Annotated in this window: 93 protein-coding genes (1 of these 93 running past the window's edge); 32 read left to right on the top strand and 61 right to left on the bottom strand. The window is 66.9% G+C overall.

Annotated features, from left to right (window positions below):
- Together fdxH and fdnG are read right to left on the bottom strand one after the other, a co-directional pair.
- A protein-coding gene (gene fdxH / locus U5A56_RS27665) for a formate dehydrogenase subunit beta (protein ID WP_124521371.1) crosses the window boundary here: on the bottom strand, window positions 1-105 show its 5' end (the start). The gene continues 810 nt to the left of window position 1, outside the view; the window shows 105 of its 915 coding nt (coding positions 1-105); its start codon is at window positions 103-105; its stop codon lies beyond the left edge, outside the window.
- 10 nt (window positions 106-115) lie between these two features.
- On the bottom strand, window positions 116-3,187 hold the full coding sequence (gene fdnG / locus U5A56_RS27660; protein ID WP_321925606.1) for a formate dehydrogenase-N subunit alpha: 3,072 nt from the start codon (window positions 3,185-3,187) through the stop codon (window positions 116-118).
- A 139-nt stretch (window positions 3,188-3,326) separates the two neighbouring features.
- Between fdnG and U5A56_RS27655 the strand changes: the two genes are divergently transcribed.
- From U5A56_RS27655 to U5A56_RS27645, 3 genes are all read left to right on the top strand, one after another.
- Window positions 3,327-4,259 carry a YihY/virulence factor BrkB family protein gene (locus U5A56_RS27655; RefSeq protein WP_124521365.1) on the top strand — a complete coding sequence of 311 codons (933 nt, stop codon included), beginning with the start codon at window positions 3,327-3,329 and terminating at the stop codon, window positions 4,257-4,259.
- A gap of 421 nt (window positions 4,260-4,680) precedes the next feature.
- The gene (locus tag U5A56_RS27650) at window positions 4,681-5,838 is read left to right on the top strand and encodes a porin (RefSeq protein ID WP_321925604.1); all 1,158 of its coding nucleotides are present in this window, start codon (window positions 4,681-4,683) and stop codon (window positions 5,836-5,838) included.
- A 478-nt stretch (window positions 5,839-6,316) separates the two neighbouring features.
- Complete coding sequence (locus U5A56_RS27645) at window positions 6,317-6,790, top strand: VOC family protein (RefSeq protein WP_044843835.1); 474 nt, start codon at window positions 6,317-6,319, stop codon at window positions 6,788-6,790.
- Between the two features lie 606 nt (window positions 6,791-7,396).
- Here U5A56_RS27645 and U5A56_RS27640 read toward each other — a convergent pair.
- Window positions 7,397-7,846 carry an HU family DNA-binding protein gene (locus U5A56_RS27640; RefSeq protein ID WP_011548077.1) on the bottom strand — a complete coding sequence of 150 codons (450 nt, stop codon included), beginning with the start codon at window positions 7,844-7,846 and terminating at the stop codon, window positions 7,397-7,399.
- Window positions 7,847-8,114: 268 nt separating this feature from the next.
- Between U5A56_RS27640 and U5A56_RS27635 the strand changes: the two genes are divergently transcribed.
- Window positions 8,115-9,233 carry an acyltransferase family protein gene (locus U5A56_RS27635; RefSeq protein ID WP_044843834.1) on the top strand — a complete coding sequence of 373 codons (1,119 nt, stop codon included), beginning with the start codon at window positions 8,115-8,117 and terminating at the stop codon, window positions 9,231-9,233.
- 507 nt (window positions 9,234-9,740) lie between these two features.
- Here U5A56_RS27635 and galU read toward each other — a convergent pair.
- Window positions 9,741-10,628: a UTP--glucose-1-phosphate uridylyltransferase GalU gene (gene galU / locus U5A56_RS27630; protein WP_124486375.1), complete on the bottom strand. Its 888-nt coding sequence runs from the start codon at window positions 10,626-10,628 to the stop codon at window positions 9,741-9,743.
- 228 nt (window positions 10,629-10,856) lie between these two features.
- Window positions 10,857-11,000 (bottom strand): hypothetical protein, encoded by a 144-nt coding sequence (locus tag U5A56_RS27625; protein WP_006479318.1) that lies wholly within the window; start codon window positions 10,998-11,000, stop codon window positions 10,857-10,859.
- Between the two features lie 213 nt (window positions 11,001-11,213).
- Here U5A56_RS27625 and U5A56_RS27620 point away from each other — a divergent pair, with 213 nt between their 5' ends.
- Complete coding sequence (locus U5A56_RS27620; protein ID WP_321925601.1) at window positions 11,214-12,389, top strand: acyltransferase; 1,176 nt, start codon at window positions 11,214-11,216, stop codon at window positions 12,387-12,389.
- Between the two features lie 541 nt (window positions 12,390-12,930).
- On the opposite strand, the gene U5A56_RS27615 is transcribed toward U5A56_RS27620, so the two are convergent.
- Genes U5A56_RS27615 through U5A56_RS27605 form a run of 3 tightly spaced genes read right to left on the bottom strand, consistent with a single transcriptional unit; the run spans window position 12,931 to window position 19,098 of the window.
- A complete protein-coding gene (locus tag U5A56_RS27615; protein WP_321925599.1) occupies window positions 12,931-15,396 on the bottom strand; it encodes a glycosyltransferase family 4 protein in 2,466 nt (821 codons plus the stop codon).
- Window positions 15,393-16,859: a flippase gene (locus U5A56_RS27610; protein WP_321925597.1), complete on the bottom strand. Its 1,467-nt coding sequence runs from the start codon at window positions 16,857-16,859 to the stop codon at window positions 15,393-15,395. The genes U5A56_RS27615 and U5A56_RS27610 overlap by 4 nt, the downstream gene beginning before the upstream one ends.
- A gap of 46 nt (window positions 16,860-16,905) precedes the next feature.
- Window positions 16,906-19,098: a hypothetical protein gene (locus tag U5A56_RS27605; RefSeq protein WP_321925672.1), complete on the bottom strand. Its 2,193-nt coding sequence runs from the start codon at window positions 19,096-19,098 to the stop codon at window positions 16,906-16,908.
- Window positions 19,099-19,591: 493 nt separating this feature from the next.
- On the opposite strand from U5A56_RS27605, the gene U5A56_RS27600 reads away from it, so the two are divergent.
- From U5A56_RS27600 to U5A56_RS27590, 3 genes are read left to right on the top strand one after another with little or no spacing between them, the layout of a single operon-like run.
- Window positions 19,592-20,656 (top strand): acyltransferase, encoded by a 1,065-nt coding sequence (locus tag U5A56_RS27600; protein ID WP_321925595.1) that lies wholly within the window; start codon window positions 19,592-19,594, stop codon window positions 20,654-20,656.
- 35 nt (window positions 20,657-20,691) lie between these two features.
- Window positions 20,692-21,738: a GDP-mannose 4,6-dehydratase gene (gmd, locus tag U5A56_RS27595; RefSeq protein ID WP_044843827.1), complete on the top strand. Its 1,047-nt coding sequence runs from the start codon at window positions 20,692-20,694 to the stop codon at window positions 21,736-21,738.
- Entirely contained in the window at window positions 21,725-22,678 is a 954-nt protein-coding gene (locus U5A56_RS27590; protein WP_124521895.1) for an NAD-dependent epimerase/dehydratase family protein, read from the top strand. Before gmd ends, U5A56_RS27590 begins: the two co-directional genes overlap by 14 nt.
- 103 nt (window positions 22,679-22,781) lie before the next feature.
- Here the strand turns inward: U5A56_RS27590 and U5A56_RS27585 are convergent, their stop codons facing one another.
- From U5A56_RS27585 to U5A56_RS27490, 20 genes are all read right to left on the bottom strand, one after another.
- Window positions 22,782-23,975 (bottom strand): O-succinylhomoserine sulfhydrylase, encoded by a 1,194-nt coding sequence (locus tag U5A56_RS27585; RefSeq protein WP_044843825.1) that lies wholly within the window; start codon window positions 23,973-23,975, stop codon window positions 22,782-22,784.
- A gap of 260 nt (window positions 23,976-24,235) precedes the next feature.
- Window positions 24,236-25,768, bottom strand: coding sequence for an amidophosphoribosyltransferase (gene purF / locus U5A56_RS27580; RefSeq protein WP_321925592.1), 1,533 nt, complete (start codon window positions 25,766-25,768; stop codon window positions 24,236-24,238).
- A 51-nt stretch (window positions 25,769-25,819) separates the two neighbouring features.
- A complete protein-coding gene (locus tag U5A56_RS27575; RefSeq protein WP_044843823.1) occupies window positions 25,820-26,314 on the bottom strand; it encodes a CvpA family protein in 495 nt (164 codons plus the stop codon).
- 6 nt (window positions 26,315-26,320) lie between these two features.
- Window positions 26,321-27,163 (bottom strand): SPOR domain-containing protein, encoded by an 843-nt coding sequence (locus U5A56_RS27570; protein WP_321925590.1) that lies wholly within the window; start codon window positions 27,161-27,163, stop codon window positions 26,321-26,323.
- Window positions 27,164-27,192: 29 nt separating this feature from the next.
- On the bottom strand, window positions 27,193-28,503 hold the full coding sequence (gene folC, locus U5A56_RS27565; RefSeq protein WP_321809817.1) for a bifunctional tetrahydrofolate synthase/dihydrofolate synthase: 1,311 nt from the start codon (window positions 28,501-28,503) through the stop codon (window positions 27,193-27,195).
- A gap of 100 nt (window positions 28,504-28,603) precedes the next feature.
- Window positions 28,604-29,476, bottom strand: a complete 873-nt coding sequence (gene accD, locus U5A56_RS27560) for an acetyl-CoA carboxylase, carboxyltransferase subunit beta (RefSeq protein ID WP_044843820.1) — start codon at window positions 29,474-29,476, stop codon at window positions 28,604-28,606.
- Window positions 29,477-29,540: 64 nt separating this feature from the next.
- A complete protein-coding gene (gene trpA, locus U5A56_RS27555) occupies window positions 29,541-30,359 on the bottom strand; it encodes a tryptophan synthase subunit alpha (protein WP_321925588.1) in 819 nt (272 codons plus the stop codon).
- A gap of 41 nt (window positions 30,360-30,400) precedes the next feature.
- A complete protein-coding gene (locus tag U5A56_RS27550) occupies window positions 30,401-31,252 on the bottom strand; it encodes a site-specific DNA-methyltransferase (RefSeq protein ID WP_321925587.1) in 852 nt (283 codons plus the stop codon).
- A gap of 9 nt (window positions 31,253-31,261) precedes the next feature.
- Window positions 31,262-32,455, bottom strand: coding sequence for a tryptophan synthase subunit beta (gene trpB / locus U5A56_RS27545; RefSeq protein WP_044843817.1), 1,194 nt, complete (start codon window positions 32,453-32,455; stop codon window positions 31,262-31,264).
- 55 nt (window positions 32,456-32,510) lie between these two features.
- Window positions 32,511-33,212, bottom strand: coding sequence for a phosphoribosylanthranilate isomerase (locus U5A56_RS27540; RefSeq protein ID WP_044843816.1), 702 nt, complete (start codon window positions 33,210-33,212; stop codon window positions 32,511-32,513).
- Entirely contained in the window at window positions 33,209-34,021 is an 813-nt protein-coding gene (truA, locus tag U5A56_RS27535; RefSeq protein WP_185500371.1) for a tRNA pseudouridine(38-40) synthase TruA, read from the bottom strand. The genes U5A56_RS27540 and truA overlap by 4 nt, the downstream gene beginning before the upstream one ends.
- A complete protein-coding gene (locus U5A56_RS27530; protein WP_321925671.1) occupies window positions 34,021-36,147 on the bottom strand; it encodes a FimV/HubP family polar landmark protein in 2,127 nt (708 codons plus the stop codon). The genes truA and U5A56_RS27530 overlap by 1 nt, the downstream gene beginning before the upstream one ends.
- A 563-nt stretch (window positions 36,148-36,710) precedes the next feature.
- A complete protein-coding gene (gene asd / locus U5A56_RS27525; RefSeq protein WP_057923940.1) occupies window positions 36,711-37,832 on the bottom strand; it encodes an aspartate-semialdehyde dehydrogenase in 1,122 nt (373 codons plus the stop codon).
- A gap of 84 nt (window positions 37,833-37,916) precedes the next feature.
- Window positions 37,917-38,036, bottom strand: coding sequence for a hypothetical protein (locus U5A56_RS27520; RefSeq protein ID WP_006756675.1), 120 nt, complete (start codon window positions 38,034-38,036; stop codon window positions 37,917-37,919).
- A gap of 130 nt (window positions 38,037-38,166) precedes the next feature.
- Window positions 38,167-39,234 carry a 3-isopropylmalate dehydrogenase gene (gene leuB / locus U5A56_RS27515; RefSeq protein ID WP_124486391.1) on the bottom strand — a complete coding sequence of 356 codons (1,068 nt, stop codon included), beginning with the start codon at window positions 39,232-39,234 and terminating at the stop codon, window positions 38,167-38,169.
- A gap of 75 nt (window positions 39,235-39,309) precedes the next feature.
- Window positions 39,310-39,960 (bottom strand): 3-isopropylmalate dehydratase small subunit, encoded by a 651-nt coding sequence (leuD, locus tag U5A56_RS27510; RefSeq protein ID WP_044843811.1) that lies wholly within the window; start codon window positions 39,958-39,960, stop codon window positions 39,310-39,312.
- A gap of 65 nt (window positions 39,961-40,025) precedes the next feature.
- Window positions 40,026-40,172: an entericidin A/B family lipoprotein gene (locus U5A56_RS27505; protein ID WP_011658379.1), complete on the bottom strand. Its 147-nt coding sequence runs from the start codon at window positions 40,170-40,172 to the stop codon at window positions 40,026-40,028.
- A 3-nt stretch (window positions 40,173-40,175) separates the two neighbouring features.
- Window positions 40,176-41,585, bottom strand: a complete 1,410-nt coding sequence (leuC, locus tag U5A56_RS27500) for a 3-isopropylmalate dehydratase large subunit (RefSeq protein WP_321925584.1) — start codon at window positions 41,583-41,585, stop codon at window positions 40,176-40,178.
- A 162-nt stretch (window positions 41,586-41,747) separates the two neighbouring features.
- Entirely contained in the window at window positions 41,748-42,506 is a 759-nt protein-coding gene (locus U5A56_RS27495; RefSeq protein ID WP_321809860.1) for a Tat pathway signal protein, read from the bottom strand.
- 32 nt (window positions 42,507-42,538) lie between these two features.
- Window positions 42,539-43,360 carry a hypothetical protein gene (locus U5A56_RS27490; RefSeq protein ID WP_321925581.1) on the bottom strand — a complete coding sequence of 274 codons (822 nt, stop codon included), beginning with the start codon at window positions 43,358-43,360 and terminating at the stop codon, window positions 42,539-42,541.
- A gap of 409 nt (window positions 43,361-43,769) precedes the next feature.
- Here U5A56_RS27490 and U5A56_RS27485 point away from each other — a divergent pair, with 409 nt between their 5' ends.
- Together U5A56_RS27485 and U5A56_RS27480 are read left to right on the top strand one after the other, a co-directional pair.
- Window positions 43,770-44,102: a cupin domain-containing protein gene (locus U5A56_RS27485; RefSeq protein ID WP_321819184.1), complete on the top strand. Its 333-nt coding sequence runs from the start codon at window positions 43,770-43,772 to the stop codon at window positions 44,100-44,102.
- Window positions 44,103-44,231: 129 nt separating this feature from the next.
- Window positions 44,232-44,957 (top strand): glutathione S-transferase, encoded by a 726-nt coding sequence (locus tag U5A56_RS27480; protein ID WP_321925579.1) that lies wholly within the window; start codon window positions 44,232-44,234, stop codon window positions 44,955-44,957.
- A 157-nt stretch (window positions 44,958-45,114) separates the two neighbouring features.
- Here U5A56_RS27480 and U5A56_RS27475 read toward each other — a convergent pair whose 3' ends face one another.
- From U5A56_RS27475 to U5A56_RS27455, 5 genes are all read right to left on the bottom strand, one after another.
- A complete protein-coding gene (locus U5A56_RS27475; RefSeq protein WP_321925577.1) occupies window positions 45,115-46,647 on the bottom strand; it encodes an amino acid permease in 1,533 nt (510 codons plus the stop codon).
- A gap of 137 nt (window positions 46,648-46,784) precedes the next feature.
- Window positions 46,785-47,249 carry an Lrp/AsnC family transcriptional regulator gene (locus tag U5A56_RS27470; RefSeq protein ID WP_044843805.1) on the bottom strand — a complete coding sequence of 155 codons (465 nt, stop codon included), beginning with the start codon at window positions 47,247-47,249 and terminating at the stop codon, window positions 46,785-46,787.
- 101 nt (window positions 47,250-47,350) lie between these two features.
- Window positions 47,351-48,109: a dimethylarginine dimethylaminohydrolase family protein gene (locus U5A56_RS27465; protein WP_321925574.1), complete on the bottom strand. Its 759-nt coding sequence runs from the start codon at window positions 48,107-48,109 to the stop codon at window positions 47,351-47,353.
- 229 nt (window positions 48,110-48,338) lie between these two features.
- Complete coding sequence (locus tag U5A56_RS27460) at window positions 48,339-49,592, bottom strand: DUF1479 domain-containing protein (RefSeq protein ID WP_321925572.1); 1,254 nt, start codon at window positions 49,590-49,592, stop codon at window positions 48,339-48,341.
- A 111-nt stretch (window positions 49,593-49,703) separates the two neighbouring features.
- Window positions 49,704-50,093 (bottom strand): VOC family protein, encoded by a 390-nt coding sequence (locus tag U5A56_RS27455; RefSeq protein ID WP_321925570.1) that lies wholly within the window; start codon window positions 50,091-50,093, stop codon window positions 49,704-49,706.
- 72 nt (window positions 50,094-50,165) lie between these two features.
- Here U5A56_RS27455 and U5A56_RS27450 point away from each other — a divergent pair, with 72 nt between their 5' ends.
- Window positions 50,166-51,155: an AraC family transcriptional regulator gene (locus tag U5A56_RS27450; RefSeq protein ID WP_321925568.1), complete on the top strand. Its 990-nt coding sequence runs from the start codon at window positions 50,166-50,168 to the stop codon at window positions 51,153-51,155.
- A gap of 90 nt (window positions 51,156-51,245) precedes the next feature.
- Here U5A56_RS27450 and gltA read toward each other — a convergent pair whose 3' ends face one another.
- The 7 genes from gltA to U5A56_RS27415 all read right to left on the bottom strand — a co-directional run bounded on the left by gltA (window position 51,246) and on the right by U5A56_RS27415 (window position 57,186).
- Window positions 51,246-52,547 carry a citrate synthase gene (gene gltA / locus U5A56_RS27445; RefSeq protein ID WP_014899964.1) on the bottom strand — a complete coding sequence of 434 codons (1,302 nt, stop codon included), beginning with the start codon at window positions 52,545-52,547 and terminating at the stop codon, window positions 51,246-51,248.
- A gap of 65 nt (window positions 52,548-52,612) precedes the next feature.
- On the bottom strand, window positions 52,613-52,885 hold the full coding sequence (locus U5A56_RS27440; protein ID WP_321807634.1) for a succinate dehydrogenase assembly factor 2: 273 nt from the start codon (window positions 52,883-52,885) through the stop codon (window positions 52,613-52,615).
- Window positions 52,886-52,893: 8 nt separating this feature from the next.
- Window positions 52,894-53,595: a succinate dehydrogenase iron-sulfur subunit gene (locus tag U5A56_RS27435; protein WP_011658352.1), complete on the bottom strand. Its 702-nt coding sequence runs from the start codon at window positions 53,593-53,595 to the stop codon at window positions 52,894-52,896.
- A gap of 21 nt (window positions 53,596-53,616) precedes the next feature.
- Window positions 53,617-55,392 (bottom strand): succinate dehydrogenase flavoprotein subunit, encoded by a 1,776-nt coding sequence (sdhA, locus tag U5A56_RS27430; RefSeq protein WP_321925566.1) that lies wholly within the window; start codon window positions 55,390-55,392, stop codon window positions 53,617-53,619.
- Window positions 55,393-55,395: 3 nt separating this feature from the next.
- Window positions 55,396-55,764: a succinate dehydrogenase, hydrophobic membrane anchor protein gene (gene sdhD / locus U5A56_RS27425; protein WP_006399546.1), complete on the bottom strand. Its 369-nt coding sequence runs from the start codon at window positions 55,762-55,764 to the stop codon at window positions 55,396-55,398.
- A gap of 4 nt (window positions 55,765-55,768) precedes the next feature.
- Complete coding sequence (gene sdhC, locus U5A56_RS27420; protein ID WP_321925564.1) at window positions 55,769-56,185, bottom strand: succinate dehydrogenase, cytochrome b556 subunit; 417 nt, start codon at window positions 56,183-56,185, stop codon at window positions 55,769-55,771.
- 170 nt (window positions 56,186-56,355) lie between these two features.
- The gene (locus tag U5A56_RS27415) at window positions 56,356-57,186 is read right to left on the bottom strand and encodes a GntR family transcriptional regulator (RefSeq protein ID WP_082088449.1); all 831 of its coding nucleotides are present in this window, start codon (window positions 57,184-57,186) and stop codon (window positions 56,356-56,358) included.
- Window positions 57,187-57,474: 288 nt separating this feature from the next.
- Here U5A56_RS27415 and U5A56_RS27410 point away from each other — a divergent pair, with 288 nt between their 5' ends.
- From U5A56_RS27410 to acnA, 5 genes are all read left to right on the top strand, one after another.
- The gene (locus tag U5A56_RS27410; protein ID WP_044843799.1) at window positions 57,475-58,461 is read left to right on the top strand and encodes a malate dehydrogenase; all 987 of its coding nucleotides are present in this window, start codon (window positions 57,475-57,477) and stop codon (window positions 58,459-58,461) included.
- Between the two features lie 184 nt (window positions 58,462-58,645).
- Complete coding sequence (locus U5A56_RS27405; RefSeq protein ID WP_321809809.1) at window positions 58,646-59,650, top strand: HpcH/HpaI aldolase/citrate lyase family protein; 1,005 nt, start codon at window positions 58,646-58,648, stop codon at window positions 59,648-59,650.
- Window positions 59,651-59,873: 223 nt separating this feature from the next.
- On the top strand, window positions 59,874-60,383 hold the full coding sequence (locus U5A56_RS27400; RefSeq protein ID WP_044845313.1) for a hypothetical protein: 510 nt from the start codon (window positions 59,874-59,876) through the stop codon (window positions 60,381-60,383).
- Between the two features lie 22 nt (window positions 60,384-60,405).
- On the top strand, window positions 60,406-61,857 hold the full coding sequence (locus U5A56_RS27395; protein WP_321819191.1) for a bifunctional 2-methylcitrate dehydratase/aconitate hydratase: 1,452 nt from the start codon (window positions 60,406-60,408) through the stop codon (window positions 61,855-61,857).
- A 52-nt stretch (window positions 61,858-61,909) separates the two neighbouring features.
- Window positions 61,910-64,627 (top strand): aconitate hydratase AcnA, encoded by a 2,718-nt coding sequence (gene acnA, locus U5A56_RS27390; protein ID WP_044845311.1) that lies wholly within the window; start codon window positions 61,910-61,912, stop codon window positions 64,625-64,627.
- 117 nt (window positions 64,628-64,744) lie between these two features.
- Here acnA and U5A56_RS27385 read toward each other — a convergent pair whose 3' ends face one another.
- From U5A56_RS27385 to U5A56_RS27375, 3 genes are read right to left on the bottom strand one after another with little or no spacing between them, the layout of a single operon-like run.
- Window positions 64,745-65,179, bottom strand: coding sequence for a DUF1801 domain-containing protein (locus tag U5A56_RS27385; RefSeq protein WP_321925562.1), 435 nt, complete (start codon window positions 65,177-65,179; stop codon window positions 64,745-64,747).
- Window positions 65,176-65,607, bottom strand: coding sequence for an SRPBCC domain-containing protein (locus U5A56_RS27380; RefSeq protein WP_321925561.1), 432 nt, complete (start codon window positions 65,605-65,607; stop codon window positions 65,176-65,178). The genes U5A56_RS27385 and U5A56_RS27380 overlap by 4 nt, the downstream gene beginning before the upstream one ends.
- The gene (locus tag U5A56_RS27375) at window positions 65,607-65,930 is read right to left on the bottom strand and encodes a metalloregulator ArsR/SmtB family transcription factor (protein WP_321925560.1); all 324 of its coding nucleotides are present in this window, start codon (window positions 65,928-65,930) and stop codon (window positions 65,607-65,609) included. The genes U5A56_RS27380 and U5A56_RS27375 overlap by 1 nt, the downstream gene beginning before the upstream one ends.
- A 700-nt stretch (window positions 65,931-66,630) precedes the next feature.
- Here U5A56_RS27375 and U5A56_RS27370 point away from each other — a divergent pair.
- Entirely contained in the window at window positions 66,631-68,370 is a 1,740-nt protein-coding gene (locus tag U5A56_RS27370; RefSeq protein ID WP_321925558.1) for a S53 family serine peptidase, read from the top strand.
- An 82-nt stretch (window positions 68,371-68,452) separates the two neighbouring features.
- Here the strand turns inward: U5A56_RS27370 and U5A56_RS27365 are convergent, their stop codons facing one another.
- The 5 genes from U5A56_RS27365 to U5A56_RS27345 form a co-directional block, all read right to left on the bottom strand.
- Complete coding sequence (locus U5A56_RS27365) at window positions 68,453-69,916, bottom strand: MFS transporter (protein WP_321925556.1); 1,464 nt, start codon at window positions 69,914-69,916, stop codon at window positions 68,453-68,455.
- A gap of 261 nt (window positions 69,917-70,177) precedes the next feature.
- Window positions 70,178-71,014, bottom strand: a complete 837-nt coding sequence (locus U5A56_RS27360) for an ABC transporter permease (protein ID WP_044845306.1) — start codon at window positions 71,012-71,014, stop codon at window positions 70,178-70,180.
- A gap of 37 nt (window positions 71,015-71,051) precedes the next feature.
- The gene (locus U5A56_RS27355) at window positions 71,052-72,326 is read right to left on the bottom strand and encodes an ABC transporter permease (RefSeq protein WP_044845305.1); all 1,275 of its coding nucleotides are present in this window, start codon (window positions 72,324-72,326) and stop codon (window positions 71,052-71,054) included.
- Between the two features lie 93 nt (window positions 72,327-72,419).
- Complete coding sequence (locus U5A56_RS27350) at window positions 72,420-73,466, bottom strand: ABC transporter substrate-binding protein (protein WP_044845304.1); 1,047 nt, start codon at window positions 73,464-73,466, stop codon at window positions 72,420-72,422.
- A 78-nt stretch (window positions 73,467-73,544) separates the two neighbouring features.
- Complete coding sequence (locus U5A56_RS27345) at window positions 73,545-74,639, bottom strand: ABC transporter ATP-binding protein (protein ID WP_044845303.1); 1,095 nt, start codon at window positions 74,637-74,639, stop codon at window positions 73,545-73,547.
- A 108-nt stretch (window positions 74,640-74,747) separates the two neighbouring features.
- Here U5A56_RS27345 and U5A56_RS27340 point away from each other — a divergent pair, with 108 nt between their 5' ends.
- A complete protein-coding gene (locus tag U5A56_RS27340) occupies window positions 74,748-76,274 on the top strand; it encodes a PLP-dependent aminotransferase family protein (protein WP_321925553.1) in 1,527 nt (508 codons plus the stop codon).
- Window positions 76,275-76,295: 21 nt separating this feature from the next.
- Here the strand turns inward: U5A56_RS27340 and U5A56_RS27335 are convergent, their stop codons facing one another.
- The 5 genes from U5A56_RS27335 to U5A56_RS27315 form a co-directional block, all read right to left on the bottom strand.
- Complete coding sequence (locus U5A56_RS27335) at window positions 76,296-77,330, bottom strand: lipase secretion chaperone (protein WP_321925551.1); 1,035 nt, start codon at window positions 77,328-77,330, stop codon at window positions 76,296-76,298.
- Between the two features lie 3 nt (window positions 77,331-77,333).
- A complete protein-coding gene (locus tag U5A56_RS27330) occupies window positions 77,334-78,428 on the bottom strand; it encodes a triacylglycerol lipase (protein WP_321799967.1) in 1,095 nt (364 codons plus the stop codon).
- 232 nt (window positions 78,429-78,660) lie between these two features.
- Complete coding sequence (locus U5A56_RS27325) at window positions 78,661-80,793, bottom strand: TonB-dependent copper receptor (RefSeq protein WP_321925549.1); 2,133 nt, start codon at window positions 80,791-80,793, stop codon at window positions 78,661-78,663.
- Between the two features lie 83 nt (window positions 80,794-80,876).
- Window positions 80,877-81,245, bottom strand: coding sequence for a DUF2946 domain-containing protein (locus U5A56_RS27320; protein ID WP_321925547.1), 369 nt, complete (start codon window positions 81,243-81,245; stop codon window positions 80,877-80,879).
- 156 nt (window positions 81,246-81,401) lie between these two features.
- Window positions 81,402-81,938 carry a cytochrome b gene (locus U5A56_RS27315; protein WP_044845297.1) on the bottom strand — a complete coding sequence of 179 codons (537 nt, stop codon included), beginning with the start codon at window positions 81,936-81,938 and terminating at the stop codon, window positions 81,402-81,404.
- Window positions 81,939-82,168: 230 nt separating this feature from the next.
- Between U5A56_RS27315 and U5A56_RS27310 the strand changes: the two genes are divergently transcribed.
- Window positions 82,169-82,807 (top strand): Pr6Pr family membrane protein, encoded by a 639-nt coding sequence (locus tag U5A56_RS27310; protein WP_321809799.1) that lies wholly within the window; start codon window positions 82,169-82,171, stop codon window positions 82,805-82,807.
- A 48-nt stretch (window positions 82,808-82,855) separates the two neighbouring features.
- Here the strand turns inward: U5A56_RS27310 and U5A56_RS27305 are convergent, their stop codons facing one another.
- On the bottom strand, window positions 82,856-83,590 hold the full coding sequence (locus tag U5A56_RS27305; RefSeq protein WP_321819199.1) for a peptidoglycan DD-metalloendopeptidase family protein: 735 nt from the start codon (window positions 83,588-83,590) through the stop codon (window positions 82,856-82,858).
- Between the two features lie 432 nt (window positions 83,591-84,022).
- On the opposite strand from U5A56_RS27305, the gene U5A56_RS27300 reads away from it, so the two are divergent.
- Window positions 84,023-84,343, top strand: a complete 321-nt coding sequence (locus U5A56_RS27300; protein ID WP_044845295.1) for a hypothetical protein — start codon at window positions 84,023-84,025, stop codon at window positions 84,341-84,343.
- Between the two features lie 116 nt (window positions 84,344-84,459).
- Here the strand turns inward: U5A56_RS27300 and U5A56_RS27295 are convergent, their stop codons facing one another.
- From U5A56_RS27295 to U5A56_RS27280, 4 genes are all read right to left on the bottom strand, one after another.
- The gene (locus U5A56_RS27295; RefSeq protein WP_044845294.1) at window positions 84,460-84,804 is read right to left on the bottom strand and encodes a DUF4148 domain-containing protein; all 345 of its coding nucleotides are present in this window, start codon (window positions 84,802-84,804) and stop codon (window positions 84,460-84,462) included.
- A gap of 200 nt (window positions 84,805-85,004) precedes the next feature.
- On the bottom strand, window positions 85,005-86,417 hold the full coding sequence (gndA, locus tag U5A56_RS27290) for an NADP-dependent phosphogluconate dehydrogenase (protein WP_044845293.1): 1,413 nt from the start codon (window positions 86,415-86,417) through the stop codon (window positions 85,005-85,007).
- Window positions 86,418-86,514: 97 nt separating this feature from the next.
- Window positions 86,515-87,156: a DUF938 domain-containing protein gene (locus U5A56_RS27285; RefSeq protein WP_321925544.1), complete on the bottom strand. Its 642-nt coding sequence runs from the start codon at window positions 87,154-87,156 to the stop codon at window positions 86,515-86,517.
- Window positions 87,153-88,049 (bottom strand): NAD-dependent protein deacetylase, encoded by an 897-nt coding sequence (locus U5A56_RS27280; protein WP_321925542.1) that lies wholly within the window; start codon window positions 88,047-88,049, stop codon window positions 87,153-87,155. Before U5A56_RS27280 ends, U5A56_RS27285 begins: the two co-directional genes overlap by 4 nt.
- Window positions 88,050-89,232: 1,183 nt before the next feature.
- On the opposite strand from U5A56_RS27280, the gene U5A56_RS27275 reads away from it, so the two are divergent.
- From U5A56_RS27275 to U5A56_RS27235, 9 genes are all read left to right on the top strand, one after another.
- A complete protein-coding gene (locus tag U5A56_RS27275; RefSeq protein ID WP_321925541.1) occupies window positions 89,233-90,192 on the top strand; it encodes an LLM class oxidoreductase in 960 nt (319 codons plus the stop codon).
- 352 nt (window positions 90,193-90,544) lie between these two features.
- Window positions 90,545-93,025 (top strand): mechanosensitive ion channel domain-containing protein, encoded by a 2,481-nt coding sequence (locus tag U5A56_RS27270; protein ID WP_321925668.1) that lies wholly within the window; start codon window positions 90,545-90,547, stop codon window positions 93,023-93,025.
- 449 nt (window positions 93,026-93,474) lie between these two features.
- Window positions 93,475-94,635: an efflux RND transporter periplasmic adaptor subunit gene (locus U5A56_RS27265; protein WP_321925538.1), complete on the top strand. Its 1,161-nt coding sequence runs from the start codon at window positions 93,475-93,477 to the stop codon at window positions 94,633-94,635.
- Window positions 94,636-94,655: 20 nt separating this feature from the next.
- Entirely contained in the window at window positions 94,656-97,799 is a 3,144-nt protein-coding gene (locus U5A56_RS27260; RefSeq protein WP_321925537.1) for an efflux RND transporter permease subunit, read from the top strand.
- A 4-nt stretch (window positions 97,800-97,803) separates the two neighbouring features.
- Window positions 97,804-99,249, top strand: a complete 1,446-nt coding sequence (locus U5A56_RS27255; protein ID WP_321925535.1) for an efflux transporter outer membrane subunit — start codon at window positions 97,804-97,806, stop codon at window positions 99,247-99,249.
- Window positions 99,246-99,935 carry a response regulator gene (locus U5A56_RS27250; protein ID WP_321925533.1) on the top strand — a complete coding sequence of 230 codons (690 nt, stop codon included), beginning with the start codon at window positions 99,246-99,248 and terminating at the stop codon, window positions 99,933-99,935. The genes U5A56_RS27255 and U5A56_RS27250 overlap by 4 nt, the downstream gene beginning before the upstream one ends.
- Window positions 99,932-100,552, top strand: coding sequence for a histidine kinase (locus U5A56_RS27245; RefSeq protein ID WP_321925531.1), 621 nt, complete (start codon window positions 99,932-99,934; stop codon window positions 100,550-100,552). Before U5A56_RS27250 ends, U5A56_RS27245 begins: the two co-directional genes overlap by 4 nt.
- A 7-nt stretch (window positions 100,553-100,559) precedes the next feature.
- On the top strand, window positions 100,560-101,030 hold the full coding sequence (locus U5A56_RS27240) for a hypothetical protein (RefSeq protein WP_321925530.1): 471 nt from the start codon (window positions 100,560-100,562) through the stop codon (window positions 101,028-101,030).
- A 267-nt stretch (window positions 101,031-101,297) separates the two neighbouring features.
- Window positions 101,298-103,133, top strand: a complete 1,836-nt coding sequence (locus U5A56_RS27235; RefSeq protein ID WP_044845284.1) for a protease pro-enzyme activation domain-containing protein — start codon at window positions 101,298-101,300, stop codon at window positions 103,131-103,133.
- Window positions 103,134-103,271: 138 nt separating this feature from the next.
- On the opposite strand, the gene U5A56_RS27230 is transcribed toward U5A56_RS27235, so the two are convergent.
- Both U5A56_RS27230 and U5A56_RS27225 read right to left on the bottom strand, forming a co-directional pair.
- Window positions 103,272-104,822, bottom strand: coding sequence for a phospholipase D family protein (locus tag U5A56_RS27230; RefSeq protein WP_321925527.1), 1,551 nt, complete (start codon window positions 104,820-104,822; stop codon window positions 103,272-103,274).
- Between the two features lie 417 nt (window positions 104,823-105,239).
- Window positions 105,240-107,690 carry a glucose/quinate/shikimate family membrane-bound PQQ-dependent dehydrogenase gene (locus tag U5A56_RS27225; protein WP_321925525.1) on the bottom strand — a complete coding sequence of 817 codons (2,451 nt, stop codon included), beginning with the start codon at window positions 107,688-107,690 and terminating at the stop codon, window positions 105,240-105,242.
- A 1,288-nt stretch (window positions 107,691-108,978) separates the two neighbouring features.
- Here U5A56_RS27225 and U5A56_RS27220 point away from each other — a divergent pair.
- Entirely contained in the window at window positions 108,979-109,197 is a 219-nt protein-coding gene (locus U5A56_RS27220; RefSeq protein ID WP_082088533.1) for a hypothetical protein, read from the top strand.
- A gap of 681 nt (window positions 109,198-109,878) precedes the next feature.
- On the opposite strand, the gene U5A56_RS27215 is transcribed toward U5A56_RS27220, so the two are convergent.
- Window positions 109,879-110,850: a LysR family transcriptional regulator gene (locus U5A56_RS27215; protein ID WP_044845281.1), complete on the bottom strand. Its 972-nt coding sequence runs from the start codon at window positions 110,848-110,850 to the stop codon at window positions 109,879-109,881.
- 260 nt (window positions 110,851-111,110) lie between these two features.
- Between U5A56_RS27215 and U5A56_RS27210 the strand changes: the two genes are divergently transcribed.
- Window positions 111,111-113,672 (top strand): ATP-binding protein, encoded by a 2,562-nt coding sequence (locus tag U5A56_RS27210; RefSeq protein WP_321925522.1) that lies wholly within the window; start codon window positions 111,111-111,113, stop codon window positions 113,670-113,672.
- Between the two features lie 179 nt (window positions 113,673-113,851).
- Complete coding sequence (locus U5A56_RS27205) at window positions 113,852-114,841, top strand: alpha/beta hydrolase fold domain-containing protein (RefSeq protein WP_321925520.1); 990 nt, start codon at window positions 113,852-113,854, stop codon at window positions 114,839-114,841.
- The last annotated feature ends 502 nt before the right edge of the window (window positions 114,842-115,343 follow it).

The raw sequence follows: 115,343 nt of genomic DNA, 5'->3' as shown, positions 1-115,343 counted from the left end.
TACGTCGATCAGCTTCGCGACGCTCCCGGTCACCGGTTCGCGCGCCGTGGGCGGCGGCGTCGTGGTGGCCGAGACGCGCTTGATATCCAGCGATTGCAATGCCATCTCTTCCCCCTTACGCCTTTTCGACCTTCACCAGGAACGACTTGAATTCCGGTGTGTACGAGTTGCCGTCGCCTACGGACGGAGTCAGGGTGTTGGCGAGATAGCCGGGCTTCGTCAGACCCTTGAAGCCCCAGTGCAACGGGACGCCGACCGTCTGGACCTTCTTGCCCTCGATCGTCAGCGGCTTGATCCGCTTCGTGACGAGCGCGACCGCGACGATGTAGCCGCGCTTGGACGACACCTTCACGCGATCGCCGTGCGCGACGCCGACTTCCTTCGCGAGGTCTTCGCCGATCTCGACGAATTGCTCGGGCTGGATGATCGAGTTCAGCCGCGCATGCTTGGTCCAGTAGTGGAAATGCTCGGTCAGCCGGTACGTCGTCGCGACGTGCGGGAACTCCGATGCCTTGCCGAACGACGCCCGGTCGTCCGGGAACACGCGGGCAGCCGGGTTGTTCAGCGCCTGCGGGTTGTCAGGGTGCAGCGGGTTCGCCGCGAGCGGCGTCTCGAACGGCTCGTAGTGCTCGGGGAACGGACCTTCGTTCATCCCCGCGCGGGCGAAGAAGCGCGCGACGCCTTCCGGGTTCATGATGAACGGCCCCATCCCGTTCTCGGGCGGTTCGTCCGCCTTGAAGTCCGGAATGTCGGGGCCCTTCCACGCGCTGCCGTTCCAGCCGATCAGCTTGCGGGTCGGGTCGAACGGCTTGCCGGCGACGTCGCACGATGCGCGGTTGTACAGGATCCGCCGGTTGGCCGGCCAGGCCCACGCCCAGTTCAGCGTCTGGCCGATGCCGGTCGGGTCCGAGTTGTCGCGCCGCCCCATCTGGTTGCCGGCCTGCGTCCAGGCGCCGCAGAAGATCCAGCAGCCGCTCGCGGTCGTGCCGTCGTCCTTCAGCTGCGCGAACGCGGCGAGCTGCTCGCCCTTCTTCACGAGCGTCTTGGCCGGATCCTTCGGGTCGGGCAGGTCGGCGAGCGCACGGCCGTTGAACTCCATCGCGAGCTCTTCGGGCGTCGGGCTTTCCGGGTTCGCGTACGGCCAGGTCAGGTTCACGATCGGGTCCGGATACTTGCCGCCGTCCGCCTGGTACATCTTGCGCATGCGCAGGAACAGCCCCGACATGATCTCGAGGTCGCTCTTCGCGTCGCCCGGCGGCTCCGCGCCCTTCCAGTGCCATTGCAGCACGCGGCTCGAACTGACGAGCGAGCCGTTTTCCTCCGCGAAGCACGTGGTCGGCAGCCGGAACACCTCGGTCTGGATCTTCGACGCATCGACGTCGTTGTAGTCGCCGTGATGCTTCCAGAACTCGGACGTCTCGGTCGCGAGCGGATCCATGATCACGAGCCACTTCAGCTTCGCGAGGCCGGCCGCCGTCTTCACCTTCGACGGCGCCGCCGCGAGCGGGTTGAAGCCCTGGCAGATGTAGCCGTTCATCTTGCCGGCATTCATCAGTTCGATCGCCTGCAGCAGGTCGTACTGCTTGTCGAGCTTCGGCAGGTAGTCGTAGGCCCAGTTGTTCTCGGCGGTCGCGGCGTCGCCCCACCACGACTTCATGAAGCTGACGTGGAACGCCTTGTAGTTCTTCCAGTAGCTCAGCTGGTTCGGCCGCAGCGGCAGTTGCACGCGCTTCTTGATGTAGGCGTCGAAATCCTGCTCGGCCTGCATCGGCAGCGTCATGTAGCCCGGCAGCAGGTTCGACATCAGCCCGAGGTCGGTCAAGCCCTGGATGTTCGAGTGACCGCGCAGCGCGTTCATCCCGCCGCCGGCGATGCCGATGTTGCCGAGCAGCAGCTGCACCATCGCGCCGGTGCGGATCATCTGCGCGCCGACCGAATGGTGGGTCCAGCCGAGCGCGTACAGGATCGTGCCGGCGCGGCCTGGCACGGCCGTCGTCGCGAGCATCTCGCACACCTTCAGGAATTTCTCCTTCGGCGTGCCGCAGGTCTGCTGGACCATGTCCGGCGTATAGCGCGCGTAGTGCTGCTTCAGCAGGTTGTACACGCAGCGCGGATGCTGCAGCGTCGGGTCGACCTTCGCGAAGCCGTCGTCGCCCTGCTCGTAGTCCCAGCTCGATTTGTCCGGATACGCGTGCTTCTCGGCGTCGTAGCCGGAATAGATGCCGTCGTTGAACGCGAAATCCTCGCGCACGATGAACGAGAAGTCCGTGTAGTTCTTCACGTACTCATGCTGGATCTTGTCGTTCGTCAGCAGATAGTTGATCACACCGCCCAGGAAGACGATGTCGGTGCCGGTGCGGATCGGCGCGTAATAGTCGGCCACCGAGGCCGTACGCGTGAAGCGCGGGTCGACGACGATCAGCCGCGCCTTGCGGTGCGCCTTCGCCTCCGTCACCCACTTGAAACCGCACGGATGGGCCTCGGCTGCATTGCCGCCCATCACGAGAATCACGTCCGCGTTCTTGATGTCGACCCAATGGTTCGTCATCGCTCCACGGCCAAACGTCGGGGCAAGACCTGCCACCGTCGGGCCATGTCAGACACGCGCCTGATTGTCGAATGCGAGCATCCCCAGACTGCGGACAGTCTTGTGCGTGAGGTAACCGACTTCGTTGCTGCCCGCCGACGCAGCCAGCATGCCGGTGGTCAGCCAGCGGTTGACCTTCGCGCCGTCTTCCGCCGTCTCGACGAAGTTCGCGTCGCGGTCGGCCTTCATCAGCTTCGCGATCCGGTTGAGCGCGTCGTTCCAAGAGATGGGTTCCCACTTGTCCGAGCCCGGCGCACGATACTCGGGGTGCGTCAGGCGGTTCGGGCTGTGGATGAAATCGATCAGGCTCGCACCCTTCGGGCACAGCGTGCCGCGATTGACGGGATGGTCGGGATCGCCTTCGATATGGATGATGCTCGGCTGCGCATTCTTCGCGCCGTCACCGAGGCTGTACATCAGGATGCCGCAACCCACTGAACAATAAGGACAGGTGTTGCGCGTTTCGACTGTGCGCGCCAGCTTGTACTGTCGGACCTCGGCGAGCGCTTCCGTTGGAGAAAAGCCCAGCAGGGCAAGACTCGATCCGGCAAGCGACGTGGCCGTCACCTTCAGGAACTGGCGCCGGGACATTTGTAGCATGATGGTCTCGGCGTTTTTGTGGGGTGGGGTGAAACTGAAAGGAATTATAGACAGTTCAGGCAACTATGATCGATTCGTCGGATCAATACCGATTTGCCGATCCACCGATGTCCTGCGTTCAACGCACAACCGAACCGTCATGAAACGACAGATCACGTCCGAGGCGACCCGCCTCGCGCAACAACAGGCCAACTGGGCACTCAACGCGTTCAGGCGCTTCTCTTCCGACCGCTGCTCGGCGATGGCCGCGAGCATCGCGTTCTTCTCGGCGTTCTCGCTCGCGCCGACGCTCGTGATGGTGATCGCCGTGGCCGGCTGGTTCTACGGCGACGATGCCGCACGCGGCCAGGTGTTCGAGCAGGCCCACCAGTTGATCGGCGACGATGCGGCGGCCAGCATCCAGACGATCGTGCAGAACGCGCATCGCGCGGGCCAGCGCGGCGGCATCGCGACGCTGATCTCGTTCGCCGCGCTCGCGATCGGCGCGTCGGCGACGTTCGCGTCGCTGAACACCGCGCTCTCCGTGATCTGGCCGAGTACGGAAAGCCGCTGGTCGAGCATGCTCGGACTCGTGCGCGTGCGGCTCATTTCGTTCGGGCTCGTGCTCGGCGTCGCGTTCCTGCTGATCGTGTCGCTCGTGCTCGATACCGCGATCACGTTCATCGGCACCTGGCTGCTCGGCGATTCACCGTATGTCGCGATCACCAACCTGTTGCAGTTCTTCGTCGGCATCGCGGTGCTCGCGGGCGCGTTCGCCGCGCTGATGAAGTTCCTGCCCGATGCGCGCGTCGCATGGCACGACGCGACGATCGGCGGGATCGTGTCCGCGATCCTGTTCTCCGGCGGCAAGAAACTGTTCGCGTTGTATCTCGCGCACGCGGGCACGGCCAGTGCGTTCGGCGCGGCCGGATCGTTCGCGGTCCTGCTGATGTGGCTGTACTTCTCGGCGGCCGTGCTGCTGCTCGGCGCGGAATTCGCGGCCGCGCGCGGCGATGCGCATCGCCGCAACGGCAACGTCCCGGCTGCGGCCGCGCCGACGGATCGCACCGCCGATCGCTCAGGCGGCAACTGAATCCCCGCGTATTTTTTCCCGCGCGGCCGCGCATCGCGCGCGCCGCATCGTCGCCCTACGCGACTGCCTTCGCTTCCGCAACCCACCCGGCCGCCGCGCGTTGATGCGTTCTTTGCATCAGCGCGCGATGCGACCTGCAACGGCAAACGTTTGCACGCGTCGATTTCCGTGCGCCAACCGGCCAAACGCGCCCCTCCGCTGCCGGATGCACCAACCACTGCAACAATCGCGGCGCAGCAATTGTCAACTATTTCAAAAAGAGGAACAGTCCTTGATGTGCTTGATATATATAGACTTTTTCTCGCTGTTACCTTTTCGAGACACTTTATTTTTTAAGCTTTCTTGCAGGTATGGCACTGAGCTATTCTCCAATCCGCAACAAATAATGAATGACGAATCATTTGCGTGGAGATACTCAACGATGAAGAAACTCGCACTCTCGACCCTCTCGCTCGCCCTGCTGGGCGCCGCTGGCGCTGCTCATGCTCAGTCGAGCGTGACGCTGTATGGCGTGATCGATACGTCGATCGCATGGGTTCACGGCAACAACGGTCAGGCCAACAACTCGTGGCAAATGCTGTCGGGCAACCTGCAAGGCAGCCGTTGGGGCCTGAAAGGTGCTGAAGACCTCGGCGGTGGCCTGAAGGCGATCTTCCAGTTGGAAAACGGTTTTGATCCGGGCACGGGCCACCTGAACCAGGGCGGTCGCATGTTCGGTCGTCAGGCATACGTCGGCCTCGAGAGCGCCCAGTACGGTACGCTGACGCTCGGCCGCCAGTACGACCCGCTGGTCGACCTGGTCCAGGCAGTCACGGCTGACAACTACTTCGGCAGCGTGATGGCAACGCCGGGCGACGTCGACAACAACGACAACTCGCTGCGCGTCAGCAACGCAATCAAGTACACGTCGCCGGTCTGGGCAGGCTTCCAGGTCGAAGGCATGTACGCCCTCGGCGGCGTCGCAGGCAAGACGGGCTCGGGCCAGACGTGGTCGGTCGCAGCTGCCTACAACAACGGCCCGGTCGGCGTTGCAGCAGGCTACTTCTACGCAGCCAACCCGTCGCCGACGACGGCTGTCGGCCGCGCAGGCTGGGGTTCGACGACGTCCGACGCGATCTTCGACGGCCCGATCAACTCGGGTTACGCAACGGCGAAGTCGATCGCGATCGCGCAAGTCGCAGGCCAGTACGCACTCGGCCCGGTGACGTTCGGTCTCGGCTACAGCAACGCACAGTACAAGCCGGACGCATTCTCGGGCTTCGGCTCGACCGAAAAGTACAACACGGGCCGCGCGTTCGTGACGTACCAGGTCACGCCGCCGCTGCTGCTGGGCCTCGGCTACTCGTACACGAAGGCAACCGGCGACACGAGCGCGAAGTACCACCAGGTCGGCATCGGCGCGGACTATTCGCTGTCGAAGCGCACGGACATCTACCTGGTTGGCGCATACCAGCACGCGAGCGGCACGCAGCTCGTCGACGGCGTGCAGCAAAGCGCGCAAGCGTCGATCGCTTCGTACGGCTTCGCCGGCAAGAGCTCGGCCGAACTGGTCGCACTCGGCATTCGCCACAAGTTCTAAGAAGTACGTTTCCGGTGTGCATGGCGTCTCCGACGCCGTGCCGCCGAACTGCAAAACCAGTCACCGGTTTCGGCCGTGGCTGGTTTTTTTTCGTCCATTGCCGGCGGCGCCGTGGCGAGCGGCGACCGTGGCCGGCACCGTGGGTACGGCGACCGGCCGGGAGCGGCGCCTGGGCCGCCTGTCGCGCGCCGGAAGCGTGTCCGCAGGCATGCGGATACCCTGCATTGTCAGACCGCGGCATACGGCCGGTCAGGCGCATGCCGCACTGGCTGCCACCGCGCTCCCATGTTCCTGCTGACGCGCGCCTGGAGGATCCGGCGTCGCAACGGACGCATGTGTGTCCACCCTGCCGATTTCGCTACCGCGACGCGAAGCACTATGCTTCGACGTGTCGATTTCGACGGCCTTCGTCCGTCGTATCGATGGCGGCACGCAGATTGCCCCGTTCCTCACCGACACACCCGACAGGAGACGCTCCATGACGATTCAGAAGATCACGCCGTTCCTCTGGTACTCGACGGAAGCCGAAGAAGCCGCGGCCTTCTATGCGGGCATTTTCCCGGACTCGCGCGTCGTGCGCGTCACGGCGGTCGCCGGCACCAGCGGCACCCGGATGGTCGAGTTCGAGCTGTTCGGGCAGCCGTTCATCGCGATGAGCCACCCGCGCACCGAGACGTTCAACCATGCGATCTCGCTCATGATCAGTTGCGCCGACCAGGCGGAACTCGACCGCTACTGGAGCGCGCTGCTCGACAACGGCGGCACGGCCGACGGCTGCGGCTGGCTGCGTGACCGCTTCGGCGTCTCGTGGCAGATCGTGCCCGACGCATTGATTCCGATGATGGCCGACCGCGACGAGGTCAAGGCGGCGCGCGTGGCCGCTGCCATGATGCAGATGACGAAGTTCGACGTCGCCGCGCTGAAGGCCGCATACGCCGGCACGGCGGGCTGACGAAGTCGCGGACGCTGCGTGCCCTTCGCGCGGGCAGCACGCATGTGCAGCGCGCGCGGTTCGCGCACGACCGCGGTTGTCCACCGGATTGCATCGCGCCGCGACGCAATCGCAGGAAGCGGTCGCGCGCGCACCGCTACGTCGACAGCATCGCTTCGACGATCCACCGCGCGTAGCACGAACGCGGCGACCGTCACCCGCAGGTCGATGTCGCTGCGCGCCGTCGCGTGCCGAGCCGAACCCGAACGGATGCATCGCCTGCGGCATCGCGCCGGGATGCCGCTCGATCGACGCACACGCGGCAGTCGCCTGGTCGGCGATCCCGACGGGAACGATCGCTGCGTTCATCACGCGAGACTCGCGCGACACACGCGCAATGCGCAGCGATGCAAGACCGCGCGCCGGCACGAACACGACGATCCGGCCATCCGCGCAAGCGGCCGCGACACAGGATGCGCGTCACGTCATGCCGTATCCGCGCTGTGCGATGCCGACGCGGACGCTCGATTTGCGCGGCGCAATAAAAATCCCCGTACGCTTTCGCGTACGGGGATCGTCGGACATCGCAACGGCCGCCGACCTGCAATCGGCGACCGTTACGCGGCATTACGCAGCCGCGTCCTTCAGCTTCTTCAGCGCACGTGCCTTCACGCGCACGCTGGCCGGCTTTGCCGGGAACCAGCGCTCTTCGCCCGTGAACGGATCCTTGCCGAAGCGCTTCTTCTTCGCCGGCACGACTTGCGCCGTGATCTTCAGCAGACCCGGCAGCGTGAACTCGCCTGCGCCCTTCTTGTGGACCGAGCCCAGCACGACGTTCTCGAGCGCGACGAGCACTGCCTTGACCGCCTTCACTTCGACAGCTGCACGCTCAGCGATGTGCGTTGCGAGCGATGCCTTCGTGAACTTGTCCTTCAGCGGCGTCGGAGCGGCCGGTGCTGCCTTCGCGACAGCCTTCTTGGCCACTACTTTCTTCGCGGGCGCAGCCTTTTTGGCAGCCACTTTCTTGGTGGCCGGTGCGGCAGCCTTCTTGGCCACCTTTTTTGCGGAAGTCGCCATGTTTCTCCTACCAGGTGTGGTCGTTGGATACACGAAGCGTGCAACGCGCGCGCTTCAACGCCGGATTCTACAAGCGCCGTGACGCTTCGTGCAGTACTTTTATGCGTTTTCGCGGGGTTTCCCGCAGGTTTTGTTGCGCGCGACCGACTTCGCCGACGCTCGAGCAACGAAAAACGCCTTCACGTATACGTCGAAACGCGTCCGAACGCGAATTACGTTCGATATTTGCGCGCCTATACTGACCTCGCTCAGTGCCCCGGATGCCTTCATGCGCGAAGTCAGATACGTCAAAGGACTCGACGGCCTGCGAGCCCTCGCCGTCATCCTCGTTTTCCTGTCCCACAAGGGCCACGTCCTCGCTGTCGACGTGGGCAAGCTCGGTGTGTGGACGTTCTTCTTCATCAGCGGATTCCTGATCGTCGGCGAACTGCATCGCAACCGTCAGGCAATCGAGAGCGGCACGATGACGCGCCGCCATGCGCTGGCGCTGTTCCTCGCGAAGCGCGCGCTGCGGATCTTTCCCGTCTACTACCTGCTGCTCGCCGCGCTCGCGATCGCGCACGCGCTGTTCTACCAGCGCGGCGTCAATCTCGGGCTCGCGTGGCACGCCACGTTCCTGTCGAACTATTGGATCGGCGTCGTCAAGGACGGCTGGCCAGGCTCCACGTCGCACTTCTGGAGCCTCGCGGTCGAGCAGCAGTTCTATCTGATCGCGCCGCTCACGCTGCTCGCGGTGCCGGCCGCGCGCCACGTCGCGCTCGGCGTCGCGGCCGTCGCGCTGTGCGCGCTCGCCCATCTCGCGCTCTACGCGCTCGACGCATCGCCGGTGCTGATCTACGCGTTTTCCCCGTGGAATTTCGCGCTGATCGCGCTGGGCGGCGTCGGCGCAATGGCGCTCGCCGATCGCGGCCAGGACGTCGTCCGCCGCATTCCGCCCGGCTGGCTCGGCGCCGCCGGCGTCGCGTTCTTCCTCGCGCTGCCCGCGCTCACGACGCTGCCGGACGTCGTCACGGGGCTCACGGATCTCGGCCTGTCCGCGTCGCTCGGCGCGCTGATGCTGTGGATCGTCACCGAACCCGACCACCCGGCCGTCGCACTGCTCGACTGGGCGCCGCTCGTCTATCTCGGCACGATCAGCTACGGCTTCTACCTGTTCCACAACCTGATTCCGGCACGTCTCGGCGAGATGCCCACGCTGTTCGCGCGCGTGCCGATGCCCGCGATCGCCCGGGACGTGCTGCCGGAACTGCTGCAGTTCGCGCTCGCCGTGCTGCTCGCGCATCTGTCGTGGCGCTATCTGGAAAAACGCCTGCTCGACTTCAAGAAGCCGATCGCCGCGATGCTGGCCCGGTACTTCGTCGCACGGCCGGGCACGTCGCCGCGCTGAGCGGCGCACCGCGACGGACGCGACGCAACCGGAACATGCGCGTCGGAGCCCGCGATGCCACGCGCCGAAACGGTGTGGCCATCGGCCCGGTTCGCCCATCGGTTCGAGACGCGCGTGACATCGGCGGACAGACGATTCCCCGCCGCATGGGGATGCGCGATCGAACGCCATTGCAAATCGACGCGCTCACCCGGCACGCCGACGGCTATCGAACCGCCCGACCGCCGCTCGTCAGGCCGCACGCAACCGGTGCGTCGACACCGGTTTCATCGCCACGGTGTCCGGGATCCGACGCACCGCGCAACGTGCACGCGAACCGGCATCGCCGTCCGGCGGCACACCTGAATCGTCGCGCACGCACCCGTTCGACGCCGCCCGGATTCAGCACCGCCGATCACCCGCGGCCCCACGCCTGCGCGGCGAATGCACGCAAAAAAGCCCCGGCGCACAAGGCAGCCGGGGCCAACGGAACAACCACCACCTGAAACAGCGGAGCAGCGCGGCTGCTTATGCGACAGCAGCCAGCGCGGGCAGGCAGGTACGCAGGTACGCCTCGAATTCGCGGCTCACTTCCGGATGCTGGAGCGCGAGTTCGACGGTCGCCTTGAGGTAGCCGATCTTGCTGCCGCAATCGAAACGCGTGCCGTAGTAGCGATACGCGAGGACCTGTTCGTTCGCGAGCAGCGACTGGACGGCGTCGGTGAGCTGCAGTTCGCCGCCCGCGCCCGGCTTGAGCTTGCGCAGGTGATCGAAGATCGTCGGCATGAACACGTAGCGGCCGACCACGCCGAGATTCGACGGCGCGTCTTCCGGCGCCGGCTTCTCGATGATGCCCGACAGCTTGATGATGTCCTCTTCCCACTCGCGGCCTTCGATGACGCCGTACGAGCGGCTGTCCTCGCGCGGGATCGTCTCGACCCCGATCACCGAGCTGTGATAGTGGTCGAACACGTCGACGAGCTGCTTGAGCACCGGCTGTTCGCCATGCAGCAGGTCGTCGGCGAGAATCACCGCGAACGGCTCGCCGTGCACGAGCTTCTCCGCGCACAGCACCGCATGCCCGAGGCCGAGCGCTTCCGGCTGGCGCACGTAGAAGCAGTTCACGTGGCTCGGCTTGATGCCGCGCACGAGTTCGAGCAGCTTTTCCTTGCCGCGCGCCTCGAGTTCGGCCTCGATCTCGTACGACTTGTCGAAGTGATCCTCGATCGCGCGCTTGCTGCGCCCGGTCACGAAGATCATCTCGGTGATACCGGCGTTGATCGCTTCCTCGACCGCGTACTGGATCAGCGGCTTGTCGACGACGGGCAGCATTTCCTTCGGGCTCGCCTTCGTTGCCGGGAGGAACCGCGTGCCGAGACCGGCGACGGGGAACACGGCCTTGGTGACTTTCAACATGTTCGCATCCTGATTGCGTTGACTGCGCCGCGTCGCTGGACGACCCGGCGCGATTGTTTTCCGAACGGCATATCGAGAACCGGCGGCACGGCCAATTCCACTCCGCTCATTTTCGATATGGACCGATTGCCCATGTTTCCGGAAAAGAGATAATCCGCAAATCCGGTCGATATTGCCGAACCCGGCGCCGATACAGAAACAAATTACCGATTTTCCGGATACAAATTCTTACGATTCGAATTCCTCGATATACGGGACGCCGCCCCGCTCGAGCCCCGGGCGAATCGGCTCGTTCTTCAGCGCCTCGCGGTACGCCGACAGCACGGCCATGACCAGCAGTACTGCCGCGCTCGCGATCCAATGCATGTCCATCTTGCCGCTCCTTGCATCAATCAACTGGAGCTTCAAACTATCAGAAAAAAATCGGCAAATAATTGTGGCGGCGTCGAAACCGCTTTCAGACCGGAATAACACCACTATCTGAAATAGCACTATTTCCCGGCGCGATTTTTTTATTGATTCGAGCGAATTCTTGCGCATTACGATTGGACCATCCCCTTCATCCGTCGCAAGGAATCGAATCGCATGCAAGCTTTCAGCGGATCGTCTTTGGCTGCGCCGCCCGTCGCCGACCACAAGGAACACGTGATCGACGCGATGCGCGGGTTCGCGGCGCTGCTCGTCGCATATTTCCACTGCCGCCAGGTCGTCTGGGTCGGCATGCAGAGCTTCCATCACGCTTACGGTCATGCGCTGAACCCGAGCGCGATCGCCGGCTACCTGACCTTCCCGTTCGCATGGGGCTCCGCCGGCGTGCCGATCTTCTTCGTGATCAGCGGCTACTGCATCCACCGCAATGCAGCGCTCAAGCTCGCGGCCAACCCCGCGTACCGGCTCGACGCGCCGAACTTCTGGGCGCGCCGCTTCGCGCGCATCTACCCGGTGCTGCTCGCCGCGCTGCTGTTCACGCTCGCGATGGACGCGGTCAGCCTGCAGATCGCGCCGGTCAGCCACAAGATCCGCGACGTCGGCATCACCGCGTTCCTCGTGAACCTGTTCTCGCTGCAAGGCGTCGCCGGCTACACGTACGGGTCGAACGGCGCGCTGTGGACGCTGTCGCTCGAAGTGCAGTTCTACGCAATCTACCCTCTGCTGTTCGCACTGCGCCGGCGCATCGGCATGCCGGCGATCGTCGCGGCCGTCGCGCTCGTCAACGTCGCGTCGGCGTGGCTGCTCGAACGGCACGACCTGCAGTTCTTCACGTCGTACTGGCTGTCCTGGACCATCGGCGCGTGGATCGCCGACGTGCGCGCGCAGCCGGTGCGCGGCACGGCCGCCGTGCCGTCGCGCGCGTGGTACCTCGCGGCGGCCGTGCTGCTGGCCGCGGGCTGCGGCGCGTTCCGTTTCGGCCAGTACGGCGCGTTCCAGCTGTGGGCGGCCGGCTTCGCGTGCTTCCTGTACCGCGCGCTCGCCTGCCCGCCGCGCCCGACGCCGCTGCTGCGCGTGCTCGGCTGGTTCGGCGACTTCAGCTACTCGCTGTACCTGATCCATCTGCCGCTGTTCGTCTGCCTCGGCTCGGTGCTGTTCCACTCCGAACTGCAACTGTCGATCTGGCCGTCGATCGCGTTCATGGCTGCCGCGATTCCGGTCGCCTACGTGTTCTACCGGCTGTTCGAACGCCCGGCGATGATGTGGGCGGCCAGCCTGAAGCCGACCCGCACCGCCCGCGTCGTCGCACCGGCACCCGAACGGGCTGCCTGAACGGCGCCGTTCGCGCGCTCGCGGCCCCCGCCCGGCGTCAGGCTGCGCGGGGGCTTTTTTACGGGCAGGACGGCGCGAGGATGCATTTGCGCGTCGGGGCGCGGCGGGCACGACGTACCGAAGTGCGCAAGCCGCGGCGTCATGCGCCGCCTGGGCGGCTGCACGGCGGTCGCGTCGCCCGACCCCTCACGCGATCCGCGGCAGGACCGCACGGCGCCTCTCCTGGCGTCCCGCGCAGCGATTCCGAACCGGGCGGCGGCCGGATTCACGCCCGCTGCAACGCATCGCTCCGCCGCCCGAGCGCATCGTCGTTGCAGCCCGCATCCCGCGACCCGGGCCGGCCCCAGATTCCGCCGCTCACGCTCGCGCAATCGCTCGCCTTTGCGCGAATTACGACGGCTTCGTCACGTACGGCGTGCCAGATGCGCGACAGGCTCGGCCCCGCCCAAAGCCCAAAGCCCTCATGCAGCGCAACGCCGCATGAGGGCCGGGTTCCGCCGGTTCACGACGACACGCTTCGCGTGCCGCCGCCGGCCGCCACCTACCGCTTCTTCGCCTTCGCAGCCTTCGCCGTATCCGCGAGGATCTTCTCGACCCGCGCCACATAGGTTTCGGTGCCGAACCGGCGCACCGCGGTCGCCCGCCCGCTCACGACGAGCCGCTCGCGCAGCGCGGCGTCACGCTGCAGCCTGCCCAGCGCGTCGGCCAGCGCGGCCGCGTTGCCCGGCTCGCAGAGCAGCCCGTTTTCGCCGTCCTCGATGATCTCGACGACCCCGCCCGCGCGAGCCGCGACCACCGGCCGCCGCGCGAGCATGCCCTCGACGATCACGCGCCCGAACGGCTCCGGCGTGATCGACGTATGCGCGACCACGTCGACCGCCTTCATGCACGCGGCCACGTCGCGCTGGAAGCCGAGGAAATGGACACGGTCGTCCATCCCGTGACGCGCGACGATCTCGTGCAGCTGCGCCGCGTATTCGTCCTCGCCGAACAGCGGCGCGCCGACCAGCACCACGTGCATGTCGGGATGGCGAGCCGCGGCCTCCAGCAGCAGGTGCTGCCCCTTCCAGTGCGCGAGGCGGCTGAACGAGCCGACCAGCCATGCGTGCTCGGGCAGCCCGAAGCGCGCGCGCAGCGCGGCCTGGCTCGCATCGTCCAGCGCGTCGAACGGTTCGGCCGAAATGCCGTTGAACACGACGTCGACGTGCTGCGGCGTGAAGCCCGTCAGCGCACGAAATGCCTGCGCGGACGCGTCGGAGTTCGCGATCACGCGCGTGACGCCGAGCCGCGCGCAGTACTTGATCGCCATCAGCTGCTTGCTGCCGAAATGGTCGCCGCTGACGATGTCGCGCAGGTGCCAGACCACCGGCTTGCGCGCGAGCCGCCCGGCCAGCGCGGCGACTACCATCGCGCGCTGCGTGTTCGCATAGATCACCTCGGCGCGGCGAGCGCGCCGCGCGACGTCGCGCACGAGCGCGAACAGGTGCTTCAACGCGCCGGCCGATACGCCGCCCTGCTTGCGCACCCCGGCGAGCGCGCCCTGGTCGAGCACGTCGACGCGCGCGCCGATCTCGTCGAGCGCCGCGCGGAACGGGCCGTCGTCGAACAGCAGCACATCGGCGTTCGCGCGCATGTGCTTCATGATCTCCAGCAGCGACAGCTCCGCACCGCCGAGCACGCCGCTCTGGTCCAGCACGAGCGTCGCCGGGCCGCGCGCGGCCGGCATCGGCGCGACGGCCGTGCCGCGCTGCGCGGTCGAGCCCGGCAGCGCCGTCTCCACGTAATCGAGAAAGCGCCGCCGGAACGTGTCGGCGGAAAAGCGCTCCGCATTCGCGCGGCACGCGTGCGCCGTGAAGCGCTGCGGCGCGCGCTCGAAATCGTCGACCGCCGCGACGATCGCATGCGGCGTCTGTTCGTCGAAGAACAGCCCGGTGGGCTGCGCGTGCGAACGCGGCTCGAGCACGGTCTCGAGCGCGCCGCCCTTGCCGTACGCGATCACGGGCGTGCCGCACGCCTGCGCCTCGACCACCGAAATCCCGAAATCTTCCTCGGCCGCGAACACGAACGCCTTCGCGCGCCGCATCCGGTCATGCAGCACCGCGAACGGCTGGTAGCCCATGATCTCGACGTTGGGGCCGGCCTTCGCGCGGATCTTCTGCATCTCCGGGCCGTCGCCGATCACGACGAGCTTGCGCTCCGGCGTGCGCGAGAACGCTTCGACGATCAGGTCGATCTTCTTGTACGGCACCATCCGCGACGCGGTCAGGTAGAAATCGTCCTTCACCTCGTTCAGCGAGAAGCCGTCCACGTCGACCGGCGGGAAGATCACCGCCGCGTCGCGGTGATACACCTTGCGGATGCGGCGCGCGATGAATGCGGAGTTCGCGACGAAGCCGTCCACCGCGTTCGCGGTGCGCGTGTCCCAGTTGCGGATGTAATGCAGGATCATCCGCGCGAGCAGCGACTTCGGCCCGTGCGTGAGGTTCGACTGTTCCAGATACTGGTGCTGCAGATCCCACGCGTAGCGGATCGGCGAATGCACGTAGCTGATGTGCATCTGGTCCGGCCCGGTCAGCACGCCCTTCGCGACCGCGTGGCTGCTGGAGATCACGAGGTCGTAGTCCGACACGTCGAGCTGCTCGATCGCGAGCGGCATCAGCGGCAGGTAGCTGCGGTACTTGGTGCGTGCGAACGGCAGCTTCTGGATGAACGAGGTCGTCACCGGCTTGCCGCGCACGAACGCGCGGTCGTCGAGAAAATCGACGAGGCTGAACAGGTCCGCGTCGGGAAAGCACGCGACGATCTGTTCGAGCACGCGCTCGGCGCCGGCGTACGTGACGAGCCAGTCGTGGACGATCGCCACGCGCAGCGGGCGCGACGCATCGCGTGCGCTCGCCTGCCCGGCCGGTTTGCCCCGGCGCAGCGTGGCGGCGTCGCCGGCTTCGGCCGCGGCGGCATCGGCCGTGGCGAGGTTCAGGATGGCGTGTTCCGCCAGATCGCGATTCATACGGTTTTCCTCGCATTGAGACGGACGAACAAGTCACGCACCAGCGCCCGCAAGGCCGGCGTCATCGTGAACGACCACGCCAGGTTCAGCGCCAGCACGACCGCGCAGAGGCCGATCGACTCGCCGAGCCCCGACCACGCTTGCGCGAGAAACAGGCTCGCGAGCAGGAAGGCGAGATGCGCGAGCATGTCGAGCACGATCGCGCGCATCCGGATCGCCGACAGGTAAAGCAGCACGCCGTAGTCGACCAGCGCGCGGGTCGCGACGACCACCGCCGCGCCGATCAGCCCGAAGTGATGAATGCCGAACCACAGGCCGCCGACGAAGAACGGCATCTCGATGAGCCCGGCGAACGCGGCGCGCGCCGGGTTGACCTGCGACTGGATCAGGATCCGCGTGACGCTCGCCTGTCCGACGAGCCACACGCTGATCACCAGCACGCGCCCGACCGGCGCGGAATGCGCGGCGAGATCGGCGCCGACCCACAGCGTGAGGAACGGCGCGAGCGCGAAGATCGCGACGATGCCGACCGGCGTGAACACGCCGTTCAGGAATTCGAGCGACTGGCGCGCGAGCGTGTCCGCGTGATCGCGGCCGACCGCCGACAGGCGCGGGAACAGCGTGCGCACCAGCGCGTTCGGCAGCATGTTCAGCCGCGTGACGAGGTTTTGCGGAACCGTGTAGTAGGTGACGAACTTCGCGCCCATGCCGGCGCCGAGCATCACGCGATCGAGCGTATCGGCGATCATGCTCGCCATGCTCGCGATCAGCATCCAGCCGCCGAAGTTGAACAGCCCTTTCGCGGTGCCCCACTGCGGCGGGTCGATGCGCCGGATCCCGAGCACCTTGATGCTCGCGTGACCGAGCATCACCGCCGCGATCAGCCGCGCGACGACCGCGGCGGCGAGCACCGTCTGCAGGTTCGGCGCGATCCACCACGCGGCGCCGAGCGGCAGCAGCTGGAACAGGAACGTGCCGATCGTCTGGTTCGTGTTGAACACGCCGAACCGTTCGGCGCCGTTGATCGCGCCGGCGAACACCCACGACACGTTCGCGAGCGGAATCGCGAGCGCGAGCCACGGCAGCGCGAGATACACCTCGTGCTGCATCGCCGCCGACACCTTCGTGAAGTACTCGGTGTAGATGAACGCGCCGAAATAGATCAGCAGCCCGCCGACGACGCCGGTGCCGAGATTCAGCCAGAACGCGCTCCAGAACACGCGCGCGCTTTCGTCGGCGTCGCCGCTCGCGAGCGCCTTGGAGATGTGGTTCTGCGCGGCCATGCTCATCCCGAGATCGAGGATCCCGAAATAACCGATCAGCGTCCACACGAGGCTGACGACGCCGTAGCGCTCGACGCCCAGCGCGTGGATATACGCGGGCACCGTCACCAGCGACACGAAGGTCGGCAGGATCAGCCCGATGAAGTTGATCGAAACGTTCTTGAGTATGCCTTTGTCCATGCTTCTGCCTTGTGTGACGGCGACTGCAACGACGGTGCGCCGCCCGTCACGGTTTCCAGCGATACATCAGCACCTTGCCGCGCGCGTCTTCCTCGACGAACACCAGGTATTCGCCGTTCTCGCGCCGGAACGCGCTGATGCCGAACGGCACGTCGACCCAGCCCGACGCCTTGCCGACCTCGGCGCCCGGGCTCATCACGCCGACCTCCTTGCCGGTTTCCTTGTCGTACACGTGGATCTTCCCGACCGGCTCCACCGTGAAGATGTAGCGGCCCTCGACCGTGATCCCGATCAGGTCGAGGATCGGCTTCGCGTCGAGCTGCCACGGCAGCGCGACCGTATAGCGCACCACCGGCGAGCCGCTCGACCACTTGTCGAAGCGCATCAGCACGCGGCCGACTTCCTTGTTGATGCCGGGCTGCGGCGGCGCGTCGGCCGTGTAGCCCGTCACGTACAGCGTGTCCGTCTGCGGCTCGTAGATCGCGCGGCGCAGCTGCGTGAACGGCTGCGGCATCGGATAGGTCGTGACCTTGTCGTACGAATAGATCGGGTTGCCGGCCTTGTCGACACCGCCGTAGCCGAAGCGATGAATGCCGCGCACGTCGCTCGTGCGCCAGATGTCGCCCTTCGTGTCGACCCACCAGCCCCAGCCGCCCGCCTTCGCCTTGCCGGTCGTGTTGGTCGTGAACTCGTCCTCGTCGAGCCGGCCGTTGCCGTTCGCGTCGCGCCAGATCCAGTCGCCGCCCGGCGGCTTGTTCGGCACCTTGTCGACCGGCCGCGCACGGCCCGCGATCAGGCCCGACGGAACCGCGACCTCGCCGTCGCGCTTCGCGTCGAAGCGGTAGATCTTCAGGTGATCGGCGTACATGTCGGTCAGGTACAGGAACGTGCGGCCGTCGACGCGCCGCGCGAACGGCATGCCGGGGTACTGGTCCGTGTGGAACACGGGATCGTCCGGATACTTGAAGCGGTTCGACAGGAAGCCGGCGTATTTCCAGTCCTGGCCGGGCGGCTTCGACAGGTCGAGCTCGAAGCGCTTGTTGCCCGTGTACACGCTGTTCGGCCGTGCGGGATCGAGCCACGCGCCGTCGACGAACAGCAGCCCCTGCACCTGCCAGCGCAGCTTGCCGTCCGGCGTGTAGCTCTCGAGCACCGCGCCGAGCCCCGCGCCGATCGTGTCGTGGCGCGGCCCGATGCCGTTCATCGACACGTACACGTTGCCCGCGCGATCGACGCCCACGCCCGTCAGCCCGTTGAAACGTTGCGGCCCGGGGCGGCCCGGCACCGGGCCCGCGAAGATCCCGCCGCGCTCGCCGAGCGTGCCGGACTGCGCATAGCCGTTGCCGCCTTTCGAGAAAATCAGCACCTGCTGGCGCGGGCCGTTGTCCGCGACCAGCACGCGCCCTTTCGCGTCGACCGCCACGTCCACCGCATCGGTCCCCTCGGGCAGCGCGGGCGCGTCGTCGAGCTTGCGGCCGTCCGCGCGCACGTGCACGAGGTGCGCGGGCCGATTGAGCGTATCGGTGAGCAGCCACAGCGTGCCGTCGCCGGCGAGCGCGATGCGGCCCGGCTCATGCGCACTCCACGTGCCCTTCTTCTGCATCGTTTCGGCGTCGTACACGTCGACTTCGTCATGCGAAGGATTCGTCGCGAACAACGTCTTGTCGTCGGCCGCGAGGCCGCCCACTTCCGCCTTCAGCTCACCGACCTCCGACCGCGCCGGTGCCGCCACCTCGTTCATCACCATGAAGCTCGCGGCCATCCGCGCCCGGCCGGCATCGGCGCGCCCGCCGGGCGCGACCTGCGGCGCCGCGCGGAACGGCGCGGGCTGCTTCATGTCGCCGATCGTGCGCCGCGAAATGCCGTACCACTGCTTGCCCTTGTCCGGCCAGATGCCGGGCGACTGCAGATGGCCGCGCTCGTTGCCGACGCCGATCGCGACGTACGCATACTTGCCGTTCACCGCGACCGCGTTGCCGCCGAGATTGCCCCAGCCATGCGTGCCGCCGGCGAAGCCGAGCATTTTCCCGTCCTGGTAGACGCTCGCCTCGGCGCCGCTCTCGTCCCACGGCGCGTTCGTATACACCTTGCCGTCGGGCGTCACCGCGATCGCGCGAATGTCGATCTGCGTCCAGCTGCCGTCGCCATAACCGAACGTGTTGCCGATCCACGACGTGGTCGCGGGCAACACGGTTTCAGCCGGTGCGGCGCTCGCGGACAGCGCCGCGCATACCGTCATGCCAACCAGAATCAGACGTCGCAATGCGCTCTCCAGACTCGATGCAAAAGCGACCGGCGCCCGCGGCGTGCTGCGTGCCTGGATGACCTGTCGCTAAATAGGTTTCAAACGTCGCGATGCAGGTTACAAGCAAAAATAATCACAAGAAATTTGGAAATATTTGGGGATGTTTCCGCCTGAAATATTGAACCGGAATCGTCCGGAATAGCCCCGGCGAAGCGGAAATAACGACCGCTTTTCACGCGACGATCCGTAGAAAATTCCGCTCCGGCCCGTCCGACGGGCTACCCGGCCTGCAAATCTTTCATCTCGCGATTGAAACGATCGGCATTTGAATGTTTTCAGCCGAATAAATGACATGCTTTTTTTTGCCGATTTCTTTTCCCTAGAATCGATTTCGAATCAATATTTCCTTTAAACGCATGCATTACGTTCACGCATCGAATACGCGGCGCGCGTCGGCATCGGCCGCGCGTCGCGAAGGAGTCGCGCGATGACGGGCCTCTCGCGCACCGCCGACCTCGCCCCGCCGCAACACGGCCGCATCGTGCAGCTCGACGGGCTGCGCGCGATCGCCGTCGGCGCCGTGTTCCTGCAACACGCGCTGAAGGCGCCGCTGTGGATGGGTGTCGACCTGTTCTTCGTGCTGAGCGGCCTGCTGATCACCGGCATCCTGCTCGAGCGCAAGGCGCGCGGACAGTCGTACTTCAGCCACTTCTACGCGCGCCGCGTGCGCCGGATCCTGCCGCCGTACGTGCTGCTGCTGGTCGTGTCGACGCTGCTGTTCGGCGCGAGCTGGCTGCCGCACTGGCCGTGGTTCGCGTTCTTCTCGACCAACATCGGGCTGTCGCTCGGCAGCATCGGCCACGACAGCCTGAACGTGCTGTGGTCGCTCGCCGTCGAGGAGCAGTTCTACATCTTCTGGCCGTTCGTCGTGCTGTGGTGTTCGGAGCGCGCGCTGCTGTGGATCGCCGCCGCGCTGATCGTCGCGGCGCCCGTGCTGCGCGCGATCGCGACGCCGTGGTTCGATTCGTTCTGGCCGATCTACTACCTGACGCCGTTCCGGATGGACCTGCTCGCCGCGGGCGCGCTGCTCGCGATCGTGCTGCGCCGCGACCGGCGCGCGCTGGAGCCGTTCTATCCGCTCGCGATCGTCGGCGCGCTCGTGTCGCTCGCGATCCTCGGCTGGCTGCACCTGTCGTTCCCGCGTTTCCGCGCCGCGAACACGCCGCTGTCGAACGCCGCGCTCTACAGCATCTCGCTGCTGCTGTGCACGTCGATCGTCGTGATCGCACTGCGCGGACGCGGCGTCGTGCAGCGCGTGCTGACGAACCCGCTGCTCGTGTACGTCGGCACCGTCAGCTACACCGTCTACCTGATTCACCTGAGCGTGCTGTACGCGCTGTGGCCGCTGCACCTGAACCGCTTCGTCACGGCCGCGCTCGCGCTGGCCATCACGCTCGTATACGCCACCGTGAGCTGGTACGGCTTCGAGCGGCGCCTGACCCGCGGCCCCGCGCACAGCACGGTACCCGCCGCCGCGCGCACGACCGCCTGACTTTCTCAATCCATCGTTTCGACCAGGACATTGCCATGAGCCAAACTCGCAAGAAGGCCATCATCACGGGGATCACCGGGCAGGACGGCGCCTACCTGACCAAGCTGCTGCTCGACAAGGGCTACGAAGTCACGGGCACCTACCGCCGCACCAGCTCGGTCAACTTCTGGCGCATCGCCGAGCTCGGCGTCGACACGCACCCGAACCTGTCGCTCGTCGAGCACGACCTGACGGATGCCGGCTCCAGCCTGCGGCTGCTCGAACGCACGCAGCCCGACGAGCTGTACAACCTGGCCGCGCAGAGCTTCGTCGGCGTGTCGTTCGACCAGCCGGCGACGACCGCCGAGGTCACGGGCGTCGGCCCGCTGAACCTGCTCGAGGCGATCCGCGTGGTGAGCCCGAAGACGCGCTTCTACCAGGCGTCGACGTCCGAGATGTTCGGCAAGGTGCAGGCGATCCCGCAGACGGAAACCACCGCGTTCTACCCGCGCAGCCCGTACGGCGTCGCGAAGCTGTACGCGCACTGGATGACCGTGAACTACCGCGAGTCCTACGGCCTGTTCGGCTGCAGCGGCATCCTGTTCAACCACGAATCGCCGCTGCGCGGCCGCGAGTTCGTCACGCGCAAGATCACCGACACCGTCGCGAAGATCAAGCTCGGCAAGGCGACCCGGCTCGAGCTCGGCAACCTCGACGCGAAGCGCGACTGGGGCTTCGCGCTCGAATACGTCGAAGGGATGTGGCGGATGCTGCAGGCCGACGAGCCCGACACCTACGTGCTCGCGACCAACCGCACCGAGACCGTGCGCGACTTCGTGCAGATGGCGTTCGCGGCCGCCGGCTACCAGATCGAATGGACCGGCAAGGGCGAGCAGGAACGCGGCCTCGACGCGTCGAACGGCGACGTGCTCGTCGAAGTGAATCCGAAGTTCTACCGCCCTGCCGAAGTCGACCTGCTGATCGGCTCTGCCGACAAAGCCAAAGCCAAGCTGGGCTGGGCGCCGGAGACGACGCTCGAACAGCTCTGCCAGATGATGGTCGAAGCGGACCTGACGCGGAACCGGCACCATGACACGTACTGAAGCCAGGCGCCCGTCGCGCCGGGCGTTCGTCACGGGCCTGGCGGGCTTCACCGGCCGCTACATGGCGCAGCGGCTCGCTGCGGCCGGCTACGACGTGTGGGGCACCGTGGCACCCGGCGCGGCGCGACCCGACGATCCGGCGCTCGCCCACTGCACGCTGCTGCCGGTCGACCTGCTCGATGCGGACGCGACCCGTGCGGCGCTCGCCGATGCGCGGCCCGATGCGGTCGTGCATCTCGCCGCGCGCGCGCACGTCGCGCAGGACGAGCCGTCGCAGACCTACGCGGTCAACATCGTCGGCACGCGCAACCTGCTGGCCGCGCTCGCGGGCCTCGACCGCCGCCCGTCGGCGGTGCTGCTCGCCAGCAGCGCGAACATCTACGGCAATTCGACGGCCGGCGTGCTCGACGAAAGCGTCGCGCCCGCGCCCGCGAACGACTACGCGGTCAGCAAGCTCGCGATGGAATACGCGGCGAAGCTGTGGGCCGACCGCCTGCCGATCGTGATCGCGCGGCCGTTCAATTACACGGGCGTCGGCCAGGACGATGCCTATCTGCTGCCGAAGCTGGTATCGCACTATGCGCGCAACGCGCCGCGCATCTCGCTCGGCAATCTCGACGTGAGCCGCGATTTCTCCGACGTGCGCGACGTGACAGCCGCCTATCTGAAGCTGCTCGAAGCCGCGCCGGCCGGCGAGACGTTCAACATCTGCTCGGAGCGCGCGTATTCGCTGAAGGAAGTGCTGGCGATGCTGTCGCGAATCGCCGGTTACGTGATCGACGTGACGATCGATCCGCGCTTCGTTCGGCATAACGAAGTAAAAAGCCTGAGCGGGTCGCGCGACAAGCTGCGGCGCGCGGTGGGCGAGCTGCCCGTGACGCCGCTCGACGAAACCTTGCGCTGGATGATGGACGCGATGCGCGACGCGCGGGCCGGCTGATTCCGGCAACGCAACACGCGTTCGTCGCCGACTGAAAAGAAAACGGGCCGCCCTGTCTGAGCGACCCGTCGTCATGCCGGCCCTGAAATCAGTGCCGCCGCGCTCAGCCCTCGAGGCCGCGCGCGAGATCGTTGCGCAGGTCGCCCGCGTTTTCCAGGCCGACCGCGAGGCGGATCAGCCCTTCGGTGATCCCCGCGGCCGCACGCGCTTCCGGCGTGATGCGCGCGTGCGTCGTCGTCGCCGGATGCGTGATCGTCGTGCGCGTGTCGCCGAGGTTGCCGGTGATCGAGACCAGCTTCGTGCTGTCGATCACGCGCCACGCGTTCGCGCGCTGCTGCTCCGGCGTGTCGCCCTTCAGCTCGAACGATACGATCGCGCCGCCCGCCTTCTGCTGACGCTTCGCGAGTTCGTGCTGCGGATGCGATTCGAGCCCCGGATAGAACACGCGCTTGACCGCAGGATGCGAATCGAGCCAGCGCGCGATTTCCAGCGCGTTCGCCGACTGCTTCTCGACGCGCAGCGACAGCGTCTCCATCCCCTTCAGCAGCACCCACGCGTTGAACGCCGACAGCGTCGGGCCCGCGCTGCGCACGAACGGGAACACCTTGCCCATGATGAATTCCTTCGAGCCGACCAGCGCGCCGCCGAGCACACGGCCCTGGCCGTCGAGGAACTTCGTCGCCGAGTGCATCACGACGTCCGCGCCGAGCTTCAGCGGCTGCTGCAGCACCGGGCTGCAGAAACAGTTGTCGACGACGAACAGCGCGTTCGCGGCCTTCGCGATCTTGCCGATCGCCTCGATGTCGGCGAGTTCGGTCAGCGGGTTCGACGGCGTTTCGAGGAAGAACATCTTCGTCTCGGGCCGCACCGCTTCCTGCCATGCGTTCAGGTCGGTCGGATCGACGAAGGTCGTCGTGATGCCGAACTTGCTGAAGATCTGCGAGAACATCCCGAGCGTCGAGCCGAACAGGCTGCGCGAGCTGACGAGGTGATCGCCCGCCTGCAGCGCGGACATCACGACCGACATGATCGCGGCCATGCCCGACGCCGTCGCGATGCAGGCCTCGCCGCCTTCGAGCGCGGCGAGACGATCCTGGAACATGGTGACGGTCGGGTTCGTGAAGCGCGAATAGGTGAAATAGTCTTCCGAATTCGCGAAGCGCTCGGCTGCCTCGGCCGCGCTCGTGAAGCAGAAGCTCGACGTGAGGAACAGCGCTTCCGAGTGCTCGTTGAAGTCGCTGCTGCGCAGCGTGCCCGCGCGCACGGCGAGCGTGTCGAAGTTGAGGGAGTCGTCCATGTTCCGTTATCCGTATTCGAGGGGTCGCGCCGAGGGTCGTGCATCGGGCGCGCGCCCAGCCACAAAAATCAGGCCAAAACAAAAAGCCCGCTATGCGTCGGCATCAGCGGGCTTCGGTGCGGTACGACAGCGATCGACTCGGGCCGGCTGCCGCCGGCCTTCGCTTTAGCTGTTTTGGGAAGTCGCCCCGCGTCCGCAAGCTGAATCAAATCGACGCAAGGCCACATCCTATCACGCTTCATCCGAAGCGTGCGCCGGCATCACTCGACCGACAACTGCAGGTTCATCTGCGAACGCGCGGTGTCGCCTGCCGTGTCGCGATCGGCCTGCGACGCCGGTGCGAGACGGGCGCGCTCGATCGCATCGAGGTACTCGGGCGTCACGGCGCCGGTGATGTAGTTGCCGTCGAAGCACGACGCCTCGAAGCCCTCGAGCTTCGGGTTGATGTCGCGCACCGCGCGGCGCAGGTCGTCGACGTCCTGATAGATCAGGTGGTCGGCACCGATGATCTTCGCGACTTCCTCGTCGGTGCGGCCGTGTGCAACCAGCTCGCCGCGCGTCGGCATGTCGATGCCGTACACGTTCGGGAACTTCACGGGCGGCGCCGCCGACGCGAAGATCACCGACTTCGCGCCCGCATCGCGCGCCATCTGCACGATTTCGTGCGAGGTCGTGCCGCGCACGATCGAATCGTCGACGATCAGCACGTGCTTGTCCTTGAACTCGATGCTCATCGCATTGAGCTTCTGGCGCACCGACTTCTTGCGCACGGCCTGGCCCGGCATGATGAAGGTACGGCCGACGTAGCGGTTCTTGAAGAAGCCTTCGCGATACTCGACGCCGAGCTTCGCGGCGACCTGCATCGCAGCCGGACGCGACGAATCGGGAATCGGCATCACGACGTCGATCGGCACGTTCGGCAGCTCGCGCTTGATCTTCTCGGCGAGGTAGTCGCCCATGCGCAGGCGCACGTTGTAGACGGGCACGCCGTCGAGGCACGAATCCGGACGCGCGAGATACACGTATTCGAACATGCACGGATTCAGCGTCGGGTTCTCCGCGCACTGCTGGCTGTGGAAGTTGCCGGCCTTGTCGATGAAGATCGCTTCGCCCGGCTGCACGTCGCGCACGAACTCGAAGCCGATGCCTTCGACCGCCACCGACTCCGACGCGACCATCCATTCGGTGCCGTGTTCGGTCTCGAGCTTGCCGATGCAGAGCGGGCGGATGCCGAACGGGTCGCGGAACGCGAGCAGGCCGTAACCGGCGATCAGCGACACGATCGCGTACGAACCTTGCAGGCGGCGATGCACGCCGGCGACGGCCTTGAACACCGCGGCCGGGTCGAGCTCGAGGCCCGTCGTCGACAGCTGCAGCTCGTGCGCGAACACGTTGAGCAGCACTTCGCTGTCGGAATTGGTGTTGATGTGCCGGCGGTCGATCCGGAACATCTCGTCCTTCAGCTGTTCCCAGTTCGTCAGGTTGCCGTTGTGCGCGAGGATGATCCCGAACGGCGCGTTCACGTAGAACGGCTGCGCCTCGGCTTCGCTCGACGCCGAGCCGGCCGTCGGATAGCGGACCTGGCCGATGCCGAAGGTGCCGGGCAGGCTGCGCATGTTGCGCGTGCGGAACACGTCGCGCACCATGCCGTTCGCCTTGTACATGTGGAAATTGCTGCCGTCCGCCGTCGCGATGCCCGCTGCGTCCTGACCGCGATGCTGCAGCAGCAGCAGGCTGTCATAGATCAGCTGATTGACCGGGGATTGCGAGATAACACCTACGATGCCGCACATGGCATGTCCTTCAAGATGACAAAATCGGTTCCGTCCTGCCCGGCCGCGCCGTCACACGCGTACATACTGGGCCATGCCGTCGGGCAGGAGCTGCTTCAGCTCGTGCACGCCCTGTTCGGCGAAAGGACGCAATAGCGCATTGCGCCAGAAATCCTGTTTGGGCAATTCGGTCAGCCCGGCCGCCGCGACCAGCAGCACCACCAGCACGCAGCCGCGGACGAGCCCGAACATCATGCCCAGCGAGCGATCGACCCCGCCGAGGCCCGTCGCCTGCGCGATCCGCGACAACAGCGCGTTCGCGACACCCGCGACGAACACGACGCCGATCACGATCAGCGCGAACGCGATCACCCACTGTGTCAGCGCGCCGCCCGGCCAGTTCGCCGGGATATACGGCACGACCAGTCCGACATAACGGGCGGCGATCGCGATCGCCGCGATCCAGCCGATCAGCCCGAAAATCTCGGAGACGAAACCGCGCCACGCGCCACGCAGCGCAGACAACGCGATCACCGCCAATACAGCGTAGTCGAAAGCCGTCAGCATCGCACGTTACTGCGTGAGTCCGGCTTCGCGCACCTTCGCGATCGCGGCGGACGCCGCCGCGCGATCCGCAAACGGGCCGGCACGCAGCTGGGTAGCCGTGCTGCCGTCCGCCTGCTTGCGATGCTCGACATATGCGGGCACGCCCGCCGATTTCAACTTGGTGGCCCACGAACGGGCCGTTGCGTCGTCCTTGAACGAGCCGAGCTGCACCGCGAAGCGCGCACCGGCCGGCGACGCCGGCGACGATGCGTCGCCGCTGTCTGCCGCGGCGTCGGCGTTCGCGACCGCCGCGGGCGCCGGCTTCGGCGCGGCCGGCTTCGCCGCCGGTGCGGGCGCGGCCGGCTTCGCAGCGGGCTTCGGCGGCGTCACGCTCGCCGTGGTCGTCGAGGGTTCGGGCTTCGCGGCCGGCTTGGCCGTGTCCTTCTCCGCGGGGGCCGGAACGGCCGCCACCGCGGCGTCGGAGGCCGGCGGCTCGTCGTGCGCGACGCCCGCCTGCACGTCGGACGCGTCGTCGTCACGCGGCGCGACCGCCTGATGTGCGGGCCGGTTCGGAATGTCGATCGCGATGTCGTCCGTCACCGGCTTCGGGTGCGAATCGAGCACCATCGGCAGCACGATCACCGCGGCGACGACGAGCGCGATCGCGCCGACGAGGCGCCGGCGGGCACGTTGCTTTTCAGGAAGGGTCGGATCGAGGAGCAGCGCGTCCGATTCCGGACGCTCGGTGCGGCGCGTGCGCCGCTCGACGCGTTCAGTGCGCTCCGTGCGCACGTTCCGGGAGGCCCCGGTACGACCGCCGCGCCGCGGGGGCGCGTCGTCGTCTTTCTTGCCGAACGAGAAAATTCCCATGAATGGCTGAGTCCGAAACTGCCCTTCAGTCAGTGTTGCTGCGATTTCCGGTAGGCCATCACACCCGCCACCGTATGGAAACTGCCGAAAACCACGATTCTATCATTCTCGGATGCTCTTTTTAGTGCATCGCGAAACGCTTCGGCGGGCGACGCGTACCGCGTCACGCTCGAATCGGCCCCGTCCTCCACGCCGGCCTTGCGCAGCGCGGCTTCGAGCTGCTCCGCGCTCGCCGCGCGCGGCAGCGGCAGGTCGGTCACGCACCAGTGGTCGATCTCGCCCTTCAGGTGCCGCAGCACGCCGTCGATGTCCTTGTCGTGCATCGCACCGAACACCGCGTACGTGTACGGGAAGAAGCCCATGTTGCCCAGATTCTGCTCGAGCACGGCCGCCGCATGCGGGTTGTGCGCGACGTCCAGCACGATCGCCGGCTTGCCGGGCAGCACTTGGAAGCGCCCCGGCAGCTCGACGTTCGCGAGCCCGAGCCGGATGTCCTGCGCGGACACCGGCAGCACCGGGCGCAGCGCCTCGAGCGCGGCCAGCGCGGCCGATGCATTGATCAGCTGGTTCGCACCGCGCAGCGCCGGGTAAGCGAGCGCCGGATAGCGCTTCTCGCGGCCGAGGTAGCTCCATTGCTGGCGCTCCGCGCCCGGCTGCGCTTCGTAGCGAAAATCGCGGCCGACCAGCCACAGGTCGGCGCCGATCGCTTCGGCATGCTCGACCAGCGTGTTGGGCACCGCGGGATCGCCGCAGATCGCCGGCTTGCCCGCGCGGAAGATCCCCGCCTTCTCGAACGCGATCTTCTCGCGCGTGTCGCCGAGGTATTCGGTATGGTCGATGTCGATGCTCGTGACGATCGCGCAATCGGCATCGATGATGTTGACCGCATCGAGCCGGCCGCCGAGGCCGACTTCGAGGATCACCGCATCGAGCCCGCGCGACGCGAACAGGTGCAGGATCGCGAGCGTCGTGAATTCGAAGTACGTGAGCGACACCGGCTCCGGCAGCGACGTGCGCGCCGCTTCGACGGCTTCGAAGTGCGGCAGCAGCTCGGCGTCGCTGACCTGCTGGCCGTTCACGCGCGCACGCTCGCCGAATTCGAGCAGGTGCGGCGACGTGTGGCAGCCGACCTTGTAGCCCGCGTGAACGAGGATCGCCTCGAGGAACGCGCAGGTCGAACCCTTGCCGTTCGTGCCGCCGACCGTGATCACGGGGCACGCGAATTCGAGCTGCAACGCCGCCTTGACCTGCCCGATGCGGGTGAGGCCCATGTCGATGCCGACCGGGTGCGCGCGTTCGAGATGCGAAAGCCACGCGTCGAGAGTGGGAAAAGTGCTCATCGGATCAAATCTGAATCGGTACCGCCACTACGCCAAAAAACGAAACGCGCCGCCCGGCGGTTCAGCCGGGCGACGCGCGCAGTTCACAACGCCGCGCCAATCAGGCCAGCGCGTCGGCCGGCTGTCGCTGCAGCAGCGCGAGCAGTTGCGCGATCTCGTCGCGCATCTTGCGGCGGTCGACGATCATGTCGATCGCGCCCGTCTTCAGCAGGAATTCCGCGCGCTGGAAGCCCTCCGGCAGCTTTTCGCGAACCGTCTGCTCGATCACGCGCGGGCCGGCGAAGCCGATCAGCGCCTTCGGCTCGGCGATCACGACGTCGCCGAGGAACGCGAAGCTCGCCGACACGCCGCCCATCGTCGGGTCGGTCAGCACCGAGATGAACGGCAGCTTGGCTTCGGCCAGCTTGGTCAGCATCGCGGTGGTCTTCGCCATCTGCATCAGCGACAGCAGGCTTTCCTGCATCCGGGCGCCGCCCGAAGCGGTAAAGCAGATGAACGGCACCTGCTGCTCCAGCGCATTCTGCGCGCCGCGCGCGAAGCGCTCGCCGACGACCGAGCCCATCGAGCCGCCCATGAACGAGAACTCGAAGCAGGCCGCGACGACGGGCAGCGTGTGGATCGCGCCGCCCATCACGACCATCGCGTCGGTCTCGCCCGTCTCGTCCATCGCTTCCTTCAGACGATCGGGGTACTTGCGGCTGTCCTTGAACTTCAGCGAGTCGACCGGCACGATTTCCTGGCCGATTTCATAGCGGCCTTCCGGATCCAGCAGCCCGTCGAGGCGCTCGCGCGCGCCGATGCGCATGTGATGATCGCACTTCGGGCACACGTGCAGGTTCGCGTCCACGTCGTTGCGGTACAGCACGGCCTCGCAGGACGGGCACTTGACCCACAGGCCTTCCGGAATGCCCTTGCGGCTTTTCGGGTCGGTCTGCTTGATCTTCGGCGGCAACAGTTTGTCGAGCCAGCTCATCGTATGGTTTCCTGTTCCGTGGCGGGGCGGGCCGACCGGCCCGTTCCCGCTTCCTGTGTTGTGTTTATCGCGCCGTGTTGCCGGCGCCGTCCAGGGCGGCGCGCAGCTCGGCGATGAACGTCTTCAGCGCGGCGGCGGCGCCCTCCGGCGCGGCGCTCTCGAGCAGCTGCACCAGGCGGCTGCCGATCACGACGGCGTCCGACACTTCGGCCACCGCGCGCGCCGTTTCGGCGTCGCGGATGCCGAAGCCGACGCCCACCGGAACCGGCACGCGCGACTTGATGGCCGGGATTTTACCCGCAATGCTCGAAACATCCAGATTTCCGGCGCCGGTCACGCCCTTGAGCGACACGTAGTACACGTAGCCGCTCGCGATCTTGCCCACGTCGGCGATGCGTTCGTCGGTCGACGTCGGCGCGAGCAGGAAGATCGGATCGATCTGCGCGGCACGCATTTTCTCGGCGAACACGCCCGCTTCCTCGGGCGGATAGTCGACGACGAGCACGCCGTCGACGCCGGCCGCCTGCGCTTCGGCCGCGAACGCGTCGACGCCCATCCGCTCGATCGGGTTCGCATAGCCCATCAGCACGACGGGGGTTTTCGGGTCGGTCTCGCGGAAGCGCTTCACGTCGGCGAGCACGCTCTTGAGCGTGACACCGCGCGCGAGCGCGCGTTCCGACGAGCGCTGGATCACGGGGCCGTCGGCCATCGGGTCCGAGAACGGCACGCCGAGCTCGATCACGTCGGCGCCACCTTCGGCGAGCGCGTGCATGAATTCGACGGTCTTCGCGGGATCGGGATCGCCGGCCGTGATGAACGGGATCAGGCCCTTGCGGCCTTGTTCGGCGAGTGCGGCGAAGGCCTGCTGGATACGGGAGGACATGGCAATTTTCCTTGATGCGATCGGCGACTCGGCGGCGCGACTCACGCGCACGCCGGCGCGACGAGCGCGCTCACGCGCTCGTGCGCGATCGCGCAATAACTTTCGTTGATCTCGTAGCCGACGAAGTCGCGCCCCTGCCGTGCGCAGGCCACCGCGGTCGTGCCGCTGCCCATGAACGGATCGAGCACGCGGCCGCCCGGCGGGCAGCTTGCGAGCACCATCCGCTCGATGATTTCCAGCGGCTTCTGGGTCGGATGATCGACGCGCTCCGCGTGCTGCCGGTGCAGGCGCGAGACCGACCAGACGTCCTTCGGGTTGTAGCCCATCTCCAGCCACTTGCTGCCTTCGAACAGCTTGCGCGAGCGGGCCTTCTTCGTGTCGGCGTCGTACGGGATGCGGACCGGATCGAGATCGAAGTAATACGCTTTGGAAACCGCGAAAAAGCCGATGTTGTCGTGCACCGACGTGAAACGGCGCGTCGTGCCGCCCATGCTCGGCACGCGCCGGTCCCAGATGATCTCGTTGATCATCGTGAGCCTCGTCTTCAGGAAGCTGAAGATTTCCGGCGCGTACTGCCACGTGCAGAAGATGTACATCGACCCGCTCGGCTTCAGCTTCGGAATCGCGAGCTCGAGCCACTCGCGCGTCCACGCGAGGAAATCGTCGCCCGAACGCTTGTCCGAGTCGTTGCCGTAGTCCTTGCCGAGCCCGTACGGCGGATCGGCGACGATCAGGTCGATCGACGCATCCGGCAGGCGCGCGGCTTCGGTCATGAAATCGCGGTTGTGCAGCTCGATCCCGGACGGCAATGCGCACGACACCGCGACGACGGGCTGCCCCGCCTCCGCTTCGCTCGCGGCGCCGCCGCCCGGTTGTTCGATCAGGTCACGCATCGGGCGGGGTCAGAGCGCGATGCCCGATCGCTCGGCGACCGTGTGCATGTCCTTGTCGCCGCGGCCCGACAGGTTGACGAGCAGGATCTTGTCCTTCGGCAACGTCGGCGCGAGCTTCACGCCGTACGCGATCGCGTGGCTCGACTCGAGCGCGGGGATGATCCCCTCGATCCGGCAGCAGTCGTGGAACGCCTTCAGCGCCTCGTCGTCGGTGATCGGCACGTATTGCGCGCGGCCGCTGTCCTTCAGCCATGCGTGCTCGGGGCCGACGCCCGGATAGTCGAGGCCGGCCGACACCGAATGCGTCTCGATGATCTGGCCGTTGTCGTCCTGCAGCAGGTACGTGCGGTTGCCGTGCAGCACGCCGGGGCTGCCGGCGATCAGCGACGCCGCGTGACGGCCGGTGTCGAGGCCGTCGCCGGCCGCTTCGACGCCGATCAACTGCACGGAAGCATCGTCGATGTACGGATAGAAGATGCCCATCGCGTTCGAGCCGCCGCCGACGCACGCAATCACCGCGTCCGGCTGCCGGCCGGCGAGTTCCGGCATCTGCACCTTGCACTCGTCGCCGATCACGCGCTGGAAGTCGCGCACCATCGCCGGATACGGGTGCGGGCCCGCGACCGTGCCGATGATGTAGAACGTGCTCTCGATGTTCGTGACCCAGTCGCGCATCGCTTCGTTCAGCGCGTCCTTCAGCGTGCGCGAACCCGATTCGACCGGCACGACCGTCGCACCGAGCAGCTTCATCCGGTAGACGTTCGCGGCCTGGCGGCGCACGTCCTCGGCGCCCATGTAGACGATGCATTCCATGCCGAAGCGCGCGCAGATCGTCGCCGTCGCGACGCCGTGCTGGCCGGCGCCGGTCTCGGCGATCACGCGCTTCTTGCCCATCCGCTTCGCGAGCAGCGCCTGGCCGATCACGTTGTTGATCTTGTGCGCGCCGGTGTGGTTCAGGTCCTCGCGCTTCAGGTAGATCTGCGCGCCGCCGAGCGTCTCGCTCCAGCGCTGCGCGTGATAGATCGGCGACGGACGGCCGACGAAGTACTTCAGTTCGCGCTCGTACTCGGCGACGAAATCGGGGTCGTTCCGGAATTTTTCATACGCCGTGCGCAGTTCGTCCAGCGCGTGAATCAGCGTTTCGGCGACGAACACGCCGCCATACGGGCCGAAGTGGCCGCGATCATCAGGAAGGTTGTACATGGTGTCACTCTCGATCGGTCGGTGCGCCCCGCTGTCGGGGCCGCACCTTCTTGCATCACCCGGCGTCCGCTTCGCGCACCGCGCGTACGAACGCCGCCATTCGGGCATGATCCTTCACGCCCTTCGCGCCCTCCACTTCGATGCCACTCGAGACATCGACAGCAAACGGACGCAACTGGCGGATCGCATCACCGACGTTTTGCGCGTTCAAGCCACCACTCAAAACGGCCCGATGCGCGAGCTCTGCGGGAATAAGTGACCAATCGAAGACCTTGCCGCTACCGCCATAATCCGGCACCAGGGTGTCGAACAGGAGGCCGCGCGCTTTCGAATAATGAAGAGCCGATTCTACCAAATCGGCCGGCTGCGTCGAGGGGCCGACGCGCACCGCGCGCAACCACGGCAGGCGCGCCGCGCGGCCGAGGGCGTCGCACTGCTCGGGCGTCTCGTCGCCGTGCAATTGCAGCATCGTGAGCGGCACGTCGCGCACGACCGCCTCGATCTCGGCTTCGGTCGCGTTCACGAACAGCCCGACCACCGACACGAACGGCGGCGCGAGGCTCGCGAGTTCGGCCGCCTGCGCGATCGACACCGCGCGCGGGCTCTTCGGATAGAACACGAGGCCGATCGCGTCGGCGCCGAGCGCGGCGGCATGCAGCACGTCCTCGGGGCGCGACAGGCCGCACAGCTTGATGCGCGTGCGCGGCGCGAGGCCGGCCGCGGCGGAGGTCGAAGAAGATACGGCGTGATCCGTCATGGTTGTGGATCCAGATCGGCCCAGACGCTGCTCCACGGCACGCTGCCGAGCTGCGCGGGCGGGACGGCGAATTCCGCCGGGTAGCCGACATGGGCGAGGTACAGCCCGTCGGCCATGAACGTGGGCGCCGCGAGATTACGATCGCGCCCGGCCAGCACGTCGGCGAGCCAGTCGGCCGGATAGCGGCCGCGCCCCACCGCGACGAGGCAGCCCATCAGGTTGCGCACCATGTGGTGCAGGAACGCGTTCGCGCGGAAGCGGAAATGAATGAAGTGGCCCGCGCGCCGCACGTCGATCTGGTACAGGTGTTTGACCGGCGTCTTCGACTGGCATTCCGACGACCGGAACGACGAGAAGTCGTGCTCGCCGATCAGATGCGCGGCGGCCGCGCGCATCGCGTCGTCGTCGAGCGGCGTGTGGATCCAGCCCGCGCGGCCGGCCAGCATCGGCGAGCGCACGGGATGCACGTACAGCGCATAGTAGTACGTGCGTTCGAACGCCGAGAAACGCGCGTGGAACGCGTCCGGCATCGGCTTCGCCCACTGCACGGACACGGTCGGCGGCAGAAATGCGTTGGTGCCGCGCACCCACGAGAAATCCGCGCGATCGAGCTCCGTATCGAAATGCACGACCTGTCCGAGCCCGTGCACGCCCGTGTCGGTCCGCCCCGCGACCGTCGTGTGCAGCGGCACGCATGCGAACGCGCCGAGTGCGCGCTCGAGCGCATCCTGCACGGTCTTGCCGTGCGGCTGCGCCTGCCAGCCGCAGAACGCGGCGCCGTCGTACTGAATCCCGAGCGCGATCCGCATCACGCCTCTTCCGCGAGTTTCGCGAGCAGCGCACGCGCATCGTCGCGCGTGGCGGCGTCGTTCGCGTCGACCACTTCCTGCAGCAGCGTGCGCGCGCCGGACAGATCGCCCAGTTGCACGTACTCCGACGCGAGATCCAGCTTGTTGCGGGCGATGCGGGCGAGTTCCTCCGGCGTCAGCGCGGGCAGCACGGCACCCGGCGCGGACGGCAGGTCGAGATCGAAATCCAGCTTCAGCGCGCCGAACTGCGCGACGCCGAGCGGCGGCAGCGACGACGGCGCGGCGGCACCGCCCGCGTGAGAGGCAGGCGTTGCCGCGTCCGGATCCCAGTCGAACTCGTCGTCATGGTCGGCCGGATGTTCCGGGGACGGATCGGCCGCGCCGACTGGCGGGTGCGCGGCGAATTGACCGTTAGTTGCGGTTTGCGCACCTTCGGCTTGCCCTTCGCGTGCGGGCGGCTCATCGGCCGTACGCGGCGGCAGCGGCATGTCGAGGCTGTTGAGCGCGCTGATCGCGTTCTGCATCAGCGCCGCGTGCTGGGCGTCGTTCGTCGCAGGTGCGGCGGGCGTGACGAGCGGCTCGTCCGCGGCCGGTTCCGCGACAGGCTTCTCGTCGTGCGGGGCCGGCGTTGCGTCGCTGTCGGGTGCGATGTGCGCGGCCGATGCTTCCGCCTGAACGTCGTGCGGCTTCGCCGTTTCCGACGGCGACGGGATTTCGGGTTCGTGCGTCTCGAACGTCTCCGCCGCTGCGGCGGCGGCCGTGACCAGACTCAGATCGGCGGCCGCGTCGCGGGCCAACGGCGTCTCGGGGAGAATCGGCGGCACTGGCTCCGTGGATGCGACCGGCGACGACGATGCACCGCCGTCGGCAACAGCCGTCCCGCCGGATGCCGGTGCGGTTTCGTTGGTCGGCCGCGCTTTCCGGCGCTTGCGCCACGCAAAACCGGCCGCCAGCACGACCACGGCGGCGCCGGCCGCTGCGGCCGGACGCCAGTCGATCTGTTCCGAACCGCGTGCAGGCACAGCGGTCGCCGCCGGCACGGCGGGCTGCACGGGCGCCGATGCCGGCTGCACCGCACTCGCGGCCACGCCGGACGCCGCTTCGCTCGCAGCCGACGACGACGCGGCAGCTGACGCCGCCGCATCATTCGCGCCGTTCGCGCCGTTCGCGCCGTTCGCGCCGTTCGCGCCGTTCGCACCGTTCGCACCGTTCGCAGCGGGACGCGGCGCAGCGGGCGCCGGCGCCGGTGCAACGTTGTTCGTGGCGGCCGGCTTCCCGATCCCGTGCTTCTGCAGTTCCATCAGCACGCGGTTCTTCAGCGCGAGCAATTGCTGCAGGCTCGACGGCCGCGGCTGCGACGCACCCGCGACGGGCGCTGCTGCAGACGGTTCGTGCATCCCTTGAGCTGCACCGCCCGGTCCGGACTGCATCACGGCTTCGCTCGCGGACGACGGTGCGGACTGGATCGCGCCGTTCCACACGTGCGGCCCGCTTGCGCCGGCCGCAGCCGCTGGCGACTGGACGGATTCGACCGTCGACGCGCCGTGCGCGGCGGACGCGCCGCTCGAAGCCGACGCGCCTGCCGCTGCCCCGGCTGCGACCGTGACGCTCGCCCCGCTGACCGGCGCCGTATGCGCGGCCGATACGGCCGGCGCGGTTTGCACGGCCGACCCAGGATGCGGCGCCGACGCGCCATGCTGCGTGACCGCCGCCGTGCTCGACACGGCAACCGGCGCGGACGCAGGCGATGCCCCCGACGCAGCAGCCGGCACGAGCGCCGCGCCGGTCGCATCGAGCGCCGGCACCGTCAGCGTCGCGCCGACTTTCAGGCGGCTCGGGTCGTGCTTCATGAACGCCTGCGGATTGGCGCCGAACAGCGCGCGGCCGGCGCGCGCGAGCACGCCCGGATCGTGCGATTGCGTCGCGGCTTTCGCGAGGTCGTTCAACGATTGGCCCGGCTGGACCGTCACGTTGAGCGGCGCGGCACCGCCGGCGGCGGACGCCGGCAGCTCGCCGGAACCGGCCGCCCAGGCCGAAGCGGCCGCGCCGAGCGCCAGGATCGCCAGCGCGCCACGCACGGCGCGCGCCAGACGGGACTGACGCGGAAACAAGGAAATTCGGGACATCGTAGGCTCTATCGCCGCGCGCGGGCGCGGCTCGGATTCGCGTAGGGAAGCGTCAATAAAGTCGCCGCAGAAATGCAAAAGCGTCGCGCAGAACGCGACGCTTTGGGCGGCTCTGCGCGTCGTAACCGCATAGTTTACTTCACACGATCGCGTTCCGGCCGAATTCGTCGCCTGCGGATGCGGCCGTCCGCGCCTGCGCCGCGACCTTACGGCCGACCGCGTCGGGCCGTCGGTGCGCGAATCGCGCGAAGGCATCGCCGATCCGGGCACTGAATCGCAGGCGCCGGTTTTGTCAAAAGAGGATCATCAATCGATGAAAAACCGGACGACGGCATCGGGTTCCGGAACGAATTCGGCTCCTCCTTGTACTTCGCGTCGCATCGATTCCTCGTGCCAAAGGATGGCGATGCAGGAAAAGCCCCGGCCGCGCGAGCGGTTCGGGACTTCCGCGCAATGGGCGGTCCGCACAAGACCTGACGCCGGACAAAAAAAACGCCTGCCGCCCCGCGAAGGGCTGGCAGGCGTTTCGCGTCACGCGCGCACCGCGCGCGGCGCGGCCCGACTTACTTGTCGAGCAGGATGCGCAGCATGCGGCGCAGCGGCTCGGCCGCGCCCCACAGCAGCTGGTCGCCGACCGTGAACGCCGACAGGTATTCGCCACCCATCGCGAGCTTGCGCAGGCGACCGACCGGCACCGTCAGCGTGCCGGTGATCTTCGCCGGCGACAGGTCGCGCATCGACGCTTCGCGCTCGTTCGGCACGACCTTCACCCAGTCGTTCGCCGACGCGAGGATGCCGTTGATTTCGTCGAGCGGGACGTCCTTCTTCAGCTTGATCGTCAGCGCCTGCGAGTGGCAGCGCATCGCGCCGATCCGCACGCACAGGCCGTCGACCGGGATCGAGCCCGGCTCGCCCATGGCCGGCTTGCCGAGGATCTTGTTGGTTTCCGCGCCGCCCTTCCACTCTTCCTTCGACATCCCGTTGCCGAGATCCTTGTCGATCCACGGGATCAGCGAGCCGGCGAGCGGCACGCCGAAGTGGCTCGTCGGCATCGCGTCGCTGTTCATCGTCGCGAGCACGCGGCGGTCGATGTCGAGAATCGCGGAAGCCGGATCGGCGAGCTGTTCCTGCACCGAACCGTGCAGCGTGCCCATCTGCGACAGCAGTTCACGCATGTTCTGCGCGCCCGCGCCCGATGCGGCCTGGTAGGTCATCGCCGTCATCCAGTCGACGAGGTTCTCGCGGAACAGGCCGCCGAGCGCCATCAGCATCAGGCTGACCGTGCAGTTGCCGCCGACGAAGTTCTTCGTGCCCTTGACGAGCGCGTCCTTGATCACGTCGAGGTTGACCGGATCGAGGATGATGACCGCGTCGTCGTTCATCCGCAGCGACGAGGCCGCATCGATCCAGTAGCCGTTCCAGCCGGCCGCGCGCAGCTTCGGGAACACGTCGTTCGTGTAGTCGCCGCCCTGGCACGTGATGATCACGTCGCACTTCTTCAGCTCGTCGACGTTGGTCGCGTCCTTGAGCGTGGTCTCGTTTTTCGCGAACGACGGCGCCTTGCCGCCCGTGTTGCTGGTGCTGAAAAACACCGGTTCGATCAGGTCGAAATCACCTTCTTCCTGCATGCGCTGCATCAGCACGCTGCCGACCATGCCGCGCCAACCTACGAGACCTACGTTCATGACTAACCCTTTGCTTGAATGGAGCTTCCCCGCCATTTCCGTCCCCGCGTGACCGCGCGGGGAAACAGGCGGGCACGACGGCGATCAGCGTTTAATGATCGTTTTCGTGGTAATGGTTTTCGTGATGACGATGGCGCGCGCACCCGCACGGGCAGTGTTGCCGTGGAGTTTCAGGACCGGGGAGATCAGGGAAATCAGCGCCATCGTTCGAGTCTACACAAAGCCGGTTGCCCGCACAACGGCCAACCGCGCGCGAACCGGCCGATTTCGCGGCCCGTTCGCGCCCTTTTCTACAATCAACTGCCTTAACTGCCTGACTGCCTTGCCGCGCGCGTTACAGCGCGGCGACCACCGCGTCGCCCATCGCCGCCGTGCCGACCTGCTGGCAGCCCGGCGTCGCGATGTCGCCGGTGCGATAGCCTTGTTCGAGCACCGTTTTCACGGCGCGCTCGATGCGATCGGCCTGCTCCGCGCGATTCAGCGAATAGCGCAGCAGCATCGCGGCCGACAGGATCGTCGCCAGCGGATTCGCGATGCCCTTGCCCGCGATGTCCGGCGCCGAACCGTGCGACGGCTCGTACAGACCCTTGTTGTTCTTGTCGAGCGACGCCGACGGCAGCATGCCGATCGAGCCCGTCAGCATCGACGCTTCATCCGACAGGATGTCGCCGAACATGTTGCCGGTCACGATCACGTCGAACTGCTTCGGCGCCTTCGCGAGCTGCATCGCCGCGTTGTCGACGTACATGTGCGACAGCTCGACGTCCGCGTATTCCTTCGACACGTCGATCATGACGTCGCGCCAGAACTGCGACGTCTCCAGCACGTTCGACTTGTCGACCGACAGCAGCTTCTTCGCGCGCTTTTGCGCGGCCTGGAACGCGACGTGTGCGATGCGGCGCACTTCCGGTTCCGAGTAGCGCATCGTGTCGAAGCCTTCGCGCGCGCCGGCGAACGGGCCGTCCGGTGCCGCGCGCACGCCGCGCGGCTGGCCGAAGTAGATGTCGCCGTTCAGTTCGCGCACGATCAGGATGTCGAGGCCCGCGACCAGTTCCGGCTTCAGCGGCGACGCATCGACGAGCTGCGGATAGCAGATCGCCGGACGGAAGTTCGCGAACAGCTCGAGATGCTTGCGCAGCCCGAGGATCGCCTGCTCGGGGCGCAGCGCGCGCTCGAGCGAGTCGTACTTCCAGTCGCCGACCGAGCCGAACAGGATCGCGTCCGCTTCCTTCGCGAGTTTCAGCGTCGCGTCCGGCAGCGGATGACCGCTCGCCTCGTAGCCCGCGCCGCCAACCGGCGCCTGCTCGAGCTCGAACTTCTCGTCGAGGGCGTTCAGCACCTTGACCGCTTCGTTGACGATTTCCGGACCGATGCCGTCGCCGGGCAGCACTGCAATCTTCATGCGTTATTCCTGACTGGATAGGTATGGGTGGCAGGTCGGCGGGCGCGCGTCATGCGCGCCCGCCCGGAGGCAATCTCAGCCGACCAGCTTGTTGTTGAGCCACGGCTGCTTCGCGAGCCGCTCGGCTTCGAACTGGCGGATCTTGTCCGCGTGGCGCAGCGTGAGGCCGATGTCGTCGAAACCGTTCAGCAGGCAATACTTGCGGAACGCGGTGATGTCGAACGCATACTCGCGGCCGTCGCCCGTGCGCACGACCTGCGCATCGAGGTCGATCGTCAGCTGATAGCCGTTGAACGCATACGTGTCGTTGAACAGGTGATCGACCTGCTGCTCGGTCAGCACGATCGGCAACAGCCCGTTCTTGTAGCAGTTGTTGAAGAAGATGTCGGCGAAGCTCGGCGCGATGATCGCGCGGAAGCCGTACTGCTGCAGCGCCCACGGCGCGTGCTCGCGCGAGCTGCCGCAGCCGAAGTTCTTGCGTGCCAGCAGCACCGATGCGCCCTGGTAGCGCGGCTGGTTCAGCACGAAGTCCGGGTTCAGCGGGCGCTTCGAGTTGTCCTGGCCCGGCTCGCCGTGGTCGAGGTAACGCCATTCGTCGAACGCGTTCGGACCGAAGCCCGTGCGCTTGATCGACTTCAGGAACTGCTTCGGGATGATCGCGTCGGTGTCGACGTTCTCGCGATCGAGCGGCGCCACGACGCCGGTATGTACAGTGAATTTTTCCATGATCCGTCTATCCGGTTGAAGGGCCGGCAGTCAGCCGGCGCACATCGACAAATTCTCGGTGGGCGTCAGTCCGCGGCGCGCTGCAGCGCATTGCCGGCGGCGTTGACGTCCTGGCCGAAGCCTCGGACGGTATTGCAGCCCGCGAGGCCGAAGCCCAGCCCCGCGAGCGCCAGCGCGGCCACCAGCCGCGCGATGAGCTTCGATGCCGTCACGCGTTACCCCAGCTGGCGAATGTCGACGAAATGGCCTTCGATCGCCGCCGCCGCCGCCATCGCGGGGCTCACGAGGTGCGTGCGACCGCCCGCGCCTTGCCGGCCTTCGAAGTTGCGGTTCGACGTCGACGCGCAGCGCTCGCCCGGCTCGAGCCGGTCGGCGTTCATCGCGAGGCACATCGAGCAGCCCGGCTCGCGCCATTCGAAGCCCGCGTCGGTGAACACCTTGTCGAGCCCTTCGCGCTCGGCCTGCGCCTTCACGAGGCCCGAGCCCGGCACGACCATCGCGAGCCGCACGTTCGACGCAATGCGGCGGTTCAGCTTCTTCACGACGTAGGCGGCCGCGCGGATGTCCTCGATGCGCGCGTTCGTGCACGAACCGATGAAGATCTTGTCGACCTTGATCGACTCGATCGGCGTGTTCGGCTCGAGCGCCATGTAGGCCAGCGCGCGCTCCATCGCGTCGCGCTTGACCGGATCCTTCTCGCGCTCGGGATCCGGCACGCGACCGTCGATCGACGTGACCATTTCCGGCGACGTGCCCCACGTGACCTGCGGGACGATCTCGGCCGCGTTCAGCTCGACGACGCGGTCGAACTGCGCGCCTTCGTCGGACTTGAATTCGCGCCAGTACTCGACGGCCTGGTTCCATTCCGCGCCGGTCGGCACGAACGGACGGCCCTTCAAATAATCGATCGTCGTATCGTCGACGGCGACCATGCCCGCGCGCGCGCCGGCTTCGATCGCCATGTTGCAGACGGTCATCCGGCCTTCCATCGTCAGCGCGCGGATCGTCGAGCCGCCGAATTCGATCGCGTAGCCCGTGCCGCCGGCCGTGCCGATCTTGCCGATGATCGCGAGCACGATGTCCTTCGCGGTACAGCCGCGCGGCAGCGGGCCCTCGACCTTCACGAGCATGTTCTTGCTCTTTTTCTGCAGCAAGGTTTGCGTCGCGAGCACGTGCTCGACTTCCGACGTGCCGATGCCGTGCGCGAGCGCGCCGAACGCACCGTGCGTCGACGTGTGCGAGTCGCCGCAGACGATCGTCATGCCCGGCAGCGTCGCGCCCTGCTCCGGCCCGATGATGTGCACGATGCCCTGACGCACGTCGTTCATCTTGAACTGCGTGATGCCGAACGCATCGCAGTTCGCGTCGAGCGTGTCGACCTGCAGCTTCGAGACCGGATCGGCGATGCCGTGGCTGCGATCCGTGGTCGGGACGTTGTGGTCCGACACGGCCAGGTTCGCGCTGATGCGCCACACCGGGCGGTGCGCGACGTTCAGCCCTTCGAACGCCTGCGGGCTCGTGACTTCGTGCAGCAGCTGACGGTCGATGTAGAGCAATGCCGTGCCGTCGTCCTCGGTGTGGACGACGTGGGTATTCCACAGTTTGTCGTAGAGAGTCTGTGCCATGGGTATGCGGGGTCGTTGTGACTACAAGCCTTGCGGATGCGGTCGATTATGCCACGCAGAACGCGCCGCGGCGCGGGCGCGGCGCGAAAAAACCCATTAAAAACAGTGGTTTGGCTGGTAGTGCCAATACCTGTATCGGCATTACCAGCCAAACGGGGAACGTCAGCCGTTCGGGTATTCGCGGTTGATCAGCGCGAGCCGCAGCATGCCGAGCTGCACGCCCGCGCTGCTCAGCAGGTAGAGATCGCGACGCCGCAATGCGGGCAATTGCGCGGCGGCGTCGTAGAACACCGGCAGCGTCAGCCCGGCCGGCACCGCGGCCTGCATCCCCGCGGCGCTCGACACGCGCACGGCGAGCGACGCCTGATCCCGATGCGTGACGATGCCGACCTTGCCGAGCGCCGCGGCCGAGCCGGCCTGTCGGACGATCGCGGCGACGACGCCGTCGGGGGTCGGGATCGGGCTGCCGGCGGCCGGTGCCCGCGTCGCGATCGACGTCACGCCGGCCGTCAGCCCGTATTTCGACGCGAGCACGCTCGCGACCTCCTGCTGCGCGTAAATCGGCGCCGCGGCCTTTTGCCGAAGCTGGAACACCGCATCGGCGATCGCCTCGTTCACCGGGCCCGGGACGGGCGCGGCACCGGACGCGCCCGCGCGGCTGCCGAAGCCGAACGCGGCGATCGTGTTGATGGCGGCCGCATCGACGCCCGGCGGCGTCCATGAGAACAACGTGTCGAGCAGGTAGCCGGTCTCGTCGGCCGCGGTCGCGCGATCGTTCAGTTCGTCGGTCAGCTTGCCGAGCATCTGGCGCTGGAGTTCCGCATCGGACACGGGAGCACCGCTCGCGCGCGCGGGCGCGACGGCGGCGCACGATGCAGCAAGCAGCGAAGAGGAAGCGAGGAAATGGCGGCGGGTCGTCATGGTCATGAGATTCGAGTGGAGAGCGGCAGGCGTCAGCCCTTCGGAAACGCCTGCATCGTCGCGGCGATCGCGCGGGTCAGCATCTGCGCGTACATGTCGTGCACGAGGTAGAGGCTGCGGTTGCGCGTCCACGGCTGGCCCGATTGCGGGTCGTACACGGTCGGGAGCGGCACCTCGGCGACGGCGGCCGCCTTCATGCCGGCCTGCTGCGAGGTCTGGATGCAGCGCTTCGCATGGTCGCGATGGCCGACCACCGCGACGGTGCCCATCGCAGCCGCACCGCCCGCACGCGTAACCGCCTCGGCCGCGACGCCGGCCGTGCTCAGGTACACGATCGTGCCGTCGCTCGCGATCACCGGTTCGACCGACGACAGCACGTCGGCGCCCATCCCGTATTTCGACACGAGAAAGCGCGCGATTTCCCACTGCGCGTAGACCTTGACCGGCTTCAGCTGGCGGATGCGGTACACGGCGTCCGCGAGCGCTTCGTTGACGGGCCCCGGATCGGGCAGCGCGGACTGGTTGCCGCCCGTGCTCGACGTGTTGCCGCTTGCGGCGTTCGGGCGATTGCCGAAGCTGTACGCGACGATCGCGCCGATCTGTGCGGCCGGGACCGTCGGCAGGTCCCAGGTGAAGCCGACATCGGTCAGCGCGGGCATGATTGCGTCGACCGTCGCCGCGTCGCCGAGCTGCGCGTTCAGCTTCGCGGACATCTGCGCGGCCAGCGCCGCATCGGTGAGCGGCGCCGATGCGACGTCGTCGCCACCGCATGCGCTCAACAGCGGCGCCGCCGCGATGCCGGGTGCGGCGGCAAGGAATTTTCTGCGTGAAGCAGTCGATGCATTCGAATTCATAAGAAATGCGAAACAATGCGAATCGCATGCGGCGGCATGGCGCGGCGGTGCAATTCGCGGGGTCACGGGAAATGGCAATCTGGCGAATCGCAGAGATCCGCGACGGGCGGCAGCGTCGAAGCGTGAAACGCAGCACGACGCTCCGTCGATTGACGATGCGCGATCGTAGTGCGCGTTTATTAAATTGCGGTGAAGCTGTCGCACACATGCCGACGATCGCCGCGCCGTTTCACCGGCGGACCGATTCGTTTCATCGGTGGTGAGATCGTGGTGCCGCCGTTTCATCGATGGCGTGCGACGCGATTCGCAGGCAGGGTCGCGCACCGCCGGCCGAGCTGCGGATTTCGCGCTACGATGGTGCAACCCGCATGCCCTCGTTCCCACGATCCGCACCCCGGAGCCCACGACGATGAAGCTCGGCATCAACGAATCGCTCGCCCGCCTCGACGATGAAGGCACGCTGTTCACCACGCTGTTTCGACACGGCACGCTCGACATCGAGCTGTACCGGCCGCGTGGCGAGGATCTGCAGACGCCGCACACGCGCGACGAGGTCTACGTGATCGCCGCCGGCACGTCGCGGTTCGTCGTGGACGGACGCGAATGCGGCGTCGCGGCCGGCGACGTGCTGTTCGTCCCCGCATTCGCGGCGCACCGCTTCGCCGGCTTCTCCGACGACTTCTCGACCTGGGTGTTCTTCTACGGCCCGGAAGGCGGCGAGCGCGACGAGCGCGGTGCGTGATGCGCGGCAAGCACCGCACTTCCCGCACGATCTCCTAGACTGTCTATTCGCAACGGGCGGCGCGCGACCGCCCTTCCCGCCATCACGATGCTGGCATCGCCCGACGCATCGACCGGACAGGAGCACTGCATGCGATACGAACTCTATTACTGGCCCGAAATCCAGGGCCGCGGCGAATACGTACGGCTCGCGCTCGAAGCGGCCGAGGCCGACTACGTCGACGTCGCGCGCGAATCGGGGCGCGGCATGGGCGTGTCGGCGATGATGCGGCTGATGGACAGCACGAAGGCCGAATGCGTGCCGTTCGCGCCGCCGTTCCTGAAGGCCGGCGACGTGGTCGTCGGGCAGGCCGCGAACATCCTGCTGTTTCTCGGCGCGCGGCTGGGGCTCGCGCCCGACGACGAAGCCGGCCGGCTGTGGGTGCATCAGCTTCAGTTGACCGTCGCCGATTTCGTCACCGAGATCCACGACACGCATCACCCGATCGGCAGCGGCCTTTACTACGAGGACCAGAAGGCCGAAGCCGCCGAGCGAGCGGCCGATTTCCTCGAACACCGGCTGCCGAAATTCCTCGGCTACTTCGATCGCGTGCTCGCGCAGAATCCGCACAAAGGCGGGCACATCGCCGGCAGCGCGCTCAGTTACGTGGATCTGTCGATCTTCCAGCTGATCGAAGGCCTGCGCTACGCGTTCCCGAAGGCGATGAAGCGCGAGGAACGCAAGGTCGCGGGGCTCGTCGGGCTGCACGACCGCGTCGCGGCGCATCCGCCCGTCGCGCGTTATCTCGAGTCGGAGCGCCGCATCCCGTTCAACGACATGGGGATCTTCCGGCACTACCCGGAGCTGGACAAGTAGCGGCGCCACGCCTCCCGCGCGGGTGGATTTCATGAAGGCGCAGCGGCAGCACGCGCGCTGAACGCGTGCTGCCCGCTGCGCGTCGTCACGCCTGCTTCACCGGAGCCGGCCGCGTTGCGCGAGCCGGCCCCGTCGCCGCGCATGCGCCGCGTCACGCTCAGTGCGGTTGACCGTGCCGCGCGACCGCCGCATCGACGGCCTCGACCGAGCGCGTGAGCCACGGCCCGATCTCCATCTCCTCGTAGCGCACGAGCCGGCTCTTGCGCACGCGGCGATACGCCCACCAGATCGCGACGAACAGCGGGATCCACACATAGATCGACAGCACTTCCATCCAGTCGACGCGGGCGGCGAAGAACGCCTGGTAATCCTGCCCGAGCGAGATCACGATGCAGATCGCGATCGCGAACAGCGGCCCGAACGGGAACCACTTCGCGCGATACGGCAGCTGCTCGAGCCGGTAGCCCTGTTTCAGAAAGCCCTTGCGGAACCGGTAGTGGCAGACGGCGATGCCGAGCCACGCGATGAAGCCGGTGATGCCGACCGTATTGAGCAGCCACAGATAGATGCTCTGGTTGTTGGTCAGCGACGTGAGGAAGCACAGCCCGCCCACCGCCATCGTCGCGTACAGCGCGTTGCGCGGCACGCCGCCCGGCGACAGCGTCGCGAACATCGCGGGCGCACGGCCTTCCGCCGCGAGGTTGTACAGCATCCGCGTGGCCGCATACGTGCCCGAGTTGCCGGCCGACAGCACGGCCGTCAGGATCACGAGGTTCATCGCGCCCGCGGCGAGCGGAAAGCCCGCATGCCTGAACACGAGCGTGAACGGGCTGACGCCGATATCGGTCACGTCGCTCTTGAGCAGGTTCGGATCGGTGTACGGCACCAGCAGGCCGATCACGAAGATCGCGAGCACGTAGAACAGCATGATGCGCCAGAAGATCTGCTTCACCGCGCGCGGGATCGTCTTGCGCGGGTTTTCCGATTCGCCCGCCGTGATCCCGACCAGCTCGGTGCCGAGGAACGAGAAGCCCGCGATCAGCGCGACGCTCATCATCGCATGCACGCCGCCGACGAACGGCGCGTCGCCGGTCCTGAAGTTGCGCCAGCCGACCGGCTGCCCGTTGCCGAGCAGGCCGGCCGCTATCAGCAAGCCCGCCGCGATGAACGCGATCACGGTGACGACCTTGATCAGCGAGAACCAGTATTCGGATTCGCCGAAACCGCGCACGGACAGCGTGTTCAGCAGGAAGATCAGCACCAGGAACCCGGCGCCCCACCACACGCCCGGCACCGCCGGAAACCAGTAGCGCATCACGATCTGCGCGGCGACCAGCTCGATCGCGATCGTCACGGCCCAGCTGTACCAGTAGGTCCAGCCGAGCGCGACGCCGAAGCCTTCGTCGACGTACTTCTCGCCGTAGATCGCGAACGAGCCCGACACCGGCATCAGCGCGGCCATCTCGCCGAGCCCGGTGACGACGAAGTAGACCATCAGCCCGATCGCGATATACGCGGCGATCGCCCCGCCCGGCCCCGCCTGCGCGACCGACGCGCCCGACGCGACGAACAGCCCCGTGCCGATCGAGCCGCCGATCGCGATCATCGCGATGTGGCGGCTCTGCAGCCGGCGCTTGAGCGCCGTTCCGGACGGCGCGGCCGTCTGCGCTGCCGCTTGCATAGCATCCATAGTGTTCACCCTGTTGGATTCGGGCCGCTCGAATTGATTCGGAATACCAATCGATCGGCCCGGTTATTCGCGTCAAAAAATGGTCCTGCCGCCGGGTCGCGCGTCCGATGCCGGCGGCCCGGACGCGCACGGCCGCGTCAGACGACGCTGCGCTTGATCGCCTGCAGCTCGGCCGTCGTCACGATCTTCTCGATCCGGAACCGCGGGCTTTCCAGCCACGCGTTCGCGATCCGCCGGTATTCGTCGAGATCCTCGCACGCGAGCCGCACGAGAAAATCGAACGTGCCGCTGACGAGCCAGCAATCGAGCACGGCCGGATTGGCCCGCATCTCGTCCTCGAACGGCGCCTGCGAACGCCCGTGGTCGGCCAGCACGATCTGCGCGATCACGACGATCGGCTTGGTCGCGCGCGGCGCCTTGATCACCGCGCGGTAGCCTTCGATCACGCCGAGCGCCTCGAGCCGCTCCACGCGCGCCTGGCAGGGCCGCGGCGTAAGGTTCACGAGCTCGGACAGCTTTCGGTAGGAAATCCGCCCGTCGGTACGCAGGATGTCGAGGATCCGGAGATCGATCTTGTCGAGCTGCATCTTCTTGTCGGTCATCCGCGTTCGCTCCGGTCGGGTCGTGGCTGGTGCGCGGAGCGTCTCCTCCGGTTCCGCGCGGGGGCCACATTATCCGGCCGAAGCGGCCGCGCGCCAATCGGCTAGAACCGCAGCGACAGGCAGGTCAGGCCGCCGTCCATCTTGCGGAACTCGCTCGTGTCGATCACGTGCAGCGGCATCCCGAGCGACTGAATCGCGTCGTGCACGCGCGGATAGCCGGCCGGCGTGATCAGCGTGCCGTTCACGCGCAGCGTGTTGCCGGCGTATTCGTCGGCGGCCGAGATCGCGATGCGGCGATAGTCGGCGAACGCCGGATGCGCAGCGAGCGCCTCGGTCACGAGCAGCGTGTCGTCGCCGAGCGCGTTGACGACCGATTTCAGATGCAGCCCCGCGCCGACCGGCACCGCGACGACCGAATAGCCGTAGCGCGCCACCAGCGACTCGAATGCGGCGATGCCCTCGGCATCGGTGCGGCCCGTCAGGCCGATGTAGAAGCGCTTGCCGACCTGCATCACGTCGCCGCCGTCGAGACGGCCTGCCTGCATCGGCAGCAGGTCGCGATGCGCGGCGAGCGCCGCTTCGATGTGCACCGTCTCGCCGCGCCGCGCGGGTGCGCCGGGACGCGTGATCACCGCGAATTCGGGCGTGACGACGGCGACGTCCTCGACGAAGTGCGAATCGGGAAACGCGTCCAGCGGCGGCAGCTCGGTCAGCTCGACGCCGAGCCCGCGCAGCGCGTCGCAGTACGCGTGGAACTGCGTGAGCGTCTTGTCGTAGTCGGGCGTGCCGAGCGCGGCGGTGGTGAGACCCGCGCCGCAGGACGGCGCGGGACGGCGAACGATCGCTTGCGTGAATTGCATCGACTCCTCCATGGTCACGCTGCCCCCGTGCGGCGCACGGGGCAGCTGCGTTGTGTCCGGACCATTATCGGAAGCCAAATTGGGCAATTCGCGTCGAATTCGGGCGCGCCCGCAGCCGATCGCGTCGAATTGCAGGCGGGATGCAGCCGATTCGGCAGACGGCCGACGGGCGCGGCGCAAACGGCCGTTCCACGCGGTGCGGATGCGGCCGATGCATGCGGCGCGTCCGTCATGCGCCGACGGGCGCGAACCCCATTTGCGCACGGCCCAGCGGCGTGAGATCGCCCTCGCCGCCGCGTCCGTCGAAGTCGATCTCGAAATGATCGGCCGGGAAATCCGGCGGGCTGTCGCCGCGCAGGAACGCGAGCCGCTGGCGCTGCAGGTACGCGTCGTTCTTCGCGCACCCGGGCGCGGCCGGGATGTACATCACGTTGCTGTCGCCGCTGCCGCGATGCGCATCCTCGACCGCATGCACGACGTCGCCGTGCCAGAACACCGCGTCGCCCGGCTCCATGTGCGGGATCGGCACCAGCGCGTCGAGCAGCAGCGCGTGCCATTCGGGCAGGATCGACAGCGCGCGGCCCGGACGCGCGCCGCACAGGTCGTCGTCGGCGACGTCGTCCTGCAGCGCGCGCAGCACGACATACGCCATCGCGTTCGCGACCGGAATCAGCTGCAGGGTGCCGTCGCCGGGCCCTTGCGGCGTCAGCGCGGTCCAGCCCTGGAACGTACGGAACATCGAGCACACGGCCGGCGACGGGATCTCCTCGACGTCGGGGCGGAACGCCGCGTCGAACGGATCGTAAGCGCGCCAGCGGCCGGCCAGCACGTGACGATAGACCTGCCGGAAATTCGCGCCGAGCCAGCGTTCGACAGAGCCGCCGTCGACATGCGGCGACAGCCCGAGCGACGTCGAACCCGTCGGCCGGCGGCGGATCCGGTCAGCGTAGGCCGGCACCTGGTCCGGGTCGAAATGCCTGCGCGCGCCGTCCGCATGGCGCCACAGGCGATTCAGGAACACGCGCGCCTGCGTGAGGGCCGGCGACTGCCGCGCGGCCACCTGCGGCTTCGACCAGTAGACGCCGTAGATCTGCGGCTTGCCCGATGCGAGATTGCCGAAGTAGCGGTCCTCGGCGCGTGCATGCAGCCGCTCGGCGAAGCGGTTCGCATCCAGATAGGCGCCGATCTCGTCGTTCCAGTCGCGCGCCTGCTGCGCGTCGAACACGCCGCGGATCACCGCGGCGCCGTGCGTGCGGATCGCGGCGATCGCCTGCGGATCGACGGTGCCGTTCGCGATATCCGCGAATCGCAATACCGGGATCACGTCGCGGCCGTGCGCGTGCGCGCGGCGGATCGCGTCGACCTGCCGCGCGATATCGCCCTCCAGTTCGCGGAACGTGGCCGCGTAACCGGGCAGATCGGTGCGCAGCGCCCTTTTCGCCATGCGGATCGCAACCGGCAGATCGTCAATCGTCAGGTGCATCGTCGTCTCCTCGCTGAATCGTGTGGTGATGAGCATTCAGCGTACGGCGGACGCATCGCAGCCATCGACACTATCCGGCCAACTATCGATACAATTCTGACAAACCGCTCGCTACTCCGGACGATGGCAGACCACGCACAGCTTGTTGCCGTCCGGGTCGCGGAAATACGCGCCGTAGTAGTCGGGGTGATAGTGCGGCCGCAGGCCCGGCGGCCCTTCGCAGGTGCCGCCCTGCTGCAGCGCGAGCGCGTGGCAGCGGTCGACCTGCGCGCGCGTCGGCGCGTCGAATGCGATCGTATGGCCGTTGCCGGGTTCGGGCGCGCGGCCGTCGAGCGGCCGGCCGAAGAAGAACAGCGGCCGGTCGGTGTCGGCCGGCATCCAGCCCGACCAGCCGTCCGGCTCGCTGAACTTCAGCCGCAGCCCGAGTTCCGCGAACAGCGGCGCGTAGAAGTCGCACGCGCGCCCGGTATCGCTGACGCCCACGCAAACATGTGAAAACATGGCATCGCTCCGTCGTGACGATCGATCACGATCATGCCACGGCGCGCTGCCCGCCCTCGCCCGGAGGCCGCGATGAAACCGCAGTACGAGCACGTGACGTTCGCCCCCGGCTGTTCGATCCGCGTGTACCACCGCCAGCTCGCACGCATTCCGTTCGAATGGCACCGTCATCCCGAGTACGAACTGACGCTGACGCTGAACAGCCGCGGCCAGCGCTTCATCGGCGATCACGTCGCGCGCTATGCGGACGACGATCTGGTGCTCGTGCCGCCCAACCTGCCGCATACGTGGTCGTCGAATGCGCGCATCGATCGCGCGGCGCCGGAAGTCGCGCTCGTCGTCTGGTTCGACGGTGACTGGGCACGACGCGTGGCCGACTGCTGCCCCGAGTACGCGCCGATGCGCTCGCTGCTGCGGCGCGCGGCGCCCGGCCTCGCATTCGACGCCGATACGGCCCGTGCGATGCGCGCGCGGCTGCCGCAGTTGCTCGACCCTTCGCCGCGCATTCGCCTCGCGGCCGCACTCGACACGCTCGCCGATCTCGCGGACGCCGGCGGCGAACCGCTCGCCACCGCGCAGGCCTACGATCAACCCGATGCAGCGTCGCCGTCCGCGAACGCCGCCGCGCCCGAAGCCGAGCGGCTCGATCGCGTGCTCGACGCGATCGACCGGCAGTTCCACGAGCCGCTGCGTGTCGATGCGCTCGCGGCCGTCGCGCACATGTCCGAACGCACGCTGCAGCGGTTGTTCGTACGGCACCTCGGCGAAAGCGTCGGCCGCTACGTGCAGCGGCTGCGGCTCGCGCATGCGTGCCGCCATCTGGTCGGCACCGACTGGCCGATCGCGACGGTCGCCGCGCGCTGCGGCATTCCGAACGTCGCGAACTTCAACCGCCAGTTCCTCGCCGCGCGCGGGATGACGCCCGGCGCATACCGGCAGTTCTTCGCGCAACACGGCCACGCGCCCGACAGCGACACCGGCACCGACTCGCCGCCGCTCGACACACGCCCGCCGTCGCTGGAACGCCGCGCCGGCTCGGGCCAGCGTCGGCCGCGCAAATGAAAACACCCCGGCGGGATGTCCCACCGGGGTGTCGGGGCGTTGCGGTTGCCGGACGCGAGCGGCCTTGCGGCCGTTCGCGCCGCGCACGACTTAACGTGCGTTGATCGGCTTCGCTTCGCGCGGCGTGTCGCCGATGAACAGCTGACGCGGACGGCCGATCTTCTGTTCCGGATCCGCGATCATTTCGTTCCACTGTGCGATCCAGCCAACCGTACGTGCCATCGCGAAGATACACGTGAACATCGACGTCGGGATGCCCAGCGCGCGCTGGACTATACCCGAGTAGAAGTCGACGTTCGGGTACAGCTTGCGCGACACGAAGTATTCGTCTTCCAGCGCGATCTTCTCGAGCTGCATCGCGAGCTTGAACAGCGGGTCGTCGTGCAGGCCGAGTTCGTTCAGCACTTCGTAGCACGTTTCGCGCATCAGCTTCGCACGCGGGTCGTAGTTCTTGTACACGCGGTGACCGAAGCCCATCAGCTTCACGCCCGAATTCTTGTCCTTCACCTGCTTGATGAATTCGGGGATGTTGTCCGGCGAACCGATCTGCTCGAGCATGTTCAGCGCGGCTTCGTTCGCACCACCGTGCGCCGGGCCCCACAGACACGCGATACCGGCTGCGATACACGCGAACGGGTTCGCGCCCGACGAGCCGGCCAGGCGGACCGTCGACGTCGATGCGTTCTGCTCGTGATCGGCGTGCAGGATCAGGATGCGGTCGAGTGCGCGGACGAGCACGTCGTTGACCTTGTACTCTTCGCACGGGTTCGAGAACATCATGTGCATGAAGTTCGCGCTGTACGACAGCGAGTTCTTCGGATACACGAACGGCTGGCCGATGCTGTACTTGTACGCCATCGCGACGAGCGTCGGCAGCTTCGCGATCATGCGGATCGCCGACACTTCGCGGTGACGCGGGTCGTTGATGTCGAGCGAGTCGTGATAGAACGCGGACAGCGCGCCGACCGCGGCGACCAGGATCGCCATCGGGTGCGCGTCGCGGCGGAAGCCACGGAAGAAGAAGTGCATCTGCTCGTGCACCATCGTGTGCTTCGTGACGGTGTCGACGAATTCCTTCTTTTGCGCCGCGTTCGGCAGCTCGCCCTTCAGCAGCAGGTAGCAGGACTCGAGGAAGTCGGCGTTCTGCGCGAGGTTGTCGATCGGGTAGCCGCGGTACAGCAGTTCGCCCTTGTCGCCGTCGATGTACGTGATCGCCGAATTACAAGCTGCCGTCGACATGAAGCCCGGGTCGTACGTGAACTTGCCGGTCTGGCCGTACAGCTTGCGGATGTCGATCACGTCCGGGCCCATCGTGCCCTTGTAGATCGGCAGTTCGACGCTCGGCGAGTTGTCGCTGAACGATAGCGTGGCTTTAACATCAGACGGAGTCATGGCACATCCTCAATCGAAAATAGAAACGGGATTCGATAACGGGCGCAGCGCGTTACACCTTGGCGTTACACGTTGCGCAGCATCTCCAACAGCCGGTGAATGTCCTGGCTGTCTAGGTCGCCCTCTGGTTCCTTGCGCGCGAGGAGCAAGTCCATCAGGTCGTTGTCGCTCAGATCGAGCAGGCGCGACAACGCGCCTACGTCTGCATCGGTGAGGTCATGCTCGTATCTGCTGAAGAAACGCTCGAAAATGATGTCGTTTTCCAGCAGACCCCGCCGCGCGCGCCAGCGGAGGCGCGCGCGACGGTGCGGGTCGGATTGATGCGATTCGTCGCTCATCACAAACTTTAAACCGCGCGGCGAACCATCAGTTCCTTGATCTTGCCGATCGCCTTCGTCGGGTTCAGGCCCTTCGGGCAAACGTCGACGCAGTTCATGATCGTGTGGCAACGGAACAGACGGTACGGGTCTTCCAGGTTGTCGAGACGCTCGCCGGTGGCGGTGTCGCGGCTATCCGCGATGAAGCGGTAAGCCTGCAGCAGGCCGGCCGGGCCGACGAACTTGTCCGGGTTCCACCAGAAGCTCGGGCACGACGTCGAGCAGCTCGCGCACAGAATGCACTCGTACACGCCGTCGAGCTCGTCGCGTTCTTCCGGCGATTGGAGACGTTCCTTCTCCGGCGGCGGCGCGTCGTTGATCAGGTACGGCTTGATCGAGTGATACTGGTTGAAGAAGTGCGTCATGTCGACGATCAGGTCGCGCACGACGGGCAGGCCCGGCAGCGGGCGCAGCACGATCTTCTGCGGCAGGTCGTTCAGGTTCGTCAGGCACGCGAGACCGTTCTTGCCGTTGATGTTCATCGCGTCCGAACCGCACACGCCTTCGCGGCACGAACGGCGGAACGACAGCGTCTCGTCGACGGCCTTCAGCTTGACCAGTGCGTCGAGCAGCATGCGCTCATGCTGGATCTCGAGCTCGTACGTCTGCATGCGCGGTGCCGCGTCCTTGTCCGGATCGTAGCGGTAGACTTCAAAAATGCGTTTTGCCATTTCGGATTCCTTTGACTCGGCTTAGAACGTGCGCGGCTTCGGCGGCACGGAGTCGACCGTCAGCGGCTTCATTTGAACCGGCTTGTAGTCGAGGCGATCGCCTTTGCTGTACCACAGCGTGTGGCGCAGCCAGTTGTCGTCGTCGCGGTGTTCGTAATCGCTGTGCGCGTGCGCGCCGCGGCTTTCCTTGCGCGCTTCCGCCGACACCATCGTCGCGCGGGCAACTTCGATCAGGTTCTCCAGCTCGAGCGCTTCGACGCGCGCGGTGTTGAACACCTTCGACTTGTCCTTCAGGTGGATGTTTTCCACGCGGGCCTTCAGGCCGGCCATCTGGTCGACGCCTTCCTTCAGCAGCGCCGACGTGCGGAACACGCCTGCGTGCTTCTGCATCGTCGCGCGGATGTCGTTCGCGACGTCCTGCGTGTACTCGCCCGAGCTCGACTTGTCGAGCTTGTTCAGACGCGCCAGCGAGAACTCGCCTGCATCGGCCGGCAGCGGCTTGTGTTCCTTCTGGTTCTTCACGTGCTCGACGATGTGGTTGCCGGCCGCACGGCCGAATACCACGAGGTCCAGCAGCGAGTTCGTGCCGAGGCGGTTCGCGCCGTGCACGGACACGCACGAGCACTCGCCCACTGCGTAGAAGCCGTTGACCGGATCCTTGTGGCCGCGCGACGTGCCGACGACCTGACCGTGGATGTTGGTCGGGATGCCGCCCATCTGGTAGTGGATCGTCGGGACGACCGGGATCGGTTCCTTGATCGCGTCGACGTTCGCGAACTTCAGCGCGATTTCGCGGATCGACGGCAGACGCTTCATGATCGTCTCGGCGCCGATGTGCGACAGGTCGAGCAGCACGTGATCCTTGTTCGGACCGACGCCGCGACCTTCCTTGATTTCCTGGTCCATCGAACGCGACACGAAGTCACGCGGCGCCAGGTCCTTCAGCGTCGGTGCGTAGCGTTCCATGAAGCGCTCGCCGTTCGCGTTGCGCAGGATACCGCCTTCGCCGCGCACGCCTTCGGTGATCAGCACGCCCGCGCCGGCCACGCCGGTCGGGTGGAACTGCCAGAACTCCATGTCCTGCAGCGCGATGCCCGAGCGGGCAGCCATGCCGAGGCCGTCGCCGGTGTTGATGAACGCGTTGGTCGATGCCGCGAAGATCCGGCCTGCGCCGCCCGTCGCGAACAGCGTCGTCTTGCCTTCCATGATGTAGACGTCGCCCGTCTCCATCTCGAGGGCCGTCACGCCGAGCACGTCGCCGTCCGCGTCGCGGATCAGGTCGAGCGCCATCCATTCGACGAAGAACTGCGTCTTCGCCTCGACGTTCTGCTGGTACAGCGTGTGCAGCAGCGCGTGACCGGTACGGTCGGCGGCCGCGCATGCGCGCTGGACCGGCTTCTCGCCGTAGTTCGCGGTGTGGCCGCCGAACGGACGCTGGTAGATCGTGCCGTCCGCGTTACGGTCGAACGGCATGCCGAAGTGTTCCAGTTCGTACACGACGTTCGGTGCTTCGCGGCACATGAACTCGATCGCGTCCTGGTCGCCGAGCCAGTCGGAACCCTTGATCGTGTCGTAGAAGTGGAAGTGCCAGTTGTCTTCGCTCATGTTGCCGAGCGACGCGCCGATGCCGCCCTGTGCGGCCACCGTGTGCGAACGGGTCGGGAACACCTTCGACAGCACGCCGACCGACAGGCCCGCGCGCGACAGTTGCAGCGCTGCGCGCAAGCCCGAGCCGCCCGCGCCGACGATCACCACGTCGAACTTGCGGCGCGGCAGGGAAGTTTTGATTGCAGCCATTCTTTACACTCTCCAGAGAATCTGCGCGGCGTAGCCCGCACATGCGAGCAGCCAGACGATGGTCAGCGATTGCAGCAGCAGGCGCACACCGACGGGCTTCACGTAGTCCATCCAGATGTCGCGCACGCCGACCCATGCGTGGTAGAAGAGGGAAAGCAGCGTCACGAAGGTCGCGAGCTTCATCCATTGTGCGGAGAAGATCGATGCCCAGCCTTCGTACGAGAAGTCATGCGCGCCGAAGAACAGGACGAGCAGAATGACCGTGTAGACCGCCATGATCGTGGCGGTGACGCGCTGCGCGAGCCAGTCGCGCAGGCCGTAGTGAGCGCCGACGACGAGGCGCTTCGAGCCGATTCGGTTATTGGCTGCCATTTTCTTAGAATGCTCCGAACAGTTTGAGTGCCATGGCGATCGTCAGCGCGATCGAGACGACAAAGACGACGACGGCCGTCCGCTTGCCGCCTTCCTTCGAGACGGCGTCGTGGTTGACGTCCATCAGCAGGTGGCGAATGCCGGCGCAGAAATGGTGGAGGAACGCCCAGGACAGCGCGAGGACGATCAGCTTGACGACGATGTTGGAGAGGAAAGCCTTGAAGACTTCGAAGCTGAGCTCGGAGGTGAGGCTCTGGTCGAAGAGGAACAGCAGGAACGGCAGGAACAGGAACAGCAGCGCGCCGCTGACTCGGTGGAGAATCGACAATGTCGCCGCCAGCGGCATGCGATATTTCAAGGTGATGTCGCCGATTCCGATGTTCCGGTATTCCGGCCTCGGCTTTCTTACTGCGTCAGTCATGCTAGACCCCTACTATGTTGTCACACTAATCCGCGATTTTAGCGCCTTTTTATATCGCGCTGCAGCGAAAGTCTGCTCTGGATCATTACGCGAACGGGAATAAAGGCGGCCCGAAACGTGCTACGAGAAAATGCGAAACCCGCGTGCACGCTGCTTGTGCCGATCCGTCGTCAGCTCAAGTCATTCTGATAGTAATACCCGGTTGTGACATACCAGCCGCGCCGCACTTCCACCGGCCGGTCTCCGTATGTATAGGACACGCGCTCGACCGACAGCAACGGAAAACCCGCCGGCACGTGCAGCAGGTCGGCCACCGCCGGCTCCGCCGCCACCGCGCGGATCTTCTCCGTCGCGCGGATCATCCGCGTGCCGAATTCCGTCTCGAACATCGCGTAGAGCGGGCCCTTGTACTCGCTCAGCCGCTCGAACGTCAGCCCGCGGAACATCGCGCCCGGCAGCCAGATCTCGTCGAGCACCGTCACTTCGTTCTCGAACTCCAGCAGGCGACGCACCTGGACGACCGGATCGGCCGGCTTCAGGTCGAGCTGCCGCGCGATCTCGGCCGGCGCGCGCAGGCGCCGGCATTCGAGCAGGCGGCTCACGTGCGGATGCTCGGCGCCGTCGTCAGCCAGCAGCCGCAGGAAGCGGAACTGCGCGCGATCCTCATTGTGCGTCGCAACAAAAGTACCCTTGCCTTGCCGCCGGACCACGAGGTTTTCCGCGGCCAGCTCGTCGATCGCCTTGCGAACCGTGCCCTGGCTGACCTTGTAACGGGCAGCCAACTCCACTTCGCTCGGGATGATCTCGCCCGGCTTCCATTCACCGGATTCGAGACTTTGCGTGATCAATGACTTGATCTGCTGGTATAACGGACTGAATGTCGGCGACGGCGAAGCGGCCGGCGCAGGCGCCGGCACGGAATCGCCCGCGCCCGGCTGCCCTGGGCCGCCTGCGCCGGTCGGATTCGCGTTGTTCGCCTGGTTCGATGTCATGGCGCGCATTTCATCACAAACCGCGCTTTTTCGTCCACTCAAATTCCGCAAAACATCTGTCTTATATAAGACATATGATACCGTTTGACTTTGGGTCCATCGGCTCCTACACTCCGGGGCGAGCAAGGGTTCGCGGGTGCAAAATGCGTCCCCGGCTACGTGCCACGGCCGTCTCCAGGTTCACCGCGTCTGCCTTTCGCGAATCCTCCGCCCTGCTTCAATGCAACGCTACGCGTAACGCGCATAGAATGGCGTTTTGCCTAGCGTCCACCGCTTCACCCGTCCTGGAGATTTTCAATGGCTAAGCCCGCAAAGCGCGTTGCCGTCACCGGCGCCGCAGGTCAAATCGCTTACTCCCTGCTGTTCCGCATCGCGAACGGCGACCTGCTCGGCAAGGACCAGCCGGTCATCCTGCAACTGCTCGACCTCCCGCAAGCCCAAGCCGCCGTCAAAGGCGTCGTGATGGAACTCGACGATTGCGCGTTCCCGCTGCTCGCGGGCGTCGTGATCACCGACGATCCGAAGGTTGCATTCAAGGATGCAGACGTCGCGCTGCTGGTCGGTGCACGTCCGCGCTCGAAGGGCATGGAGCGCAAGGACCTGCTGTCGGCGAACGCCGAGATCTTCACGGTCCAGGGCGCTGCGCTGAACGAAGTCGCGAGCCGCGACGTGAAGGTGCTGGTCGTCGGCAACCCGGCGAACACCAACGCATACATCGCGATGAAGTCGGCACCGGATCTGCCGAAGAAGAACTTCACGGCGATGCTGCGCCTCGACCACAACCGCGCGCTGTCGCAGCTCGCCGCCAAGTCGGGCAAGCCGGTCGCGTCGATCGAGAAGCTTGCCGTGTGGGGCAACCACTCGCCGACGATGTACCCCGACTTCCGCTTCGCGACCGTCGAAGGCGAGTCGCTGCTGAAGCTGATCAACGACGACGTGTGGAACCGCGACACGTTCATCCCGACCGTCGGCAAGCGCGGCGCGGCGATCATCGAAGCGCGCGGCCTGTCGTCGGCGGCGTCGGCAGCCAACGCGGCGATCGACCACGTGCGTGACTGGGTCCTCGGCACGAACGGCAAGTGGGTCACGATGGGCATCCCGTCGGACGGCTCGTACGGCATCCCCGAAGACATCATCTACGGCGTGCCGGTCACGTGCGAAAACGGCGAGTACAAGCGTGTCGAAGGCCTCGAAATCGACGCGTTCTCGCGCGAGAAGATGGACGGCACGCTGGCCGAGCTGCTCGAAGAGCGCGACGGCGTCGCCCACCTGCTGAAGAACTAAGCAGGCTGCATGGCCGGGCCGCCTCCGGGCGGGCCGGCCACGGCACGGGCGGCGGGGCTGCAGCCGGCCCCGCCGCCCGATCCGATCCGGGCACGTTTTGCCGCTCCAGGCGCTCCGCGCGCCGGCCCAGAACGTGCCCGAATCCGATTTTCTCCACGTTGCCCGCTTCCTTGACGTAGAAGAGATGTCCGCGCTCACTCCTGCACAAGTGCTGTACGACGGGGCGTCCCCGCCCGCGATCCTGCCCTGCTGCGATCACTACGCGGGCAGCGAGAAGCTGATGCGCAAGTCGCTCGCGCTCCAGGCCGAACTCGGCCCCGTGTTCGACATCACGCTCGACTGCGAGGACGGCGCGGCCGTCGGCCAGGAAGCCGCGCACGCGCAGCTCGTCGCCGAATGCCTCGGCGGCGCCGAGAACCGCTTCGGGCGGGTCGGCGTCCGCATCCACGACTTTTCCCATCCCCACTGGCGCGACGACGTGCGCATCGTGCTGCGCGCCGCGCGCGCGCCGGCCTACGTCACGCTGCCTAAGATCGCCAGCGCCGCCGACGCGGCCGAGATGGTCGCGTTCATCGAAGGCACGCGCCGCGAGCTCGGCCTCGCGCAGCCGATTCCGGTGGACGTGCTGGTCGAGACGCACGGCGCGCTCGCCCAGGCGGCCGCGCTCGCCGCGCTGCCGCTGGTCGGCACGCTGAGCTTCGGGCTGATGGACTTCGTGTCCGCGCATCACGGCGCGATTCCCGATGCGGCGATGCGCTCGCCCGGCCAGTTCGACCATCCGCTCGTGCGCCGCGCGAAGCTGGAAATCGCCGCCGCCTGCCACGCGCACGGCAAGACGCCGTCGCACAACGTGACGACGGAAGTGCGCGACATGGCCGTCGTCGCCGGCGACGCGCGCCGCGCGCGCGACGAGTTCGCGTTCACGCGGATGTGGAGCATCCATCCCGCGCAGATCCGCCCGATCGTCGACGCGTTCGCGCCGCGCACCGATGAAGTCGCGCTGGCCGCCGAGATCCTGCTGGCGGCGCAGGCCGCCGACTGGGGCCCGACGCGCCACGGCGATACACTGCACGATCGCGCGAGCTACCGCTATTACTGGTCGGTGCTGCGCCGCGCGCGGGCGACCGGCCAGCCGGTGCCGGCCGAGGCCGCGCCGCTGTTCGGCCCGGCCGCCGGAGACGCGCGGTGAGCGCGCGCCGACACACGAATTTCATCGAATCACCGGGGCGCGAACCCGAGACGGGTTGGCGAAACGACAAAAAACGTAACGGAGCCCGAAAACCTGATATGAGCGCGGCCAAATAGGTGAAAATAGCGGCCGCTGCGCGCTTCCGGGGCGCGTGCAGTTTCAAACCGGCCGGCGGTGTCAGCTGCCGGCCCTTGTCAACTGATTATCGAAAGGTTCTGACTCCATGAAGAAACTCCTGATCGCTACCGCCATCGGCGCCTTGTCCGCCACGATGCTGGTGTCGGCTCCGAGCGCGTTCGCCCAGGATACGGCGACGACTGCGAAGAAGACGGCCAAGCGCCCGGCGCCGGCCAAGCGCATCGTTCCGCGCAGCAAGAAGGCGCAGGCGCGTGCCGCGGCCAAGGTCGATCCGGTACCGGACGGCGCGGCCAAGTGGTCGTGCAAGGACGGCCTGTCGTTCGACCTCGCCGGCGACATGAAGCGTGACCAGGTCGTCACGGTTCACTGGGCGAAGAAGAACTACAAGCTGCCGCGTCAGGCCACGACGACGGGCGCCGACACGTTCTACGATCCGGCCGCGGGCTTCAAGCTCGTCGTGATCCCGAGCAAGGCGATGCTGTTCAGCGACGCGAACGGCGGCGAGCGTCTCGCCGACGAATGCGTGACGCCGGAAATGGCGCAAGGCACGCCGGCTCCGACGCAATCGAACGAGCTGAAGCCGGCAACGAACTAAGCGCGCTCTCCCGAGCTCCTCGATGTCCGCCTCGGTCTCCAACGTCCGCCCCGCTCCGGATACGGTACTCGTCGATATCGTCGACTACGTGCTGAACACCGGCATCGACAGCGCGCTCGCGCTGGAGACGGCGCGTCATTGCCTGATCGACACGCTCGGATGCGGACTCGAGGCGCTGTCCTACCCGGCCTGCACCAAGCTGCTCGGCCCCGTCGTGCCCGGCACGATCGTGCCGAACGGCGCGAAGGTGCCCGGCACGTCCTTCCAGCTCGATCCCGTCCAGGCCGCTTTCGACCTCGGCGCGATGATCCGCTGGCTGGACTTCAACGACACCTGGCTCGCCGCCGAATGGGGTCATCCGTCCGACAACCTCGGCGGGATCCTGGCGACGGCCGACTGGCTGTCCCGCACGGCCGTCGCGGCCGGCAGGAAGCCGCTTGCCATGCGCGACGTGCTCGTCGCGATGATCCAGGCCCACGAGATCCAGGGCTGCCTCGCACTCGAGAATTCATTCAACGCAGTCGGGCTCGACCACGTGCTGCTCGTGAAAGTGGCGTCGACGGCCGTCGTCGGCCGCCTGCTCGGGCTCACGCGCGACGAGCTGATCAACGCGGTATCCAACGCATTCGTCGACGGCCACGCGCTGCGCACCTACCGCCACGCGCCGAACACCGGTTCGCGCAAGTCGTGGGCGGCCGGCGACGCGACGTCCCGCGCGGTGCGCCTCGCGCTGATCGCGAAAACGGGTGAAATGGGCTACCCGTCGGCGCTCACCGCGAAAACCTGGGGCTTCTACGACGTGCTGTTCGACGGCAAGCCGTTCCGCTTCCAGCGCCCGTACGGCACGTACGTGATGGAAAACGTGCTGTTCAAGATCGCGTTCCCCGCCGAATTCCATGCGCAGACGGCCGCCGAGGCCGCGCTGCAGCTGCACGCGCAGCTCGCCGCGGCGGGCCGCACGACCGACGAGATCAGCCGGATCACGATCCGCACGCACGCGGCCGCGATCCGCATCATCGACAAGCAGGGCCCGCTCGCCAATCCGGCCGACCGCGACCACTGCATCCAGTACATGGTCGCCGTGCCGCTGCTGTTCGGCCGGCTGACCGCGGCCGATTACGAAGACGCGGTCGCCGCCGATCCGCGCATCGACGCGCTGCGCGCGAAAACCGTGTGCGTCGAGGATCCGCGGTTCACGAAGGATTACCATGACCCGGCCAAGCGGTCGATCGCGAATGCGCTGACGATCGAATTCGCGGACGGGTCCACGCTTGCCGAAGTAGCGGTCGAATACCCGATCGGCCATCAGCGACGCCGTGCGGACGGCATCCCGCTCCTGGTCGAGAAGTTCCGGACCAACCTCGCCCGCCGTTTCCCGGCAAAGCAGCAACAAGCGATTCTCGACGTGTCGCTGGACCAGGCAAAGCTCGAAGCGATGCCGGTCGATGAGTACGTCGACTTGTATGTGATATAGCCGTCATCTACAGGACTCTTTGTTTCCTAGCCTTAAACCCAGGAAAATCACCATGGCCCACAATCTCCACAAGACCCTCAAGGAATTCGACAGCGGTTCCGGCAAAGGCAAGTTCTACTCGCTGCCGCAGCTCGGCAAGGAACTGAAGACGAAGATCGAGCGCCTCCCGGTGTCGATCCGTATCGTGCTCGAGTCCGTGCTGCGCAACTACGACGGCAAGAAGATCACCGAAGAACACATCGAGCAGCTCGCGAACTGGCAGCCGACCGCGAAGCGCGTCGACGAGATTCCGTTCGTGGTGTCGCGCGTCGTGCTGCAGGACTTCACGGGCGTGCCGCTGCTCGCCGACATCGCGGCCATGCGCGGCGTCGCGGAGCGTTCGGGCAAGAATCCGAAGAAGATCGAGCCGCTGGTCCCGGTCGATCTCGTCGTCGACCACTCGGTGCAGATCGACTACTTCCGCCAGAAAGACGCGCTCGACCTGAACATGAAGCTGGAATTCCAGCGCAACAACGAGCGCTACCAGTTCATGAAGTGGGGCATGCAGGCGTTCGACACGTTCAAGGTCGTGCCGCCGGGCGTCGGCATCGTCCACCAGGTGAACCTCGAATATCTCGCGCGCGGCGTCCACAAGAAGACGGACGGCGGCGACACCGTGTACTACCCGGATACCCTCGTCGGCACGGACAGCCACACGACGATGATCAACGGCATCGGCGTGGTCGGCTGGGGCGTGGGCGGCATCGAGGCTGAAGCCGGCATGCTCGGCCAGCCGGTGTACTTCCTGACGCCGGACGTCGTCGGCGTCGAGCTGAAGGGCAAGCTGCGCGAAGGCGTGACGGCCACCGACCTGGTGCTGACGATCACCGAAATGCTGCGCAAGGAAAAGGTCGTCGGCAAGTTCGTCGAGTTCTTCGGCGAAGGCACGAAGTCGCTGTCGCTGCCGGACCGCGCGACGATCGGCAACATGGCGCCGGAATACGGCGCGACGATGGGCTTCTTCCCGGTCGACGAAAAGACCATCGAATACTTCGAAGGCACGGGCCGCACGAAGGCGGAGATCGCCGCGTTCGAGAACTACTTCAAGGCACAGAAGCTGTTCGGCATTCCGAAGGCCGGCGACATCGACTACACGAAGACGGTCACGCTGGATCTTGCAACCGTCGCCCCGTCGCTGGCCGGCCCGAAGCGCCCGCAGGACCGCATCGAGATCGGCAACGTCAAGTCGACGTTCACCGAGCTGTTCTCGAAGCCGGTCGCGGAAAACGGCTTCGCGAAGAAGGCGGACGACCTGAACGCGCAGTACACGACGAGCAACGGCGTCGACGTGAAGAACGGCGACGTGCTGATCGCCGCGATCACGTCGTGCACGAACACGTCGAACCCGAGCGTGCTGCTGGCTGCCGGCCTGCTCGCGAAGAAGGCCGTCGAAGCCGGCCTGACCGTCGCGCCGCACATCAAGACCTCGCTCGCGCCGGGATCGCGCATCGTCACCGAATACCTGACGAAGACGGGCCTGCTGCCCTACCTCGCGAAGCTCGGCTTCGAAGTCGCCGCCTACGGCTGCACGACCTGTATCGGCAACGCGGGCGACCTGACGCCGGAACTGAACGAAGCGATCACGAAGAACGACATCGTCGCGGCAGCCGTGCTGTCGGGCAACCGTAACTTCGAAGCGCGCATCCACCCGAACATCCGCGCGAACTTCCTCGCGTCGCCGCCGCTGGTCGTCGCCTACGCGATCGCCGGCAACATCACGCGCGACCTGATGACCGAGCCGGTCGGCAAGGGCAAGGACGGCTACGACATCTACCTCGGCGACATCTGGCCGACGAGCGAGGAAATCCACGCGCTGCTCAAGTTCGCGCTCGACCCGAAGAAGTTCGAGGACAACTACTCGAAGCTGACCAAGAAGGGCGACCTCTGGAGCAAGATCGAGGGCGAGACGGGCCAGGTCTACGACTGGCCGAAGTCGACCTACATCGCGGAGCCGCCGTTCTTCGGCAACGACTTCTCGATGGAGCCGGCCGATTCGATCCCGACGGTCAAGGGCGCGCGCGCGCTGGGCATCTTCGGTGACTCGGTCACGACCGACCACATCAGCCCGGCAGGCTCGATCAAGGAAGACTCGCCGGCAGGCAAGTGGCTGAAGGAGAACGGCGTGCAGAAGGCCGACTTCAACAGCTACGGTTCGCGCCGCGGCAACCACGACGTGATGATGCGCGGCACGTTCGCGAACGTCCGGATCAAGAACCTGATGATCCCGGCGAAGGCGGACGGCACGCGCGTCGAAGGCGGCCTGACGATTCACCAGCCGAGCGGCGAACAGCTGTCGATCTACGATGCGGCGATGAAGTACGTCGACGCCGACACGCCGACCGTCGTGTTCGCGGGCGAAGAATACGGCACGGGCTCGTCGCGCGACTGGGCCGCGAAGGGCACGCAACTGCTCGGCGTGAAGGCCGTGATCGCACGCAGCTTCGAGCGGATCCACCGCTCGAACCTGGTCGGCATGGGCGTGCTGCCGCTGCAGTTCAAGGGCGCGGACAGCATCCAGTCGCTCGGCATCACCGGCGAAGAGACCTACGACATCGAAGGCCTCGGCGACGACTTCAAGCCGCAGCAGGACGTCACGCTCGTGATTCACCGCAAGAACGGCGAAACGACCCGCGTGCCGGTGCTGCTGCGCATCGATACGCCGATCGAAGTCGACTACTACAAGCACGGCGGTATCCTGCCGTTCGTGCTGCGCTCGCTGCTCGCAGCGTAAGCGCGCGGCTTTTGCAGGTGCCGCAGCCGCCTCGCGGCGGTTGCGGCCGATTTGGATGCCCGACCTCGTGTCGGGCTTTTTTTTGCCTGCGCGGCGGTGTGCCGGCGCGCCGGTGCGTCATGCGGCCTTGTCGGCGCGCGTCCTGCCGCCTGCGGCCGGCCGCGCGTTCTTCTTCAGGTGCGCGCGGTTGTAGTCGATCGCCGCGCGAACGAGACGCTTCAGCGCCCGTTTGTCGAGCTTGTCGCCTTCGAGGAAATCGATCGCACGCCGCGCATTGCCTTCAAGGCCCGCATTGAACAGCCCGTCGGGATCGGGCAGCTGCGCGCCATGCATGAACGTGAGCTTCACCTTGCCCTTGTGCGCATTCGCGACCGCGATCATCCCGTCGCACGACCACACCGGGCTGCCCATCCATTTCCATTCCTCGACGATGCCTTCGTCGGCGGCGACGATCGTCTCGCGCAGTTCGGCGAACGTCTTGCCGCGCCAGTCGGCGATGCCTGCGATCAGCGCGTCGATGCGGGCCGACGGTTCCAGGTCGGAGGCGCTCATGCACGGCCCTCCTCGTCGTCATCGGGGCGCGCGAGCACCTGCTCGAGCGACGCGAAGAACTGCGTCCAGCCGTGCTGCGCACCGCGGTACGCCTGCTCCTGATCCGCGCGGAAACCGGCCTGCTCCATCCGCAACAGCGTGCCGACCGGCGTCGGCGTGAGCGTCCAGGTGACGACGCTTTCCAGTCCGTACGCAGCCCACGTGTAGGACAGCACGCGCTGCGGCTCGATCGTCAGCGACGTGCAGTCGACCGAACCCCAGTCCGCGCGGAAGCTGAACGCGCGGCCTGCGACGGGCTCGAAATCGCTCTGCATCAGCCATGCCTCGATCAGATGCGGTTGCGTGAGCGCACGCCAGACCTTCTCCGGCGGATGCGACAGTTCCCGTTCGACGACGACGGTGCGTGTTTCAGTGGTGGCTTGGTTCATTACTGATCCATCCTCTTGAGCAGATCTTCGAGCGCGTCGAACCAGTTCTGCCAGAAGCCTGCCATCTGGCTGGTCCAGTCGATCAACGGAGTCAGCGCTTGCGGCTGCGCGCTGTAGTGCGTCTGCCGGCCTTCGTGGCGGTCGCTCACGAGCCCGGCCTGCTTCAGTACCCCCAGATGCTTCGATACCGCCGGCTGCGACACGCCTGCGTGCGCCGTCAGCGCGGCGACCGTCAGTTCGCCCTCCTCGCACAGCCGCTCGAAGAGCGCGCGGCGGGTCGGATCGGCGAGCGTCCTGAACAGCATGTCGGGGACGTTTTGCATGGCTTGATTCATAACCCGATAGTTATGGATTCAAGAATATCCCCGGATCGACGCACGTCAAGGAGCGATTTCGCAGGAAGCATCAGGCGATCCTGCAGCAGGGCCGTTCGCCGGAACGGACGGAATGGCGGCGAATCGGCTTGCGAAGAACATCACGCGCGCGTCGAGGCAGCGCCACCGTCCGATTCGAGCGTTTCCTCTAATCCGCTCGCCGGACGCTCCAACCGAAAGCACGCTGCAAGACTCGCCACTACGTCGTTCCACAGTTCGGGAAACGCGCGCGATCGACGGGTTCCGTTTTTGTGCATTCGCGCATTCGTACGTCGTCGCGCCGGCCGCGCGGCAACGCCTGACCACATATTGCAACGCGCAATGCGTTCACGCGCGATCGAAAGCGCCGCTCACACACGGTCCTTCGCTCTGCAATCGCGCGCATTCCGCTGCCGCAATGAACGAGTCGTGCGCGCAAACGCCAGCGACCGATGCGCGGTCGCGTGGCGAACCGGTTCCCTTTGCCGCGGGCCGCTGCCGCATGCATGAACGACGCATCGCCGGCACGCGAGCACGCCGATGTCAGAACTGACAGCTATGGAAACTGGCAGCTACCTGAACGGCACCGACGCCCTACGCTCGTCACCGCTCGCGGCCCCACAAGGGCCCGGGCTTCCAGCAACGTCGTCTCTCCTAAAAAGGACTCGCGATGAAAAGGAACGCCTGGTTTGCCCTTCCCCTTCCGTCGCCGCGCCGCCTCGCGTGCGCGTGGCCGCTCGTGCTCGCCGCCGGCGCGGCACATGCGGCGACGGACTGGGTCGACACCCACACGAAGGCCTTTCTGACCGGCCCGCAATTGATGGCGCGCAGCGCCGCACCTTCGCTCGAACTCGCGGCCGGCGAAACGGCCGACATCGTCGTCAGCCTGAAGCTGCGCAACGCCGCGCAGCTCAAGCAGCTCGCGCACGACGTGAACCGGCCCGGCAACGCGCATTACCGCCAGTACCTGACGCACGAACAGTTCCTCGCCCGCTACGCGCCCACCGACGCGCAAGTGAAATCGGTCGTCGACTATCTGCGCAAGAGCGGCTTCGTGAATATCGAGGTCGCGCCGAACCGGCTGCTGGTGTCCGCGCGCGGCACGGCCGGCACGGTGAAGACCGCGTTCAACACGTCGCTCGTGCACTTCGAGTACGCGGGCCGCTCGGGCTTCGCGAACGCGTCGACCGCGCAGGTGCCGCGCGCGCTCGGAGACGTCGTCGGCTCGGTGCTCGGGTTGCAGAACGTCGCGCGCGCACGGCCGATGCTGCGCATCGGCAACGTCGCGAAGCCACAGGCGCTCGCGGCCGGCACGGCCACCGGCCACTATCCGAAGGAATTCCCGGGCCTCTACAACGCGACCGGCGTGCCGACCGCGGCCGGCGTGAGCGTCGGCATCATCACGATCGGCGGCGTGTCGCAGACGCTGCAGGACCTGAAGCAGTTCACGTCGAGCAACGGCTACGGCACGGTCGCAACCCAGACCGTGAAGACCAACGGCACCGGCACGACCGGCAGCTACAGCGACGACCAGGACGGCCAGGGCGAATGGGATCTCGACAGCCAGTCGATCGTCGGCTCGGCCGGCGGCCAGGTCGGCAAGCTCGTGTTCTACATGGCGGACCTGAACGCCGCCGGCAACACGGGGCTCACGCAGGCGTTCAACCGCGCGGTGTCGGACAACACCGCGAAGGTGATCAACGTGTCGCTCGGCTGGTGCGAGACCGACGCGAACGCGGACGGCACGATCGACGCCGAAGAGCAGATCTTCACGACGGCTGCCGCGCAGGGTCAGACGTTCTCGGTGTCGTCGGGCGACGAAGGCGTGTACGAGTGCAACAACCGCGGCTATCCGGACGGCGCGAACTACACGGTGTCGTGGCCGGCCGCGTCGCCGCACGTGCTCGCGATCGGCGGCACGACGCTGTACACCACGTCGGCGGGTGCGTTCTCGAACGAAACGGTGTGGAACGAAGGCCTCGACGGCAACGGCAAGCTGTGGGCGACGGGCGGCGGCGTCAGCACGGTGCTGCCGGCGCCGGCGTGGCAATCGGGCAGCAATCGTCAGTTGCCCGACGTATCGTTCGATGCCGCGCAAAGCACGGGCGCGTACATCTACAACTACGGTCAGTTGCAGCAGATTGGCGGCACGAGCCTCGCCGCGCCGATCTTCACCGGCTTCTGGGCGCGTCTGCTCGCGGCGAACGGCACGGGCCTCGGTTTCCCGGCCGCGAAGTTCTATGCGGACATCCCGTCGAATCCGTCGCTCGTGCGCTATGACGTCGTGTCAGGGAACAACGGCTATCAGGGGTATGGCTACAGAGCAGGCACCGGCTGGGATCTGACGACCGGCTTCGGCAGCCTGAACATCGCGAACCTCAACAAGCTGATCCAGACGGGCGGCTTCTGAGCCTGACGCGAAGGCCGGTGCGCGGCGGTCGTTCGCTGCGCACCGGCCGGGAAAGATTCGGAAAACGGGCGGGCGCGGAGCCCTACTCCGTCGCCCGCTCGTTCGTCGCTGTCGTCGCTGTCGTCGCTGTCGTCGCTGTCGTCGCTGCCGTCGCGACCGACGCAACCGGCGCGCCGGCCCGATGCGATGGCGCGAAGAGCCGCAGCCCGCTCGCCACGCTCGCCGCTCCGGCAAAACCCGCCCCGAGCATCAGCGCGAGCGTCGGCCCGTGACGCCCCGCGATCCCGAACGACAGCGCGACGAGCGCCGCGCCGGTCGCCTGCCCGATCAGCCGCGCGGTCGCGATGATCCCGCTCGCACCGCCGCTGCGCTCGGGCGGCGCGCTCGACATCAGCGCCTTCAGGTTCGGCGACTGGAAGAAGCCGAAGCCCGCGCCGCACAGCATCATCCGCCAGCCGATGTCGACGACGCTCGGCGCTGCCGGCAATGCCGCGAGCGACACCATCCCCGTGCTCAGCAATGCGAGCCCGATCGCACCGAGCAATCCGGGCGGATAACGGTCGGACAAGCGGCCCGCGATCGGCGCGGCGAGCGCGACGATCGCCGACCACGGCGTCATCAGGAACCCGGTCTCGACCGCGTCGCGATGCAGGACGGTTTCGAAGTAGAACGGCAGCGACACGAACGCGAGCCCCTGCGCGGCAAACGCGCACACGGCCGTCAGCGCGGACAGCGTGAACACGGGTCGGCGAAACAGGTCGACCGGCAGCATCGGCGCCGGGTGCCCGGCCTGGCGGCGGATCAGCAGCCAGCCGAACGCGAGCGCGACCGCCGCGGCCGCGAACACGACGGACAGCGGCCCGCGCTGCGCGAATTCTCCGAGCGCGAAGATCAGCGACGCGAACGTGATCACGTTGAACAGCGCGGCGAGCGGATCGAACGCGTGCTTGCCCCGCGCCGTCTGCGGCAGCGACGGAATCGCCACGGCAAGCGCGAGCACGCCGAGCGGCACGTTCACCGCGAACAGCCACGGCCATGCGGCCAGCGACAGGATCAGCGACGCGATCGTCGGCCCCACCGCGAACGACACGCCGACGACGAGCGCGTTGAAGCCGACGCCGCGCCCGAGCCGGTGCGCGGGAAACAGGTTGCGGATCAGCGCGACGTTCACACTCATGATCGCGCTCGCGCCGAAGCCCTGCACGATCCGCGCCGCCGTCAGCTGCGGCAGCGTCGCCGCGAGCGAGCAGCCGAGCGACGCGAGCGTGAACACCGCGAGGCCGCCGACATACACGCGCTTGTGGCCGACGATGTCGCCGAGCGACGCGAACGGCAGCAGCGTCGCGACCATCGCGAGCTGGTACGCGTTGATGATCCACACCGACGCGGCCGGCGACGCGTGCAGGTCGGCGGCGATCGCGGGCAGCGCGGTGTTCGCGATCGCGGTGTCGAGCGTCGCGAGCGCGACGGCCAGCAGCACGGCGGACATCGCGCGCCAGTTGACGGCCGGCTCCCGGGTGCCGGCGGGGGATGCGAATTCGGACAAGATGAGGCTCGGCTGACTGACGAGCGACGCGCGGCGTCGCGGATTGAGCGGCGCGGCAACGGGCGCTCCGTGCGTGCGACGGCAACGGAACGCGCGGCACCACGAGCCGTATTGTTGCAGAGCCGCATCGAACGTGCAGGCAACCGCTTCGTCAGTCAGCGAAACGAAAGCTTCGCCGCGCCGGGTCAGGCGCGCGGCTTCGTTGAGAACGCAACGATCGCCGGCCCGGCAGCCGGCTCAACGTCACGCATCCGGCCGCCGTTACGACACCGCGCGCCGCGCGTTGCGGCCGCGCAGCCATTCGAGCGCGAGCAGCAGGCTCGTCGAGAAGATGATCAGGATCGTCGCGAGCGCAGCGATCGTCGGGCTGATGTTCTCGCGAATGCCGGTGAACATCTGGCGCGGCAGCGTCGTCTGGTCCGCGCCCGCGAGGAACAGCGTGACGACGACTTCGTCGAACGACGTCGCGAACGCGAACAGCGCGCCCGACATCACGCCCGGCGCGATCACCGGCAGCGTCACGCGGAAGAACGTCGTGACGGGGTTCGCGCCGAGCGACAGGCTCGCGCGCACCAGGTTCTGGTTGAAGCCCTGCAGCGTCGCGGCCACGGTCGTCACGACGAACGGCACGCCGAGCGCCGCGTGCGCGGCGATCAGGCCGGTGTAGGTGTTCGCGAGCCCGAGCGGCGCGAAGAACAGGTACATGCCGACGCCGACCACGACGACCGGCACGATCATCGGCGACAGCAGCACGGCCATCAGCAGCCCCTTGCCGCGGAAGTCCGCCTTCGTGAGGCCGATCGCGGCGAGCGTGCCGAGCACGGTCGCGACGACGGTCGCCGACGGCGCGACGATGAAGCTGTTCTTCGCGGCCATCCGCCACTCGTCGGATGCGATCAGGTTCTCGTACCAGCGCGTCGAGAAGCCCGGAATCGGATAGACGAGGAACGTGCTCGACGAAAACGACAGCGGCACGATCGCGAGCACCGGCAGGATCAGGTACAGCAGCGTCAGCACGACGAGCACGCGCAACGCGACGTACCACGCGCGCTCGGCGAACGACATGTGCGGCGCGAACAGCGGCCTGGCGAGTTTCATGGTCGGCTTCCCCTTCCCGTTTTCCTGTCCCCGGCGCTCAGCCGAGGCTCACGTTGGTGCGCGTGAAGCGCCCGTACACCGCATACAGCACCAGCGTCGCCGCGAGCAGCAGCCCGCCGAGCGCGCACGCCATGCCCCAGTTGATCGTCACGTTCGTGAAGTACGCGACGTAGTAGCTGACCATCTGGTCGTTCGGCCCGCCGAGCAGCGCGGGCGTGATGTAGTAGCCGATCGCGAGGATGAACACGAGCAGCGCGCCCGCGCCGACGCCCGGATAGGTCTGCGGCACGTACACGCGCCAGAACGCGGCGAACGGATGGCTGCCGAGCGACACGGCCGCGCGCTGGTAAGTCGGCGGGATCGACTTCATCACGCTGTACAGCGGCAGGATCATGAACGGCAGCAGGATGTGCGTCATCGAGATGTACACGCCGACGCGGTTGAACAGCAGCGTCAGCGGATGCGAGATCAGCCCGGCGCCGATCAGCGCGGTGTTGATCAGCCCCTCGCTCTGCAGCAGCACGATCCATGCGGCGACGCGCACCAGCACCGAGGTCCAGAACGGAATCAGCACGAGGATCATCACGAGGTTCGCGCGGCGCTCGGACAGCGTCGAGATCCAGTACGCGAGCGGATAACCGAGCAACAGCGCGAACAGCGTGACCGCGACGCCGATCACGAACGTGCGGCCGAAGATCGCCAGATAGATCGACTGGTCGGGATCGGCCCGCACGATCTGGCCGAAGCCGTCCTGCTTGTGGTCGAGCGCGGCGAGCAGGTAGAACGGCGACACCTGGCTGCCGTTCTTCGCGATCGCCTGCCAGTACGCGGGTTCGCCCCAGCGCGAATCGAGGTCGATCAGCTTCGCGCGGGTCTGCGCGGGTGTCAGAGCCGCGGTGCCTGCGCCCTCCTCGCCCTTCAGCGGCATCGCGCGCGCCGTCTTCGCGACGAGCGAGCGGTAGCCGGGAATCTCGGTGTTCAGGCGCCGCGCGAGCGCGCCCATCGCCTCGCTGTCGGCGACCTTCGTCATGTCGGCCGCGAGTGCGGCATACGCGGCATCGGCCGGCGGTGTCTTGCGGTCCCAGCCCGACAGCGCGGCCACCGTGTTCGGCAGCGCGGTCGCGATCTCCGGGTTCTGCACCGCGCGCGTGAGCAGCGTGCCGATCGGCACGACGAAGATGAGCAGCAGGAAGATCGCGAGCGGCGCGATCAGCAGCAACGCCATCGTGCGCTTGCGGGCCTCGGCGGCCTTCAGCTCGCGCTTGAGCGCGGCTGTCGACGGCGAGGAAGGAGCGATCGTCATCGTGTTCAACGGTTCTCTCCGGCCGGGCTCGATCCGGCGGAATGCCGCGCGACGCGTTCGACGCGCCGCGCGGCAGGTTGCATCAGGACACCTGAGTAGCGGTTACTTCGTCGCCCACGCGGCGAAGCGCTGCTCGAGCTCGTCGCTGTGGTCGGTCCAGAAGCCGATGTCCTCCAGCACCGCGTTCTTGCCGTTGGCCGGCGAGTTCGGCAGGTTCGCGAGCGTCTTCGCGTCGAGCGACTTGATCGCCGCGACGTTCGCGGGGCCGTACGCGATGTGATGCGCATACTCTTGCTGCGGCTTCGGCGTCAGCGTGTACGCGATGTACTGTTCGGCCAGCGCCTTGTTCGGGGAGCCCTTCGGAATCGCCCAGTAGTCGAGGTCGTAGATGCTGCCGTTCCACACGACCTTCAGGTTCTTGCCTTCCTTCTGCGCGGCGTCGATGCGGCCGTTGTACGCGGTCGACATCACGACGTCGCCGGCCACGAGGAACTGCGGCGGCTGCGCGCCAGCTTCCCACCACTGGATGTACGGCTTCAGTTCGTCGAGCTTCTTGAACGCGCGATCCTGGCCGGCCTTCGTGCCGAGCACCTTGTATACGTCCTTCGTCGAAACGCCGTCGGCCATCAGCGCGAACTCGAGGTTGTAGCGCGCGCCCTTGCGCATCCCGCGCTTGCCGGGGAATTTCTTCACGTTCCAGAAATCGGCCCAGCCGGTCGGCGCGGTCTTCAGCTTGTCGGCGTTGTACGACAGCGCGGTCGACCACACGAAGAAACCGACGCCGCACACCTGCGGCGATTCCGGAATCAGGTCGGACTTCTTCGCGATCTTCGACCAGTCGAGCTTCTCGTACAGCCCTTCGTCGCAGCCGCGGTTCAGGTCGCCCGACTCGACTTCGACCACGTCCCAGTTGACGTGCTTCGCCTCGACCATCGCCTTCACTTTCGCCTGCTCGCCGTTGTACTCGACGGCCGTGACCTTGTTGCCGGTCGCCTTCTCGAACGGCTGGTTGAATGCGGCCTTCTGTGCGTCGCCGTTCGCGCCGCCGAAGTTGACGACCGTGAGTTCGGCCGCCGTGGCCGATGCGCCGACGACGGCGAGCGCCAGTGCGAGCGCGGTGCGACGCGCGGTAGTGCTTGCTCCGTTCATGATGGTTCCTCTCCTCTCGTGGTGGAAGTGGGCAGTTGTTGTTGACGACGTGCAGCGATAAAGCGGGAAAACCCTGTGTCAGGCGAACACGCGCAGGTGCTCGGGCGCGAAAGCGAGCGATACCGGCGCGCCGGGCGAGAACGCGTCGAGCGCGCCCGTGCCGAGCGGCACCTTCACGAAGCATTCGTCCTGGCCCGGCAGCGCGCAGCGCATGCGCACGTGATCGCCGAAATAGATGAGGCTGCGCGCCTCGCCGGTGACGCGGTTGGCGGTGCTGCCGTTCATGTGCCCGTTCGCGAGGCTCATGCGTTCGGGGCGGATGCACGCGACGGCCGGCGCGCCTTCGGCCGCGTCGCCGATGCGGCGCCCGACGAGCTGCGTGCCGTCGTCCAGCCGGAATTCGCAGAATTCGCCGTCGACGCGCGCGATGGTGCCGCGCAGCCGGTTGCTGTCGCCGATGAAGTTCGCGACGAATTCGTTGCACGGCGATTCGTACAGGCGGTCGACGGTATCGAGCTGCTGCACGATGCCCTTGTCGAACACGGCGACGCGATCGGACATCGTCAGCGCCTCGCCCTGGTCGTGCGTCACGTACACGAAGGTCACGCCGAGCTTCTCGTGCAGCGCCTTCAGTTCGTACTGCATGTGTTCGCGCAACTGCTTGTCGAGCGCGCCGAGCGGCTCGTCCATCAGCACCAGCTTCGGCTCGAACACGAGGGCACGCGCGAGCGCGATGCGCTGCTGCTGGCCGCCCGACAGCTGCGCCGGATAGCGCTTCGCGAAACGCTCCATCTGCACCATCTTCAGCGCATGCGCGACGCGCTCCGCGCGCTCGGCGGCCGCGAGCTTGCGCACCGTCAGCGGATACGCGACGTTCTGCTCGACCGTCAGGTGCGGAAACAGCGCGTAGTTCTGGAACACCATGCCGATGTTGCGCTTGTGCGGCGGCACGGTATTCAGCAGTTCCCCGTCGAGGCGGATCTCGCCGCCCGTCGGGAACTCGAAGCCCGCCAGCATCATCAGGCAGGTGGTCTTGCCCGAGCCGGACGGCCCGAGCAGCGTCAGGAATTCCCCTCGGTGGATATCGAGGTCGAGCGATTTGACGACCAGCGTCTCGCCGTCGTAGGTCTTCCGCACGCCGCGAAAGCTGACGATCACATCATCGGACTTCATCGTGGCTGTCCCCTTGCTGCGCGACAAACGTTTTTGAGATGCGAGCCACTATACGGCGCGCACGGTTCTATACTAGGGAACCATTTCAATATTCCTAGTAGGACCACTTTGGATACCGTGATCCTGGGCGACTGGCTCTCGGCCCGTCTCGACCGCGGCTCGTCCGAGCCGATGTACCGGCAACTGCTGCAACTGATGCAGCAGGCCATTCTCACCGGAGAATTAGGGCCAGGCACAAAGCTGCCGAGTTCGCGCACGCTCGCGGCAGACCTGTCGATCGCGCGCAATACCGTGCTGCACGTGTACGACCAGCTGACGGCCGAAGGCTACGTGCTGACGACGACCGGCAGCGGTACCTACGTGGCCGACACGCGGCCGGACGCGGCCGCGATCCGCGTGCCGGGCGCCGCCGCACCGCCGCCGTCCGATGCCGATGCGGCGCTGCAGCAGGACGCACAAGGCGGCCTGTCGATGCGCGGCCGGCAGCTGATCGAGCACGCGGGCGTGTCGCGGCGCCAGTGGGGCGCGTTCATGCCGGGCGTGCCGGACGTGTCGGAATTCCCGAGCCGCACCTGGAGCCGCCTGCAGGCGCGCCTGTGGAAGGAAGCGAATCCCGAATTGCTGACCTATGCGCCGGGCGGCGGCTACCGGCCGCTGCGCCGCGCGCTCGCCGACTACCTGCGCGTCGCGCGCTCGGTCAAATGCTCGCCGGACCAGGTGATCATCACGACCGGCATCCACCAGTCGATCGACCTCGCGGTGCGGCTGCTGTCCGACATCGGCGATCGCGCGTGGGTCGAGGAGCCGTGCTACTGGGGCGTGCGCAGCGTGCTGCAGGCGACCGGCCTCGCGCTCACGCCGGTGCCGGTCGACCAGGAAGGCCTCGATCCGAGCGCGGGCGACATGCAGCATCCGCCGCGGCTCGTACTCGTCACGCCGTCGCATCAGTATCCGCTCGGGATGGTGATGAGCCTCGCGCGCCGCCGGATGCTGCTCGAGTACGCACGCCAGCACCGCTGCTGGATCATCGAGGACGACTACGACAGCGAATTCCGCTACGGCAGCCGCCCGCTCGCGTCGCTGCAGGGGCTCGACGACGGCGGCCGCGTGATCTACGTCGGCAGCCTCGGCAAGATGCTGTTCCCGGGCCTGCGGATGGGCTACATGGTCGTGCCGGAGCATCTGGTCGACACGTTCCGCACCGGGCTGTCGGAGCTGTATCGCGAGGGCCAGCTGATGCAGCAGGCCGTGCTCGCGGAGTTCATCATGGACGGGCACCTGACTTCGCACGTCAGGCGGATGCGCACGCTGTACGGCGAGCGCCGGCAGTTGCTGATCGATGCGATCCATGCGCGCTTCGGCGACGCGTTGCCTGTGATGGGCGACGAGGCGGGACTCCATCTGGTGCTCGGCCTGCCCGACACGTGCGACGATCGCGCGGTCACGCAAAGCGCGTTCGACGCGGGCGTGATCGTGCGCCCGCTGACCAGCTACTACAGCAGCCTGGACACTGCGCGGCGCGGGCTGCTGCTCGGCTACGCGTGCGTCGCGCACGAACGCATCGGCCCCGCGTTCGACACGCTCGCGGCCACCATCGAACAGCATCTGCCGCGGCGCTTCACGCGCGCGGCATGAGCGCGTGCGCGATTGCGCGCATTACTGCGCGGCAGCCGCGCCGCGGTCGAGCGACGCCGCGCGCAGCGCTTCGCCGGGCTTCGTGAACATGCGCTGACGCAGCGCGGCGATCTGCGCGTCGCGATCCTGCGGCGACAATCCGGCCGCGCCGATCTGCGCACGCTGCGCCGCATAGTCGGCGTAGTGGCTCTGCCACGACGCGTCCTCCTGCTGCATCTGCGCGACGCGCGCGGCGGCTTCCGGGCCGAGTGTCTGCGTCAGTTGCGCGCGCATCGCATCGGGCGTCGCCCCGCTCTTCCGTAATTGCGCGATCTGGTCGATCGCGGCCTGCTGCCGGTCGGCCTTCTGCCGTGCCGCGCGTTCGTCGGCCGGCATCTGCTGCGCGAGCGCCGCGAGCCGCTCCGCCTTTTGCGCCTCCGTCAGCGCAGGGTCCTGCGTAATCTTCAGCCGCGCGAGATCGTAGCGCTGCCGCCACTGCTCGGTGCCGAAGAACGGCTGGCTCCAGTCGCCGAGCGTCCGATACGCGATCGACGCGCGCCGGTCGAGCGCGAGTTGCAGCGCGCCGAGATCGGACTTGTCGACCGCACCCGCCTCCGGCAGCTTCGCGAGCGCGTCGAGATACGTGCGGTATCGATGCCAGACGTCGAGCGCCTCGGGTTGCGCGACCGTGCCGTCGAGCTGGGCGGCGATCTCGCGCACGACGAGCGCATCGAGCGCGGGCGCGCTCAAGTCGCTCCGCGCGGTCAGGCAGTAGTCGAAGAAATCGCGCACCGCGCGCGACTTCGCGAGGTGGCCGCCGGTGTCGAGCGGCAGCCGCGGCGCACTGGAACCGGCGAGCGGCGGCGGCAGGCCCGCGCTCGCCGGCAATGCGGGCTGCGACGGCGCGGCGTTCACGCCGCCGAGGGCTGCGGCATCCGCCGACGCATGCGTCGCGTCGGCACCGCGATGCGATGCCGTACCGGTCCAGATCGCGACGCCGGCGATCGCCGCCAGCCCCACCGCGCCGTAGACCACGACGCGCCGCGCGAGCGGCGCGCGTCCTTCACGTGTCGTCATCGATCACACGCCCGCGAGCTGCAGCCGGTTCGCATGCGTGCGGATCACCGCGACCGGATCTTCCGCATACGCACCGCGCACGCCGAGCAACTGGTTGATCTCGTCGAGATGGTTCCACTTGTAGCTCGTGCCCAGCACCTTCCCGTACAGCGCGCTGCACTTCGACACGAGTCCGTCGTTCTGGCCTGAACCGCGATTGATCATCACCGTGCCCGTGCCGAACAATGCGAGTGTCGACAGGTCGAGCGCATTTGCCGGATCGATCACCGGGATCGTGCTGGTATCCGTCGCGCCCGTGACGCCGAAGGCGGAAACGGTCGGCTGGACCGCCGTGCCGGCCCACGAATACAGCAGGTGCGTATTGCCGCCGACGGTCTCCGTCGGCGCGCCCGTCTGGCAACTGCCGGGCGCGCCGAGGCCGGCACTCGGGTAATTCCGGTTGTACGCGGCGGCCTGGGCGGTCGTCAGCGTCTTCAGTGCGGCGAGCGCGTCCTGGTTGGTGTTGTTGCTGCTGCTCGTCAGGATGCCGAACACATTGACGAACGCGGCGATCACCGACGACGACAATCCGGTCGGATCGTAGGCGAGCACGCCCTGCACGAAATCGGCGAACTCCGAGCCGCGATGCGGCGTGCCGATCGTCGTGACCGACGCGACGAGATCGGGCGCGACGGCCGCAACATAACGCGACGTGAGGCCGCCCTGGCTGTGACCGACCAGGTTCACCTTGGTCGCGCCGGTCGCGGCAAGCACCGTCTTCACGTAAGCGAGCAGCTGTTCGCCGCGCCCGTTCGGCCCGTCGTCGCTCTGGAACCCAGACAGGTTCGCGACGTAGACGGTCGCGCCGTGCTGCTGCAGGTCCTCCTGGATGCCGTACCAGTACTCGAGCACGCCCGCGTACTTGTCGGTGCCGGTGAGCCCGTGCACGAGGATGATCGGGTAACGCGTCGCCGCGTAATTGTCCGCCGGCGCGGTTGCCGCCATCGCCGCGTGCGTCGTCGCGAGCGTCATCACCGCGGTCGTCCCCGCGAACGGCGCGACGCTCATCGCGCATGCCACTGCCCCTGCCACCATCCTGGAACGCATCGATCTGGCCATGCATGTTCTCCTGATTATTGTGCTGCCGGTGCGAATGAGATCGGATCGACGCGCACGGCACGTCGCGAACGGTCGCGGGTACCGTGTGCATCGAATGCGGGAGTGAATCACGAGTCGCGAACGTTTGCGCCCTGACTAGATACGGTTCTCTAATCGGTTGACGCGCCCCGCCCGTTCGGGCGGGGGTTGCAACCACGCGCACGCATGCTGCATCGCACACGCGCGCCGCACGTCACAGTTTCGCGCTCACGCGCACCCATGCCGTGCGCCCCGGCTCCATTACCGGCGCGTTCGCCGGATAGCCGAAGCCCGCGTTGCCGGCGAGGTTCAGGTGCTCGGTGTAGGCCTTGTCCAGCACGTTGTCGACGCCGATCGAGATCTGCACCTTCTTGCTGACGTTGTACTGCGCATGCAGCGACAGCACGCCGAAGCCGGCGCTCGGGCCGAAGTCCTTGCCGACCACGTTGCCCTCGTTCACCGCATAGCGATGCTGCGGCGCAACGACCCGCCACAGCCCGCCGGCCGACCATGCGCCGCGCGTGTACTCGAGCCCGACGCGCGCCTCGAGCGGCGGCATCTGCGGCAGCGGATCGCCGCTCGTCGCGTTGCGCCCCCACGCATACGCGAGCGACGTCTCGACGCGCAGCGGCGCGACCGGCCGCCACGACACGCCGGCTTCGCCGCCCATGATCTGCGCGTTGACGTTGCTTGCCTGCGTGGTCGGGCCCATCATCCCGGCCGCGTAGTTGAACAGGATGTAGTCCTGTACATATCCCGCGTAGGCCGACACCCATGCATCGAACCGGTCGCTCTTGTACTGCGCGCCGATGTCGAGCTGCGTGGTCTTCTCCGGCTGCACCGCCGAGAACGCGTTGATCGAGCCGGCGGGCCCGCGCTTCGCGGAGAACAGCTCCCAGTAGTCGGGATAGCGTTGCGCATGGCCGATCCCCGCGTACCACGTGACCGGCAGCGACGCGAGATCGCGCTCGTAACGCACGAATCCGCTCGGCAGTACGCGCGCGCGATCGTCGTCGAAAGTCGGATTCGGCTTGCTCGCCATCATCCCGCTCGTCGTCGCACGCTTGTCGCGCGCGCTCGCGTAGTCGACCCGCGCGCCGCCGATCACGCGCGACGCATCGCTCGCATACCACGTCAGCTCGCCGAACGCACCGGCGTTCCACATCGTTGCCTGCGCGTCCCACGGCTGGTCGCCGTAGTTCTGCCGCCCCATCGCCGAGCGCGCGTCGAGCCGGTTCGACTGCGCGTCGACGCCGGTCACGAGCTTGAAGTCGTCACCGAAACGGAAGGTCGCCGCCGCCCGCGCGCCGAGCGTGCGGCGCCGCACCTCGGATGCCATTCGCATCGGCATGCTGCTGGTCGGGTCGGGCTGCCGCAACGTATAGTTGTCCATCACGTGGTCGGCTTCGTTGTAGTACACGCGCGCCTCGATCCGGTCGAGCACGTCGCCGAGATGCCGCTTGTCGAACGACAGGCCGAACGTCTCGCGGCGGAAATGCGCGCCGTCCATCCCGCGCCCGGCGTAGCGCGCATAGCCGTCGCCGGTGCCCGCCGTCAGTTCGACGCGCGTGTGATCGTCGGGTGTCCAGCCGAGCGCCGCGTCGGCGTTCCACTTGTCCCATTGCGACGGCACGGTATTGCCGTTGCCGTCGTCGTAGTCCTGCGCATGCGCGTGGTTCGCGGTCACGCGGCCGTAGACGTCCGGCGTGCCGGCCGTCACGTCGACGTTCTGGTCGTTGCGGCCGAACGAGCCGCCGACCACGCTGCCGTCGAACCGCATGCCGGGACGCTCGAAACGCGGCGTCACGCGTTCGAACAGCACGGTGCCGGCCGAGGCGCCGGGGCCGTACAGCACGGTCTGCGGGCCCTTCACGACCGTGACCTTGTCATAGCTTTCCGGCGCGATATACGAGGTCGGCGCGTCCATCCGGTTCGGGCAGGCGCCGAGCGTCGGCATCCCGTTCGCGAGCATGTTCAGCCGCGAACCGAACATCCCGCGCAGCACGGGGTCGCCGTTCGTCCCGCCGCTGCGGATCGACGTGAAGCCGGGAATCGTCTTCAGGTAGTCCGCGCCGTCGCTCGCCGGCAGCGGCTGGCGCGGCGTCTTCGGATCCGTGACGACGACGAGCGGCGTCGTCAGCGGCGACGCAACGACTTCGACGGGCGGCAGCAGCGTGGCCGCGTCGTCCGTCGGCGCCCCGGACGCACGTGCGGATTCGGTCGCGGCCGCCGCCGCGGTCATCGCGCCGACGGCGAGCGCGGGAACGGTGAGTTTCAGCATGCGCGGCACGCGCCGCACACGGGAATGGCGCGACGCCCTCGGCGCGCGCAAGGAAAGCATGGTCATGATCGAAAGCCCGAGTGACGCCCTCCACGCGGCCTCGACGGACCGCACGGATATCGGCGATGAAAGAAACGGAAGGCAGCGCGTCAGGCGCGCTCGGGCGGTGCGCGTGGATATGCGCGCGGGTAGCGGTCGGCGCGCGCCGCGACGGCATGCGGCGCGGCGGCGGAAACGGCATGAGCGGGGACGAAGACAAACGATACGGCGGCCGCGCCGCCGATCGCTGGACTGTGCGCGAAGAAGCCGCAGTAGCCGCACGCATCGAGATGCCGCGCGTGATCGTGCGCGTGGCCTGCATCGGGCGCACGGTGCGCACCATGCTCTGCACTACAGACGATTGCGTCGGGGGTCGCCGCCTGCGCGATGCGCCACTGCGACACCAGCGGCGCCGCGATCGCGAGCCAGATCGCGAACACGCCGAGCCAGGCGGTCAGGTGACGATGTCGGTGCAGCATGCGCGGCGATGCGTAAGCGGAACGTAAAAACAGCCGAGATGTTACAGAATGTTCGCCGCGATGGCCAGCCGCGCGTCGGGGTAAACGGATCGGGGGCGCATGGTTGCGTCAACAACCATGCGCCCCCGGATGCTGCGCGGCTTCAGCGCGCGGCGATCACGGCGCCATGCGTCGCAGCACGTCGTCGCGCCGGATGAAGTGGTGGTACAGCGCGGCCAGCGCATGCAGGCCGATCACGAAGTAGAACGCGTTGCCGATCAGTTCGTGCGCTTCCTTGATCGTCGGCCGCAGCGCCTTGTCGGGGCCGAACAGCGTGAACGACACGCCGATCCAGTCGAGCGACACGGGCTTGCCGCCCATGTTGACGAGCATGATGCCGAGCAGCGGCTGCGCGATGATGAAGACATACAGCGCGACATGGGCGAGCATCGACAGCCACTTGAGCAGCGTCGCCTGCGGAATCGGCTCCGGCACGCGGCTGACCATCCGCCACAGCACGCGCAGCACCGACAGCACGAGCACGAACGTGCCTGCCAGCAAGTGCACGTTCATCCAGAACACGCGGCTGTCGCTGCCTTTCGGTCCGCGAATCTCGATGGCCAGGTAGGCGAGTGCCACCAGCAGGAAGATGACCCAGTGGAAGAAAATTGCGGGCGCGCTGTAGCGCGTCTGTTTCGCGAGGATGTTTTTCATGCGTTGTCTCGTGTTTCTCGTGTGGTATGCGGGGAGGCCCGTGCCGGGCTGGCCGGGGCCCGGCGGCTGCCCCGATTGTAGCCTCGCGCGTGGCGGGCGTTGTGCGACCGGATCAAATATCCGACGAATCCGCGCGGCCCGTTCCACGGTGCCGCCATATGGAAAATCCGCATCGCGCGTGTGCGCGGCTGTGGCACGATGAAGCTTTGGTGCGACGTTGCGCGGGCATCATGAGCAAAGCGATCTTCGTTGCGGCCTACCGGCTGATCGCCGCGTTGCTCGCGGTGTCCACCACGCTGCACAGCGTCGCCGGCAACTGGGGCTTGCCGGCCTTCCATCTCGGCAACTACCTCAGCTACTTCACCCAACTGAGCAGCCTGTATGCAGCGGCCATGCTGGTCGCGGGGCTGTCGCGCATCACGCGTCCCGGTTCGGCCCGCTACGAATCGATGCGCGGCGCCGCCGTGCTCTACGTGCTGATCACCGCGATCGTCTACGAACTGCTGCTCGCGCGGCTCGATGCGCTGCGCCACGTCACGCCGGCCCTCAACAACTGGGTCCTGCACCGGATCGTGCCGCTCGTGGTGCTGTGCGACTGGCTGTACGTGGAGCCGCGCTCGCCGATCCCGTGGCGCAGCGCGGTCGCGTGGCTCGGCTTTCCGGTCATCTATCTCGGCTATACGCTCGTGCGCGGCGCGCTGGAGAACTGGTATCCCTATCCGTTCGTCGATCCGCGGCCGCACGGCTACCTGCCGGTCGCGATCCAGTGCTCGCTGATCGCGCTCGGCGCGGCAGGGCTCGCGCTGGGCATCCGCTGGCTCGGCAATCATGCGAGGCAGTCCGACGCCGCGGCGCTCGAGGAAGGGTGAAGGCGGGAGCGTGTGCGCCGCACGGCGCACACGTCGTGAAGCGGCGCGTCAGCCGCCGTTGCGCGGCAGGAAGTTCATCGGGTCGACGACCTTGCCGTTCTGCCGGACTTCGAACTCGAACGTCGCGCGGCCGCTCGCGTCGGTGCCCATCTCGGCGACCGGCTGGCCCGCGCGCACCGCGTCGCCTTCGTTGACGAGCAGCCTGCCGTTGTGCCCGTAGGCCGTAATGAGCCCGTTGTCGTGCTTCAGGATCACGAGCGGGCCATACGCCTTGACGCCGGAGCCGGCGTACACCACCCGCCCGTTGGCCGCGGCCCGCACCGAACGGTCGGGCCCCGACGCGGCGATCACGATGCCGCGCGTCTTGCCGGCCGAGAACGGCGTCGCGACGATACCCGTGGCCGGCCATGCCAGCGAGCCCGGCTGCGCGGCCGCCGCGGACGGCTGCCCGAGCGACGTCGCGGCTGGCGGCGGCGCGACGCGCAGCACCTGGCCGGGATACACGGCGTCATTCGGCGACATGTGGTTCCAGCCGGCCAGGTCCTGCACGCGCTGCCCGTAGGCGGCGGCGATGCCGGCGAGCGTGTCGCCCGGATTCACGCGGTAATAGCCGGCGATCACGCCCGGCGTGGCAACCGACGCCGGCGTCGACTGCCGCACCGGCTGCCAGCTGTCGGTCCACGGCGTCATCGTACAGCCCGTCAGCGCGGCGGCCGCGGCGACGAACGCCGCCTGCGGCAACCAGCGCGCCAGCGCATCGTGGATCGGAATCGTTTTTCTCAAGGGTCCTCCCGGATTTGCGTCGTTGCGCCGCCCACCGCCCTCCGGCGTGCGACGCACGATGTCCGGCCGAACGGCCGGACCAACCAGTATCCGACCGCGCTCGCGGCCGTCAGTTTCCACCGCGGGACGTCGACGCGAAAGGGCTCACCGGCCCCTTTTTCGCGCCATTTCTGCGTCGTCCCGACCGGCAAAGATACCATTTGTCGCGGTCAGGACCGCGGCAGGCGCCCCAGCCGGCAACAATCTTGCGGCGCCACGAACGGGTGCCGGCCGGCTGCGGGCCGCGCCGCGCAGGGTGTCCCGCGGACTTCGGGCCGGCCGTCCCGTCCCGCGGCGGGCAGCCGTATCGCACCCATGAGCGCCGCCCCGCTGCCGGCCGCCTCCTATACTCGGAGGAGCACCGCACGTTCCAGCGATAACGAGGAGAAAACCATGAACAATGCGACGTTTCTGTCCGTGCAGCTCAACGCCGAGGATTTCGCCGGTTCCAGCGGCCTCGTCGAACTGCTCAACCGGCACCTGCTGTTCGCGACGGACGTCGCCGAAGCCGCGGACGCCCTCGTCCAGCTGGCGAGCGTCGCGCACCTGAGCGGCGCTACCCGGCACAGCGTCGAGCTGCCGGTACTCGCAATCGAGCGGCTGCGCGACGCGCTCGATACGCTGAGCGGCTACGACGAAGCATGGCTGCAGGCGCTGGAACCGGGCGACGCGCTGTTCCGGGACATCGGCCGCGGCCCGCGGCCGCTGCACTGACGCGGCGGGCGCCGCCAATGAAAAACAGCCCGTCGTTCCGTGATTCGGAACGACGGGCTGCGTGTACTGCGCAGGGGTCAGATCAGGCCGCCCATGCGGCCGGCGATCGATGACGATCAACGACCCTTGTAGACCGGTGCACCGTCCGACACGCGCTTGACCTGCCAGCCGGTCTTGGCAGCGGCCGGGGCGCCCGATTCTTGCTGGGCGGCCGGTTGCGCACCGTAGCCGCTCGTATCGGCAGCGGCGACGTTCTGTTGCGGGTTCACGCGGGCTTCAGCTGCCTGGATGCTTGCCGGGTAGTCGGTACGGTCGCTGCCCAGCTTGTAGCCGGCCTGTTGCAGCTGGGCCAGTTCGGCCTTCACCTGCGCACGGGTGACGGGGGCGTTCTGTTGGGCGAACGAGACGGCGGGAACGGCGAGGACGGCAGCTGCAGCGAACGTTGCGATCAGCGATTTCATGATTACCTCCGGGATTTTTTTGCTCCGCCGCACACACCATGTCTGCAGCGATGGAACAAAGTTTAGTCCCGAGATCACCTAGGGAAAACCATGAAAGAGCGAAAACACTGTTTCCTCGGAACCAACAATTGCGGGATCCGGGAACGAAAAACCCTACTCAAAGAATAGAATTTCGCAACAATACCGTCCTCGCCTGCCGGTTACGACCAGTTCGCGTGGAAACTGCCCGGCTTGTCGGTACGCTCGAACGTGTGGGCGCCGAAGAAGTCGCGCTGCGCCTGCACAAGGTTCGCCGGCAGCCGCTCGGAACGGTAGCTGTCGAAGTACGCGACCGCCGACGCGAACGCCGGCACCGGCACGCCTGCCTTCACCGCGGCCACCACCACGTCGCGCAGCGACGCCTGGTAATTCGCGGCGATGTCCTTGAAGTACGGGTCGAGCAGCAGGTTCGCGAGCGCCGGATCCTTCGCGTACGCGTCCGTGATCTTCTGCAGGAAACGCGCGCGGATGATGCAGCCCGCGCGGAAGATCTTCGCGATCGTCCCGAGATCGAGGTTCCAGCCGTACTCTTCGGATGCCGTGCGCAGTTGCGCGAAGCCCTGCGCGTACGAGATCACCTTGCTCAGGTACAGCGCGCGGCGCACGGCTTCGACGAACGCGGCACGATCGCCGTCGAACGGCGCGGCGGCCGGGCCCGACAGGATCTTGCTGGCCGCGACGCGCTCGGTCTTCAGCGACGACAGCACGCGCGCGAACACCGACTCGGTGATCAGCGGCAGCGGCACGCCCAGGTCCAGCGCGTTCTGGCTGGTCCACTTGCCGGTACCCTTCTGCGCGGCGCGATCGAGGATCACGTCGACGAGGTGCTTGCCGGTTTCTTCGTCCTTCTTGCCGAAGATCTTCGACGTGATCTCGATCAGGTAGCTGTCGAGCTCGCCCTGGTTCCACTCGGTGTAGACCGCGCCGAGTTCGTCGTTGGTCAGGCCCGCGACGTCCTTCAGCACCGCATAGCTCTCGGCGATCAGCTGCATGTCGCCGTACTCGATGCCGTTGTGGACCATCTTCACGTAGTGGCCCGCACCGTCCGGCCCCATGTACGCGACGCACGGCTCGCCGTCCGACGGCGCCTTCGCGGCGATCTGCTTGAGGATCGGCTCGACCAGGTCGTACGCGTCGCGCTGGCCGCCGGGCATGATCGACGGGCCGCGCAGCGCGCCCTCTTCGCCGCCCGACACGCCGGTGCCGATGAAATGCAGGCCCGATTGCGCGAGCTCCTGGTTGCGGCGGATCGTGTCCGTGAAGTGCGTATTGCCGCCGTCGATCAGCACGTCGCCCTTCTCGAGCAGCGGCTTGAGCGATGCGATCGTCGCATCGGTCGCTTCGCCGGCCTTCACCATCATCAGGATCCGGCGTGGCGTCTCGAGCGACGCGACGAACTCCTCGAGCGTATAGGTCGGCACCAGATTGCGGCCGGGGAATTCGGCGATCAGTTCGTCGGTTTTCTCGCGGCTGCGGTTGTACACCGACACCGCGTAACCGCGGCTCTCGATATTGAGTGCGAGATTGCGGCCCATCACCGCCAGCCCGATCACACCGATTGCTTGTTTGCCCATTAGTCAATTCTCCGGAAAAAACGGGGCGCGACCCGAGCCGGGCCGCGCGCACAGGCGAAAGGATAGTGGAAACCCGGCCGCGATGCGCGCTTGCGTGTCACTGCTCCGCGTGCGGGAGGCGCCGGAACACGACGCTCAGGTTGTTCGCCGGCATGTCGACGACCTCGATGCAGTCGAGCCCGCGGTCGAGGCCGAGCGCGACGACCGCCTCGAGATCGCGCACGCCCCACGACGGATCGCGGCTGCGCAACTGCTGGTCGAATGCCTCGTTGGATGGCGCCGTGTGCCGGCCTGCGCGGCGATACGGGCCGTACAGGAACAGCACGCCGCCCGGACGCAGCACGCGCGACGCGCCGGCGAACAGCGCGTCGGTGCTGGCCCACGGCGAGATGTGGATCATGTTGATGCAGACGATCGCGTCGAACGCCGCGGCCGGCCACGACGCGTCGCGCACGTCGAATGCCAGCGGCTCGGCCAGGTTCGCGAGGCCGGCATGCGCGACCCACGCGGCGATCGAGCGGCGCGCGTGCGCGTCGGGATCGCTCGGCTGCCAGCGCAGCCCCGGCAGCGCCTGCGCGAAATGGACCGCATGCTGCCCGGTGCCGCTCGCGATCTCGAGCACGTCGCCGGTAGCCGGCAGCACGCGGCGCAACACGTAGAGGATCGGCCCGCGATTGCGCTCGGCCGCCGGCGCCGACAGCCGCGCGGACGGATCGGACGAAGACGTCGGCCCGGTCACGATGCGTGCTCCGGCGCGCTGCCGGCGACGCCCAGCCGCGCGTTCAGCGCGTCGAGCGCGGGCGCGCAACGCGCCTCGACCTTCAGCGTCAGCATCGGATCGGCGCGCGTATGGCCGAGGTTCAGCGCGGCGACGGGCTTGTTCTGCGCCTGGGCCCACACGCAGAACCGGTAGCCGGAATACACCATCAGCGACGAGCCGACGACGAGCAGCGCATCGGCCGCATCGAGCGCCTGCGACGCCAGCGCGACGCGCTCGCGCGGCACGTTCTCGCCGAAGAACACCACCGCCGGCTTCAGCAGCCCGCCGCAGGCCGGGCAGGCAGGAATGCGGAACGTGTCGAGCGCGGCCCATTCGAGATGCGCGTCGCCGTCGGCGGCGGGTTCCGCGTGCGCGCCGAGCAGCTCGGGGTTGTCCGTTTCGAGCACGGCCTGGATCGTCGCGCGCGCGTGATGCGCGCCGCAATCGAGGCACGTGACGCCGTTGATGCCGCCATGCAGTTCGATCACGTCGCCGCTGCCCGCGCGCTGGTGCAACCCGTCGACGTTCTGCGTGACGAGGCGCTCGATCCGACCGGTGCCGCCGAGCCGCGCGAGCGCGACATGCGAGCGGTTCGGCTGCGCACGGCCCACCACGGGCCAGCCGATCATGCTGCGCGCCCAGTAGCGGCGGCGTGCAGCGTCGGAACCGAGGAATTCGTGGAGCTGGATCGGCGGCGAGCGCATCCATTGACCGTTGCGGTCGCGATAGCCGGGAATGCCGGAATCCGTGCTGATGCCCGCACCGGTCAGCACGAGCAGCCGCGGATGGCGCTCGACGAACGCGTGCAGCGCATCGAGCGCGGCCGGTTCGATGCCGGCGGATGAGGGGTCGGGCAAGGTGATGTCGTTCATGTTGGCGGCGCGTGAGCGGGCGCGGTGGCCGGCCGTGCGGCCGGCGCGCCAGCACATGATACAGAACGCCGCGCGATCCGGCCGGCGGTCCGCGCGCGACACCGGCGCCGCAAAAAAAGACGCCCATCGACCACATGGCGATGGGCGCATCAACAATTGATCCATCGGGGTAGTGGATCAACTGACAGCACAATGTCGTCGGATCCGCCGCAGCGCCGCCGGCAGACCTTCCCCGGGACTACACCTTCGAATTCCTGAAATTGCCCTGATGTTTGCGAGGATCGCCGCGCGGCACGGCGCACGGCACACGCACGCATGCTTCGCGTGCGGCGCGCCTGCGTATCGCGCGTCGGCATGACGATCCGGAAGTCATGGTCGCCCATCCGCGCGCACCGGCGGTTCATCCCCGACGGCCGACCGGCACGGGTCGGCCTCGTGCGTCATACCTGCACGTCGTCGTTCGGAACGAACCGGATGGGTCCGGATGAAGCGAAAAGCCGCGCGCTCATGTCGCCGTAATCAACGGCGACGCGAAATCACGGGCAGGTCGGCGATTCATGTTTGCAACATGGCACGTTGCGATTCGGTCTGTTCTCATTCTCTTGTCCCCGTCTTCGATGCGTCCGACCTACTGAAGCGACGGCCGGGCCCCTGCTGCGCCCGGCGATCGCGCTCACGGCGCATACAGACATGCAAGGAGCGCACCATGCTTCGCCGTGCAAGGCCGCGCGGGCCGTGAAACGACCCCGATGCAAATCGCACGACGACAGACAGGCGTGAACGTTTCGAAAGTGAAACGAGGGGAAACGGCCCGCGCGATCGATCGCACCGGACGCGACGCCGGTGTTGCACGCATGTGACGCGTGCGCCGGCGGCGCGTTTGCGTCGGTTCGATGCCGACGATCCGCTTACAGTCGCGCGACCCTGGCCGCGCATGCATGGTCGAACGCGCTCGTCGAACCTGTGAGCACCGCCTGCAACCACGGACAGCACGCTGCTCGCCGCAAGACCGGCCACCACGCGCTGACGTACGTTCATGCCGATTGATTGCCGGATGACCGAAGGTGCCGATCATGCCAATACCGCCGATGCCGCCGCGCGCCGCAAGCGGCGCGCAAACACGTTAGCATTCGGACACGGTGCGGCGCGCCCACCGGCTTCGCCCCGTCTCCAAGGAATGGACATGACCCTGCCCGCCTCCGGCCGCGCCGACGTCGCGCGGCGCGTTTTCTCGGCCGAGCGGCTGTCGATCGGCCTGACGCTGCCGCTGCTGCGCAGCGGCCGTACCGTCGCGGATTTCAACGAGCAGCTCGAACTCGCGGCGCTGGCCGATTCGCTCGGCTTTCGCGCACTGTGGGTTCGCGACGTGCCGCTCAATAGCGCCGATTATCCCGACCCGGTCGGGCATCTCGATCCGTGGGTGCTGCTCGGCGCGCTCGCGTCGCGCACGCGCCGGATCGTGCTTGCCAGCGGCGCGATCGTGCTGCCGCTGCGTCATCCGCTGCATATCGCGAAAGGCGCGCTGTCGGTCGCGACGCTGTCCGGCGGGCGCTTCCTCCTCGGCCTCGGCTCCGGCGACCGGCCGCCCGAATATGCGGCGTTCGGCGTCGACGCGCAAACGCGGCGCGACCGGTATCGCCGGCATTGGGACATCGTCGCGGCCGCGCTCGGCGTGCCGTCCCGTGTGCTGCCCGACGAGACGCCACCCGACGCGCCCGAGTTCACGCTGCTGCCGCGCGGCGACGACGCGGTGCCGATGCTTGCCGTCGGCTCCGGCGGGCAAAGCGTCGACTGGATCGCACGGAACGCGATCGGCTGGATGACCTATCATCGCGACCCGGACACGCAGCGCGCTCGTTATTCGATGTGGCGCGCGGCCGTCGACCGGCTTGCACCGCCGGGCTTTCGCGCGTTCGGCGTATCGATGCGGCTCGATCTCGATGCGAATCGCGATGCACCGCCCACCGCGCTGCCGCTCGGCTATGCGACCGGTCGGAATGCGCTCCTCGACATCCTGCGGGACATGCGGGCAGCCGGCACGCACCACGTCACGCTGAATCCCGGCTCGGACCGGCCCGTGCGCGAGGTCATCGAGGAAATCGCCGAGCATGTATTGCCGGTCTTTCACGACGATCGGGGTTGATTCATCAGGAATCCGGAATTCTCCGCCTATATCCCATAGTCGAAGCCACGGTTGGCAACCCATCGAATCACCGGCGAGCACGTTTCGTTCCCGATCTTGCGCTTCGCTTGCGGCGGGACCGCATGCCAACACCCGACGACCTGCCCGCATCACGGATGCGTGAACGGCCGGCGCGAGACACCGCCACGCGAAAGGAACCGCACGGCAGCGCGCAAACGCCCGCACCGCCTGCCGCATGCCCGATTCGAATATTCGTCGACGGAACTATCCGGTTCCGATGGCAATCATGTTAACTTCCGTCCATCGTCCAGACCGGCGGGCCGCGTTCCGATGCGCGCCCGCACGCCTACCCATGCGATATTTCCTGCTCGGCTGGCTGCTCGCCGCCGTCGTATCGGCCGCCCACGCGGCCGCCCCTGCCCCGGCCGCCGCCTCGGCCGCCTCCGGCGCCGTGCCCGCGCTGACGCCGCAGCAGGCGCAGCAGGCCCTCTCCGTCCTGCAAAACCCGCGCGAGCGCCAGCAGGTCGAAACGACATTGCGCGCGATCGCGGCCGTCGGCGTGCTGAGCACGCCCGCGCTCGCGGCGAGCGCCGCGGCGCCGGCCAGCGCAGCATCGGCTGGCACCGCTCCGGCCGCACTCACGACGAACGGGCTCGCGTCGATGCTCGTGCGGCAGGGATCGCACTGGGCCGGTGAAATCGGCGGCGCGCTGAACGAATCGCTGCGCTCGCTGCTCGACGTCGGCTCGGTCGGCAACTGGTGGCACGAGCGGCTCGTACGCGCCGACCAACGTACCGATCTCACGCGCGCGATCTTGATCATCCTCGCCGTGCTCGTGCCCGCGCTCGCCGTCGAATGGTTCGCGAAGCGGCTGCTGCGGCGCGCGCTGGCCGCGCTGAGCGCGCGCCGCACCGAATCGTCGCGCCGGGCCGATGCCGATGCCAACGCCGATTCACCTGAACCCGAACCGCCCGGTCCCGGCGACCGCACTTCGACGCCGGAACCGGCCGCCACCGCTGCCCGCGCCGACGGCACCGGCACGCCCGATACGTCGTCGCAAGGTCGCGGCCATGCGCGGCGCCACACCACGCTGCTGCGCCGCATGCCGCGCGCGCTGGTCGGCCTCGCACTGCGGGTGATACCGCTGCTGGTATTCGTCGGCATCGCGAGCCTGACGATGTCGGTCCTCGACGGCGCCGGCACGCCGACCCAAACGGCACTCGAATCGCTGATCGACATCTACGTGATCTGCCGCCTCGTGACGATCGTCAGCCGGCTGTTCTTCCAGCCCGACGCGCGGCAGCTGCGGCTGCTGCACATCAGCGACGCATGGGCCGCGTTCGCGCAGCGCTCGATCGCGCGGATCGTGATGGTCGTCGGCGCGAGCACGGCCGCGGTCGAGATCGCCGCGAGCTTCGGCCTCAGCGACTCCGGTCACGTCGCGCTGCTGAAGGCGGTCGCGCTCGTCGGCCACTTGATGATCTCGGCGCTGATCCTCCGGTGCCGCCAGCCGGTCGCCGCGCGCATCCGCGCGGCCGGCGAAGACCGGCCGGCCTTCGCGATGGTCGGCAACGCGCTCGCCGACGCGTGGGCGCCCGTGTCCGTGTTCGTCGTGATGGCGTTGTGGTTCGTGTGGGCGCTCGACGTCCACAACGGCTACCGCGTGCTGATCACGCTCGGCGGCCGCTCGATCGCCGTGATGATCGGCATGCGGATCGTGTCGATCGTCGTGTTCGGCGCGCTCGCGCGGGTGTTCCAGCGCCGCGACGACGACCGCACGCTCGTCCACCTGCACGCGTACCGCTACTACCCGCTGGTGCGCCAGGTCGTGTCGGCGGCGATCGCCGTCGTGACCGTCGCGCTGCTGCTGCAGACCTGGGGCGTTCCGATCTTCCACGCGTTCGCGACCGGCACGATCGGCCATCGGCTCGCGTCGGCGCTGATCACGATCGCGATTGCAGCCGTCGTCGCGCTGATCGTCTGGGAAGCCGCGAACATCGCGATCGAGCGCCGCCTGCAGCAGTGGACACGCGAAGGCAACCTCGTGCGCGCGGCGCGCTTGCGCACGCTGCTGCCGATGCTGCGTTCGCTGCTGTTCATCATGATCGCGCTCGTCGTCGTGCTGACCGGCCTCAGCGAAATCGGCGTGAACATCGGTCCGCTGCTCGCCGGCGCCAGCATCTTCGGCGTCGCGCTCGGCTTCGGCTCGCAGAAGCTCGTGCAGGACTTCATCACCGGGATCTTCCTGCTGATGGAGAACGCGATGCAGGTGGGCGACTGGGTCACGCTCGCCGGCGTATCGGGCACGGTCGAATACCTGTCGATCCGCACCGTGCGGCTGCGCGCGGGCGACGGGTCGCTGTACACGATCCCGTTCAGCTCGGTGACGACCGTCAACAATACGAATCGCGGGCTCGGCAACGCGGCCGTCAAGGTCAGCATCGCCTACGGTCAGGACATCGATCGCGCGATCGCGACACTGAAGGAGATCGGTGCCGCGTTGCGCGACGATCCGGATTACAAGGACGGCATCCTGTCGGACTTCAGCTACTGGGGCATCGACCAGGTCGACGGCGCGGCGATCGCGCTGGCAGGACAGATCCAGTGCAAGGACTCGGCGCGCTGGGGCGTGCAGCGCGAATTCAATCGGCGCATCGCGGTGCTGTTCCGCGAACGCGGAATCCGGATCGCGAATCCGCAGCGCAGCCTCGTCGCGTATGACGAAGGTTTGCGTCCCGTCGCGCCCGAGAACGATGAGAACGGCGACCACGCCGCCGGCACGCCGGACGCCGAACCGCCGCCGCCCGTTGCGCCGGCGCGCAAGCCGGACTGATCGTACGGATGCCGCTGGCGCGACCACCGCCGGTCGCGCCGTGCGCGCGCCATCGAACGACGGATAGCCGCGCTCGACGCGCGGCGGTTTTCTTCGCGCGCCGAACGCGCTTCGCTGCGTTCGCCGGCGCGGCCGGCGACGCGCCGGCATCCCGCTCGCCGCCCGCCGCACCGCCCCGCGCATAACGGGCTGACAACCCGCTCCGATATCGCATGGACGGGCCGCCTCGCACGGTGTCGAACGACGAACCGGACGCGACAGCTCGTTCAACCGCATCGATTCGTCTGACGAAGCCCACCTCGCACCGCCTACCCCATTCCCCCGCCTTGCCGGTTCTTTCGCCGTCTCCATCGAATCTCCATCTTCCCGCATAAAAGACGCCAACCAGGCGCCGCACACTCCAGCCCGTCAAAGCAGGCAGTGGGCTGCCTGCGCTTCCTGGAGTCGCTATGAAGAATCAACAACGATGCCGCTACGGCGCCGCCGGTGCACTGACGCTGGCCCTGCTGGCGGGTTGCGGACCCGCAGAGCAGCAGGCAGCCGCGCCGGCCACCCCGGTCGCGGCGATGACGCTGGCCGCCGCACGCCTCGACGTGACCGAGGATCTGCCGGGCCGCGTCGCGGCCGTGCGGGTCGCCGAAATCCGGCCGCAGGTCAGCGGCATCGTGCAACGCCGGCTGTTCGAGCAAGGCACCGAAGTGCGCGCCGGCCAGTCGCTGTTCCAGATCAATCCCGCGCCGTTCAAGGCCGACATGGACACGGCCGCCGCGTCGCTGCAACGTGCGCAGGCCGCGCTGGAGCGCGCGAAGGTGCAGACGGCGCGCTTCAAGCCGCTCGTCGAGGCCGACGCGATCAGCCGCCAGGTGTACGACGACGCCGTGTCGCAACGCGACCAGGCCGCCGCCGACGTCGCGCAGGCCCGCGCGACGCTCGCGCGCCGCCAGCTCGACCTGAAATTCGCGACCGTGGAAGCGCCGATCGCCGGCCGCATCGACCAGGCGCTCGTGACCGAAGGCGCGCTGGTGTCGAGCGGCGACAGCCAGCCGATGGCGCGCATCCAGCAGATCGACCAGGTCTACGTGGACGTGCGCCAGCCGGCCGCGTCGCTCGACGCGCTGCGCGGCGCGCTCGCGGCACAGCCGCGGGCGGCGGACAGCAACGGCCTGCCGGTCGACGTGCTGCGCGACGACGACACGCGCTACGACGCGCGGGGCCGCATGCTGTTCTCCGGCGTCAACGTCGATCCGGGCACCGGCGACGTGCTGCTGCGCGTGCTGGTCGACAACCCGCAGCGCCAGCTGCTGCCGGGCATGTACGTGCGCGCCCGCATTCCGCGCGCGCACTACGCCAGCGCGGTGATAGTGCCGCAGCAGGCCGTCGTGCGCGCTGGCGGCAAGCCGCAGGTGTGGGTGCTCGACGCGAAGGGCGCCGCGCATCTGAAGGCCGTCGAAGTCGGCGAACTGACGAACCGCAGCTACCGCATCAAGTCGGGCCTGCAGGCCGGCCAGAAGATCGTCGTCGAAGGGATGGAGCGCCTGGTCGACGGCGCGCCTGTCGCCGCGACCGACTGGAAGTCGCCTGACGCGGCCGCCACCGCGTCCGCGCACTGAGTCGGGAGGAGTCACCAGTCATGGCTGAATTCTTTATCCGCCGCCCGGTCTTTGCGTGGGTGATCGCCCTCTTCATCATCCTGATGGGGCTGATCGCGATCCCCCAGCTGCCGGTCGCGCGCTACCCATCGGTCGCGCCGCCGTCCGTCACGATCACCGCGAGCTACCCGGGCGCCACGCCGCAGACGATGAACGACGGCGTGCTGAGCCTCATCGAGCGCGAGCTGTCCGGCGTCAAGAACCTGCTGTACTTCGAATCGTCGGCCGATACGTCCGGCGCCGCGCAGATCACCGTGACGTTCAAGCCCGGCACCGATCCGGAACTGGCGCAGGTCGACGTGCAGAACAAGATCAAGTCGATCGAACCGCGCCTGCCCGCGGCCGTGCGCCAGAACGGGCTGATCGTCGAATCCGCGTCGTCCGGTTTCCTGATGCTGATCGGCCTGCGCTCCGACAACGGCCGCTTCGACGAAGGTGCGCTCGCCGACTACATGACGCGCAGCGTTTCCGAGGAGCTGCGGCGAGTCGACGGCGTCGGGCGCGTGCTGCAGTTCGGCTCCGAACGCGCGATGCGCGTCTGGGTCGATCCGCAGAAGCTGATCAACTTCGGCCTGTCGATGAGCGACCTGACGAGCGCGATCGGCCAGCAGAACGTGCAGATCGCGCCGGGCAGCCTCGGCGCGCTGCCCGCGCTGCCGGGCCAGCGCGTGACCGTGCCGCTCACCGCGCAGGGCCAGCTCACGACGCCGGAAGCGTTCGCGAAGGTCGTGCTGCGCGCGAACGCGGACGGCTCGAAGGTCGTGCTCGGCGACGTCGCGCGCGTCGAGCTCGGCTCGCAGAACTATCTGTTCGTGAGCCGCGAGAACAACCGGCCGGCCACCCTCGCCGGCATACAGCTCGCACCGGGCGCCAATGCCGTGAAGACCGCCGAGGCGATCCGTGCGCGCATGGCCGAACTGAGCAAGTCGATGCCGTCCGGCATGAGCTACTCGATCCCGCTCGACACGTCGCCGTTCGTGAAGATCTCGATCGAGAAGGTGCTGGCGACACTGCTCGAGGCGATGGTGCTCGTGTTCCTCGTGATGTACCTGTTCCTGCAGAACGTGCGCTATACGCTGATCCCCGCCATCGTCGCGCCGGTCGCGATGCTCGGCACGTTCGCGGTCATGCTGCTGACGGGCTTCTCGATCAACGTGCTGACGATGTTCGGCATGGTGCTCGCGATCGGCATCATCGTCGACGATGCAATCGTCGTCGTCGAGAACGTCGAGCGCCTGATGGCCGAAGAAGGGCTGTCGCCGAAGGACGCGACGTCGAAGGCGATGAAGGAAATCACCGGCGCGATCATCGGCATCACGCTGGTGCTGACCGCCGTGTTCCTGCCAATGGCGATGGCGAGCGGTTCGGTCGGCGTGATCTACAAGCAGTTCACGCTGTCGATGGCCGTGTCGATCCTGTTCTCCGCGCTGCTCGCGCTGACGCTCACGCCTGCCCTGTGCGCGACGATGCTCAAGCCGCTCGAACCGGGTCACCACGACAAGCGCGGCTTCTTCGGTTGGTTCAACCGACGCTTCGAATACCTGACCAATTGGTACGAGACGCGCGTCGGCCGCCTGGTCGGCCGCACGGGCCGCGTGATGCTGGTGTTCGTCGCAATCTCGGGCGCACTGGTGCTCGGCTTCCGCAGCCTGCCGTCGTCGTTCCTGCCGGACGAGGACCAGGGCTACTTCATCACCAGCTTTCTGCTGCCCGCAGACGCTACCGCCGAGCGTACGCATGACGTGGTCAAGACGCTGGAGAAGCATCTTGCTGCGCGTCCGGCAATCCAGTCGAGCATTTCCGTGATCGGCTACGGCTTCTCGGGGCAAGGCCCGAACGCGGCGATCAACTGGTCCGTGATGAAGGACTGGAAGAACCGCGGCAGCTCGTCGACCGTGGAGGAAGGTTTGCTCGCGCAGCAAGCGATGGCCGGTGTGACCGAAGGCACGGTGATGAGCCTGCTGCCGCCGGCGATCGACGAACTCGGCAACAGCTCGGGCTTCTCGATGCGCCTGGAAGACCGTGCCAATCAGGGCGCCGCGGCGCTCAAGGCGGCGGAAGTCAAGCTGCTCGAACTTGCCGCGCAAAGCAGGATCGTGACCGGCGTGTACCCGGACAGTCTGCCGGCCGGCACGAGCGTGCGGCTCGAGATCGACCGCGCGAAAGCGGAGGCGCTCGGCGTGTCGTTCACGACGCTCAGCGACACGCTGTCGACCGCGATGGGCTCGACCTACGTGAACGACTTCCCGAACGCGGGACGCATGCAGCAGGTGATCATCCAGGCCGATGCGCCGGCGCGCATGCAGCTCGACAACGTGATGAAGCTGTACGTGCGCAACGCGGCCGGCGGCATGGTGCCGCTGTCCGAAGTGGTTCGCCCCGTGTGGACCGAGACGCCGCTGCAGATGGTGCGCTTCAAGGGCTACCCGTCCGCGCGGATCTCGGGCGCTGCCGCCCCGGGCCAGTCGAGCGGCGCAGCCATGGCCGAGATGGAACGTCTCGCGGCGCAACTGCCGCCGGGCTTCGCGGTCGAGTGGACCGGCCAGTCGCTGCAGGAACGCGAGTCGGCGTCGCAGGCGCCGATGCTGATGGTGCTGTCGATGATCGTCGTGTTCCTGGTGCTCGCCGCGCTATACGAAAGCTGGTCGATCCCGCTGTCGGTGATGCTGGTGGTGCCGCTCGGCCTGCTCGGCGCGATCGGCGCGGTGCTGCTGCGCGGCTTGCCGAACGACGTGTTCTTCAAGGTCGGGATGATCACGGTGATCGGCCTGTCCGCGAAGAACGCGATCCTGATCGTCGAATTCGCGAAGCAGCTGCGCGAGGAAGGCAAGGGATTGATCGAGGCGGCCGTCGAAGCGTCGAAGCTGCGCCTGCGCCCGATCCTGATGACGTCGCTCGCGTTCGGCCTCGGCGTGGTGCCGCTGATGATCGCGACCGGCGCGAGCGCCGAAACGCAGCACGCGATCGGCACCGGCGTGTTCGGCGGCATGGTGACCGCCACGGTGCTGGCGATTTTCTTCGTCCCGGTGTTCTTCGTGTTCGTGATGAGCATCCAGGAACGCATCGGAGCATGGCGCGCCGCGCGCCGCAAGCCCGAGCCGCTGCATATCGAACAACAAGGTTGATGCCATGCGATTGCTTATTCTTTCCGCTGCGGCGTGCGCCGCCCTCGCGCTGTCAGCCTGCTCGCTGACGCCGGCGCTCGTGAAACCCGCGATGCCGGCGCCGACCGCCTACACGGCCGCCGCTGCCGCCGACCTGCACGCGAACGCGGCCGATCTCGGCTGGCGCACGATGTTCGGCGATCGGCGCCTGCAGCGCCTGATCGAGGTCGCGCTGCGCAACAACCGCGACCTGCGGCTGGCCGCGCTGAACGTCGAGGCCGCCGAAGCGCAGTACGGCATCCAGCGCTCGGCGCGCCTGCCGTCGATCGACGCCGGCGCCAGCTTCACGCGCCAGCGCACCGCGGCCGACCCGCAGTCGAATCCGCCGCTGCTCGAATCGACGCAGAACCGGTACGGCGTCGACGTCGGCATCAGCGCGTTCGAGATCGACCTGTTCGGCCGCGTCAAGTCGCTGTCGGACGCGGCGTTCGCGCGCTACCTCGCGACTGATCACGGCCGCCGCGCGGTGCAGATCGCGCTCGTCGGCGCCGTGGCGGATGCGTACTTCGCGGAGCGCCTCGCGCAGGAGCAGCGCGCACTCGCCGAACGCACACTCGGCGACTGGCAGCAGTCGCTCGATCTCGCGCGCCGCCTGAAGGAAGCGCACCAGGCGAGCGGCGTCGACATCGCGCAGGCCGAAGGCCAGGTCGCGAGCGCGACCGCCGACCTCGAAGCGCGCACGCGTGCCGTAGAGCAGGCGCGCAATGCGCTGCGCCGGCTGCTCGGCAGCGAGCCGCCGAAGGACCTGCCGGACCCGCTGCCGCTCGAGCAGCAGCCGGTCATGACGCAACTGCCGGCCGGCCTGCCGTCGGAGCTGTTGTTCCGCCGGCCGGACATCCAGCAGGCCGAGCAGAACCTCGTCGCGGCCAATGCCGACATCGGCGCGGCGCGCGCCGCGTTCTTTCCGCGGCTGTCGCTGACGTCGTCGATCGGCTTCCTGAGCCCGGCGATGGGCAGCCTGTTCGCCGGCGGTCAGAACGTCTGGAGCTTTGCGCCGCAGGTCACCGTCCCGATTTTTCAGGGCGGCCGGCTGCGCTCGGAACTGCGTCTCGCGGAAGTGCGCAAGGCCAGCGCCGTCGCCGAATACGAGCGCTCGATCCAGACCGCGTTCCGCGAAGTCGCCGACGGCATCGCCGGACGCGAGACCTTCGGCCGGCAGATCGAAGCGCAGACGCGCGTGGTCGCATCGGCCGAGCGCCGCACCGACCTGTCGAACCTGCGCTACCGCGCGGGCGTCGAGGGGCGACTGGAGCTGCTCGATTCGCAGCGCCAGCTGTACGCGGCGCGGCAGGCCTTGCTCGACCTGCGCCGCAGCGAACTGTCCAATGCCGTCGCGCTCTACAAGGCGCTCGGCGGCGGGCTGACGGATACCGACGTCGCGCCGTCGACCAACGTGGCGCAGCAACGATGAGCGCGCTGATCCTGATTGCGGAGGACGAACCCGACATCTCGGACATCCTCGACGCCTACCTGACGCACGACGGCTATCGCACCTACCGCGTCGGCAACGGGCAGGCCGTGCTCGACGTGCAGCCGCACCTGGTGCCCGACCTGATCCTGCTCGACGTCAAGCTGCCGGGCCGCAACGGCTGGGACGTGCTGACCGAACTGCGACGGCGCTGTACGACACCCGTCGTCGTCGTCACCGCGTTCGACCGCGACATCGACAGACGGCAGGCGCTGGGCGCCGGCGCTAACGACTACATCGTGAAGCCGTTCGACCCCGCCGAGGTGGTCGCACGCCTGCGCGCGATCCTGCGTCGCGCGCGCACGCCGTCGGCCGTGCACGTGCTGCGGGTCGGCTACCTGGAGATCGACACCGACAGCTATGTCGTTTGCGTGCGCACGGAATCGGTCGAGGTACCGGTGTCGCTCACGCTCACCGAATTCCGGCTGCTTGCGCACATGGCACGCGCGCCGAGCCGCGTGTTCACGCGCGGCGAACTGCTCGATGCCTGCATGGCCGACGTGAGCGCGATGGAACGCACGATCGACAGCCACATCAGCCGGCTGCGCAAGAAGCTCGAACAGGCCGGCGCGCGCGGCATGCCCGATGTGATGCGCGGAGTCGGTTACCGGTTGCGGGGCATGCCGTGAACCGGCCGACAACGCCGAGCCGGCAAATCGGGCAGGCGATCGTGCTGCTCGCGATCGTCGCCGTGCTGGCGGCCGGCGCCGGCGTGTCGATCAGCGACACGTTGCGCCATCCGGCCGGACCATCACGCGACGCGCTGCACCACGACGCATTCACGTACCCGGTGCTCGCGGCGCTGCTGCTGGCCGGGCTGCTGACGGCGGCCGTCGACCTGTGCCGGCTGATTCGCCGAACGCTCGAAGCGCTCGACTCGGCCGCGCACGCTGCCGGCCGGATCGTCGCCGACGATCTTTCGGTGCGCGCGGTTTACCGCGACGGTTGCCCGAGCGCCATGTCGCAATTCATCGAGGACTTCAATGCCATGACCGTTCGCCTCAAGCACGCAACTACCTTCGAAACGACCTCGCCCGCCGATGCGGACCGCATCGTGCGCGCGCCGCTTGCGGAACTCGAAGCGCGGCTCGACGAGATCAAGACACTTGCGTCGGCAAGCGGCGACGCGCCGGACGAACGCCTGCTGCACTGTATCGACGGCCTGTTCCGGCTCGTCGACGACCTGCAGGCCGTCGAGCGGCACGACACGCCGAAGCTCGAGCTTCGGCGACGGGAGCGCCGTTGAAGTTTCCGTGCGGATGGCAGACCGGATTGCGTTACGCATCTGCCGGCGAGCGCGCTGCGCGACGCATGACCGGCTCAGCCGGCGTCTGCGGCTCGAATGTTTCCTCCACAACCATTCGCTCATTACGAATGGAATCGTCAATTATCCGGCGCGCCGATCCATCATTACATCCGAAAGTGTCTTTGAAAATTACAAAATACCCCGCAATTTTTCAAAATCATTTCAGCTTATTCAATTTAATTTTGTTTCATATAATCAGAAAAAGTTTGACACCGAACTTTCGTTCTTGATACCGTCCGATTCAAGCAATCTGACGAATTGTCCACCACGCAATCGATTCCGCTCGACGCATTGCGCTTGCGCCGCACCGAAGTTCTCGCCGCCGACCGCCTCTTCTTCCGTTGGCGCATGCAACATCCCGATGCAATTGATTGGGCAGCTGCCGTCCGGCAGCGGGCCGAAGGATCGAACCAAATGATCAGGACACCGAAACTGTTGCTCTAGTCATCCCGCCTGCATCAAACCCGCTGGCGCGGTCGCCCTGCTTCGCGGCGCAGCGCCTCCATTGCCGAGCATTCCAGCATTTCGCCCCCGGAGGATCACCACCCTTGCGGACCGGGCGAAAGGCCCCGTCGCGTCCGCGCCATCCGCGCGAGCGCGGCGGATATCGGCGGCGCACGATCCGCGCCGCTGTCGACCGTCGTTGTTCGTGCCGTTCGATGTTCAACCGGAGGGGTAATTCAACATGAATCAGGTTGCAGACAAGAAACAAAAGCACATCCGCATCGTCAAGCTCGCCTTCGCCGCCGCGGCAGCCGCTTCGTTCGGCATGGCGAGCGTCCATGCCGCACCGGCCGCCGGCTGGACGGAAACGCGCACCAAGGGCTTCCTGCCTCTCGTCCAGCAAGGTGAAAGCAGCAGTACCGCCGGCGCGCCGGCGGCCAGCACCGCCGCCGCTGCCGCGGCAGCCACCGAGATGGCGCCCGGCGAATCGGTCGACATCGTGCTCGGGCTGAACCTGCGCAACGAAGCGCAACTCGACCAGTACCTGCACGACCTGCATACGCCCGGCTCGCCGCACTACAAGCAGTTCCTCACGCCGGCGCAGTTCGCCGCGCAGTACGCGCCGACCGACCAGCAGGTCGCCTCCGTCGTCGCGCACCTGCGCCAGGCCGGCTTCGTCAACATCGTGGTCGCGCCGAACCGCCTGCTTGTGTCCGCCTCCGGCACCGCGGCAACGATCAAGTCGGCGTTCCGCACGACGCTCAAGCGCTTCACGCGCAACGGCCGCAGCGTCTACGCGAACACCGATGCCGCGCAGGTGCCGAATGCGATCGGCGGCATCGTCGGCGCGGTGCTGGGCCTGCAGAACGTCGAGCTCATGCACACCGGCGCGGGCAGCAAGCCGCAAGGCAACACCAGCAACCTGACGATCCCCGCCGGCGCATCCGCGGTGCCGCACAACCCGACGGAATTCTCGTCGCTCTACGGCGGCGACGGCACGCCGACGGCCTCGCAGACCACGGTCGGCATCATCGCCGAAGGCGACCTGTCGCAGACCGTCAGCGACCTCAACACGTTCGCCGCGAACAACGGCCTCGGCACGATCAGCAGCAGCGTCGTGCCGACGGGTCCGTCAGGAAGTTCGTACACCGATACATCCGGCACCGTCGAATGGAACCTCGACAGCCAGTCGATCGTCGGCGCCGCCGGCGGCAGCGTGAAGCAGGTCGTGTTCTACGTGGCACCGTCGATGACGCTCACGGCGATCACCGCCGCGTACAACAAGGCGGTGAGCGACAACGTCGCGAAAGTCATCAACGTGTCGCTCGGCGTGTGCGAATCGTCCTCGTACAGCACCGGCTCGCAAGCGACCGACGACACGATCTTCAAGCAGGCCGTCGCGCAGGGGCAGACCTTCTCCGTGTCGGCCGGCGACCACGGTGCGTACGAATGCGCGAGCGGCACGCCGTCGCGCTCGACCTACACCGTGAGCGAGCCCGCGACGTCGCCGTACGTAATCGCGGTGGGCGGCACGACGCTGTTCACCAACACGTCGACCAATGCGTACAACAGCGAAATCGTCTGGAACGATCCGAGCTGGCAGCCGGGCACCGTGTGGTCGACGGGCGGCGGCTACAGCAAGTACGAAGCCGCGCCGGCGTGGCAATCGTCGAGCCTCACCGGGTCGACCAAGCGCGCGCTGCCGGACGTCGGCTTCGACGCCGACCTGCGCACCGGTGCGATCCTCGTGGTGAACGGCCAGACGTCCGACACGCTGTGGGGCTCGGGCTATCTGAACAACGAAGGCGGCACGAGCCTCGCCGCGCCGATCTTCACCGGCATCTGGGCGCGGCTGCAATCGGCGAACAACAACGCGCTCGGCTTCCCGGCGTCGAGCATCTACAAGTACTTCCCGAGCAATGCGGCGCTGCTGCACGACGTGACGTCCGGCAACAACGGCAGCGGCACGTACGGCTACAAGGCGAAGGCCGGCTGGGATGCGACGACGGGCTTCGGCAGCGTGAACATCTCGAAGCTGAACGCGTTCATCCAGAGCACGGCGGATTTCGCGCGCTGATCGTGCGATGAGCGGTGCGGTTCCGGGTGCGGGTCATTTCGCGCGCCCGGAACCGTGTCGGCGACAGTGCACGCGGCGCGTCCCGATCGACGACGACCGTCGGCACACGTCGCCCGCGGCTGTCGCGCGCAGGCGAAATCACAGCTGCGATTCGATCGGAAACAAGCCGAGAAACCACACTTCCATGCGCCGCGCCGCCGACACTTCCGGTTCGTGATCGAGTTCGGTCACCTTCCCGTCCGCGTCGGTCTGAATCCACTTGAGGCGCCCTTTCCCGGCCGGATCGGTCCGCAACTCGACGCGCCACGCGATTCGATCGAGCCGCGGCTCCAGATCCATCGCGACTTCGGATGCAATCTCCGGGCTCTCGCAGTAAACGCCGATCTCGGTATTGAGGTTCAGCGAGCGCGGGTCGAGATTCATCGATCCGATGAAGATGCTCTTGCGATCGAACACATACGTCTTCGCATGCAGCGATGCGCGCGACGAGCCGATGATGACCTGCTTCGAGATGCTCTTGTCGCCGGACGGGCGCCGCTCGTAAAGCCGCACGCCGGCCTCGACGAGATCGCGCCGATAGCGCCGGTAACCCGCGTGCACGGCCGCGACGTCGGTCGATGCGAGCGAGTTGGTCAGGATCGTCACTCGGACGCCGCGCGCCGTGAGCGCACGCAGCCGTTCGACCATGTCCTTGCCCGGCACCAAGTACGGCGACACGATCAGCAGCTCCTGCTCGGGCCGCAGCGCGAGTGCGCGCAGTTGCGGCATCAGGTGCCCGTCGCTGTCCTTCGGCGAGCGTGCGATCTTCGCCGGATCGTCGTACAGGACCGTCGCCCGCCCCCACGACAGCTCGGTCCCCTGCCCGTGCACGATCTGGTCGAGCCTTTGCCGCGCCTCGAGCACGTACGGATTGTCCTCCATCGCGCGCAGGTAATCGCGCAGCCGTGCGCGCTCCCGATCGAGGCCGCCGGGCGCCGCGTCGTGCCCGACCAGCGCATCGACCGGATATGCATACGGCGAATTCCAGAACGTATCGAATTCGGTCGAGATGTCGTTCACGACCGGGCCGTGCACGACCACGTCGAGATCGCCGAACTCCAGCATCGACGACGCGCCGAAGTACTCGTCGCCGATATTGCGGCCGCCGACGATCGCCGCCTGGTTGTCCGCGATCATCGCCTTGTTGTGCATGCGCCGGTTGACCCGCGAGAACTCGAGCACCGTGCCGATCTTCTTGAAGTGGCGCGTGGCGACCGGATTGAAGAGCCGGATCTCGATGTTCGGATGCGAGCTGATCTCGAGCAGCTTGCGGTCGTCCGCGTTCGTCCCGAGATCGTCGAGCAGCGCGCGCACGCGGACCCCGCGATCGGCCGCGCGGATGATCGCATCCGCGAGCTCGTGTCCGGTCAGGTCGTCGTGCCAGATGTAGTACTGAAGGTCCAGCGAGCGGTCCGCGCGATCGGCGAGCAGCACGCGCGCGTCGAGCGCATCGACCGGGTCGCGCAGCAGATGAAACGCATCCTGCCCAGGATGGGTGGCGGCCTGCTGGCGGAACGCCGCGCCGAGGCGCGTGTTTTCGGTATCGGAGAACGCATGCGTCGGCGCACGATCAGCCTGCGGCGGCAGGCTGGCGCACGCGGCAAGCATCAGCAACGAGAGAATCGCACTCCACGAACGCAACATGATCATGATGGCCACCCCACGGTCGGGCGAAGTCTGTTTGTGTTTGTTCTGGCTGCCGGACGGGGCGCGGCGCGGATCCCCGGTCCGCGCGCTGGACGAATCCCGAGCGCGCGCGCCGGTCGCGCCACAGCATACTTCGATTGACATCGGGACGGCACGCGCTCCGTGTTTCCCGGTGGCGGCGATACGACATGCGACGCGGACGTGAACACGTTCGACACGTTCGCCACGTTCAGGCGGCGCGCAAAAGAAAAACCCGCGAGGCCTTGCGGCGTCGCGGGTTTCGAGATTTTGCCGAAGGCAAAATAGTCGCCAGAAAGCAGGCAAAAAAACGGCATGCCACGCATGCCGTTTCGGGGATCGCACCGTGCACCGCGAGGCTCGATACCTCTGTCCGGCGCTCGGTGCGAACAGCAACGCGTGTTAGTTCGGCAGCGCGTAAGCGATCACGTAATCGCCGAGCTTCGTGCCGAAGGAGCCGTGGCCGCCTGCGGCGATCACGACGTACTGCTTGCCGTTGATCGAGTAGCTCATCGGCGTGGCCTGGCCGCCTGCCGGCAGGCGGGCTTCCCAGAGTTGCTTGCCGTCGTTCACGTCGAACGCGCGGATGTAGTTGTCCGCCGTTGCGCCGATGAACGCCACACCACCGGCCGTGATCATCGGGCCGCCCAGCATCGGCATCCCCATCTTGAACGGCAGCGGGATCGGCGAGCTGTCACGCACCGTGCCGATACGCTTCTTCCAGACGATCTCGTTGGTCTTCAGATCGATACCGGCGATGTAGCCCCATGCCGGTTGCTTGCAGGGCAGGCCAAGCGGCGAGAGGAACGGGTTCAGCGTCACGCCAAACGGCACGCCGTACTGCGGCTGGATACCCGATTCCGTACCGCTCCCCTTGGCACCCGATGCCGGTTCGATCGGGTTGCCCGGACCGCGTGGGATCAGACGCGACACGAACGGCAGCGCAATCGGGTTGGCGATGGCGATCTGACGATCGGTGTCGAGCGCAATGCCGCCCCACTCGAACATGCCCAGGTTGCCCGGGAACACCAGCGTGCCTTGCAGCGACGGCGGCGTGAAGGTGCCCTCATACCGCAGCTTGTGGAACATCACGCGGCAGACCAACTGGTCGTACATCGTCGCGCCCCACATGTCCTTGTCCGTGAGCAGGTTCTTCGGACGGAACGTGAGTTCGGAGAACGGCTGCGTCGGCGAGGTACGGTCGCCAGGCGCGGCGCCTTGCGGCACCGGCAGTTCCGGCGCCGGCACGACGGTTTCGCCGGTGCGGCGGTCGAGCACGAACAGGTTGCCGGTCTTGGCCGGCCCGTACACGACCGGCACGGTCTTGCCGTCCTTGGTCGTGATGTCGGCGAGCGTCGGCTGCGACGGCATGTCCATGTCCCACAGATCATGGTGAGCGGTCTGGTAGAACCAGGCCAGCTTGCCCGTCGACGCGTGCAGCGCGAGCAGGCCGCTTGCATATCGCTCCATCTCCGGCGTACGGTCGCCGCCCCAAATGTCCGGCGTACGCACGCCCATCGGCAGATAGACGATATCGAGCTTCGCGTCGTAGGCGGCGGGCGCCCATGAGTTCGGCGAGTTCCAGGTGTAGTGCTCGTCCGGGCCCGGGATATGGTTCGGATCACGCGCGCCCGGATCGAACGCCCACACGAGCTGGCCCGTGCGCACGTCGTAACCACGGATCACGCCCGACGGTTCCCGGTTCGAGAAGTTGTCTTCCACCGCGCCCGCTACGACGATCACCTTGCTGGTGACGACCGGCGGCGAAGTGGGCTCGTACATACCCGGCGTGGTGACCGGCATGGCATGCTGGAGATCGAGGTCGCCATTGCTGCCGAAGCCCGCGCAGCGCTCGCCTGTCAGTGCGTCGAGCGCGTACAAGTGGCCGTCGTTGACGGGCAGGTAGATACGGCGCGAGCACGCCCCCGTAGCCGATACGGCTGCGTCGCTTGCCGGTGCGGCGGCCTGCGGCGCCGGAGCAGCAGCGTCGCTTGCCGGAACAGCCGTTGCCGATACATCGGCACTCGCCGTCAGATCGACATACGACACGCCGCGGCAAGTCACGTGCTGGAACGACGGATCGGTCTTGAGCTTCGGATCGAAGGTCCACTTGAGCGCGCCGCTCTGTGCGTCGAGCGCAAAGAGCTTCTGGTGCGGCGAGCACAGGTAGAGCAGATTGCCGATCTTGATAGGCGTGACTTCGTCGGTGATTTCACCCGGATCGTTCGGGCCTTTCATGTCGTTCGTGCGGAACGTCCAGGCCACCTGCAGGTTCTTCACGTTGTCCCGCGTGATCTGCTGCAGCGGCGCGTAGCGCGTGCCTTCCTGAGTGCGGCCGTACGCGGGCCAGTCCGAGGCGTCGATGCCGTTGGCGTTCGCGGCGGGCGAACCGACAGACGAAGCCATCGTGCCATTGACCGTCTGCGGATCGTTGAAGCAGGCGTACACGAGCACGCCCGCCCAGATCACGAGCGCGCCGACGAGCGACTGCACGCCGAGCTTGCGTGGCGCGTCGAGACGCCAGCTCACGAGCAGCAGCAACCACACGCCGAACACGACGAGCACCCCCGAGCGCGGCGCGAGCGCCCAGAAGTCGGGACCCGACTCCCACAGCGACCAGATGGCAGTGCCCACGAGCACGAGCGCGTAGAGCACGAGCGCAGTGGGACTGCGGCGATACAGCAGCCACGTGACTGCCAGCAGCACGACGCCGGTCACGACGTAATACGCCGAGCCACCGAGCGAGAGCAGGTACGCGCCGCCTATCAGCAGAAAGAGCGATGTAAGCGCGATAAACAGGAGCGTTACGACGCCGATGAACCCGGGCGATGATGATTCGCTTGATCTGGTCATGATGATCTCAACCTTCTTTTGAGGACGGCGCCAGCATCGCTTGTCACTCGATGCCTGTGGCGAGGCTCGCCCGCGCGAACACCGGCGAGTCGTCCAGCCACTGCGCTGTGCCCGCAGTGGCCGGCTGTGCGGAAAACGCTCCGCGAAACGGCCTGTTGCTTTAGAAGACGTGCATCATCCCGACATACGCGCCGGTTTGCCCTTCGTCCATGTTCGGACGGGTCGGCGAGCTGGAAGCTGGAATCGCGCGCCGTCGCAAACACCGGGAAGTTACCGTTCTTGCTGTTGTCCAGGTGAGCGACCGTGCCGTACAAGAAGGCGCGCTTGCTCGGATTATAGGTGGTAGCGAGTGCGTCGAGCTCGCCTGCGTATGCCGATGGCCCGCTTCGATGCGCACCGGTCTGTCGTCGAATACGCAGACAAGCGATCGCTCGCCGCGAAATCTTCGGGAAGGTAGTTTAGGGATGGGAAACACGAACGGTCCCTACCCGTTCGGGTAGTCCGGAGCCATGGATTGCCCGGATCCGACGCGTTGAAGCCCAGAAACGAAAAAGCCGGCCCACCGGGCCGGCTTTTCGCGTCCAATCGAGGTCGGTTGCACCGCTGTGCCGTTAAGCATAACTCGTCCTCGAGATAAAGAATAAGCGGTCCACACATTATGTCACCACCTGCAATCACATTTTCCTCAAAAAACCATAAATCGACCAATCAGTTAAATATAAAGCATATCCCGTCCGAAAAATTACCAATAAAATAATCCAGTTTTTAACTTTAACGCGACGCGAATTCGAATACCATGAATGACGTGCCGCCAGTGTGGGAGACGACGTCTTCCCGCCAGGCCCTCAGCGGCGAACAGGAGATGCTCATGCCTATTTGGAGAATCGCCCCCGTAATTGACGAGCCGGGGGTCTCGCGATCGCGCTGGAGAATCTTGGAAACATCGGACGGGACTCGACATTTTGTCGGCGCAGACAACCGAGACCGCACAGGACGCGCCAGCTCTGAGGTCGTTACGTTCGACCTTGAGAGTTGACGCGGCGAGACGCGCTCCGGCCGCATTTATCAGCTCATCGGGGAGCCCGGTTGGTCAGACAATGCGGACTATGTATGGAAGCGCTGGTGCGAGCTTAATCAAACGACGAAATCCGTAGGTTATTTCTAGATCCATGGCATGAGCACCGCATAGTCGTCGGCAGTCACGACGGTGGTAACTTCGCGAACAGCCAGCCATTGAGACCGGCGACGAACGGCCTGAACTGAATAATCGATCGTAAATGCGTTCACCATGACCGTTGAAGAAGCAGCAAAGTATCTCTTCGTGAGTTGCGCTCATATCAACATGCTGCTCGCCCACGGGAACCTGATGGAAGTTTTGCCGAGAAACCCTTCTGGTCAGTTCGACATCGACCTCGCTTCCGTACAAGAGTACCGAGCGAGAAGAGACGCCGGGGCGCGAGCGTGGCTGGATTCACAGACCGAAGAAAACGACCCGCTGGGATGTTGAGAGCATACCGGCACCGGGTATTCGACATCGACCTCACGATTTCCATGGCATACCGCCGGGAGGCTGGTGCTCCGCGAAGAACCAACCAGACGCCATAACCTCGAGCTCGCTGAGGTATGGAACGGCGCCCGCCGACAAGTCACGTCCGACGAGCTGCGTTTTTCGTACGCCGACCAGCCATTTACGACCTTACAAACTGCTACTGAGCCCTATTACACCACTCAACATGACTTCGACTATGGGGCGCCGACGACTTTATGCCTAGGTCGTAGCAGTTGTGAAGAATGACGCGATCTCTTCATCACCGATATCTGCGCAATCGCCTATTGTCGGGGATCCCATCCGGTTTTGTACTCTCGGTCTTGGCTGCCGCATATCTTCCCAATTCGACTGACGCACTACTTACCGCGCCGACATCATTGGAGGAGCGTCTAGCACACTGCTCTCAACTGTAGCGTCTGCCGTAGAGACATTCGCCACCGAGTTGGGAAACCACTGCAACCCGTGCCAACGTGAATCGCTCACACGCGTTGCGTGTCCTGATCCGGCGTCGACGTCAGCCACTACCGTCCGGTTCTTGGTCGCGAGTCCGAGATACCGCGACGACACGTCCAGCAGACATCCAGCAAAATCAACCATCATTTCGTTGTTTCCCCTGCATTCGTATAAGCAAGATATTCATCAAGCTGCGCACGGCGTTAGCGTCGCCTGCGTCGCTGCAATCTGAGTAATGTTCGGTACAGCCACCATTGCGCCAACCTCGTCGCGCTGCTCGCCGAAGGCGTCGAGCAAATAATCGGTCAATCTGCGCACCCGCGCGGGGAGATTGCGTCTGGACCGGTAGACGAGGCAGGCTTCCAGTGGCGCCACCTGCCACGCATCGAGCACGCACACGAGTTCGCCGCGATTGAGCGCCGCTTGTGCGAGCTGGTTGGGCAGGATTGCTACCCCCTCGCCGTCGACGGCCGCCGCGAGAAGCGCATGAGGACAATTCGTGCGCAGCGCCGCGCGCGGGGCAAGCGACACACACTCCCCGGATGCTTCATGGCTGACCGTCCACACCGAATGCTGTGCCCCCGTCGCGAGGCAAGCCTCGGCAGGCACATCGAGCGGGTGAGCGAGATCGTTGGTCCGTTCGAGCCAGGCAGGACTCGCATAGAGCCCGAAAGGCACGTCCGCGAGTGCTCGCGCGATGCACGACGACGGCGCCGAGCGACCGACGACGATTGCGAGGTCTGCAAGATCGCCGAGCGTGTCGGCCAGGTGGTCGACGCGCCGTACGTCGACCCGTACTTTCGGCCAGGCGCGCATGAAGCGGACCAGGACGGAAGTGAGGCGGGCGGTATCGAAGATTGCCGGCACCTCGATGCGGACGTTACCCGCGCAATCGCCGGCTTCGTCGCTGCCGGTACGCGCGAGGTCTTCATAGGAGGACAGGACGCCCGTGACGCGCTCGAGTACCGCATGGCCCGCCGTGGTCAACGCGACGCGGCGCGTGGTCCGGTTGAAGAGCTGCACACCGAGCATCGTTTCAAGATCCTGCACCGCGCGGCTCACCGACGGTACGCCAATATTCGTGGCGTCCGCCGCCCGCGTGAAACTGCCGTGGTCCGCCACTGCCTTGAATACCTCCAGCGCTTTCAGACGCTCCATATCGACCTCCGATCATTGATTGGCTTGCATGGAGCAATGTTGGCGGGGAGACGCGCATCGGGCCAGTTACGACTTGTTAAGCGTTGCTAAGTCGGCGCCCGGATCCGTGCCAAGCTGCGTCGGCTGGAACAAAGCGGTTTTTTTAAGATCTTTTAAGGGCGCGTACTGCGCTTCTGCGCAATGATTGGCTGTTTTTGCGTCAGTGTGCGCGACCAGCGCACCGTATCGGCCGACACTCAACCCGCGCGATGACGCTCTCGATGACCGCTCCTTACAGCCTCGCGTTCGGCCCTTTTACGCTGCAATTCCCGCAACGAGTCCTGCTCAAGGACGGGACGCCGCTGAAAATCGGCAGCCGCGCGCTCGACATTCTCGTCGTACTTGTCGAGCATGCGGGCGCGCTGGTCTCGACGCGCAATCTGTGCGACAGCGTCTGGGTGGACAACGTCGTCGAGGAAGGCGCGCTGCGCGTGCATCTGTCGGCGCTGCGCAAGGTGCTCGGCGACGGACCGGACGGTGTGCGTTACATCGTCAACGAGACCGGACGCGGCTATCGTTTCGCCGCGCCCGTTACCCGGGCCGAAGCAGCGGACCCTGCCGCACCACGGCCTCATCCGCACGCAGTGCAGCCTTCCACCGGGTCCGAAAGCGGTTCACGCAGTCTGCCGGTCACGCTCGCTCGCGTGATAGGCCGCGAGGACGTCATCGCAGGTCTGACTGACCACTTGCCCGAGCGACGCTTGCTCACCATCGCCGGCCCGGGAGGCATGGGCAAGACGACCGTGGCCGTCGCTGTCGCGCATCGCTTCGCCCAGCGCACCGGCATGCGCGCCGTGTTCGTCAATTTCGCGCCGGTCTCCGCGGCCGCGAGCGCGGCCAGTACGATCGCGTCGGCGCTAGGTGTTGCCGTCCCGAGCGGCGATCCGGTGCCCGATCTTGTCCAGGCGCTTGGGGCGTCGCCGGTGCTGCTGGTGCTGGATAACTGCGAGCATCTGATCGATGCCGTTGCCGTACTCGCCGAGCAACTGCTGCAAGGCGCGTCCGGCGTGCATTTGCTGGTCACGAGCCGCGAGCCGCTGCGCGCGGAAGGCGAATCCGTCCATCGCCTCGCCGCGTTGCCGTCGCCCGACACTGACGCAGGCGTGAGCCTCCACAACGCCGTGCAGTTCCCGGCGATCGCCCTGTTTCACGACCGCGCACGCGCCGCCAATGACCGGTTTGCGTTGAGCGAGGCGAATCTGGGCCCCGTGATCGATATTTGCCGACGGCTCGACGGTATCCCGCTCGCGATCGAGTTTGCGGCGGCGCGCGTCGGCTTGATGGACGTGCATTCGATTGCAGCGCGGCTCGACGACCGCTTCGCGCTACTCACGCAGGGCCGCCGCACGGCACTTCCGCGCCAGCAGACGCTGCGCGCGACGCTCGACTGGAGCTATGAATTGCTCCGGCCGGAGGAGCGCCAGGTGCTGCGCCGCCTCTCAGTCATGCGGGCTGCCTTCGGCATAGATGCCGCTGCGGCTGTCGCGGCCAGTGGCGACGTCGATGACCTCGCCGCCTTCGACGCCGTCACTGGCCTGATCGCCAAGTCGCTGATCGCCTGCGTAATCGACGATTCGGACCATCCCTATCGACTGCTCGACACGACGCGCCATTACGCATATATGCGACTTGAAGAGGCGGACGAACTCGATGAAGCGCGCCGCCGTCATGCGTTGTACTGCTGTGCGATCTTTGCCGACCCCGTGGCGGCGTGGGAAGGCAAGGCGCCGCGTCAGTGGCTCGCGATTCACAGCCAGCGAATCGACGACGTGCGAGCCGCTTTTGATTGGGCAGCCGGCCAGGATGGCGAGCCGAAGCTCGCGATCGACCTGCTCATCGCGACGGCGCCGCTGTGGTTCCATCTTTCGCTCCCTCACGAGTTCCTCGGGATGGCCGAGCGCGCGATCGCCGCGGCGGAAAACTCGGATCTGGCGGGTAAGGAGCAGTATATCGAGCTGCTCGCCGCGTACGGTCACGCGCTGTGGCACACGCGTGGGCCGACGGCGGACATGGCGAACGCGTTCGACGCCGCACAGGCCGCCGCGCAGCGCCTCGGCGACGACCGGCTCGCATTGCGCACGCTGTGGGGCGTGTGGGCGCATCGGACGCTCGCGGGCGCGTATGCGGAAAGCCTCGAACATGCGCGTGCGTTTCGCGCTGCCGCCGCGCGGACGGGCGATTTTGCGACGACGCAAACCGGCGAGCGGATGTGCGCGTTGTCACATCACTTCCTCGGGGACCACGATATCGCGCGGGCGCTGATCGAAGAGGTGATGGCTCGCGACAAGGACCCGGTGCGCGCGACGCACGCGAATCACGCGCAGGTCGACGCGCATATCGCTGCGATTTCCATTCTGATGCGCATTCTGTGGCTGCAAGGCGAGACCGACGCGGCGATGGCGCTCGCGCGCGACTGCGCGACGGAGGCGCTGGCGATCGATCACGATCTGACCGTCTGTTATGGGCTCGCGATCGGCTCGATCGCCGTCGCGACATGGGAAGGTGAAGTGGCGCTCGCGCGCGAATGGACCGCACGGCTTCGCGAGCGCACGCGCCGGCGCGGTCTCGCGTATTGGGACAAATGGGGCGAGGGCTTCGAGGCCATTCACGAAGGGAGACCTGTCACGCCGGACGGCGCAACCCCGATGCAACTCGAAGTGTTCGCGCGCGCTGGCGACGCAGGGAGCGCAAACGCATTGATCGAAGCTGGACGGGGGAACACGCCGTCGTGGTTACAGGTGCATTTGCAGGAGGCTGCGGCAATGCGCGGTGTGCAGACCTGAAGCGACGGTAAATCGGCTCGAAGCGTGCGTCACTAGCCTGAACGCTTTGCTGGACACGGGCTTAACGCCTCTTAGCAACGCTTAACTGTGGCTCGTGCGGGAATCCGATGAAAATTTGTTCTGTCGACGGCCAACGGTACCGGATCGACAAGCAAGCCTTACTCATCGGAAACTGCCCCATGGATGATTTCACGTCTGCCCGTCCGCCCGAAGACGCCGCACCGGGCCTGATCAGATCCGCAGACTCGTATCCGGTCCTCGATGCGGAAACGCAATCGTTCCTCGACCATGCCACTGAGGCAGGGGTTCCGGCAGCGCGTCTGCGCGAATGGGCAAACGGCGATGCTACGGCTGCGATCCACGCCGAAGAAATCGCGCTGAAAGCTGGCGCTGCGGATCCGGGCTTCACGATACGGATCGTACGACCGCCGCAGGCGGCGCCCACTCCGCTGCCCGCCGTGCTCTTCCTGCCGGGCAGCGTGAGCTTCGCGGGCGGCCAAAGCGACAACCGGCTCGCGCGCAGGATTGCCACCGACGCCGAGGCGGCCGTCGTGCTCGTCGATTACACCTCGGCACCCGCTGCGTGCTTTCAGACCCAAAACGAGCAGGCATTCACCGCGCTCGTCCATCTGCACGAGCACGCACGCGCATTGAATCTCGACGCAGGCACCCTTATCGTCGCAGGCGAAGGCACGGGCGGTCATCTCGCCGCCACCCTCGCGCTGCTCGTCAAGGCGCGCCGTGGCCCCCGTATCGCGCTTCAGGTCATGCTGTGTCCGACGCTTTCCACAAGCCCGGCGGGCGCCTCGGCAGCGAAATACGCCGACGGTCCCGGCTTGACCCCACACACCGGGCGCATGCACGCACGGACGCGCTTTTCGTCAGAAAACCTCGGCGAAATAATCGCAATGCCGCTAAACGCGAGTTACACGGACCTCGAAGACCTGCCTCCCGCGCTGATCGTCACAGCCGAAAACGATGTCGCACGTGACGACGGCGAAGCCTACGCCCGCAAGCTGATGCTCGCCGGGGTTCGCGTAAGCGCGGTTCGCTGCCTCGGCACGATTCACGATTTCACGGTACTCGACGGCCTCGCCGACACGCCGCCTACCGAGGCTGCATTGCGATTGGCATGCGGCACGATCCGCGCGACGCTACGCGGACACTGAATATGGGACAGATCGATATGTCCGTTGACTGCATTGACGAACGCCACAGCTCAACCTTCCCATCCCCTCAGGAAATCGAGTAGTAGACCGCGATGCCTGCGGTAGTCATGCACTCGAGGTTCTGCACTGTCTTGAGGAAGCCGCGCAGGGATGCACCGTCGACAGAACTGGGACTCTCGTCGCTCGTGTATATCGCGACTCTGTTATGGATAGGCGTGCGCCTTTTTGAGCGCAGACGACGGCCGGGCCACCGCCCTCCGAAAGTCGACGCGCGCAGACGGCCATCTTCGAGCAACTGCTGCGTGCCGGTCGATCAGTCGCCGGCGCAGTCGTTCAACCCGGATGCCCCGTGAGACCATGACCGGCATCCGAGGCGTCATAATCGGAAAATAAGGCATAACGTGTCCAGGTGGACAACTTATGCTCAACGGCACAGACTTCCCCGGATAACCCTGGAAGCGAATCTGGTGGGCCCCCCGGGAGTCGAACCCGGCACCAACGA

The organism is Burkholderia sp. BCC1998 (genome assembly GCF_905339875.1).
In the GTDB taxonomy this organism is placed as follows: Bacteria; Pseudomonadota; Gammaproteobacteria; order Burkholderiales; family Burkholderiaceae; genus Burkholderia.
The sequence above is the reverse complement of the archived record's forward strand: the minus strand, read 5'-3'. Positions and strand labels throughout refer to the sequence as shown.

Excerpts from the sequence above, each read along its gene's own strand:
- U5A56_RS27260 (WP_321925537.1), top strand. The coding sequence starts at position 94,656 with ATGGCTGAATTCTTTATCCGCCGCCCGGTCTTTGCGTGGGTGATCGCC.
- U5A56_RS27645 (WP_044843835.1), top strand. The coding sequence starts at position 6,317 with ATGACGATTCAGAAGATCACGCCGTTCCTCTGGTACTCGACGGAAGCC.
- U5A56_RS27490 (WP_321925581.1), bottom strand. The coding sequence starts at position 43,360 with ATGAATTCGAATGCATCGACTGCTTCACGCAGAAAATTCCTTGCCGCC.
- U5A56_RS27210 (WP_321925522.1), top strand. The coding sequence starts at position 111,111 with ATGACCGCTCCTTACAGCCTCGCGTTCGGCCCTTTTACGCTGCAATTC.
- U5A56_RS27225 (WP_321925525.1), bottom strand. The coding sequence starts at position 107,690 with ATGACCAGATCAAGCGAATCATCATCGCCCGGGTTCATCGGCGTCGTA.
- U5A56_RS27655 (WP_124521365.1), top strand. The coding sequence starts at position 3,327 with ATGAAACGACAGATCACGTCCGAGGCGACCCGCCTCGCGCAACAACAG.
- folC (WP_321809817.1), bottom strand. The coding sequence starts at position 28,503 with ATGAGCACTTTTCCCACTCTCGACGCGTGGCTTTCGCATCTCGAACGC.
- purF (WP_321925592.1), bottom strand. The coding sequence starts at position 25,768 with ATGTGCGGCATCGTAGGTGTTATCTCGCAATCCCCGGTCAATCAGCTG.
- U5A56_RS27415 (WP_082088449.1), bottom strand. The coding sequence starts at position 57,186 with ATGCGCGCCATGACATCGAACCAGGCGAACAACGCGAATCCGACCGGC.
- U5A56_RS27405 (WP_321809809.1), top strand. The coding sequence starts at position 58,646 with ATGTCCGCGCTCACTCCTGCACAAGTGCTGTACGACGGGGCGTCCCCG.
- U5A56_RS27270 (WP_321925668.1), top strand. The coding sequence starts at position 90,545 with ATGCGATATTTCCTGCTCGGCTGGCTGCTCGCCGCCGTCGTATCGGCC.
- U5A56_RS27520 (WP_006756675.1), bottom strand. The coding sequence starts at position 38,036 with ATGGCGCTGATTTCCCTGATCTCCCCGGTCCTGAAACTCCACGGCAAC.
- U5A56_RS27310 (WP_321809799.1), top strand. The coding sequence starts at position 82,169 with ATGAGCAAAGCGATCTTCGTTGCGGCCTACCGGCTGATCGCCGCGTTG.
- U5A56_RS27235 (WP_044845284.1), top strand. The coding sequence starts at position 101,298 with ATGAATCAGGTTGCAGACAAGAAACAAAAGCACATCCGCATCGTCAAG.
- U5A56_RS27625 (WP_006479318.1), bottom strand. The coding sequence starts at position 11,000 with ATGGACATGCATTGGATCGCGAGCGCGGCAGTACTGCTGGTCATGGCC.
- U5A56_RS27380 (WP_321925561.1), bottom strand. The coding sequence starts at position 65,607 with ATGAACCAAGCCACCACTGAAACACGCACCGTCGTCGTCGAACGGGAA.
- U5A56_RS27315 (WP_044845297.1), bottom strand. The coding sequence starts at position 81,938 with ATGAAAAACATCCTCGCGAAACAGACGCGCTACAGCGCGCCCGCAATT.
- U5A56_RS27375 (WP_321925560.1), bottom strand. The coding sequence starts at position 65,930 with ATGCAAAACGTCCCCGACATGCTGTTCAGGACGCTCGCCGATCCGACC.
- U5A56_RS27610 (WP_321925597.1), bottom strand. The coding sequence starts at position 16,859 with ATGGACAAAGGCATACTCAAGAACGTTTCGATCAACTTCATCGGGCTG.
- U5A56_RS27250 (WP_321925533.1), top strand. The coding sequence starts at position 99,246 with ATGAGCGCGCTGATCCTGATTGCGGAGGACGAACCCGACATCTCGGAC.
- U5A56_RS27485 (WP_321819184.1), top strand. The coding sequence starts at position 43,770 with ATGAAGCTCGGCATCAACGAATCGCTCGCCCGCCTCGACGATGAAGGC.
- asd (WP_057923940.1), bottom strand. The coding sequence starts at position 37,832 with ATGAACGTAGGTCTCGTAGGTTGGCGCGGCATGGTCGGCAGCGTGCTG.
- sdhC (WP_321925564.1), bottom strand. The coding sequence starts at position 56,185 with ATGACTGACGCAGTAAGAAAGCCGAGGCCGGAATACCGGAACATCGGA.
- U5A56_RS27570 (WP_321925590.1), bottom strand. The coding sequence starts at position 27,163 with ATGGGAATTTTCTCGTTCGGCAAGAAAGACGACGACGCGCCCCCGCGG.
- U5A56_RS27600 (WP_321925595.1), top strand. The coding sequence starts at position 19,592 with ATGACGGGCCTCTCGCGCACCGCCGACCTCGCCCCGCCGCAACACGGC.
- galU (WP_124486375.1), bottom strand. The coding sequence starts at position 10,628 with ATGTTGAAAGTCACCAAGGCCGTGTTCCCCGTCGCCGGTCTCGGCACG.
- U5A56_RS27385 (WP_321925562.1), bottom strand. The coding sequence starts at position 65,179 with ATGAGCGCCTCCGACCTGGAACCGTCGGCCCGCATCGACGCGCTGATC.
- U5A56_RS27300 (WP_044845295.1), top strand. The coding sequence starts at position 84,023 with ATGAACAATGCGACGTTTCTGTCCGTGCAGCTCAACGCCGAGGATTTC.
- U5A56_RS27230 (WP_321925527.1), bottom strand. The coding sequence starts at position 104,822 with ATGATCATGTTGCGTTCGTGGAGTGCGATTCTCTCGTTGCTGATGCTT.
- U5A56_RS27475 (WP_321925577.1), bottom strand. The coding sequence starts at position 46,647 with ATGGATGCTATGCAAGCGGCAGCGCAGACGGCCGCGCCGTCCGGAACG.
- U5A56_RS27650 (WP_321925604.1), top strand. The coding sequence starts at position 4,681 with ATGAAGAAACTCGCACTCTCGACCCTCTCGCTCGCCCTGCTGGGCGCC.
- U5A56_RS27455 (WP_321925570.1), bottom strand. The coding sequence starts at position 50,093 with ATGTTTTCACATGTTTGCGTGGGCGTCAGCGATACCGGGCGCGCGTGC.
- U5A56_RS27325 (WP_321925549.1), bottom strand. The coding sequence starts at position 80,793 with ATGACCATGCTTTCCTTGCGCGCGCCGAGGGCGTCGCGCCATTCCCGT.
- leuD (WP_044843811.1), bottom strand. The coding sequence starts at position 39,960 with ATGGAAAAATTCACTGTACATACCGGCGTCGTGGCGCCGCTCGATCGC.
- accD (WP_044843820.1), bottom strand. The coding sequence starts at position 29,476 with ATGAGCTGGCTCGACAAACTGTTGCCGCCGAAGATCAAGCAGACCGAC.
- U5A56_RS27275 (WP_321925541.1), top strand. The coding sequence starts at position 89,233 with ATGACCCTGCCCGCCTCCGGCCGCGCCGACGTCGCGCGGCGCGTTTTC.
- U5A56_RS27255 (WP_321925535.1), top strand. The coding sequence starts at position 97,804 with ATGCGATTGCTTATTCTTTCCGCTGCGGCGTGCGCCGCCCTCGCGCTG.
- U5A56_RS27370 (WP_321925558.1), top strand. The coding sequence starts at position 66,631 with ATGAAAAGGAACGCCTGGTTTGCCCTTCCCCTTCCGTCGCCGCGCCGC.
- U5A56_RS27540 (WP_044843816.1), bottom strand. The coding sequence starts at position 33,212 with ATGACGGATCACGCCGTATCTTCTTCGACCTCCGCCGCGGCCGGCCTC.
- U5A56_RS27575 (WP_044843823.1), bottom strand. The coding sequence starts at position 26,314 with ATGCTGACGGCTTTCGACTACGCTGTATTGGCGGTGATCGCGTTGTCT.
- U5A56_RS27590 (WP_124521895.1), top strand. The coding sequence starts at position 21,725 with ATGACACGTACTGAAGCCAGGCGCCCGTCGCGCCGGGCGTTCGTCACG.
- U5A56_RS27410 (WP_044843799.1), top strand. The coding sequence starts at position 57,475 with ATGGCTAAGCCCGCAAAGCGCGTTGCCGTCACCGGCGCCGCAGGTCAA.
- U5A56_RS27530 (WP_321925671.1), bottom strand. The coding sequence starts at position 36,147 with ATGTCCCGAATTTCCTTGTTTCCGCGTCAGTCCCGTCTGGCGCGCGCC.
- leuC (WP_321925584.1), bottom strand. The coding sequence starts at position 41,585 with ATGGCACAGACTCTCTACGACAAACTGTGGAATACCCACGTCGTCCAC.
- trpB (WP_044843817.1), bottom strand. The coding sequence starts at position 32,455 with ATGTACAACCTTCCTGATGATCGCGGCCACTTCGGCCCGTATGGCGGC.
- U5A56_RS27465 (WP_321925574.1), bottom strand. The coding sequence starts at position 48,109 with ATGCAATTCACGCAAGCGATCGTTCGCCGTCCCGCGCCGTCCTGCGGC.
- gltA (WP_014899964.1), bottom strand. The coding sequence starts at position 52,547 with ATGACTCCGTCTGATGTTAAAGCCACGCTATCGTTCAGCGACAACTCG.
- U5A56_RS27360 (WP_044845306.1), bottom strand. The coding sequence starts at position 71,014 with ATGAAACTCGCCAGGCCGCTGTTCGCGCCGCACATGTCGTTCGCCGAG.
- U5A56_RS27350 (WP_044845304.1), bottom strand. The coding sequence starts at position 73,466 with ATGAACGGAGCAAGCACTACCGCGCGTCGCACCGCGCTCGCACTGGCG.
- U5A56_RS27460 (WP_321925572.1), bottom strand. The coding sequence starts at position 49,592 with ATGCACCTGACGATTGACGATCTGCCGGTTGCGATCCGCATGGCGAAA.
- U5A56_RS27335 (WP_321925551.1), bottom strand. The coding sequence starts at position 77,330 with ATGACGACACGTGAAGGACGCGCGCCGCTCGCGCGGCGCGTCGTGGTC.
- U5A56_RS27400 (WP_044845313.1), top strand. The coding sequence starts at position 59,874 with ATGAAGAAACTCCTGATCGCTACCGCCATCGGCGCCTTGTCCGCCACG.
- U5A56_RS27265 (WP_321925538.1), top strand. The coding sequence starts at position 93,475 with ATGAAGAATCAACAACGATGCCGCTACGGCGCCGCCGGTGCACTGACG.
- sdhD (WP_006399546.1), bottom strand. The coding sequence starts at position 55,764 with ATGGCAGCCAATAACCGAATCGGCTCGAAGCGCCTCGTCGTCGGCGCT.
- U5A56_RS27205 (WP_321925520.1), top strand. The coding sequence starts at position 113,852 with ATGGATGATTTCACGTCTGCCCGTCCGCCCGAAGACGCCGCACCGGGC.
- U5A56_RS27440 (WP_321807634.1), bottom strand. The coding sequence starts at position 52,885 with ATGAGCGACGAATCGCATCAATCCGACCCGCACCGTCGCGCGCGCCTC.
- U5A56_RS27615 (WP_321925599.1), bottom strand. The coding sequence starts at position 15,396 with ATGAATCGCGATCTGGCGGAACACGCCATCCTGAACCTCGCCACGGCC.
- U5A56_RS27585 (WP_044843825.1), bottom strand. The coding sequence starts at position 23,975 with ATGGACGACTCCCTCAACTTCGACACGCTCGCCGTGCGCGCGGGCACG.
- U5A56_RS27345 (WP_044845303.1), bottom strand. The coding sequence starts at position 74,639 with ATGAAGTCCGATGATGTGATCGTCAGCTTTCGCGGCGTGCGGAAGACC.
- leuB (WP_124486391.1), bottom strand. The coding sequence starts at position 39,234 with ATGAAGATTGCAGTGCTGCCCGGCGACGGCATCGGTCCGGAAATCGTC.
- U5A56_RS27395 (WP_321819191.1), top strand. The coding sequence starts at position 60,406 with ATGTCCGCCTCGGTCTCCAACGTCCGCCCCGCTCCGGATACGGTACTC.
- U5A56_RS27635 (WP_044843834.1), top strand. The coding sequence starts at position 8,115 with ATGCGCGAAGTCAGATACGTCAAAGGACTCGACGGCCTGCGAGCCCTC.
- U5A56_RS27495 (WP_321809860.1), bottom strand. The coding sequence starts at position 42,506 with ATGACGACCCGCCGCCATTTCCTCGCTTCCTCTTCGCTGCTTGCTGCA.
- gndA (WP_044845293.1), bottom strand. The coding sequence starts at position 86,417 with ATGGGCAAACAAGCAATCGGTGTGATCGGGCTGGCGGTGATGGGCCGC.
- U5A56_RS27320 (WP_321925547.1), bottom strand. The coding sequence starts at position 81,245 with ATGCTGCACCGACATCGTCACCTGACCGCCTGGCTCGGCGTGTTCGCG.
- truA (WP_185500371.1), bottom strand. The coding sequence starts at position 34,021 with ATGCGGATCGCGCTCGGGATTCAGTACGACGGCGCCGCGTTCTGCGGC.
- U5A56_RS27435 (WP_011658352.1), bottom strand. The coding sequence starts at position 53,595 with ATGGCAAAACGCATTTTTGAAGTCTACCGCTACGATCCGGACAAGGAC.
- U5A56_RS27480 (WP_321925579.1), top strand. The coding sequence starts at position 44,232 with ATGCGATACGAACTCTATTACTGGCCCGAAATCCAGGGCCGCGGCGAA.
- U5A56_RS27220 (WP_082088533.1), top strand. The coding sequence starts at position 108,979 with ATGACCGTTGAAGAAGCAGCAAAGTATCTCTTCGTGAGTTGCGCTCAT.
- U5A56_RS27280 (WP_321925542.1), bottom strand. The coding sequence starts at position 88,049 with ATGAACGACATCACCTTGCCCGACCCCTCATCCGCCGGCATCGAACCG.
- U5A56_RS27295 (WP_044845294.1), bottom strand. The coding sequence starts at position 84,804 with ATGAAATCGCTGATCGCAACGTTCGCTGCAGCTGCCGTCCTCGCCGTT.
- gmd (WP_044843827.1), top strand. The coding sequence starts at position 20,692 with ATGAGCCAAACTCGCAAGAAGGCCATCATCACGGGGATCACCGGGCAG.
- U5A56_RS27620 (WP_321925601.1), top strand. The coding sequence starts at position 11,214 with ATGCAAGCTTTCAGCGGATCGTCTTTGGCTGCGCCGCCCGTCGCCGAC.
- U5A56_RS27550 (WP_321925587.1), bottom strand. The coding sequence starts at position 31,252 with ATGCGTGACCTGATCGAACAACCGGGCGGCGGCGCCGCGAGCGAAGCG.
- U5A56_RS27330 (WP_321799967.1), bottom strand. The coding sequence starts at position 78,428 with ATGGCCAGATCGATGCGTTCCAGGATGGTGGCAGGGGCAGTGGCATGC.
- U5A56_RS27450 (WP_321925568.1), top strand. The coding sequence starts at position 50,166 with ATGAAACCGCAGTACGAGCACGTGACGTTCGCCCCCGGCTGTTCGATC.
- sdhA (WP_321925566.1), bottom strand. The coding sequence starts at position 55,392 with ATGGCTGCAATCAAAACTTCCCTGCCGCGCCGCAAGTTCGACGTGGTG.
- U5A56_RS27640 (WP_011548077.1), bottom strand. The coding sequence starts at position 7,846 with ATGGCGACTTCCGCAAAAAAGGTGGCCAAGAAGGCTGCCGCACCGGCC.
- trpA (WP_321925588.1), bottom strand. The coding sequence starts at position 30,359 with ATGTCCTCCCGTATCCAGCAGGCCTTCGCCGCACTCGCCGAACAAGGC.
- U5A56_RS27215 (WP_044845281.1), bottom strand. The coding sequence starts at position 110,850 with ATGGAGCGTCTGAAAGCGCTGGAGGTATTCAAGGCAGTGGCGGACCAC.
- U5A56_RS27470 (WP_044843805.1), bottom strand. The coding sequence starts at position 47,249 with ATGACCGACAAGAAGATGCAGCTCGACAAGATCGATCTCCGGATCCTC.
- acnA (WP_044845311.1), top strand. The coding sequence starts at position 61,910 with ATGGCCCACAATCTCCACAAGACCCTCAAGGAATTCGACAGCGGTTCC.
- U5A56_RS27605 (WP_321925672.1), bottom strand. The coding sequence starts at position 19,098 with ATGACGGTATGCGCGGCGCTGTCCGCGAGCGCCGCACCGGCTGAAACC.